Here is a 113,200-nt window from a genome sequence, read left to right as displayed (position 1 = left end):
GAGGGATAAGCGTCGGCGGCCTGCGCGCCCGGCGCGCCGGCCACGAGGAGGGCCAGCGGCGCGAGAAGGCCGGCGGCGAGGAGGGCGCGGCGAAGTTTGGACATGGTGTCGGTTCCGATCGGCGGGCGGGCGTCAGTCGATGGGGGGCGGTCGATGGGGTCAGTGCGTCAGCTCGATGCCCTTGCTTTGCAGCAGGGCGTCGAGGTTCAGCATGTCCCAGGTGGTCTTGCCGGTGAGCAGCGCCTCGCGGAAGCGCTCCTCCTTCTTTTCGCGCTCGCGGCTGGCGGCGAGCACCGTCTCCAGCGTGCCGAGCGGCACCACCACGACGCCGTCGTCGTCGCCGATGATGAGGTCGCCGGGGTTGACCGCGACCCCGCCGACCACCACCGGGCGGCCGATCGGGCCCAGGCTTTCCTTGACCGTGCCGATGATGGACTGGGCGCGGGCGAAGACCGGGAAGCCGATGTCGCGGATGGTGGCGCCGTCGCGCACGCCGCCGTCGGTCAGCAGGCCGGCGATGCCGTTGCCCTTGGCGCAGCTCGCCATCACGTCGCCGAACAGGCCCTGCTCGGTGAAGCCGCCGGTCGCGCAGACCAGCACGTCGCCCGGCTTGGCGAGCTTCAACGCCGCGTGCAGGGTCAGATTGTCGCCCGGCGGGCATTCGCAGGTGAAGGCGGGGCCGAGCAGCCGCATCCCGGAATAGAGCGGCTTGACGCCGGAGGCGAGCGCGCCGGTGCGGCCCTGCGCCTCGTGGGCGGTGGCGGCGGCGATGCCGGCGAAGGCGCGGACGAGGTCCGGGGACGGGCGGCGGTGGTCGTCGACGTGGGGCATGGAGAAGGGTCCCGAATCAGGAATGGGAATCAGGGAATGCGGGGGGATCAGCGCGTGACGTTGGCGACGCCCCACACGTAGTTCTTGCGCGGGAATTCCTCCCAGTACTGGCGCATGTCCTTGTGCGGGAAGTCCTGGTAGGGGCGGGCGAGCAGCGCCTCGCGGTCGATCTCGACGCCGAGGCCGGGGGCGGTCGGCAGCGCCGCCCAGCCGCCCTCCCCGATGACGATGGGCGAGGGCGTGATGGCGTCGCAGGCCTCGCGGAGGTTGATGAACAGCTCGGCGATGGTGAAGTTCGGGATCACCGCCGACAGGTGCAGGGTGGCGGCCAGCCCGACGATGGTGCTGTTGTAGTTGTGCGGGCTGATGGCGACCGCGTGCGGCTGGGCCATGGCGGCGATGTCGAGCATCGCGCCGATGCCGCCGACCGCGCAGACGTCCGGGTTGAGGATGTCGGCGGCGCGCCTGGCCAGCACCGGAACGAAATCCTCCTTGGTGTAGAGGGTCTCGCCGGTCACCACCGGCACGTCGATGGCCTGCCGGACCTCGGCCACCAGATCGATGTTGTCGGAGAGGCAGGGCTCCTCGTAGCAATAGATGCCGAATTCGGCCAGCCGGCGGGCGACGCGGATCGCGTGGTGCGGCGCCACCCGGCGGTGGGCGTCGATCAGCAGATCCATCTCCGGCCCGACCGCCTCGCGCACGGCGCGGACGTTGTCGACCGCGTAATCCTCCTCGGCGGCCGAGACGAAGGTGCGCCAGGGGCCGGGGAAGGGATCCCATTTCAGCGCGGTGTAGCCCATCGCCTTGACCGCCAGGGCGCGCTCCACCGTCTTGTCGATGGAATCGACGCCGTACCACCAGCCGTTGGCGTAGACGCGCACCGTCTCGCGCACCGCGCCGCCCAGGATGTTGTGCAGCGGCAGCCCGGCCTTCTTGGCCACGAGGTCCCAGAGCGCGATCTCGACGGCGCTCCAGGCGCAGAGGAAATCGACGGAGCTGCGGCGGATGGCGAAATCGTCGAACAGGATCTGGCCGAGATGGCGGATGTTGAAGGCGCTGCGGCCGATCAGGTAGGGGGCGATGGCCTTCAGGTATTGATCGACCACCTTCTCCTTCTTGACCGAGACGTAGGCCTCGCCCCAGCCATGCAGGCCGCTTTCGGTCTCGATGCGCACGAACAGCAGGTTCTTGCCGCTGCCGGGGTGGAACAGGAAGGTTTCGACGCGGGCGATCTTCACGGGTTGTCTCCTAGCGATTCGTCGAGCAGGGCGACGGCCTGCGCCACGCCGGGGCGGCCCCGGACCTTCTCTTGCGGGACGCGGGCGGCGGTGCGCGCCATCAGGGCGGCGGTGGCGGCGGACAGCAGCGGGTCGAGGCCGGCATCCGCCACCAGGCGGGCGGACAGCGCGCATTCCTCGGCCCGGCGGGCGGCGTGCAGCAGATGCGAACGCAGCAGCATGTCGGCGGTGTCCCTGGCCGGGCGGGCGTCGAGGAACTCGGCGACGCTCGCCTCCACCGTGTCGAGCACGCCGAGGCGGCGGGCGGCGACGAAGGCTTCGGCATAGAGGGCTTCGAGCCCCTTCACGAAGACGCTGCGCACCAGCTTGATCGCCGCCGCCTCGCCGGGCCGGTCGCCGACGACCTCGATCACCATGCCGTGCGGCGCGAAGAGACCGGCGAAGCGGGCGGCGCCCGGCCCCGAGGCGACCAGCGGAACCCGGTGGCCGCGTTCGACCGCCGAGCCGAGGATCGCGGCGTCGACGAACACGCCCGGCGCCGCCTCGGCCGCCGCGCGCTTGCCGGCGGGGTCCAGCGAGCTGACGTCCACATAGAGCAGGGTGGAGGGCAGGGCGGCGGCGCTGCGGGCGGCGTCGACGGCGGCGGAACCCGGCACGCAGGCGAGGACCACGTCGCGGTCGGCCAGCGCGGCGATGTCGGACGAGGCCGCGGCGCCCAGCCCGGCTGCCCGGTCGCGCGCCTCGGGGCGGCGGGCGTACACGGCGATGTCGGTCAGGCCGGCGTCGCGCAAGCCTGGAAGGACGTGCGAGGCCACTTCGCCGAAGCCGATGAAGCCGATGCGCAAGGGGCGGTGGGGGAGGGCGCCGCTCATGCTCCGCTCACTCGGCCTGGATGCCGGCGTCGGCGACGATGCGCGCCCATTTGGCGATCTCGGCCTCGACATGCGCCTTCAGGCTGGCGGGGGTCGAGTCGGTGACCGGGTCGAAGCCGATCTCGGCCAGCTTGCCGGCCAGGGACGGGTCGGAGACGGCGGCGCGGAACGCCGCGTTCAGACGGTCGACGATGGCCGGCGGCGTTCCGGCCGGCAGGAAGATGGCGCTGGTGGAATAGGCGTCGACGCCGGGAACGCCCTGTTCGAGCAGCGTCGGCAGGTCCGGCGCGCCCTGCGAGCGGGTCGGCCCCGCCACCGCCAGACGGTTCAGCGCGCCCGCCGCGACGTGCTGGTTGGTGGCGGCGAAGGTGTCGAATTGCAGGATGGTGCGGCCGGCCAGCAGATCGGCGATGGCCGGGGCCGAGCCCTTGTAGGGGACATGGACGACGTCCACCCCGGCCGACTTCTTGAACAGCTCGCCGGCCAGATGCAGCGGCGCGCCGGTGCCCGACGAGCCGTAGTTGAATTTGCCGGGGTTGGCCTTCAGGTAGGCGACCAGCTCGGGCACCGTCCTGGCCGGCACCGAGGGGTGGGTGACCAGCACCAGCGGCACGACGGCGACCAGCGCCACCGGCTCGAAGCTCTTGACCGCGTCGAAGTCGAGCTTCTTGAACAGCGCCTGGTTCATGCCGTGCGTCGCCGCCGTGCCGAGCAGAACCGTGTAGCCGTCGGGCGCGGCGGCGGCGACCGTGCTGGCGCCGATGTTGCCCGACGCGCCCGGACGGTTGTCGATGACCAGCGGCTGGCCGAGCCGTTCGGAAACCTTGTTGGCGATGACGCGGATGAAGATGTCCTGCCCGCCGCCCGCCGAGAAGGGCACCACGATCCGCACCGGACGGTCGGGGTAGGCCGCCTGCGCCGCCTCCGCGCCCGTCATCGGCAAGCCGACCACCGACAGCCCGACCATCGACAGCCCAACGGCCCAGCTCCAAAGCCTCCGCATTTCACACTCCAAGCGAAAATTTCATCGCTATTAAAGGCTATAAATTGACTAGGTAAAACTGACTTTTTTTCATCATGCGCAATCGCTACCGTTCATGATGCTTGATTTCCGGGCGATTCCGGCCGCAATCACGGAGCGCCCGCCGCCTTGCACGCTCCAGGCGCGGGCAATCGCTTTTTTTCATCCAACAGTGTTGGGACAGGGGATGCTGACGCTAAAACAGATCGAAGCCGTCTATTGGGTGAGCGAGCTTGGCAGCTTCCACGGCGCCGCGGCGCGGCTCGGCACCACGCAATCGACCATCTCGAAGCGCATCCACGAGCTGGAGACCCATTTCGGGGTCGAGCTGATCGAGCGCGGCAACGCCTCGGCGACCCTGACCTTGAAGGGGCGCGAGGTCATCGACGATTTCTCGGCGATGCTGAGCCTGCGCCAGGGGGTGCTGCACCGTCTGGCCGGCGACGAGTCCTTTTCCGGGCGCTTCCGCTTCGGCGTCACCGAGATGGTCGCCCTGACCTGGCTGGCCGATCTGGTGGCGGCGATCCGCCGGGTCTATCCGCGCATGGTGCTGGAGCCGCGCGTGGACATGGCGGCGGGACTGCGCCACCAGCTTGCCCGGCACGCTCTGGATCTGGTGATCAGCCCGTCGCTGGAGTCCGACGCCGGCTACGTCACCCATCCCCTGCCGAAGCTGGAATCCGCCTGGATGTGCAGCCCCGAGCTGATCCCCGCCGGGGAGGAGCGGCTCTCGCTGGAACGGCTGGCGCAGCTTCCCGTGCTGACTCACGCCGAGGGGTCGATGCTGCATCTGCGGCTGCTGCGCGAGCTGGACCGGCTGGGGATCGAGCGCGGCCGGGTGCTGACCTGCAACAGCCTGATCGGGCTGGCGGAACTGGCGCGCGCCGGGCTCGGCATCACCTACCTGCCACGCGCCTATTTCGCGCCCTATGTCGAGGCGGGCGACCTGCGCGGCGTCGAGGTCCCGCTCGCGCTGGCCCCGCTCGACTACGCCATCGTGCATCGCGGCGACGCCATCAGCCGCCGCGTCGCCGCCCTCATCCCGCCGGTGTGCGACTTCGCCGGAGTCGCCTGCCGGGTCGAGCGCAAGCGGGACGGGATCTGCCTGGGCGAGGGGATCTGAGGCCGGGCCGCCGCGCCCCGCCTTGCGTCCGGCACCGCCGATCCCAGGGCGAAGCCCAGGAGGACCGTCAGGATCGCGGGAAGGCGGCGGGGGCGGAGCATGAAGGCGACCGTGGCCATTGCCGCCACGCAATCCAACCGCTTCGTCACCCGTCCCGCCGCCGCATTTTTCCAGCCGGGCGTGGGGGGGCTTAACAGTCGCTTAAGGCGGGCCGGGCTACCCGTGGCCTCTCGCCCAACCGCTGGACCGGATCTTCCGCCATGCTCGCCCGTGCCCGCTCCGCCGCCGCCGCTCTCGTCCTGGTGGCGGTGTCCTCCCTGTCGGTGCCGGCGGCGGCCAAGGCCGGGCGCGAATCGGCGCCGGCGCGGCCGGTCGCCGCCGAGATCCTGATGGACGCCGCCACCGGGGCCGTGCTGAGGGCGCACAACGCCGACGTCCCGACCTATCCCGCCTCCCTGACCAAGATGATGACGCTCCTCCTGGCGTTCGAGGCGCTCGACCGCGGCCAGCTCCGGCTCGACCAGCCGCTGCCGGTCTCGTACCACGCCACGACGATGGCGCCCTCCCGGCTTGGAGTCGCGCCGGGCGACACCATCCGCGTGGAGGACGCGATCCTGGCGCTCAGCACCAAATCGGCCAACGACGTCGCCGTCGTCCTCGGCGAGGCGATGGCCGGGAACGAAGCCGCCTTCGCGCAGGCGATGACCCGGCGGGCCCGCGAGCTCGGGATGAAGCGGACCGTCTTCCGCAACGCGTCCGGCCTGCCCGACCGCGCGCAGCGCACCACCGCGCGCGACATGGCGATCCTGTCCCGCGTCCTCGTCCGCAGCCACGCGCGCTACTATCCCTACTTCAGCCGCCGCAGCTTCGACTGGCAGGACCAGACCATCCACGGGCACAACCGGCTGCTCGACCGCTATGACGGGATGGATGGCATCAAGACCGGCTACATCGCCGCGTCCGGGTTCAATCTCGCCGCCTCGGCCGCCCGCGACGGCCGTCGCCTGATCGCGGTGGTGCTGGGCGGCGAGAGCGCCGCCAAGCGCGACCGGCGCATTGTCGAGCTGATGGACATCGGCTTCCGCAGCCGCGCCCCGGTGAAGCCGGGTGACGCCTTGGTGTCCGCCCCCAAGCCGGAGGTCCGGCGCCCCGCCGCCGCCGCAGCAGCAACCGCCGCCGCGACGGGAGGCTGGGCGATCCAGACCGGCGCGTATGGCACCCTCCAGGCGGCCCGCCAGGACGCGGAATCCGTCCGGAAGGAGCTGGGCGCCCTGGCCGCCGCCGCGAAACCGGCGGTTCAGCGGTCGGGGGCGCTGTTCAAGGCTCAGCTCGTCGGATTCGACGGCGCGTCCGCCCGTTCGGCCTGTGAGAGCCTGAAGCGGGCGAAGAGGGACTGCATCACCCTCCAGCAGCGTCCCTGACCGCCGCCGGCGAGGCGCTCGGCAACGTCGTCGACCGCCTGCGCCAGGGGGCGGTCACCGATTTCCTCGATCTGCACGCCTTCGGGTGGCATTGGCCGACCTTCAACGTCGCCGATGTCCTGATCGTCGGCGGCGCGGCCGCCATCGCCCTCCGCAAGCCGGGGGAACCGGGACGTCCGGCGCTGCGCGCCGGCGGCCCTTCGAGCTGACCGGCCGGCGCGCCTTCAGTGGGTCGCGTAGACCCGCATCCTGCCGTCCGGGGCGCCGAAGAGGACGACCTGATAGGGTTCGCCCGTCTTCATGTCCATTCCCGGCGCGTCCTGCGGCATGCCTGGAACCGACAGTCCCCTGGCCTTGGGCCGCTCGGCGAGCAGCCGCTTGACATCCGCCGCCGGGACATGGCCCTCGACCGCGTACCCGTCGACGACCGAGGTGTGGCAGGAGTGCAGCTGTCCGGGGATGCCATGCTCCGCCTTGATCGGGTCGACGTCGTCGACCTCGTGGACCGTGACGGCGAAACCGGCGGCGATCATGTGCCGGACCCATCCGGTGCAGCATTCGCACGTCCGGGCCTTCCACACCTCGACCACCTGCGCCGCGGCGGCCGGGGCGCCGGCGAACAGGGAGGCTCCGCCGATCGCGGCGCCACCGGCCAGAACGGCCGCCACGGCCAGGGCGGCCGCAACCTTCTTGGTCTTCATCGTCATCTTGGCAAATCCTTCGAAACTCGCGGTCCGCTCCCGCGGAAGGGGAGACGGGACGGGCGGTGCGGCTCCCGCGCGGCCGATGGCCGGCGGCGGGAGCGCCGTGGCGTGGGCCGGACGGTCACGGGAAGGCGCGCGGGGGCTCCAGCGCGGGATCCACCCCAACGCCGTCCAGCAGGGCAGCCATGGGCGCCGGCGGCGGCGCGGGGGCCGGAACGGCGGGAAGGGATGCGGCGCCGAGGGGCAGGCCGGCGTGCATGACGTGGCAATGCACGGCCGCGCAGCCGTCGCCCTCCGCCATGTCCATGGCCGGTGCGTCGGTGGTCCGGGAGGAGGCATGGCCGCAAGCGGTCATCCCGGCGTCCGGCCCCAGTGGGGAGACGGCGGTGGAAACAGCGGTGGAAATGGCGGCGGAAACGGCGTGGCCGCAGCGGTCCGACAGGGCGGGGCCCCGGCTCTGGGCGGCCACCGGCGCCAAAGGGGCGAGGAGCATGGCCAGCAGGATCAGGCCGGCCGTCACACACCGCAGGGCTGCGCTGTTACGCTGTTTCATCCCACAAACCCACTGGTCCCGGAAGGACCGCAAGACGGTGCCATTCTACACCATGGCCAGCGGATCTCGTTGATCGAAATCAAGGATGGCGCTGCCGGCCCGCCTTCGGCTCAGTCCGGGGAGTTCCGCCGGCGGGCGAGGAGCGCGAGCGCCAGCACATAGAGGATCACCCCCGTCTGTCCCGCGACGAAGCTGCCGCCGATGCCGCCCGGCACGGCCGCCGCCATGGCCGCGCCAAGCGTCGCGGCGATCCCGGCCAGCGGGACGATCGTCAGGGCGATCCGGCGGGGTATCGGCGTCCAGAGCGCCGGGATCATGAACAGCACCCAGCCGGCGGCGAGCGCCCACAGCGTCACCGTGAGACGGGTGGCGTTGGCCTCCTTGAGGGAACCGGCGACCATGGTCGCGGCGTCGACGGTCCCGCCGGCCAGCAGCGCCACCTTGTCCCCGTCGATGCGGACCGGCACCAGTTTGCGGCCCGTCCCGTCGACCGCGGCGATCACGCTCAACGGGCCGTCGCGCAGCGCCCTGTACGTCAACCGCCGGTCGCCGTCGGTCAGACGCGTCGCCGGGTCGGAAGCCGGGGTCTCGGGGCGGCTCGTCTGGTAGGCGCCGAAGGGGTCGCTCTCCGAGATCCGCATGCCCGGCGGCGGGCGGAAATCCACGCCCGGCCGCAGCGGCTCCAGGGCCGAGGGATCGGCGGCCAGGAGCGGCTCCGTCAGCGACCACCCGCCGAGATGCGCTCCGGGAGACGCAAGATGGCGCGTCTCGTCCGGGGTCAGGCTGCCCTTCCGCCCGCCACGGAACCGTTCCACGACGCGCTGGACGGCGAGCGTCCCCTCGAAGGCGATTCCCATGCCGGTGTCGGAAACCGGCTGCCCGGCCACCGCCACGCCCCGCGCATGGACGACGCGCCCGGCCAGATCCGGAGACGGCGTCGCGGGCTCGTCGGCGACGAGAAGGGAGCGGAGCGCTCCGATCCGTGCCGCCTGCACCGCGGCGTCGGTGTAGAACCACGCGTGGAAGCTGACGAGCAGGAAGCTCAGGAACAGGAACCCCATCGAGGCCGCCATGAAGGGAACCATCCTCCGGTTCCAGGACGGACCCTGTTGCGGGCGCGCGGTCATGGCGGTCATCGGGTCGGCTTTCGTCATCATGGCGGGTCTATCCCGAAGTGGCTCGGTCTGCGAAGGGGAAGGCATGACGGCCGAACCCTAACCCGCGCCTTTCCCCGGCGACTTGACCTTGGACAAGCGGGCCGCTGCTTCCCGCGGCGCCGGAAGGCGTGGCCGTGATCGTCGCCCGAGGCGGGGGAGCGCGCTCGTGCCCGGGCATATGCGGGGCCGGGCATGATCCAAGCGCAGGGGCCAAGCGGGGCCGGCGGCGGGCGGGATCAGCCGCGCCCGCCCATGGCGGCGGTGAAGACGGTCCAGCGTTCGTCGAACAGCCGTTCGAGGCAGGGCGCATCGCCCGATGCCCCGTCGCCGAGGCGGACCCGGTTGTTGGCGCCCTCCAGAAGATCCACGAGGATTCCGCAGACCGCCAGGGCATCGCCGGGCCGGAGGGCGCCCGCCGCCTGCGCGGCGGCGACGGCCCCGGCCAGGGGCTCCAGCGCCGCCCGCGACCATTCCGCCAGCCGCGCGCGGAGGCTGGCGGAGAGGGCGGCCTCGGCGTTGAGCGAGAGATAGAAGGCCGCGTAATCGCGCGCCGATCCGATCTCGGCGTAGCGAAGCGCCGTACGCCGCAGCGCCTCCAGCGGTCCGGCCCCGTCACCGGCCCCGTCGCCGGCCCCGTCATTGGCGGCGGCGGCGGCGGCGGACAGGGCGTGGCGGAACCGGCCGATGTCGCGCTCGACCACCGCGTCGAGCAACGCCGCCTTGTTGGGGTAGCGGCGGTAGAGGGTGTGCTTGGACACGCCGAGTTCGAAGGCGATCTCCTCGAGCGAGCTGCCGGAAACGCCCTTCCGGCAGAAGACGGACCGCGCGCCGTCGAGCAGCCGCGCGCCGAGAGCGGCGGCCTGCTCCCTGGTCGGCCGTCCGCCGGGCTTGCGTCCGCCGGTTTCCATCCAAGCTCCCTTCGCGACCGTCCAAGCCGGTTGAGTTTTCCGCCGGCGTCTGATATCAGCACGATACCGTGCTGATATCGCCGTTTCAACAAGGTTCCCCAGGCATGGCCTCCATCACCCTGTCCAAGCTCTCCTGGTCCACCCCCGACGGCCAGGGCGTCCTGTCCGGTCTCGACATCGCGTTCGGGCGGGAGCGCGTGGGGCTGGTCGGGCGCAACGGGGTCGGCAAGACCACGCTGCTGAGGCTCGTCGCCGGGGAACTCCAGCCGCTCGGCGGCGGCGTCTCGGTGAGCGGCACGCTCGGCCGGCTGAAGCAGACGGTCCGGTTCGGCGAGCGGGAAACCCTGGCCGACCTGTTCGGGGTGGGCGATGCGCTGGCCATCCTGCGCCGGGCCGAGGCCGGCGAGGCGGGGGTAGAGGAGCTGGCCGACGCCGACTGGACGCTGGAGGAGCGCATCGCCGCCGCGCTGGCGCGGGTCGGACTCGACGCCCGGCCCGACACGCGGCTGGCGCAGCTGTCGGGCGGCCAGAGGACGCGCGCCAGCCTTGCCGCGGCGGTCTTCGCCGAACCGGATTTCCTGCTGCTCGACGAGCCGACCAACAATCTCGACCGGCCCGGCCGGGAGGCGGTGATGGCGCTTCTCGCCGGCTGGCGCGCGGGCGCGATCGTCGTCAGCCACGATCGCGAGCTTCTCGACCACATGGACGCGATCGTCGAGCTGAGCACCCTGGGGGCCGCGCGCTACGGCGGCAACTGGACCCTGTATCGCGAGCGCAAGGCGGCCGAGCTGGCGGCGGCGGCGCAGGATCTGGCCCATGCGGAGAAGGCGGCGGCGGAGATCGACCGCAAGGCGCAGCGCGCGACCGAGCGGCAGGACCGCCGCGACGGCGCCGGGGCGCGGGCCGGCGCGCGCGGCGGCACCCCCCGCATCCTCCTGGGCGCCCGCCGGAGCAACGCCGAGGCGAGCCGGGGCGAGGGCGTCCGGCTGGCCGAGCGCCAGAGGGCGGAGGCGCGGACGGCGGTGGCGGCGGCGCAGGCCCGCATCGAAATCCTGAAGGATATGGCGGTGACGCTGCCGCCGACCGGGCTTCCGGCGAACCGGACGGTGCTGAGGCTGGAGGGTGTCACGGCGGGCCATGACGCCGGCCGTCCGCTCATCCGCGATCTCTCCCTGTCCATGGTCGGGCCGGAGCGCGTCGCCGTCGTCGGGCCGAACGGATCGGGCAAGACGACGCTGCTGAGGCTGATCGCCGGCCAGCTCGCGCCCATCCGGGGAACGGTGTCGGTCGCCGTGGGCTTCGCCATGCTGGACCAGAGCGTCGGCATCCTCGATCCCGAGACGTCGATCCGCGACAACTTCCTGCGGCTCAACCCCGGCGCGACCGAGAACGCCTGCCGCGCCACCCTCGCCAGCTTCCTGTTCCGGGCCGACGCGGCCCTCCAGCGGGTCGGCACGCTGAGCGGCGGGCAGGCGCTGCGCGCCGGCCTCGCCTGCGTGCTGGGCGGGGCGGAGCCGCCGTCGCTGCTCATTCTCGACGAGCCGACCAACCATCTGGACATCGATTCGATCGAGGCCATCGAGGCGGGGCTGGCCGCCTATGACGGCGCGCTTCTGCTGGTCAGCCACGATGAGACGTTCCTTGCTAGGGCGGGGATTCAGCGGCGGCTGGATCTTTCCCCGCCGGAGCGGGCGGGCGCGTAGCCCGCCGGCGCCCTGTCCCGGCACCCTGTCCCGGCACCCTGTCCCAGCGGCCTGTCCCGGTATCGGCCGGTGCCCGTCGGTCGCGCAGCCGGGACCCCTTCGCTCCCCTCTCCCAAGGGGGGTAGAATATGCGAGTGATTATTATTCTCTGTGTGTCTTGCGCGTCACAGGCCGCTGTCCCGTGCCATGACGCCGGGCTGGATCGCGCAGGCCGGGATGCCGGGGCGCCCGGCTTGATGATTGAAAGAAAACACGAATTTCCCAATCAGGGGAGCCCCGGCCCGTCCGCTCCGCGCGCCGCCGCTCCGGCGGCGGCGGACCTCCGGCCGGCTTCGGCCGCATCGGGGAAGGGGCCGTGGCTCCATGATTTAGAATCATTCTGAATTATTGCCGTTGAACGGCACCACGGGTCGGTTGCTAAAAGGAGTCCCGTGACTGCCACGGTCCCTGGAGCGGCCAAACCCCATCCGTCTTCGCGTGTCGTCATCCGGGGGCCGGCCATCCATGCGCCCGCCGTCGGAATTGCCGGTTCCAGCTTTCCTTCGACGGAATTCCTCATGTTGAAATGGTTCTGGTTTCAGCTTCATTGGCTGCTGGGCATCACCGCCGGAACGATCCTGTGCGTGGTCGGCGTCACCGGGGCGCTGCTGTCCTTCGAGGACGATCTTCTCCGCCTGCTCAATCCGGGGGTGCTGAGCGTCGCCGCGCGTCCGCAGGGCACGCTGGCGCTTCCCGACCTGTATGAGCGGGTGGCGCGCAACAACCCCGATCGCGGCATCGCCGCGCTGCGCGTCAGCGCCGACCCCACGGAACCGGCCGTCGTCACCTTCGCGCCGCCGCCGGGAGCCGCCGGGCAGGGCGGGCGCCAGCCGCGCGGGGAGAACCGGCAGGTCGATCCCTACAGCGGCGCGCTGCTTCCGCCTCCGTCCGGGCAGGAGACCTTCCGCACCATCATGCAGCTTCACCGCTGGCTGCTGGCCGGCGATGTCGGCAAGCATCTGGTGGGGGCGTCCACCATCGCGCTGATCGTGCTCAGCCTGTCGGGGCTGTACCTGCGCTGGCCGCGCCGGCCGGGCAGCCTGCGGACATGGCTGACGCTCGACCGCCGGCAGAAGGGGCGCGGCTTCCTGTGGAGCCTGCACGCGGTGCTGGGCACCTGGGCGCTGCTGTTCTACCTGCTGGCCAGCCTGACCGGCCTCCACTGGTCCTACGGCTGGTACCGCGACGGCCTGATGGCGCTGACCGGAACGCCCGCCGTCCAGCGGCCCCCGCAGGGCGGCGGCCAGGGCGGCGGTCAAGGTGGTGAACGGGGCGGGGAGCGGGGCGGCGAGCGGGCCGCCCGGCCGCCGGCTCCGCCGGACGTTCCGGCGATCTGGGCCGCCTTCGTCCGCGCGGTGCCGGAAGGCTACGGCACGGCGACCGTCCGGCTGGCGGGCGGCGGCCAACCCGTCCAGATCTCCTATCTTCCCGCCGATCCGGCCCACCCGCGCGCCGGCAACACGCTGACCCTGGACGGCCGGACGCTGGCGCCGGCCGCCCACAGCCGGTACGACGATCTGCCGGCCGGGCAGAAGCTGATGCGCAGCGTCTTCGTCCTGCATTCGGGCGAGTATTTCGGCACCGTCGGCCTCGTCCTGATGATGCTGGCCAGTTTCGCCATGCCGCTGTTCGCGGTGACCGGCTGGATGCTGTACCTGGACCGCCGCCGGCGGAAGCGCGCGGCCAGGCGCGCCGCCGGCGCCCTGGCGGCGGCCGGTTCCGTGGAGGCGGGGGAGTGCGTGCTCATCGGCTACGCCAGCCAGACCGGCCGGGCGGAGCAGATGGCGTGGCGGACGGCGGCGGCGTTGCGGGCCGCCGGCCTGACGGCGACGGTCAAGCCGGTGTCCGCCCTGGACATCCCGGCGCTGGAGGCGCACGCCGCCCGTCCCGGCGCCCGCGCCCTGTTCGTGGCCAGCACCTACGGCGACGGCGAGCCGCCCGACGGCGCCCGCGGCTTCGCCCGCAAGGTGATGGGCGGAACCGCCGCGCTGGGCGGCCTGCGCGTCGGCGTGCTGGCGCTGGGCAGCCGGCAGTACGCCCGGCATTGCGCCTTCGGGCTGGCGCTGGAGGCGTGGCTGCTGGCGCAGGGGGCGCGGGCGCTGTTTCCCGCCGTCGCCGTCGACGAGATGGCCGAGGCCGACCTCGCCCGATGGTGGGACCGTCTCGGGGCGATGACCGGCGGCGCGGCCGTTCCGGCGGTTCCGGCCGTTCCGGCCGTTCCGGCCGTTCCGGCGGTTCCGGCGCCCCCGTCACACGGCCGCTGGCGGCTCGCCGAGCGGCGTCTGCTCAACCGGAACAGCTCCGGCCTTCCCACCTATCATCTGGAAATGGAGCCGCCGGCCGGGGAGCGGCTGCACTGGGTCGCCGGCGACATTGCCGAGATCCGGGTGCGCAACACCCCCGACCGCGTGGCGGCCGTCCTGGCGGCCGGCGGGCTGGAGGGGGAGGCCATGGTCGCTGGCGAGGACGGGCCGGAACGGCTGGCCGACCGCCTCGCCCGCTGCCAGTTGCCGCCGGTGGAGGCTCTGGCGTCTGGCGGGCCGGCGCAGGCGCTGGCCGACCGCCTCGCCGCGCTGCCCCGCCGCGACTACTCGATCGCCTCGGTTCCCGAGGATGGCCGCCTGCATCTGCTGATCCGTCAGGTGCGCCTGCCGGGCGGCGGGCTGGGGTTGGGGTCGGGCTGGCTGACCGAGCATCTGGAGATCGGCGGCATGGTGGACGTGCGTCTGCGCAGCAACCGGTCCTTCCATCCCCAGGCCGACGACCGTCCGCTGATCCTGATCGGCAACGGCACCGGGCTGGCGGGCCTGCGCGCCCATCTGCGCGCGCGGCGCCAGAGGGGGCACCGGCGCAACTGGCTGGTCTTCGGCGAGCGCACCGCCCGGCACGACTACTACTACCGCAGCGAGATCGAGGCGTTGCAGCGGGACGGCTACCTGCCGCGGCTCGACCTCGCCTTTTCCCGCGACGGGGCCGAGCGGGCCTATGTCCAGGACCGGCTGCGTCAGGCGGGGGGGCAACTGCGCGACTGGCTGGCGGCGGGGGCGGCGGTCTATGTCTGCGGCAGCCGCGCCGGCATGGCCCCGGCCGTGGAGGAGGTGCTGCGCGAGATGATCGGGGCCGACGCCCTCGACCGGCTGGCGGAGGACGGGCTCTACTGCCGCGACGTCTACTGACCGGAGGTGTCGCCGCGCGGAAGGGCCCTGTCCGTCAGCCCTCGCCGGGGCGGATGTCCGCTTGGCCGCGCGAGATGTCGGTGAGCATCCGGATGGCATCGTCCAGCCGGGCTTCGGGCGTCCGGACGCGAAGCCGCACGCCGTCCGGCGAAAACCCCCTGGTTTCGACGAGGGTGGCCGGAAAGGCGCCGAGCCCCGCCCGGATCCTGGCCTCGTCCGCGAAGGCGCAGGTGACGGAAAGGGTGGCGAACGCGATGATCGGCTCCCGTTCGGCGGCGCGCAGGCAGGCCGCCGCCGTGCCGCCATAGGCGCGGACCAGCCCGCCGGCTCCCAGGAGGACGCCGCCGAACCAGCGGCTGACCACCACCGCCACCCGGTCGAACTCCTGCCCCTCGATGGCCTGGAGGATCGGGCGGCCGGCCGTGCCGCCGGGCTCGCCGTCGTCGCTGAAGCGGTGGAGGTCGCCGATCCGGAACGCCCAGCAATTGTGGCCGGCCTCCTGGCTGCCGTTCCCGGCGATGAAGCGGCGGGCCTCCTCCTCCGTCCCGACCGGCCCCGCCGAGGCCAGGAAGCGGCTCTTCTTGATCTCCTGCCCGAACCGCTCGTTCTTCCTGAGAGTGAACATTCTCTTTTTCGCCGTTCCGAAACCCGTGCCCGCCGGAGGCCGATTCCCCGCGGGTGGACCGAGCTTAGCCGATTATGGCGCCGGACGCGGGCCGGACGTGCCGGGCGCCGCGCCGGTCAGGGCTGCGCGCTCGGCCCGCAGGGCGTCGAGCCGGGCCGCCAGCTTGCCGATCTTCCGGTCGAGCTTGCGCAGGCGCTTGTCGCGGCCCTTCGCGTCCCGCTCCTTCGTATCCGGGCCCTTCGCGTCCGGGCCCTTCGCGGCGGTCTGCGCCCGGATGCGCCGGTTGATCGCCGTCTTGTCCGGGTCGGACAGGCGTTTCCAGCCCTTCACCTCCGCCTTGGTGCGGCGGCAGCCCCGGCAGGCGCCCTCCGCGTCGAACCGGCATAGCCCGGTGCAGGGGTTTCTGGTGTCCTTGCTGCTCATGGGGTGTTCCGCCCGGCTGGTCCCGACCGATGGGAATGTTGCGTCGGCGCGGTCGCGCGGCAACGGCAGGGCAGCCCTTCGGAAAGTGACGGCGCTTCAGGGCCCGGCGGAGCCGAACACCTGTTGCAGGACCGGGCCGCGCTCGCTGTCGGGAATGCCCCAGGCGGCCAGGGAGTCGGCGAGCAGGGCGGCGGCTTCCTGCCGGTCGCTCTCGCTGCGCAGCCCCCTCGAGGGCGCCAGCCGGTAGCGCGTGCCGCCGTCGGCCACCGCCCATTGCGGCGTGACGTCGGAATCGAGGTCGACCAGCGGCGCGGACAGCAGCACCGCGCCGGTCTGCTCGCTGTGGCCGATCAGGTAATCCTCCCCCGCGACGGTCAGCAGAACCCAGGCGGACAGTTCGATCTCGGCAGGCTGCATGCGGCGCTCCGGTGCGTGGACGTTGCCATGGAAAGGCCAACGCCGTGGAGCGCGGAATGATCCGGATCGGGGGGAATGAGGAACGGTGGGATGCGCGGCGGTCCGTTCAATCCTGCCAAGAAGTCACTATGACCTTGGCGGGGGTGTCGGCAAGTCTTAGGCCGGGTTATCATATCGGACCAAGCACATGGCACAGATGGCGGACCACGCTTGATTTGTGCGGTGCAAAAGAAATGGAGCGATCTGCCGACCGTCACTGTTTGGGAGGAACCCATGCTTCCGTTCGAGAATGCGACGCCGACCTCGGGCCGCTGGCCTGTTCTTGCCACCGCCGCGCAGATGGCGCAGGCCCAGACGCTGGCCGGGTGGATCACCTTGCTGGCCGAGGATCGCGGCCTGGACGAACGGGGGGTGGCCGCCGCGACCGGCCTCGATCTCGAGGACGCACGGGCGATCCTGGACGGCGTGGTGCTGATGATTCCGCTGCCGGTGCTCGACCGCGCCCTGCGGCGGCTGGAAGGGCGGCCGCACTGACACGGGCGGCCGCGCAACCGGCGGCGAGGCGCGCTCAGGCGACCGCGAGCACGTCCAGATAGATGTTGGCCGGGGCGGTCAGGTGGATGCGGTAGAGCATGCCGGCCTGATCGACCAGGATGTCGGCGACCGGGTTCTTGGCCGACAGATCGGTCACGGCGGCGCGGACGTTGCGCGGCAGTTGCTCCAGGGCGATGTCGCGGTAGGAGCCCTTGTCGGAAAGCTTGATCGTCTTGTTGCCCATGATGAGGCGCTCGTTTCCAGAAAGACTGTGAGGGGAAAAACGTTGCCGGACATTGATCCCGCAGGGTTAAGCAAGGGTTAAGCGGGGTGTCGTGGTTTTGCGCCGCATGCGCGGGGCAGACCGGCACCCCGCGCATCCGCGTTGCCGCCCCACCGTCCGTCTCCCGAGCTTTGTGTCCGGTTTCGCGGCGGCGCGGCGCTGGCGACATTTTCCGGTTGCGGAAGGTGTCGCGTCCATGGTGTCGTGAAAAGGGCATGGAGAAATCACAGAAGGCCGGCGCTGGGCATTGGCTGACGGGTCGCGCGCAGAGGTCCATCGAGTTTGACCTCCAGCTTCTTCGGGAATTGCAGCAGGGGCAGGCCGCAAAGCTGAAAAGGGAGAGGTTTGGCTGGCGCCGTTCGGACCCGTCAGCATCGCTATTGGTTTCTCTGAACGTCTACAATGCGCCAGGAGATGACTATCAGGGCGCTTCGTTTGTCATAACGTCTACCCTGTCCGGTTATGGCCCCTCTAAGCCCTTGAACCGCCACGCGTTCCCGCGCCGCGCGAGCTTATCCGCGCCGGGCCGGCCGGGGCCGAATCAACATCTTGTGTCGGGTCGGCGGAAACCCGGCGTCCGCAGGTTGAATTCGGCCCCCGCGAACGGCGTTCGCCCGCCGCCCCTCCGCAATCCGTTCAGCACCCGCCCTCCCGGCGGGAATTTCATCTTGTCGGCACGCATTTTTAAAGGGCGTGGAGGCATCCTGTGTGTGCAGCGGGTTCCGATGGTCGGAACAACCCGTCCCGGCCATTCGCTGCCACCACTCCATCCAAGCGTCACAGGCTACAGACGTGTAAATTCGTCTCAGGAATGGCGGGAGGCGAATATGGTGTTGCCGAAGTGGAGAGCCGAGCGGTTGGTGGCGTGGCCTAGGAGTGGCCCGGTGCGGTGGAACTTGCACGTCTGGAATAAGGTCAAGTCCCCAACGGCTAAGACAGGCCGGGCGGCTCTTGCTTGGCTCCGGCGCTATCCCACTGCGTCGGTCGCACTGTCGGTCCTCGGAGTGATCGCGGTGTTGCTGGGACCAGTCTTGTGGGCGCTCGGAGGATGGGCGCTCATCCAGGAAACCACGATGCGTGCTTTGACAGCGTTCCGCAGCATTTCCGATCCTGAGAAGACTGTTGAGGCGTACGGTAAGCTCGTTGGAGCGGTAGGGCTTTTGCTTGCAGCGCCAGTCGGCTTGTTAGGCGTCGGGCTAGCGTTCTGGCGTACATGGAACCAGCATCGCGACGGTGTTGTGGCCGCGCGAAAATTGGAAGCTGAATCCTATGCTAAGGCCGCTGAAGCTTACGCTAAAGCCGTTGAGCAATTGGGGAACGAGAAAGCTTCGGTTCGGATGGGCGCCACGCTCGCATTGGAAGCTTTGGGAAAAGCAACCCCACGTCTGCTATCGCAAACAATCGAAATACTATGCGCATATGTTCGAGAAGGATGGTCAAATATTGCCCCATCTACGAAAGAAAAATTGGATAATGATAATAATTTTAAATCACGTATCGAACTTCAAACGGCTATTAACGCAATATCTAGATTAAAGAAACACGATACAGAAGATTCTTTAATTGTAAATTTGTCGATGGTCGACATGAAGGGAATCGAATTAATTAAAACTTCATTGAAGAAATCAAGTGTTTATGGTTCAAACATGGAGATTATGTCTATTATATATGGAGATTTTAGCAACTCTTTTCTTCTTAGAGTAAGAATAGCTGGATCTATGTTAAGTTATACAAAATTCACAAAGTGTAATATTAATATGTCTTGCTTATCAAGATCAAATTTTACTGAATGTGATTTTAGTGAGTCATCAATGATTGGGGCTAAATTAGAAGATATTTCACTCTATGGAGCAAACCTGACAGACTCTAAGCTTGGCAAGGTTGTTTTTAATGGCGTGATTTTAACAAACGCCAACTTGACTAGGGCTGACATGACAGGCGCCACCATCAATAATGTTAAGTTCGATGGAGCAGTTTTTTCTGACACAATATTGCCGAACGGCCGTAAATGGACAGGCATCGGCTGGCCACAAGATGAAGCGCTAACGTCTGCCACGAATGCCCCACCCCCCTCGCTTTCGGTTGTGTAGGGCGGTTTTCCAGAAAATCCGTTCGCTGCCGTTTGGCGTATCGCATGCGCTGACGACGTCCGCTTCGGTTCATCAGCAGCCTAGCCGTCACGCGCAGCGCCAGCGGCCGGGCCGGCCGTTCAGCCGTGGAAATGCTCGTACAGCCTGCGGGCCACGGCGTGGCTGATTCCCGGCGCGGCCTCCAGGTCGGAGAGTCCGGCCGAGGCCACGGCGGCGGAGCTGCCGAAATGGTGCAGCAGGGCCTTCTTGCGGGCCGGGCCGATGCCGGGGATGCCGTCGATGCGGCTGTGGGTGATCGCCTTGGTCCGCCGGGCCCGGTGGCTGTCGATGGCGGTGCGGTGGGCCTCGTCGCGCAGCCGTTGCAGGAAATGCAGGATCGGGTCGTTGGGCGGCAGGCCGAAAGGCTCGCGGCCGGGCAGGAAGAAGCGCTCGCGCCCGGCGTTGCGGTCCGGCCCCTTGGCGATGGCGGCCAGCGGCAGCTCGGCGATGCCCAGCGTCTGCAACACCTCGTGCACCGCGTTCAACTGGCCGAGCCCGCCGTCGACGAGGATCAGGTCCGGCCACAGCCCGGCCTTGCGGTCGGGATCGTCCTTGCGCGCCCGCGCGAAGCGGCGGAAGAAGGTCTCCTGCATCATGGCATAGTCGTTCCCCGCCGCCTCCGGGTCGCGGATGTGGAAACGGCGGTAGGCGTTGCGCTGGAAACCGTCGAGCCCGGCGACCACCATGGCGCCGACCGGGAAGGCGCCCTGGATGTGCGAGGTGTCGTAGATCTCGACGCGGTTGGGAGCCTCGGGCAGGCCGAAGAGCTTGGCGACGCCGGCCAGCAGGGTCGCCTGGGTCGAGCGTTCGGCCAGACGGCGGCCGTGGGCGTCGCGGGCGTTGGTCAGCGCGTGCTCGACCGTGCGCCGCTTCGGCCCGCGCTTCGGCGTCTCCACGGCGACGCGGCGGCCGGCGCGCACGCCCAGCGCCTCGGCCAGCAGATCCGGGTCGGGGATGTCGTGGCTCAGCAGGACCAGCGACGGGGGCGGGGTGTCCTGGTAGAGCTGGGCGGCGAAGGCGGCGAGGATGTCGGCCGCGTCCTCCTCCTGGTCGTGGCGGGGGAAGAAGGCGCGGGTCCCCTGGTTGCGCCCGCCGCGGAAGAAGAAGGCCTGGACGCAGGCCACCCCCGCCTCGGAATGCAGGGCCAGCACGTCGGCCTCGTCGATGACGCCCTCCAGGTTGATGTCCTGGCGGCTTTGCAGGGCGGTCAGCGCGCGGATGCGGTCGCGCCAGCGGGCGGCGTCCTCGTATTCCAGCCGGTCGGAACAGTCGGTCATGTGGGCCGCGAAGACCGCCTGCACCTGGGCGCTGCGCCCGGCCAGCACGTCGCGCACGCCCTGCACCTGGGCGGCGTATTCCTCCTCGCTGGCGCGGCCGACGCAGGGCGCCGAGCAGCGCTTGATCTGATGTTGCAGGCAGGGCCGCGTGCGCGAGGCGAACACCCCGTCGTCGCAGGTCCGCAGCAGGAAGGCGCGCTGGAGCGTGGCGATGGTCATGCCGACCAGATGCGGCGAGGCGTAGGGGCCGAAGCGGTCGGCGTCGCGCGCGTTGCGGGCCGAGCCGCCGCGCTGGTGCATCAGCCGGGGAAAGTCGTGGCCGCGCCCGATGACGATGTAGGAGAAGGAGCGGTCGTCCTTGATGCGGATGTTGAAGGGCGGCAGCAGGCTGCGGATGAGGTTCGCCTCCAGCAGCAGCGCCTCGGCCTCGGTCGGGGTGGTGACGAACTCCATGGCGCGGGTCTGCGCCACCATGCGGCGGGTGCGGTTGGGCAGCCCCTCGGTCCGGGTGTAGCTCGCCACCCGGCGCTTCAGGTTCTTCGCCTTGCCGACATACAGCACCGACCCGTCGGCGCCCAGCATCCGGTAGACGCCGGGCGTGTCCGGCAGAAGCGGCAGGTGGGCGCGGATGACGTCCGCTCCGTCCATGGGGGCTCTCGCTGAGGTCGAAACACGGCGGGGCCTAGCCAAGCAGGGGAACGGAACAAGCACAAGCGATAAGATTCAGATGGGCGCGGCGGGCCCGCGTCCGCGCCCGCCGAAGCGGCGGGGAGGGCGGCGCCCTCACCGCTCCGCGTCGAGGGCGGTCTGGGTCTCGTCGAAGACGATCCGATCGTTCACGGCGTAGAGCATGCACTCCTCGTCGCCGCTCAGCTGCGCGCACTTCTCCAGGGCGGCGGCGCGGGCGTCCTTGGCGCTGCCGCGGTTCCACGCCGCCCCCCAGCGGCCGGTCAGGGTCACGGCGAGCGCCTTGTTGCCGGGGTTGCGCTGGTAGTTGACCATGCCGACCTCGCGCGTGCGGTCGGTGACGAAGGGCACGCGGGCCGGGTCGAAGGCGCCGCTGCCGGCGATCTCGACCGGCATCGGCACGAACTCCTTGCCGGACGCCGGCACCACGCTGTCGCCGACCGCGTAGAGGGTGCAGGGGGCCTTGGCCTGATGCTGGCAGAATTGCAGGGCGGCGCGCTTGACGTCCTCCTCCGTGCGGCCGCCGGCGCGGTTGGTGAAGTAGGCGTAGCCTCCGCGCTCGGAAATCGCCAGCGCCTTCGGCGAGGGCAGGGTGGGGTAGTTCGCCAGCGCGGCGCGCGCCTTGGCGCTCACGCGCGGGATCGTGGCCGGATCGACCGGGAGCGCCGGCGGCGGGGCGGGGGCCGGGGTCCGTGCCGCCGCCGTCTGCGCGGCCGTCTGCGCCGCCGCCGGAGCGGGTGTTTCGGCGGGCGGTGTGGCGGCCACCGGGGCAGCGGCCATCGGGGCGGCGGCCACCGGAGCAGCGATTGGGGCGGCGGCGTCCTGTCCGCCCAATTCGGCGATCCGCGCCTCGGCGATGGCCGCGAAGGTGCCCTGGGGGAACTGCTTCAGATAGGCCTCGAACATCTTCCGGTTGCTGCTGGCCTTGATGCTGTCCCAGAACAGCGCCTCCTTGTCGGCCCCGGCCGGCGCGGGCGCCGGGGTGACGACCGTGGTCGGCCCCAGGAAATAGAAGCGCCCCTCGATGGGCGAGGCGGACACCCAGGGCTGCTGCACCCCGCCGGTGGTGCGTTTCACGGCGAGGCCGACGTCGTTGAAGACGTCGAACACCGTCTCGCCGGGCTTCAGCAGGGCCGTCGCCAGCGCCTCGGTGTAGGGGCTGTTGGAGCCCTGGCCGTCGGCCGCCACGGCGCCGGGCTGGGTGGCGTAGGCGATGATCGTGCCGGCCGGCGCCTGCATCTGCGCCAGCCCCGGCGACACCGACCGCAGCCCGCGCCCGCCGAAGGGGTTGTTGCGGCAGGCGTCGAGGATGACGATGTTCAGGCGGCTTTCCGCCAGCGCCATCTCGTCCAGCACCATCTCGATGTCGATGAGCTCGTAGCGGACATCCGCCTCCTTCGTCAGGTTGGCGGACACCGGCAGCAGATAGTTGGTGCCCCGCATCTGGAGGCCGTGGCCGGCGTAGTAGAACAGCCCGACATCCGCCCCGGCCAGCTTGCCGCCGAAGTCGCGGATGGCGCGCTCCGTGCCGGCCCTGTCGAGGTCGAGACGCGCGCCGCCCCCCACCAGCTCGAACCCGGCGCTCCGCAGGGAATCGGCGATGGCGCGGGCGTCGTTGACCGGGTTGGGCAGGCGCGGCGCGTGCTGATACCCGCTGTTCCCCAGCACCAGCGCGACCCGCCGCTCCGGCTTCGCCGGGTCCGGCCCCGCCCAGGATGGCCCGGCGCTCCAGCCGAGCAGGGCCAGGGCGAGCAGGGCCGGGGCGAGCAGGGCCAGGGCGAGAAGCAGGACGGGGCGCGAAGCCGGCGCGACGGCGAGTCCCAGGGTGCGTCCCACGCTGCTCACGGCCATCGTTCCTTCGGATTGGAGGCATCGCCCCCACTCTGCCAAGGCAAGGGCCGGGCTTTCAAGCCGGCTGTTTCCGGATGGCGGGGCCGTCAGGCGCCGGCGGCGCGTGTCCGGTCGAAGGCGGCCCAGACGCCGTCCGCCCCGTCCCACTGGCCGCGGGTGGCGCCCTTGGAATATTCGGTGGCGCGCTGCTCGAAGAAATTGGCGTGCTCGACCCCGTTCAGGATCTCCACCAGCCAGGGCAGCGGGTGCGGCCTGACCGGCTCGTAGCCGCCGTCGGTCGCCTTGAAGTAGCCGTACAGCGTCGGCAGCCGCAGCTGCGTCAGCCGCCAGTCGGCGATGTAGTGGACGTAGGCGCGGATGTCCTCCGGCGTCATGCCGGCCACCGGCCCCAGCGCGAAGGCCAGCTCGATGAAGCGTTCCTCCAGCCCCACCATGGTGCGGCAGACGTCGAGGATGTCGTCGCGCACGGCGGGCGTCATCGCGCCGGTCTCGCGGTTCCATTCGTGGAACAGCCGGATGATGCCCTCGCAATGCAGGCTCTCGTCGCGCACCGACCAGGTGACGATCTGCCCCATCCCCTTCATCTTGTTGTGGCGCGGGAAGTTCAGCAGCATGGCGAAGCTGGCGAACAGGGCCATGCCCTCGGTGAAGGCGCCGAACATCGCCAGCGTGCGCGACACGTCGGCCACCGTGCCGACCCCGAAGCTGTGCATGTAGTCGGCCTTGTCGCGCATCTCCGAATAATCGCGGAAGGCGGCGAACTCGGTCTGCGGCATGCCGATGGTGGTCAGCAGCAGGGCGTAGGCGTCGATGTGCACCGTCTCCATGTTGGTGAAGGCGGCCATCATCATCTGGATCTCCAGCGGCTGGAAGATCGGCATGTAGCGCTTGAGGTAGTTGTCGCTGACCTCGACGTCGCTCTGGGTGAAGAAGCGGAAGATCTGGGTCAGCAGGTTGCGCTCGCCCTCGGTGACGCGGTCGGAGGTCCAGTCCTTGATGTCCTCGCCGAGCGGCACCTCCTCGCCCATCCAATGGACCTGCTGCTGCTTCTTCCAGTAGGCGTAGGCCCAGGGGTAGCGGTCGACGTTGTAGGCGGCGGAGCCCTGGAGCAGCCCGACGCGGCCGGTGCCGATCAGGCTCATGGGATCGAGGTGGAGAAGCGAGGTCATGACGGGTCCATGGTGACGATGCGGGGGAGGCGGCTCACTGGCAGGCGAGGCATTCCTCGTAGTCGGTGCGCGGCGCCTGCATCGCCTCCGTCTTGCCGGCCGCCTTGTCCTTGCCGGCGAAGGCGGCGCGCTGCACCGACTTGGAGCGGCAGTAGTAGAGGCTCTTCAAGCCCTTCTCCCAGGCGGTCCAGTGCAGCATGTGCAGGTCCCACTTGTCGATGTCGCCCGGCAGATAGAGGTTGATCGACTGGCTCTGGCAGACGAAGGGCGTGCGGTCGGCGGCGAACTCGATGATCCAGCGCTGGTCGATCTCGAAGGCGGTGCGGAAGACCGCCTTCTCGTCGTCGCTCAGGACATCGAGATGCTGGACCGAGCCCTCATGCTCGATGATCGACTGCCACACGTCGGGCCGGTCGGCGCCCTTGGCGGCCAGCAGCCGTTCCAGATGCGGGTTGCGCACCGACATCGAGCCGGACAGCGTCTTGTGGGTGTAGATGTTGGCCGGGATCGGCTCGATGCAGGCGCTGGCGCCGCCGCAGATGATGCTGATCGAGGCGGTCGGCGCGATCGCCAGCTTGTGGCTGAAGCGCACCATCATGTTGCGCTCGGCGGCGTCCGGGCAGGGGCCGCGCTCGTGGGCCAGCGCGACCGAGGCGGCGTCGGCGTCGCGGCGCAGCTTGCGGAAGAAGCGCAGGTTCCAGGCCTTGGCCATCGCGCTCTCGAAGGGCACGCCGCGCGCCTGGAGGAAGGAGTGGAAGCCCATCACCCCCAGCCCCACCGAGCGCTCGCGCATCGCCGAATAGACGGCCTTCTCCATCCCCTCCGGCGCGTCCTCGATGAAGCGGGTCAGCACGTTGTCGAGGAAGCGCAGCACGTCCTCGACGAGACCCTCCTCGCGGTTCCACTCGTCCCAGGTCTCCAGGTTCATCGAGGCGAGGCAGCAGACCGCCGTGCGCTCGTTGCCGAGATGGTCCCTGCCGGTCGCCAGCGTGATCTCGCTGCACAGGTTGGAGGTGGTGACGCGCAGGCCGAGGTCGCGCTGGTGCTTGGGCAGCGCCCGGTTGACCGTGTCGCCGAACAGCAGGTAGGGCTCGCCGGTCTGCATGCGGGCCTCCAGGATCTTCTGCCAGACCTGGCGGGCGTTGGCGTGCTTCAGCACCGCGCCGGTCTTCGGGCTGACCAGCGGGAAGGGCGTGTCCTCGCGCACCGCCTCCATGAAGGCGTCGGTGAGGACGACGGCGTGGTGCAGGTTCAGGCTCTTGCGGTTGAAGTCGCCGGACGCCTTGCGGATCTCCAGGAACTCCTCGATCTCCGGATGGTGGATGTCAAGATAGACGGCGGCCGAGCCGCGCCGCAGCGAGCCCTGGCTGATCGCCAGCGTCAGGCTGTCCATCACCCGGATGAAGGGGATGATCCCGGACGTGCTGCCGTTGCCCTTCACCGATTCGCCGATGGAGCGCACCCCGCCCCAATAGGTGCCGATGCCGCCGCCGTTCGACGCCAGCCGGACGTTCTCGTTCCAGACATCGACGATGCCGTCGAGCGAATCGGGCACGGCGTTGAGGAAGCAGGAGATCGGCAGGCCGCGCGTGGTGCCGCCGTTGCTCAGCACCGGGGTCGCCGGCATGAACCACAGGCGGGAGATGGCGTCGTAGATCCGCTGGGCGTGCGCGGAATCGTCGGCGTAGGCGGCGGATACCCGGGCGAACAGATCCTGGTAGCCCTCGCCCGGCAGCAGGTAGCGGTCGTCCAGCGTCGCCTTGCCGAAGCCGGTCAGCAGGGCGTCGCGGCCGCGGTCGATGCGGATGGCGGAGGGGGAGGGCGGCGTCCAGCGCTCCGCCGGGGCGCGGCCGCCGGTCCGCTCGGGCGCGCGCCGGGTTCGCGGCAGCAGGTTCCCGTGACGGTCGAAGCCGTTGGAAATGTCCTGGGCGGAGATGTCCTGGGCGGAGACGTCCCGAGCAAACTCCTGGGCGGCGAAATCCTGGGCGAGGTCTTGAGCGAGCGCCGGCATCCGTGATCCCTTGGTCTTGTGCGGCGGATGACGCGGGAGCACGACTTGCGGCGGGCGCGGGCGGAAACGCCGCGCGGACGGGCAAGCGCACCACCGGACACCCCGCCCGTGGACGTTCATTCGGTCATGGCAGGTCTCCTGGCTCGCGGGTCACGGCGGCTTCGCCCGGCCTTCCCGGTGCGGCTCGGCAAAGGCGAGGCCGGCACCAGTGACGCTGAAACGACGAAACCGCTCTCCGCTCACAGTTGCGGGGGCAGCGCCGGCTGGAAACGCGCCGTGACGCGATTCTCCGGCTTCCCTCTTAGCCCCGCATCTTGATGATGAAGGGAACCATGACGCTAGATATGGTAGGTGGTGGGCAGGAGCCCGTCAAGGGATTCGTTCGGCCGCGTGGAGGGAGGGGCGGACATCGCGGGCGCGGAACGGCCGCCGACGCGATGGCGGGGATGTTGTGCGGCGTGAAGGGCGGGCGCGATGCGCCGGGGCATGGGCGGCCGGACAGGATTGGGATCCGGCGGCCCGGCGCTTGCGCTGATGGTGGAAGGGACTGGATTTGAACCAGTGTACGCTTACGCGGGCAGATTTACAGTCTGCTGCCTTTAACCACTCGGCCACCCTTCCATCGGGGCGCCGAGACATAGCCGCTCGGCGGGGCGCGGGTCAAGCTCGATCTGGGCCGCATCGCCGGGTTCCGGCGGAAAAAACGAAACGGGGTCCGCCGGCCGCGAACCCCGTCCGCCAACCCCGTTCCGCGCCGTCCCGGATCGGGCGGGGCGTCAGCCGCCGAAGATGTTGTTCAACTGGGCGCTGACGCGCACGAAGGTGGTCCGCTTGGGCACCTCCTTCAGCTTGGTGGCGCCGATGTAGGTCATCATGCTGCGCACGCCGCCCATGATCTCCTGCATCGTGCCCTCGATGGGCCCGCGATAGGGGACCTCGACCGTCTTGCCCTCCGACGCGCGGTAGGAGGCGACTCCGCCGGCGTACTTGTTCATCGCGGTGTCCGACGACATGCCGTAGAAGGTCATGGCGACCGGCACGCGCTGGCCGTCGCGCTCCTCGAAGCGGACCTCGCCCTCGCACTCGTCATGGCCGGCGAGCATGCCGCCGAGCATCACGAAGTCGGCCCCCGCCCCATAGGCCTTGGAGATGTCGCCCGGCACCGTGCAGCCGCCGTCGCCGCAGACCTGCCCCTTCAGCCCATGGGCGGCGTCGGCGCATTCGATGATGGCGGAAAGCTGGGGGTAGCCGACGCCGGTCATCTTGCGGGTGGTGCAGACCGAGCCCGGCCCGATGCCGACCTTGACGATGTCGGCGCCGGCCAGCAGCAGCGCCTCGGTCATGTCGCCGGTGACGACGTTGCCGGCCATGATGACGATGTCCGGATTCTCGTCGCGCATGCGGCCGATGACCTCGACGAAGCGCTCGGTGTAGCCGTTGGCGACGTCCAGGCAGATCTTGCCGACCGGCGCCTTGGCCTTCACCGCCTGGAACTTGTCGTGGTCGGCCTCGGTGGTGCCCAGCGAATAGAAGACGTTGCCGGTGTCGGGTTCCTGGAAGAAGGCGATCAGGTCCTCGGCCCGGTAATGCTTGTGCAGCGCCGTCATGGCGCCGAAGCGCGACAGCGCGCGGGCCACCGCCATGGTGCCGACGACGTCCATGTTGGCGGCGATCAGCGGAAAGCCGGTCCAGTCGCGCTGGTTGTGCAGGAAGGTGAAGGTCCGGTTGACGTTCACGTCGTTGCGGCTTTGCAGCGTGCTGCGTTTCGGCCGGATCAGCACATCCTTGAAGTCGAGCTTGAGGTCGCTTTCGATGATCACCGCACACCTGTCCTTCCCATCGGTCGGGCGCCCGTACACGAACGGAGCCCATCATGACAGATTGGGAAGGGACGGCGGCTTCGGCAAGCCCGTTCTCGGGGCGCGCCCTCCGGCCCCTTCCGCGCGGGGAGGGGGCCGGAGGGCGGCGTGTGACGATGGGGACGGCCCCGCCGGTCAGCGCGCCGCCGCCGCCCGCTCCGCCCCGGCGTCCCGGCCGGCGCCCAGCCCGCCGGCCGCGTCGCTCCGGCCCGCCGCGTGCATCGCCACGCGGTAGGCGAAGACCAGCGCCGGCCCCAGCGTGGTGCCCGGCCCCGGATAGGTGCCGGCCATGACCGACGCCATGTCGTTGCCGCAGGCGTAGAGGCCGCCGATCACCCGCCCGTTCTCGTCGAGGACCTGCCCGTCGACGTCGGTCGCCAGCCCGGCGCTGCACGCGATCTCCGCCGGCCAGACGGCGACGGCGACGAAGGGGGCGGTCTCGATCGGCTTCAGGCAGGGGTTGGGGCCGTGGCCCGGGTCGCCGTTGAAGCGGTTCAACTCGGTGTCGCCCTTGCCGAAATCCAGGTCGCTGCCGGTCAGCGCGAAGCCGTTGTGCCGCCGCACGCTGTCCGCCAGACCGGCCGCGTCGACGCCGATCTTGCGTGCCAATTCCTCCAGCGTCGGGGCGGTGGTCAGGTAGCCGCTCGCCTCGTGGGGCTTCAGGTTGGTCGTGCCGGGATGGACGACGCCCAGCCCGTACTTGGCGACGAAGGCGGCGTCGCAGACCAGCCACGCCGGCATGGTCGGCACCGTGCGGTGCGATTCGAACATCGCCTCGACGAAGTCGTGGTAGGAGGCGCCCTCGTTCACGAAGCGCCGCCCGGCGGCGTTCACCGCGATCAGGCCGGGCTTGGCGCGGTCGAGCGACAGGTGCGGGAACAGCCCCTTCCACCCCGCCGCCTTGCGCGTCACCGACACCGGCGTCCAGAAGGCGCCGCCCCGGTGCCCCTCGCCGTCGATCCGGGCGCCGATGCCGCGCGCCAGCGTCAGCCCGTCGCCGGTGTCGCTGTCGCAGGCCAGCGAATGGACGGGCGTCGGCTGCGGCATGAAGGCGCTGCGGAACTCCTTGTTGTGGGCGAAGCCGCCGGTCGCCAGCACCACCCCCTTGCGGGCGCGCACCCGCAGCGTCCGGCCGGCGCTGTCCAGCACGGCGCCGACGACGCGGCCGTCCGCCCGGCCGTCCTCGCGCAGGATCGCGCGGATCGCGGTGTCGAGGCGGACCGGCACCTTGCGCTTGCGCAGGCTGTAGAACAGGCGGGCGACCAGCGCGTTGCCCATGACGATCCGCGTGCCGCGCGGGTGCTTCACCCGGTCGGACAGGTAGCGCAGGAGCAGCCTGGCCGCGTGGGCGAAGTTCGCCACCGACCGGAAGCGGCCGATCAGGCGGGGGATGTCGTCCTTGCCGACCATCATGCCGCCGAAGATCATGAACTCGCCGATCGGCGGGCGGACCAGCCGGAAATCCTCGCCGAGCAGCCGGCCGTCGAAGGGAGCCGGCACGATGGCCCTCCCGGTGATGGCGGCGCCCGCCATGTTCGGCTTGTAGTCCGGGTGGCGGCCGCAGGCCAGGAAGGTGACGTCGGTCTTCGTGTCGTAATAGTCGATGGCGGTCGGGCCGGTCGCCAGATAGACGCCGCGCAGGTCGCGGCCCCGGCTTTCGCCGGGGGCGCCGCCGACCAGCGCGTCCATGTAGGTTTCGGCCTTTTCGGGGCTGTCGTCGTAGCCGGCGCGCCGGCTCTGCGTGTTGCCGGGGATCCACAGCGTCCCGGCCGAGGTGGCGGCGGTGCCGCCGATCTGCCCGGACTTCTCGCAGACCATCACGTCGAGCCCCTCCATGGCGCCGACCAGGGCGGCGGCCATGCCGCCCGGCCCGGCGCCGGCGACCAGGAGATCGACTTCGGCGTCCCACGCGGTTTCCTGTGCCATTCCTTGTGTCTCCGTTCCCTCCCGCGCGGTCGTCAGGGCCCCTTACCGTGGCTTGACCTTCCGACCGGCCGCGGCCTTGCCGCGTTTGGTGTTCGTTGTGGTGTCGGGGTGCCCGCCCTCCGCCGCCCCGGCCGGTTCCGCCGCCGCCTCGCGGTCGACGACCAGCCGCAGCGACGACGGCAGCGTGTCGTTGTGCAGGTTGACCAGCTGGATCATGAGCTGGATCAGTGTCTTGCGGTCGGCCGGGCGCAGCGGTTCCAGGATGCGTTCCTGCACCCGCTCGACCGCCGGGGTGACGGCGACCAGCAGGTCGCGCCCGGCCGGCGACAGGTAGAGCAGCTTGATGCGCTTGTCCTCCGGGCTGGGGCGGCGGTGGATCAGATCCTTCGCCTCCAGCCGTTCGATGACCCCGCCCAGCGTCGAGCGGTCGAAGGCGATCAGCCCCGACAGCCGGGTGGCGTCGACGCCGGGATTCTCGTCGATGGCGACGAGGGCGGCGTACTGCACGGAGGTCAGGTCGTGGACGGCGCATTCCTCCGTGAACAGCGCCGTCGATATCTGTTGGGCCCGGCGGAGAAGATGTCCGGGTTTCGCGTAGAGGTCATCCATGGCCATGACTGCACCTGCCGGGCTTGTTCGTGAAGCGGTGATACCCCCGCGCGGGTGAATGACGATAGCGCAACCCGCGCGACCGGCGCCGTCCTCCCTTATCAACGCTGGAAAGGCGCGGCGCCATCCCGTCTCCTTCGCCTGGCAGATTGTGCGTTCCGCCGATGATATTGACAGAATGCTATCAGTATGTAGACTGATATTATGTATGCTGTCAATACCGGCGGCGGCCAGCCGGCGGTGCCCAGCCGGCGGTGCTCAGAGCCGCCCGGCGTCCTCTTCCGTATCCACCCCTCGAAAACCCGGAATCCCCCGCCATGTCCCCACTGCGCATCGCCGTCATCGGCGCCGGCGTCATCGGCAAGACGCACATCGACGCCCTGGCCCAACTGCCGGACGCCCGGCTGGCCGCCATCGCCGACCCGGGCGCGGAGGCCGGCGCCCTCGCCGCCCGCCACGGGGTTTCCCATCACGCCGACTACCGGGCGCTGCTGGAGGACGGGCGGCCGGACGGCGTGATCGTCGCCACGCCCAACGCCACTCATGTGCCGATCGGCCTCGCCTGCGTCGAGCGCGGCATCCCGGTGCTGATCGAGAAGCCGATCGCCGACACGGTGGAGGACGCGCAAAGGCTGACGGCGGCCGCGGAACGGGCGGGCGTGCCGCTGCTGGTCGGCCACCACCGCCGCCACAACCCGATCCTGCAAACGGCGCGCGAGGTGATCGGGCGCGGCGACCTCGGCGCGCTGGTGTCGGCGACGATCCTCTACACCTTCCTGAAGCCGGACGGCTATTTCGACGTCGCGTGGCGGAAGCAGGAGGGCGGCGGGCCGATCCTGATCAACCTGATCCACGAGATCGACACGCTGCGCTTCCTGTGCGGCGGCATCGAAAGCCTCCAGGCCATGCGTTCCAGCAAGACCCGAGGCTTTCCAGTGGAGGACACCGCCGCCGTGGTGCTGCGGCTGCGCAACGGGGCGCTCGCCACCATCAGCCTGTCCGACGCCGCCGCGACGCCCTGGAGCTGGGACATGACCACCGGCGAGAGCCCGCAATTCGCCCGCCAGAGCGTGCCGACGCATTTCTTCTCGGGCACCGACGGGTCGCTGGCGGTGCCGACGCTGGAGCTGTGGCGCTACGAGGGCGGGCGCGGCTGGCTCGACCCCTTCACCCGCACGGCGCTGCCGCTGCGGCCGGCCAACCCCTATGTCCGGCAGCTCGACCATTTCGCCCGCGTCATCCGCGGCGAGGAGGAACCGCTGGTCGGCGGGGCCGACGCCACCGAGACGCTCCGCGCCACCCTGGCGGTGCGGGAAGCGACCGACAGCGGCGGCCCGGTCCGTTTCGACGCCTGAGGAAGTGGGCGAGGGGCCGCCAGCGCCTCAGGAGATCTCGACGAAGCTCGGTGGTTCGGGGAGGATCGAGCGCCGCCGCCGGCTGCCGCGCAGCAGCCGTTCCACCTCGGCGATCTGTTCCTCGACCAGGATGAAGCACTGGGAGGCGACCTCCAGCCCCCGGTCCTCGTAGACGTAGCTGTCGGGATGGTCCTCCGCCCAGCGGGCGATCGCCCGGTCGCGCTGGTGCAGCAGATCGACGATCTGCGGGCGGAAAAGCTGGAGCAGGGCGCTGATCCAGCGGTTCGTCGGCCAGGACGGGCGGGCGTGGTCGACCACGAAGCCGTCCAGCATGGACACCACGTCGGCGGAGCCGTACCAGGTCTCGCCGGTCACCCAGCGGTTGGTGGTGAACAGCCGCACCGGCTGGCCGGCGACGTCCATGGCGATGCCGATCAGGTGCGACAGCGCGTCGTTGTCGCTGTCCGGCGGCGCGAAGTCGGGCAGGGGGGCGGGCCTCACCCCCGACGGCATGCCGTGCGGCCGCAGGAAGGTGTGGAAATGCCCATGCTCGCCGGTCGGACGCTCGCCCTCCGGGTGGCAGTGGTAATAGTACTGCGCGTGGTATTCCGCGTCGTAGACGTCGCCCGGCGGGTAATGCCGCCACTCGTACAGCGTGCCGTGGCCGCGCAGCAGCTCGCCGACCACGGTGTCGCCGGTCTTGGCCAGGACGCGCTGGCACAGCCGGACCTCGCGTCCGGCCTCGGCCATCGCCTCCAACGCCTCGCGGGGGAGTTCCGCAAGCTCCGTCATCGCCCTATCCGCCGGTGCGCCAAACAACCCTATTACGTACGCGGATATCGCCCGCTGGCAAGATTTTTCCTGCGGCTTCGAAGGATCCCGGACGAATCATCACGGGCTTCGCCGCGCGCGGGTCACGAGCCCGCGCGCAGGCCGCTGCGCAGCGCCCAGCCGACCAGCGCGCCGCTGACCTGCCCCAGCGCCTCGTCGAAGGCGGCGATCACGTCGGTGAAGTCGCGGCCGCGCACCGCCACCGTCGCCTCGAAGGTCTCGCCGGCCTCGATGGTCCGGCGCGGCATGGCGACCAGCTTGGCCGACAGGCGGACATGCACGCGGTCGGGGGTGGCTGCGCCGGGCGTGGAGTATTCCGCCTGGAAGTCGCGCAGCTCGGATTTCAGCACGAAGTCGGAGCGCAGCCCCACCGTGTCGCGCCCGACCGAGACGATGCGCCCGCTGTCCTCGAAGGACTGGACGATCAGCCCCTGCACCATCAGCGGCGCCCGGTCGGCCCAGGAGACGTCGGCGAAATAGTCGAGCGTGGTCGGCGTCCGGGCCAGCGCGATGCGCGGCGTGTCGATGCCGGCGGCGGCGGCCGGCGCCTCGACCAGCAGCTGCCAGTCGGCCTTGGGCAGGGCGGCGTCCGCCGGCGCGCGGGCGGTCAGGGTGTAGAGCTTGGGCGCCGTCGGGTTCAGGGTTGAGCAGCCCGTCAGCCCCAGCGCGCCGACGCCGACCAGGGCGGCGAGGATGGCGGCGCCCGACGCCGCGCGAAACCGACACTTCATTTGCCACGCACCTCCACGCCCTGCCGGGTTCCGCCGAACAGGAAGTTCGACGGGTCGTTTTCAATCCGCGTCACCACCCGCGACAGCTGACCCGACAGGTCGCGAAGCTGGGAGATCAGCAGGCTCAAGTCATACAGCCCCGTGGTTGCGAAGTCGCGCACGGGCTGCCGGTTCTCGGCGAGCAGGGCGGCCAGCTCGCCCGACGTCTTCCTCAGCGACTGGATCAGCTCGCGGCTGTCGCCGGTGAGCTGCCTGGCGCTGCCGTTGACGGTCGCCAGCGTGCCCTGCGCCTGCGCCAGCGTGCGGTCGAGCTGCGGGCCGACGCTCTCGAAGCCCTTCAGGGTCGTCTGCGCCTGCGCCATCGTCCCCTCCAGCCCGGCGGTGGCGCGGGCGAGGTCGGCGCTGATGTCGCGGACGTTGCCGAGGATCTCGCCGATGGCCTTCTGGTTGTCGCCGTTCATCAGCTCGCCCAGCCGGGTGATGACCTCCAGCGCCCGGTTGAGCAGCTGCGGGGCGGTGTCGACCACGGCGGTCAGCGAGGAGGTGCGCGACGGGATCACCGGGATGCCGTCGCGGTCGGTCGCCGTCAGCCGGTCCGCCTCCACCGTGCCGCCCGAGATCTGCACGTAGGCGCCGCCGGTGATGCCCTGCACCTCCAGCGAGGCGATGGAATCCGACATGATCGGCGTGCCGTTCTGAACCAGGATGGTCACGCGCACCCGCGTCACGTTGTCGGGATCGAGCCGGATGTCGCCCACCGTGCCGACCGGGACGCCCCGGTAGCGCACCGGGCTGCCCTGCTGGAGGCCGGTGACGGAGCCGGTGAAGTAGATGCGGTAGGGCTGCCGGGACTCCTCCAGCTGGACCTTGGCGATCCAGACGGTGAAGACCAGCAGGCCGGCGAGCAGCGACAGCACGAAGCTGCCGACCAGGATGTAGCTGGCGCGCGTTTCCATCGCTTGCCCTCAGTCCTCCGCATGGCGCGCGGCGCGGCCGCGCGGTCCGTGAAAATAGTCGTGGATCCAGGGGTGCGGGTCGGCCAGATGCTCCTCCAGCGTGCCCACCCGGATTTTCCTGTCGATCAGCACCGCGATGCGGTCGCAGATCGTCGTCAGGCTGTCGAGGTCGTGCGTCACCATGAAGACGGTCAGCCCCAGGCTGCGCTGCAAGCCGCGGATCAGGCTGTCGAAGGCGGCGGCGCCGATCGGGTCGAGCCCGGCGGTCGGCTCGTCGAGGAACAGGATGGCGGGGTCGAGCGCCAGCGCGCGGGCCAGGCCGGCGCGCTTGACCATGCCGCCGGAAAGCTGCGACGGGTGCTTGGCCCCGGCGTCGGGCGGCAGCCCGGCCATGGCGATCTTCACACGCGCGATCTCGGCGATCAGGGGGGGCGGCAGGTCGGTGTGCTCCTTCAGCGGCAGCATGACGTTCTCGGCGACGGTCATGGAGCTGAACAGCGCGCCGTTCTGGAACAGCACGCCGGTGCGCGCCTGCAACGCCGTCCGTTCGCGCTGGGACAGGTCGGCGGTGTCGTGGCCGAGCAGTTCGATGGTGCCGGCGGCGGGTCGGATCAGCCCGATGATCTCCTTCAGCAGCACCGACTTGCCGGTGCCGGAGCCGCCGACGACGCCCAGCACCTCGCCGGCCCGCACGTCGAGGTCGAGCCCGTCATGGACGGTCTGCGGCCCGAAGCGGGTGACGAGGCCGCGCACGCGGATGACCGGCTGGAGGACCGGCCGGGTGGTCGATGGAAGGGCCGGGGAAAGGGGGATTGCGTCGGCCATCACACCCCCAGCATGGAGAACAGCACGGAGAACACCGCGTCGATGACGATCACCAGGAAGATGCCCTCGACCACCGCCTTGGTGGTCAGGGTGCCGACGCTCTCGGCGCTGCCGGACACCTTCATGCCCTCGTAGCAGCCGACGATGGCGATGACCAGCGCGAAGACCGGCGCCTTGATCAGCCCGGCCAGCACCGTGTTGATGCCGACCGCCGTGTGGAGCTGGCGGATGAACTGGCCGAAGGTGATGTCGAGCGTCGCGTAGCTCATCACCGCCCCGCCGAACAGCCCCATGACGTCGGCGTAGAAGACCAGCAGCGGCAGCGTGACCATCAGCGCCAGCGCGCGCGGCACCACCAGCAGCTCGATCGGGTCGAGCCCCATGGTGCCGATGGCGTCGACCTCCTGGTTGACCTTCATGGTGCCGATCTGCGCGGTGAAGGCCGAGCCGGAGCGGCCGGCGACGATGATCGCCGTCATCAGCACGCCGATCTCGCGCAGCACCGAGATGCCCAGCAGGTTGACGACGTACAGCTCGGCGCCGAAGCGCTTGAGCTGGTCGGCGCCCTGGAAGGCCAGCACGACGCCGATCAGGAAGGACAGCAGCCCGAGGATCGGCAGCGCGTTCAGCCCGGTCTGCTCGATGTGGAACATCACCGAGGTCAGGCGCAGCCGCGACGGCTTCAGCAGCAGGCGCGCGAAGGTGATGGTGACGAGCCCAAGGAAGGAGATCAGGTTCCCCGCCTCGCGCACCGCCTCGATGGTGGTGCGGCCGGTGCGGACGACCATGTCGATGATCGGGTGGTGGGCCGCGCCGTGGGGCTGGGCGGGAGCCTGGCCCGCCTCGCGCACCGCGTCGAACAGGGCGGCGTGCTCGGGCCGCACGCCCTCGACGGCGACGGCGTGGCCCTCCGCCGCCAGCCGGTCGGCGAGCCGGGCCAGCAGATAGGCTCCCACCGTGTCGAGCGCGTCGAGCCGGCCGAGGTCGAGCCGCACCGGCCCGCCGGAGCGTTCCGGCCGCAGGGCCTTCAGCGCCTCGGCCGCCGGCCCGGCGGACTCCAGCGTCCAGCGCCCGGCGGGGCCGATGCTCCACACGCCGTCGCCGTACCGCGATTCGACCCAGACCGCTTCACCCGCCACGCCCGGCCACCCGTTCCACCATTCGATCGGAGAGGTTGGAACGTGGCCGCGCACGCGCGTCCGGTCAACCCCGCAGCGCACATGCAGCGCATTCGGTGGTCCAATGGCCGAGGCGCGCGGGCCGTCCGGTTGAGAAAACAATGTTGGGAAAGGGATTTTGACACGGATGAACACGGATGCCGGCTGCGCCGGCTCACGGATCAACGGGATCAAGGAGAAATGAAATCCGTGTCCATCCGTGGATATCCGTGTTCATCCGTGTCTGAAATGTCTTTGCTCGCGCTCGTCGGCCCGCGATCCGGCTGCGGCGCAACGCCCGTTTGCGCGGTGGGGGGCGTCCCGATAGACTGCTTCGCCTTGTCGCACCGACCCGCGACCCTGACGGACCCGACCTCGATGGATTTGAAAGACCACATCCGCGGCATTCCGGATTTCCCGAAGCCCGGAATCCTGTTCTACGACGTCTCGCCGCTGCTGGCCCATGGCCCGGCCTGGAAGGCGGCCATCGATCAATTGGCCGAGGCGGTGCGCCCGCACCAGCCCGACGTGCTGGTCGGCATCGAGTCGCGCGGCTTCCTGGTCGCCGCCCCGCTGGCGCTGGCGCTGGGCATCGGCTTCGTCATGGTGCGCAAGCACGGCAAGCTGCCGGGCGACAAGGTGGCGCATTCCTACGACCTGGAATACGGCACCGACATCATCGAGGTGCAGGCCGACGCGGTGAAGCCGGGTCAGCGCGTGGTCGTGCTCGACGACCTGCTGGCGACCGGCGGCACCATGGCGGCGGCGGTCACGCTGCTGCGCCAGATCGGCGCCGACGTCCGCGCCGCCGCCTTCCTGGTGGAGCTGACCTTCCTGAACGGCCGCGAGCGGCTGGACGTGCCCTGCCATTCGCTGATGGCCTACGACGAGTAGGGCGTCAGCCCCGCAGCGCCACCACCTCCGCCGCCCGGCGCGTCGCCGGGCGGGAGGCGTCCGCGTCCCCGTCCCGATGCCCGTCCCCCTCGCGGCCGACCACCAGCGTCAGGTAGCGCATGCAGCTGACCCGCAGGAAGGAGGCGAGGTTGGGCACCTCGCCGCGCGCCTCGACGATCTCGTCGTAGAGCTTGGCGATGAGCTGGTTCACGGTCATGCCGTCGCGCGCGGCGATGTCGGCCAGGACGTCCCAGAACAGGTTCTCCAGCCGGATGCTGGTCACCACCCCGTGGATGCGGACCGAGCGCGACCGGCTTTCGTAGAGGATCGGGTCGGCCTTGACGTAGATCTCGCACATGCTCGACGGCCCTTCCGCGTTGGGGATGTCCGGGTTACTCCGCGTCCAGCGCCTTGAGGAACAGCGCCAGCCACGCCGGGTGCGCCGGCCAGGCCGGAGCCGTCACCAGCTTACCGTCCGCCACGGCGGAATCGATCGGAATGTCGGCGTAGGTGCCGCCGGCCAGCTCGACCTCCGGCCGGCAGGCGGGGTAGGCGGAGACCCGGCGGCCCTTCAGCACCCCGGCCGGGGCCAGCAGCTGGGCGCCGTGGCAGACGGCGGCGACCGGCTTGTCCTGCTCGAAGAAGGCGCGGACGAGCGCGATCACGGCGGCGTCGAGCCGCAGATACTCCGGCGCCCGGCCGCCGGGGATGACCAGCGCGTCGTAGGAGTCGGCGCGCGTGCCCTCGAAGGTCGCGTTGAGGGTGAAGTTGTGGCCGCGCTTCTCGCTGTAGGTCTGGTCGCCCTCGAAATCATGGATGGCGGTGGCGATGCGGTCGCCGGCCTGCTTGCCGGGACAGACCGCGTGCACCGTGTGCCCGACCATGGCGAGCGCCTGGAACGGCACCATCGTCTCGTAATCCTCGGCGTAGTCGCCGACGATCATCAGGATCCTCTTTCCGGCCATGGCCCATCCTCCCCTTGCTGGCGTTGCGCGCCGGTCCGCCGCGGGCTGTTCGCGGCACCGACGATCCGGTGGCGCGACTGTCGCGCGTTCCGGGGGCGGGTGGGTAACAGCGGGCTGTTCGCGCCGGAAAATTTTGCCGCCGCTTTGCGGATATTGCCGGGCTGCCGCTTCGCCCGCCGGGTGGAACCGTTGCAAAGTCTGGGTTCCCCGCCGTGGCCCGCTTCTTGCGAACTCTCGTTCCGAGCACCCGGAGGGGTGCGGACGAAAGGGAGCGGGTCATGGTCAGCTTGTCCAGTTACACCGATGTCAGCCGCATGGCGCAGAGCTTGCAGCAGTCCATCGACGCGGCGGTCAAGCGCGTGCAGCAGCAGCAGACCGGCGAGGCCAAGGACAACAGCGGCGCCGCCGGCAAGGTCCAGGAGTACGAGCAGACCGTCAAGAAGTCCTCCTACAACACCGCCCCCTTCGCCAGCAACATCGGCACGCTGGTGAAGGACACCAGCCGGCTCAACGTGTTCAGCTCGCTGGCGGCGAACGACCCGGCGGACTTCTACAAGTTCCAGGTCACCAGCAAGGGCGAGGTCACCGTCGGCACGGTCGGCGACGCCGGGGTGCGCATCCAGCTGATGGACCGCCAGGGCAAGGTGATCGCCGACAGCAACAAGGACGCCGGCTCGACCTACGACGCCTTCAAGAAGATGCAGAGCGGCAGCCTGAGCCTCGACAAGGGCGACTACACCCTGCGCGTCGCCCGCGACACGGACGTGCCGCTCAAGGAGGACAAGAGCTACGGCGTGCAGCTCCGCATGGGCAGCTACAGCAAGGACTACGACACCATCGCCAAGCAGCCGGCCAAGGGCGACAACCCGTTCGGCGGCAACACCAAGCTCCAGAATCTGGCGGCGCTGCTGAACGGCGGCAGCTCCACCACCGGCAGCCTGTCGATGCTGCTTGGCGGCTCCGGCGGCGGCGCCTACAGCGGGCGCGGCTCGCTGGTGAACGCGCTGTTCTGAGCCGGGTTCCGAGCCGGCGCGGGCCGCGCCGGAATCAGGTGCCCAGCGTCAGGCCCATCTCCCAGAAATCCGCCTCCAGCCGGCTGGCCTGGCGGAAGATCGTCAGCAGCCGGGGGAAGCGGGCCGGCGTCAGGCTGTCGGCGGCGAGGCGGTTCAGCGTCTCCCGCGCGGCGGCGGCGACCCGCTGGTACTCCTCGCCGGAATATTCGGCGATCCAGGCCCTGTAGGGGTTGCCCTCGGCCAGCGCGCCGGGCGCCGCCGCCAGCGTCCGGCCGATCTCGGCGTAGCCGATGACGCAGGGCGCCAGCGCCACATACAGATCCAGCAGGTCGCCGCGCAGGCCCGTCTCCAGCACGTAGCGGGTGTAGGCCATCGTCGCCTTGGCTTCCGGCGTCCGCTCCAGCTCGTCGGCCGACAGGCCCCAGCCGGCGCAGAGCGAGACGTGCAGATCCATCTCGACGTCGAGGATCGCCTTCAGCCCGCCCAGCGACGCCCGCATGTCGGCGAGGTTGCGGCCCTTGTAGACCGCCAGCGCGTAGGCCCGCGCGAAATGGATCAGGAACAGATAGTCCTGCGCCAGATAATGGCGGAAGGCGGCCTGGGCCAGGCTGCCGTCGCCCATCCCGCGCACGAAGGCGTGGTCGACGTAGCGCCGCCAGTCCTCCGCCCCCTCGGCGGCGAGGCGGTCGAACAGGTCCATGGTCGGGCTTTCGGTCATCGTCGTCAGACCCGGCGCGCCAGCGCCAGCAGCCCGCCGGCTCCGATCATCAGCCCGCCGGTCAGCCGGTTCAGGCCGCGCGCCGCCGACGCGCTGGTCAGCCGGGCGGCCAGACGGTCGCCGCCGGTGGCGTAGGCCATGATCCAGCCGAACTCGATGACGATCATGGTGGCGACCAGCGCGCCGAGCTGCGGCGCCAGCGGGGCGGCGGCGTCGATGAATTGCGGGAACAGGGCGCCCATGAAGACCAGCGCCTTGGGGTTGCTGAAGGCGACCAGCAGGCCGCGCAGGAACAGGCGGGCGGGCGAGCCCTCGCCGCCGGCCGCCGCCGTGGTGTCGCGCGTCCCGGCCGGCTCGACCGGCGCCCGCCACGCGGCGATGCCGAGCCAGGTCAGATAGGCGACGCCGGCCCAGCGCACCACCTCGAAGGCGACGACCGAGGTGGAGAGCAGGGCGCCCAGCCCGAAGGCCGACAGCGCCGCCATCACCGCCAGCGCCACGCACATGCCGATGCCGCCCCAGACGGCGCGGCGGGCGCCGAAGCGCAGCCCGAGGCTCATCGCCAGCAGCATGTTGGGACCCGGCGTCGCCGAGATCACGAAGGCGGTGGCGAAGAAGAAGGCGAGCGTCTGCCAGCTCATGGGGGCTGCTCCGGGTGGGACGGGCGCCCAGGGGAGCACGAACCTTCCGCCTCCACAAGCGGCGACGGGGAAGCGCAGCCATGCCGGCGATTTGGGCCGGCGATTCGGGCCGGCAACCCGGTCGGGGCTCCGTCCGGCGTACCGCCTCCGGTCGCCCGCGCCCGGCGAGGGGGGCGCAAACAGCCAGGCGCGATTCCGCGTGGTGGACAGCGGCGGCGGCGCTGTCCATGTCATTCCCTTGCCCGTGTCGGAAAGGACAACGCAAAGGGGGTGCGCGATGCCTGTGTGCCGTCGTTCGTGCCGTCGCTTCACCCTGGCCGCCGCCCTGGCGCTGGCCTCGCCCCTGTCCCAGCCGGCCATGGCCCCACCGGCCTTCGCCGACGAGCCGGTCGACCTGGAGCTGGTCCTGGCCATCGACGTGTCGGGCAGCGTCGACCCGGAGGAGGCGAGGCTCCAGCGCGACGGCTACGTCCAGGCCTTCCTGAACGACAAGATCCAGCGGGCGATCCGGGGCGGTCCCTTCGGCCGCATCGCCGTCACCTACATGGAATGGGCCGGCGACAACTACCAGCGCACCGTCATTGACTGGACCGTGCTGAGCGACCCCCGCAGCGTGCGCGGCTTCGCGCTGGCGGTGGGCGAGGCGCCGATCACCTCGCAGCAATGGACCTCGATCAGCGGCGCCATCGACTACGCCGTGCCGCTGTTCGAGGCCAACGGGGTGGAGGGCACGCGCCGAGTCATCGACATATCGGGCGACGGCGAGAACAACCGCGGCCGTCCGGTGGAGACGGCGCGCGACGAGGCGGTGGCGCGCGGCATCACCATCAACGGGCTGCCGATCCTCAACGACCGGCCCAACCCGTGGGGCGGTTCGCCCTCCAACAACCTCGACGGCTATTACCGCGACCACGTCATCGGCGGTCCCGGCGCCTTCCTGGTGCCGGCGAACGACTTCGACGCCTTCGCCGACGCCATCCTCAGCAAGCTGCTGCTGGAAGTGTCGGGCATGGTGCCGGAGCGCGACTGGGCGCTGTCCGAGCGGTTGCGGCGGGAAATGGAAAAACTGGCGGCGGATCCGGGACAGGACGGGGAGGATCGGCTAGCCTCGCCGCAAACCACGGCCGACGGACACGCCACATGACCGGAACCCCGCTGTCGCACCTGCTGAAACTCGGCCCCGACCGCGTCGTCGCCAGCGCGGCGGTGGCGCGCAACGGCGGGGAGGAGGGCGGCGCGCTGATCCTATTCGTGCGCGACCGGCAGCCGCCGCTGCCCCTGCTGTTCATCAGCGGCGTCGTCGAATCGCTGGGCGACGCGCTGCGCGCCTTCGCCCGGGCCGGCGGGCGGGCGCCGGAGGATCCGGCGCTGGCGCTGCGCTTCTCGCTGAAGCGGCCGAGGATCGAGGAGAGCCATTGGGCGGTCCGCCACGACGATTCCCGCGTCGTCGACACCATCCGGGCGCTGGCGGCGACCAACGCCCTGGCCCTGGAGCTGGTGATGCAGGACCGCGGCGTTTGCCACCTCGCCCTGCCCGCCGGGGTGACGCGCCTGCTGGCGGACGAGCTGCGCGCCACCCTCTGAGATCGCCGGAGCCCGCCGGAAGGGACCGGCGGACCCGCCCCGAAGAATCAGCCCCGAAAAATATCCCGCCTTCGCGCGACGAATTCGCCCCGGCCGCCCGTACCAAGGAACGCCAAGGAAACGCGGCCGGACAAACAGGTCGAGCGAGCGTCGGGACTGTCATGAAGATTCGTTGGAAGCCGGTCGTCACCGGCGTGGTTCTCGTCGGGCTGGCCGGTGGCGTCGGTTACGCGGTCGAGCAGAAGCTGACGGCGCCGGCCAGGACCGCCGGGGTTCCCGGCGGCCCGCCCGGCATGCCCGCTCCTCCCGGCATGGCTCCGGGCGGCGGCCGCAGCCCGGTGGTCGCCGTGCAGGCCGGCACGGTGGCGCGCGAGGACGTGCCCATCTGGTTCGACGGCATCGGCACCGTGCAGGCCTTCAACAGCGTCACCGTGCGCGCCCGCGTCGACGGCGAGCTGCAACGGCTCGACCTGCGCGAGGGGCAGATGGTCAAGGCCGGCGACGTGCTGGCGGTCATCGACTCGCGCCCGCTCCAGGCCCAGCTCGCCCAGGCCCAGGCCAAGAAGGCGCAGGACGAGGCGCAGCTCGCCAACACCCGGCGCGACCTGGAGCGCAACATGAACCTGAAGGAGTTCGCCTCCAAGCAGACGGTGGACACCCAGCGCGCCCTGGTCGCCCAATGGGAGGCGCAGATCCGCGCCGACGAGGCGGCGATCGAGGCGGTGCGGGTGCAGCTCAACTACACCACCGTCACCGCGCCGATCAGCGGGCGGATCGGCCTGCGCAACATCGACAACGGCAACGTCGTGCGGGCGAGCGACCAGAACGGCATCGTCACCATCACCCAGATCCAGCCGATCGCCGTCGTCTTCACCCTGCCGGAGAAGCAACTCCCCGCCATCCTCGACGCCCAGGCCAGGGGCGAGGTGCCGGTCCAGGCGCTCGACCGCGAGGGCAGGGCGCAGCTCGGCGCCGGGGCGCTCCAGGTCATCGACAACCTGATCGACAGCGGCACCGGCACCATCCGCCTGAAGGCGACCCTGCCCAACGAGCCGCAGCGCCTGTGGCCCGGCCAGTTCGTCAACGTCCGGCTGCTCTCCACGGTGCGCCGGGGAGCCACGACGGTGCCCGCCACGGTGGTGCAGCGCGGCCCCCAGGGGACCTTCGCCTACATCGTCAAGGACGACCAGACCGTCGAGCAGCGCCCGATCAAGGTCGGCCACATCGAGGAGAACAGGGCCATCGTCGAATCCGGGCTGACCCCCGGCGAGCGGGTCGTGGTGGACGGCCAGTACCGGCTCCAGCCCGGCTCGCGCGTCCGCATCGTCGATCCGGCCGCCGCCCAGCCCATGGCGGGAGCACCCAGCGCCGCCGCTCCCGCCGGGGCGCCGCCCGCCATGGCCGGCCAGTCGGGAGGCGAGGCCCCGGTCGCCCGCGAGGAACGCCACCGGGAACGCGGCCCCCGCGATCCGAACAACCCGGACGCCCCGCGCCGCCGGCCGCCCTCGGCGGATGGCAGCCCGGACGGCGCCGGTCCCGCCCGCAGCCCGCGTGAGCCCTCATGAACATCTCCGCCCCCTTCATCCTGCGGCCGGTCGCCACCGGGCTGCTGATGGCGGCGGTGGTGCTGCTGGGGCTGCTCGGCTACAGCGCGCTGCCGATCTCGTCGCTGCCGACGGTCGATTTCCCGACCGTGCGCGTCACCACCCAGTTGCCGGGTGCCGCACCCGACGTCATCGCCTCCTCGGTCACGGCGCCGCTGGAACGCCAGCTCGGGCAGATCGCCGGCATCTCCTCGATGATCTCGACCAGCTCCTTCGGGCTGTCGAGCATCACCCTGCAATTCAACCTGTCGCGCGACATCGACGCCGCCTCGCAGGACGTGCAGTCGGCGATCAGCGCGGCGGCCGGCAGCCTGCCCAAGGGGCTGCCCAACCCGCCGATCTACGACAAGGTCAACCCGGCCGACACGCCGATCATGGTGCTGGCGCTCAGCTCCGACTCCCTGCGGCTGGAGACGGTCAGCGACGCCGCCGACACGCTGCTGGCGCAGAAGCTCAGCCAGCTCGACGGCGTCGGCTATGTCGGCATCGAGGGCGGCCTGCGCCCGGCGGTGCGCGTGCAGGTCAACCCGGCGGCGGTCGCCGGGCTGGGGCTGACGCTGGAGGACGTGCGGACCACCATCACCCAGGCCAACGTCAACGCCCCCAAGGGCAGCTTCGACGGGCCGCGCCAGTCCTGGTCGATCGGCGTCAACGACCAGATCGAGAACGCCGCCGCCTACCGCCCGATCATCGTCACCTACAAGAACGGCGGCCCGGTGCGGCTGTCCGACATCGGCGCCGTCGTCGATTCGGTGGAGAACACCCGGCTGGCGGCCTGGCACGACGGCAAGCCGGCGGTGCTGCTGAACGTCCAGCGCCAGCCCGGCGCCAACATCATCGACACGGTGGACCGCATCCGCGCCCTGCTGCCGTCGATCCAGGAGTCGCTGCCGCCGCAGATCGCCATGGCGGTGCTGACCGACCGGACGGAGACGATCCGCGCCTCGGTGCTGGACGTGCAGAAGACGCTGGTGCTCACCGCCGGGCTGGTGGTGATGGTGATCTTCCTGTTCCTGCGCAAGGCGTGGGCGACGGTGATCCCGGCGGCGGTGCTGCCGCTGTCGCTGATCGGCACCTTCGGCGTCATGGCGCTGTGCGGCTTCAGCCTCGACAATTTGTCGCTGATGGCGCTGACCATCGCGTCGGGCTTCGTGGTGGACGACGCCATCGTCATGATCGAGAACATCGTCCGCCACATCGAGAAGGGCGAGACGCCGATGCGGGCGGCGCTGAAGGGCGCCCGCCAGATCGGCTTCACCGTGGTGTCGCTGACCCTGTCGCTGATCGCCGTCTTCATCCCGCTGCTGTTCATGAGCGGCGTGGTCGGCCGGCTGTTCCGCGAGTTCGCCGTCACGCTCTCCATCGCGGTGCTGGTGTCGATGGTGATCTCGCTGACGCTGACGCCGATGATGTGCGCCCGCCTGCTGAAGCCGGAGGGCGACGAGCGGCCGAACATCTTCTTCCGCTGGAGCGAGCGCGGCTTCGACGCGCTGCTCAATGGCTACGCGGTCACTCTGCGGTTCGTGCTGCGCCACCAGTTCGCGACGCTGCTCTTCACCCTGGCGACGCTGGCGGCGACGCTGTGGCTCTACAACGCGGTGCCCAAGGGCTTCCTGCCGCAGCAGGACACCGGCGTCATCGTCGGCGTCACCGACGCCGCCCCCTCCATCTCGGTCAAGGCGATGGCCGAGCGCCAGCGCGAGGTCGCCGAGATCGTGCGGCGCGACCCCGACGTCACCGGGGTGGCGAGCTTCGTCGGCACCGGCACGGTCAACGCCACCACCAACACCGGCAGCCTGACCATCGCGCTCAAGCCGCGCGACGAGCGGACCTCCTCGGCGGAGGAGATCATCGCCCGGCTGCGCGCCGCCACGGCGGAGCTGAAGGGCATCTCGCTGTTCATGCAGTCGGTGCAGGACGTGCAGATCGACAGCCGCGTCAGCCGAACCCAGTACCAGTACGTGTTGCAGGACGCCGACCCGAAGGAGCTGGAGACCTGGACCCCGCGCCTGCTGGAGGCGCTGCGCGCCCGGCCCGAGCTGACCGACGTGGCGACCGACCAGCAGCCCTACGGCCTCCAGGTCTATCTCACCATCGACCGCGACGCCGCCTCGCGCCTGCATGTGCTGCCGCAGGCGATCGACGACACGCTGTACGACGCCTTCGGCCAGCGGCAGGTCTCGACCATCTACACCCAGACCAACCAGTACCGCGTCATCCTGGAGGTCGAGCCGTCCTTCCAGATGGATCCGGCCTCGCTGTCGAAGATCTACGTGAAGTCGAGCGGCGGCGCCAACGGGAGCGGCGTCGTGCCGCTGAGCGCGCTGGTCACGGTGGAGCGCACCACCGCCCCGCTGGTCATCACCCACCAGGGGCAGTTCCCCTCCGTCACCCTGTCCTTCAACGTCGCCCACGGCGTGGCGCTGGGCGACGCGGTGCGGGCGATCCAGGAGGCGCGCGCCGGCATCGGCATGCCCGACACCGCCACCGCCCGCTTCGCCGGCACGGCCGCCGAGTTCAATTCCTCGCTGGAAACCCAGCCCTGGCTGATCCTGGCGGCGGTGGTCGCGGTCTACATCGTGCTGGGCATCCTCTACGAGAGCACGATCCACCCGATCACCATCCTGTCGACCCTGCCGTCGGCCGGCGTCGGCGCCATCCTGGCGCTGATGGCGACCGGGCACGACCTGTCGCTGATCGCGCTGGTCGGCATCGTGCTGCTGATCGGCATCGTCAAGAAGAACGCCATCATGATGATCGACTTCGCGCTGGAGGCCGAGCGCCACCAGGGCATGGCGCCGGAGCGCTCGATCTACGAGGCGTCGCTGCTGCGCTTCCGCCCAATCATGATGACGACGATGGCGGCGCTGCTCGGCGCCCTGCCGCTGGCGCTGGAGACCGGCACCGGGTCGGAGCTGCGCCAGCCGATGGGCATCGCCATCGTCGGCGGGCTGCTGGTGTCCCAGGTGCTGACGCTCTACACGACGCCGGTGGTCTATCTGTACATGGACCGGCTCGGCCGGCTGCTGCGCCCGCGCCGCGGGAGGGGCGCGGACGCACCGGCGCGCGGCGAGCCGGCGGCGGCGGAGTAGGCGGCCATGTCGCTTTCCACCCCCTTCATCCACCGTCCGGTCGGCACCTCGCTGCTGATGGTGGGGCTGATGCTGCTGGGCGTGGTCGCCTACCGCTTCCTGCCCGTCGCCCCGCTGCCGCAGGTGGAGTTCCCGACCATCGTCGTCTCCGCCTCGCTGCCCGGCGCCAGCCCGGAGACGATGGCCGCCTCGGTCGCCACGCCGCTGGAGCGCCGCCTGTCGCGCATCGCCGGCATCACCGAGATGACGTCGAACAGCAAGCTGGGCAGCACCGCCGTCGTCGTGCAGTTCGAACTGGACCGCGACGTCGAGGCGGCCTCGCGCGATGTCCAGGCCGCCATCAACGCGGCCGGCGGCGACCTGCCGGCCGATCTGCCGAGCCCGCCGCGCATGCGGCGGATGAACCCCAACGACGCGCCGGTGATGACGCTGGCGATGACCTCCGCCACCCTGCCGCCGGGGGAGGTCTTCTCGCTCGCCGAGACCATCATCGGCCAGCGGCTGAGCCAGATCGAGGGCGTCTCCCAGGTCTCGATCAACGGGGCGGAGAAGACCGCCGTCCGCGTCCGCGCCAACAGCGCCGCCGCCGCGTCGATGGGCGTCAGCCTGGAGATGATCCGCGGCACGATCGCGCAGGCCAACGCCAACGGCCCCAAGGGCAGCTTCGACGGCGCGCACGAGAGCTGGGCGATCGGTGCCAGCGACCAGCTGTTCGGCGCCGACGCCTACCGCCGGCTGATCGTCGCCGAGAAGAACGGCGCCACCATCCGGCTCGGCGACGTCGCCGAGGTGGTCGAGGCGCCGGAGAACAGCCGCACCGCCGCCTGGTACGACGGGCAGCGCGCCGTCCTCATCAACATCCAGAAGCAGACCGGCTCCAACGTGGTGGAGACGGTCGACCGCATCCGCGCCGAACTGCCGGTGCTGGAGGGCTGGATGCCGCCCGGCGTCAAGATCTCGGTGCGCAGCGACCGCACGCCGATGATCCGCGCCTCCATCGCCGACGTCCAGAAGACGCTGGCGATCACGGTGGCGCTGGTGGTGATGGTGATGGCGCTGTTCCTGCGCCGGCTGTGGGCCACAATCATCCCGACCGCCGCCGTGCCGCTGTCGCTGGCCGGCACCTGCGCGGTGATGTGGGCGGCCGGCTACAGCCTGGACAATTTCTCGCTGATGGCGCTGACCATCTCGGTCGGCTTCGTGGTCGACGACGCCATCGTCGTCATCGAGAACATCGTCCGCCACATCGAGACGGGCGAGACGCCGTTGCGGGCGGCGCTGAAGGGCGCCCGTCAGGTCGCCTTCACCGTGGTGTCGATCAGCCTGTCGCTGGTCGCGGTCTTCATCCCCATCCTGTTCATGGGCGGCATCCAGGGCCGGCTGTTCCGCGAGTTCGCGGTGGTCCTGTCGGTCGCCATCGCCGTGTCGGCCTTCGTCTCGCTGACGCTGACGCCGATGATGTGCGCCCATCTGCTGACCCCGGAGGCCGAGCGCCGGCCGCCCGGCCGCGTCGCCCGCGCGCTGGGCTGGATCGGCGACCGGCTGTTCGGGCTCTACGCCGACGGGCTCGACTGGGTGCTGGAGCACCGGCGCTTCATGCTGGTCACGACCTTCGCGATCATCGGCGTCAGCGTCTGGCTCTACGGGCAGGTGCCGAAGGGGCTGATCCCGCAGCAGGACACCGGCATGCTGAACGGCTTCAGCGATCCGCCGCCCGACATCTCCTTCCAGGCGATGCTGGCGCGCCAGCGGGCGTTGCAGGAGGCCATCGACGGCGACCCGGCGGTGGAGAGCGTCGGCGCCTCGATCGGCGGCGGCGGGCCGGGCGGCACCTATTCCGGCCAGATCTTCATCGCGCTGAAGCCGCGCGGCGAGCGCGAGGATCTGGCGACCGTCACCCAGCGGCTGCGCATGCGCGCCGCCCGCGTGCCGGGGGTGCAGCTCTATCTCAGCCCGGTGCAGGACATCCGGGTCGGCGGCTTCCAGGGGCGCAGCCAGTACCGCTATTCGCTCCAGGACACCGACATCGGCGCGCTCAACACATGGGCGCCCAGGCTGGTGGACAAGCTGCGCACCCTGCCGGAGCTGGTCGACGTCGCCAACGACCGCCAGAACGGCGGCATCCAGGCGAACATCCAGGTGGACCGCGACGCCGCCTCAAGGCTCGGGGTGTCGATCAGCGCGCTGGAGGCGACGCTCTACGACGCCTTCGGGCAGCGGCAGGTCTCGACCATGTACCTGATGCAGAACCAGCACAAGGTGGTGCTGGAGGTCGATCCCAGGGACGCGCTCGGTCCCGACGCGCTGAAGAGGATGTATGTTCCGGGCCGCGCCGGGCTGGTGCCGCTGGCGGCGGTGGCCAGCGTGACCATCGGCAACCAGGCGTCGAGCATCCAGCACCAGAGCGGCTTCCCGGTCGCCAACCTGACCTTCGACCTCGCGCCGGGAGTCTCGCTGAGCCAGGCGACCCAGGTGATCGCGCGGGCGGCCGAGGACATCGGCATGCCGGCCAGCATCCGCGCCGGCTTCCAGGGCGACGCCCGCGCCTTCCAGCAGTCGCAGTCGAGCCAGCCGCTGCTGATCCTGGCGGCGCTGCTGACCATCTACGTCGTGCTCGGCGTGCTGTACGAGAGCCTGATCCACCCGCTGACGATCCTGTCCACCCTGCCGTCGGCGGGGCTGGGGGCGCTGCTGGCGCTGATCCTGACCGGCCACGACCTGTCGATCGTCGCGCTGATCGGCATCGTGCTGCTGATCGGCATCGTCAAGAAGAACGCCATCATGATGATCGACTTCGCGCTGGAGGCCGAGCGGACGCGCGGCCTGACGCCGCTGGAGGCGATCCGCGAGGCCGGTCTGGTGCGCTTCCGCCCGATCATGATGACGACGATGGCGGCGCTGCTCGGCGCGGTGCCGCTGGCCTTCGACTACGGCACGGGGGGCGAGCTGCGCCGGCCGCTCGGCGTCGCCATCATCGGCGGGCTTCTGGTCAGCCAGATGCTGACGCTCTACACGACGCCGGTGGTCTATCTGACGCTGGAGAGGCTGGCGCTGCGCCGCAAGCGCGGGCGCCGGTCGCTGGCCCCGGCGGAATAACGGAGGGAGCCTGTGACGGACGGGTGCATTTCCAGGCCGCTTGACGTAGGTCTTCGCCATGCCCTGCTGCACGCCCTGCATCACGCCATGGCGCCGGACCGGACGGCGATGAACGACCGCCCCGACGAGACCGGCAGCGACGATTCGCTGATGGCGCGCGTGGCCGGCGGCGACGCCGGGGCCTTCGAGCGGCTGGCGGCGCGCCACATGCGGCGCGCGGTGGCGCTGGCGCAGCGGATGACCGGCAACCCGTCCGACGCCGACGAGATCGCGCAGGAGGCGTTCCTGCGCGTCTGGCAGCACGCCGCCCGCTGGGACGGCGCCCGCGCCGCCTTCACGACCTGGCTCTACCGGATCGTCGTCAACCTCGCCATCGACCGAGGCCGCCGGCCGGCCTGGGCGCCGTTGGAGGACGCCGGCGAACTGGCCGACGCCGCCCCCGACGCGGTGGCGCGGATCGCCGAGCGCCAGACCGCCGACCTCGTCAACCGCGCGCTCGACGGGCTGCCCGACCGCCAGCGCGCCGCCGTGGTGCTGTTCCACCAGGAGGGGCTGAGCCTGCGGCAGGCCGCCGAGATCCTGGGGCTGTCCGAGACCGCCTTCGCGTCGCTGCTGGCGCGGGCGCGGGGTGCGTTGAAGACGGCGCTCGCCGCCGGGAGGGTGTCCTGATGACCGAGAGCCAGTTCCTCCAGCACCTCGCCGATCTCGGCGCCGACCCCGCTCGCTGGCCGCCGGAGCTGCGCGCCGACGCCGAACGGGCGCTCGCCGCCTCCCCCGCCCTCAGGGAGGCGGTGCGCGAGGCCGAGGCGTTCGACCGGCTGCTCGGCGGTCCGGTTCCGGCGGTGGATGAGGCGCGCGTCGCCCGCCTGCTGTCGGCCGTCGGCGCGGCGGCGCGTTCCGTCCCGCAGGATACGCTCATGATGCTGCTGCTCGGCCGCATGCCACGGCGGACGGCGGCGTCGCTGTGCGTGGCGCTGCTGGCGCTGGGCTGGCTCGCCGGCAGCCTCGCCACCCCCGGCGGTACGACTCCCACCGCCACGCGCGACGTCGCCCTGCTGAGCGACGACGTGCCCACCCTGTTCGACGGAGACGCGCGATGACCGGCGCCATCCTCACCCGCCTGCGGCCGCGTCTGGGCTTGCGCGCGCTGACGCTGCTGTCGCTCGGCCTCAACCTGTTCCTGGCGGCGGCGCTGGTCGCGACGTGGCGCCATCCGCCCCCGCCGCCCTACCAGCCGATGCCCGACCGTTTCGTCGAGCGCATGGTCCCCGACCTGTCGGCCGAGGACGCCGCCCGCCTGCGCGCCGCCTTCGAGCCGCAGCGCGCCCGCTACGCCGCCCTGACCGACGAGTACCGCAAGGCCGGCCACACGGTCCGCACCATCCTGGAGGCCGAGCGCTTCGATCCCCAGGCCCTGCGCGCCGCCACCGAGGCCGCCCGCGCCAAGCGCCGGCAGATCGCCGAGCTGACCGAGGAGACCATCCTGGCCCTGCTGCCCGACCTGTCCCCGGCCGGGCGCATGCGGCTGATCGGTTCGGGCCGCGGCTTCTGAGGGAACTTTCCCGGACTGCCTAATTTTTGAGCAAACCCACTCATCCACAGGCGGGACACGCCGCCCGAAAGGGTGGGGATGATTCTGTTCGGGGATTGCGCACACATCTATCCACAGATTCTGTGGAGAAGAAAACCGGCCGAAATCTTATCCACACAAATTCACATTCTATCATCCCCAGGAAAGATCGATTCCCGGTCCCGCGATCCTTGTATCCACAGCCGTTCTGAAATATCCAGGAAGGACGGATCGACAAGGACCGAGGGTATTCATCATGCTTGGAGATGCGTTTCATCCAAGAAAGGCGACGATTTCGCTGCGCGTCGACCACCGCGTCAAAGCAGCGGCCAAGAATTACGCGCGCCAGCGGCAAACACCGCTGTCCGACGTCATGCGCGATCTGCTGGCGCGCTACGTCGCCGAATGCGCGACCGAGAACGCCACGGCGGCCCCGGACCTGCTGAAGGACCGCCCGCCCCAGTATGTGGATTTCGCCCGCCTCCAGAGGATCCTGCCGGACGCGGAGTGACGCCGGTCCGTTCCCTCAGCCCGCCCGCATTCCCAGCGGCGAGACGCCGAACCAGCGGCGGAAGGCACGGCTGAAGGCGCTGACCTCCGAATAGCCGAGCAGGACGCCGATGTCGGCGACCGGCACATGGCGCTGGCGGATGTAGAGCGCGGCCAGATCCCGCCGCACCCGTTCGACGAGGTCGGAGAAGCTCAGCCCCTCGTCGGCCAGCCGGCGTTGCAGGGTCCAGCGGGCGATCCCCAGCGCGTCGGCGATGTCCTCGACATAGGGATAGCCCTCCGGCAGGCGGGCGCGCACCTCCGCCTTCACGCGGTCGAGCAGGGCCGGCGTGCCGGTGTCCCCGGCGATGCCGACCAGCGTGCCGCACAGCGCGGTCAGCCGCGCCATGTCGCCCCCCGGCATGCGGCGGTCGAGGTTGCGGTCGCGCAGCACCAGCGCGTTGGTGCGCTGGCCGAAATGGGCCGGCGCGTCGAACAGCGCCTCGTGCTGGCGCCAGCCCTCGGGCCGGGGATGCTCGAACAGCACCTCCTCCGGCATCCAGGACGGGCCGAGGCACGCGCGCACCACGTTGGCGAACATGCCCATGGTCAGCTCCGCGTCCTGCCGCCGCTCGACGATGCGGCCGTCGAGGATGCGGTATTCCAGCCGCAGGAACGCCCCGTCGCGGACGAAGCGGGTCTCCGTCGCCTGCTGGTGGAAGGGGAACAGCCGGGCCAGATGGTCGAGCGCCGAGCCGAGAGTCGGCGCCGCCAGCGCGATGCGGCCGATCAGCCCCAGCATCTCCGGCTGGAACTGGCGCCCGAACAGCAGCCCGAAATTGTCGTTGCCGGTGTCGCGCGCCGCGACCTCCATCATCGCCACATAGGCGCCGAGGTCGAGCGCCAGCGTCGGCTGGCCGAGCGCCTTCTCCTCGACGCCGGCGCGGTGGAAGACGTCGTCGGGATGGCCGCCTTGTCCGGCGATGAAATCGGCGACTCCCGACGCGGCGGCGGCCAGGATGTTGCGCTGCACAGGCGTTGTGCCGGAGCCTGGATAATGACCGGGAGTCTGCCTGGAAATCGATCCGCGCGGCGTCATGGGACAGCCTTTCGAAGCCGGTTTGCCGCAACGCAGCAAACACCGTGCCGAACCCGCGCGGTCAGCATGGCCGGAAAGGCAAGCGGCGACAATGATACGATGGGCGGATGTTTCGCCTTTAAAGAGAAAGGGCCGCCATCGGTGAACGACGGCGGCCCGGCGCATCGCCTCTCCCGCCCCGGGAGAGGGCTTTACAAAGCGATCACACGGATCAATCCGTCATGCTGCGCGCTTCCGCGTGCGCGAGGTTCAGCAGCGGGTCGCCATCCTCCCGCAGATCGGCGGTGAAGCGGTAGAACAGGTAGCCGACCGCGAACAGCCCGACGAACAGGCCGAAGACCAGGGTGTTGAAGTAGATCATCGTCGCCAGCGCCAGCACCGCCAGCCCCAGCGAGATCGCCGGAAACACCGGGTAGAAGGGCGCGCGGTACGGACGCTCCAGCCCCGGCTCGCTTTTCCGCAGGCGGAACAGCGCCGCCATACTCATGATGTACATGACGATGGCGCCGAACACCGACATGGTGACGATGTTGGCGGTCAGCGGCTGCCCGCCGATCTCGACCAGCCCGTCGGAGAAGATGGCGGCGATGCCGACCACGCCGCCGGCCAGGATCGCCCAGTGCGGCGTCTTGCGGGTCGGATGGACGGTGGCGAAGACCGGCGGCAGGAAGCCGGCGCGGGCCAGCGCGAAGATCTGGCGGGAATAGCCCATGATGATGCCGTGGAAGGAGGCGATCAGCCCGAACAGCCCGATCCACACCAGCATGTGCAGCCAGCCGCTGTTCTCGCCGACCACCGCCTTCATCGCCTGCGGCAGCGGGTCGTTGATGTTGGAGAGCTGGGTCCAGTCGCCGACTCCGCCGGCGAAGATCATGGTGCCGAAGGCCAGCACCACCAGAGTCAGGATCCCGCAGATGTAGGCGCGCGGCACGGTGCGCTTGGGATCGCGGGTCTCCTCCGCCGCCATCGCCGCCCCCTCGATCGCCAGGAAGAACCAGATGGCGAAGGGGATCGCGGCGAAGACGCCGCCGAGCGCGCCGAGCGAGAAGCCGTCCTCCCCCGCCCAGCCCTTGGCCGCGAAGTTGGCCCAGGAGAAGCCCGGCGAGACGACGCCCATGAAGACGACCAGCTCGATGATCGCCAGCACCGTGACGAACAGCTCGAAGGTCGCGGCGATGGAGACGCCGGCGACGTTCAGCCCCATGAAGATGATGTAGGCGCCGACCGCCGCCATCTTCGGGTCGAGCCCCGGAAACTGCACGTTCAGATAGGCGCCGATGGCCAGCGCGATGGCCGGCGGGGCGAAGACGAACTCGATCAGCGTCGCGAAGCCGGCGACGAAGCCGCCGGTCGGCCCGAAGGCGCGGTAGCTGTAGGCGAAGGGCCCGCCGGCGTGCGGAATCGCCGTGGTCAGTTCGGTGAAGCTGAAGATGAAGGTGGTGTACATCGCCGCGATCAGGATGGTCGTGACGAGGAACCCCAGCGTCCCCGCCGCCGCCCAGCCGTAGCTCCAGCCGAAATACTCGCCGGAGATGACCAGACCGACCGCGATCCCCCACAGATGCAGCCCGGTCAGGCTCTTGCTCAGTTCAGGCTTCGTGCTCCCAGACATGAAAATACCTCCTGCCCCTGTTCGAAGGCGTTGGTCATGGGTTGTCGTTTTGTCCCCTTGCGGGGTTGATCAGGTCCGGTCCCTGTTTCTTGTCGTTGTCCGGACCCGCCAGGGACGGGGCGTCCTCCTTGAGGCCGACCCCCGTCAGTTTCAGCCGCGCCGCCTCGTTGACGAGCCAGCACAGCTTGTCCGCCGCCGCCCCGATGGGCAGGCCGTCGGCGTGGATGTTGGAGATGCAGTTGCGCTCGGAATCGGCGCGTCCCGGTTTCGCATCCCAGGTCAGGTAGACGCCCAGCGACTCCGCCGCCGACAGGCCGGGCCGCTCGCCGACCAGCAGCGCCACCAGCCGGGCGCCCATGGCGGCCCCCACCTCGTCGCCGAGCGCGACGCGCGCCTGCTCCGCCAGCACCAGCGGCCCGATGCGCAGGTGGGCGAGCCGCTCGACGCAGGCGTGGACCAGCGGGGCGGCGTTGACCTGCACCGCCGCCGCCGACAGCCCGTCGGCGATGACGAACAGGACGTCCCACGCCCCGCCAGTCGGAGCCGACGGCAGGGCGGCGGCGCCCGCCGGGTCGAGCCGGCGGCCGAGGTCGGGGCGGCGCAGGTAGGTGGCGCGGTCGGGCGCGGCGCTGTGGACGCGCAGGGTCGGGTACGGCGCCAGATCGGCCGCCAGCCGGTCGAAATCGACCGCGCTGTGCACTGCGTCGCGGGCGCGGGCGTGGGCGAGCTGGAACTCCAGCAGCGCCGCCGTCGGCAACGCGTCGCCGCTGCGCCCCAGCCCGATCCGCGCGCGGGTCGCCTGGCGGAAGCGCGCCCAGGGATCCTTGGGCTGGTCGTTCATACGGCCGCCCTCCCCAGCAGGGCGGAGACGACGAGGCTCCGCTCGGGCCAGGGCGGCAGGCGGCGCTGCTCGTCGAGCCAGCCGGCCTTGTCGAGCCACGCCTCGAACTCCGGGGCGGGCGGGCGCTTCAGCAGGTGCCGCAGCCCCAGCACGTCGTGGTAGGACAGGCTCTGGTAGTTCAGCATCACGTCGTCGGCGCCGGGCACCGCGATCAGGAAATTGACCCCGGCCGTCGCCAGCAGCGTCATCAGGACGTCCATGTCGTCCTGGTCGGCCTCGGCGTGGTTGGTGTAGCAGACGTCGCAGCCCATCGGCACGCCGAGCAGCTTGGCGCAGGCGTGATCCTCCAGCCCGGCCCGCGTGATCTGCTTGGCGTCATACAGGTATTCCGGCCCGATGAAGCCGACCACCGTGTTGACCAGCAGCGGGTCGAAGGCGCGGGCGACGGCGTAGGCGCGGGTCTCGACCGTCTGCTGGTCCACCCCGAAATGCGCGTCGGCCGACAGGGCCGAGCCCTGGCCGGTCTCGAAATACATCACGTTGTCGCCGATGCTGCCGCGCTTCAGCGCCTTGGCGGCCTCCTGCGCCTCGGCCAGCAGCGACAGGCTGACGCCGAAGCCCCGGTTGGCCTTCTCGGTGCCGGCGATGGACTGGAAGACGAGATCGACCGGCGCCCCGCGCTCGATCGCCTGGAGCGTGGTGGTGACGTGGGCCAGCACGCAGGACTGCACCGGGATGTCGAAGCGCGTGCGCACCGCGTCCAGCATCTCCAGCAGCGCGATGCAGGCCGGGACGTTGTCGGTGGCCGGGTTGATGCCGATCACCGCGTCGCCGACGCCGTAGAGCAGCCCGTCCAGCGTCGAGGCGGCGATTCCGGTGGGATCGTCGGTCGGGTGGTTGGGCTGGAGGCGGCTCGACAGCCGGCCGGGCAGGCCGATGGTGGTGCGGAAGCGGGTGACGACCGAGCATTTCGCCGCGACGCAGACCAGATCCTGGTTGCGCATCAGCTTCGACACCGCCGCGACCATTTCCGGCGTCAGGCCGGGGGCCAGCGCCGCCAGCGCCGCCGTGTCGGCCTCGTAGGACAGCAGCCAGTCGCGGAACTGCCCAACCGTCATGTGCGCCACCGGACGGAAGGCGGCGGCGTCGTGGCCGTCGAGGATCAGCCGCGTCACCTCGTCGGTCTCGTAGGGGACCAGCGCCTCGTTCAGGAAGACCGTCAGCGGCAGGTCGGCCAGCACCATGCGCGCCGCCACCCGCCGCTCGTCGCTGTCGGCGGCGATGCCCGCCAGCTCGTCCCCCGAGCGGCGCGGCGAGGCGCAGGCCATCACCGCCTTCAGGTCGTCGAAGCGGTGCCGATGCCGCCCCAGATCGCGCGTGTAGACCGCCATCGCCGGCCTCCCTCCTTGCCTGTGCGTGAAGCATGACACGGGGATGGGGAGGGGCCGTTGACATTGGAACACAAAATGATGCACCGCCCCTTTCGGGGCAGCGGCGCGGCGCAATCGGCCTAGACCCGGTCCGACCCGCTCCGGCTGGCGTTGAAAGGGCGGTTGGATCGCGGCGAAATCGATATCGCCCGCCGGTCCGGACCCGTTTTGACGATGGGAGATGTTCCGATGTTGACGTTGTTGCGCACCGCCGCCCTGGTCCTGCCGCTGATCGCCGTCGCCGCCTGCCACCAGGAAGGCCCGGCCGAGCGCGCCGGCAAGTCCATCGACAACGCCGGCCAGAGCGTCAAGGACGCCATCGACCCGCCGGGTCCGGCCGAGAAGGCCGGCCGCGCGCTCGACAAGGCGGTGAACTGAGCCCGACGATCCCTGGGGGGAGGCCCGCCGGCATCGGCCCGGCCTCCCCTCAGGGGGTCAGAAGGCCGCGGGCCAGCAGCAGGCCGACGTCGTCGTCGGTGTTCTCGTCGCCGTTCATGATCAGGACGATGACGCTGTCGCGCTCGGGATAGTACCAGGCCTCGGTGCGGAAGCCGGCGAGCCGGCCGGGATGGCCGTATTTCGCTCCGAAACCGCTGTCCTCCACCATGATGCCGTACCCATAGCCGTCCTCGGCGTCGCCCGCCCGGTCGACCAGCATCGCCCGCAGCGTCGCCGGGTCGAGCAGCAGCCCCGGACGGCGGAACAGCGCGGTCATGAAGCGTTCCAGGTCGCCGGCCGTCATCGTGGCCGGCGCGTCGCCGAGCGGACTGGAATAGGCGTAGAGGCTGGCGTCCGACCGGCTGCCGTCCGGCTTCGGCGCGCGGTAGCCGTGCGCGACGCCGGGGTCGGCCGGATCGGCGCCGAGCCCGGTCGCCGTCATCCCGGCCGGGCGGAAGATCCGCGCCGCCAGCGCCTCGGCAAGGCCAACCCCGTCCAGCTTCTCGACGATCCGGCCCAGCAGCATGTAGTTGGTGTTGGAGTAGGCGTAGGCGCCGGGTTCGGTGGGACGGCCGCAGGGCGCCTCGGTCAGCGCCTCCGCCACCGTCCAGCGCGGGCTCGGGTGGCGGGCCGTCACCGCCGCCGCGTTGCGCAGGCAATCGGGGATGCCCGAGCGGTGGGTCAGCAGATCCTCCACCGTCGCCGTGCGCAGGTTGGCGAGCCGCTCGACCCCCGGCAGGTCGAGCAGCGGCAGGGCGGGGTCGCCGAGCGCGACGCGGCCCTCCTGCACCAGTTGCAGGACGGCGACCGCCGTCATCATCTTGCCGGCCGACGCGGTGTGGAAGCGGGTGTCCGGCGTCACCGCGATGCCGCGCGCCCGGTCGGCCATCCCGGCGGCGACGACGCGGGGGCTCCCGTCGGGGCCGGACAGCGCCAGCACGCCGCCCGGCGCGTCGTAGCGGCGCAGCAGGCCGGCGAGCACCGTCTCGGGAGCCTCCGCCGCGCCGACGGCCGGGGCGCCGGCCAGCAGGCACATCAGCACCGCGCAGCGCCGTGACGCGCGCACCCAAGCCACGGGACCGGCCGACCGAAAACCCACGACACCCTCCGGCGTTGCGACGAAACGCCGCTCATCCTGCCCAGGGCAATCCGGCGGACGCCAGCGGGAAATCCTTCGCTTCCGAAGGGAACCTCAGCCGACCAGACCGGCGGCGAGGTTGACGCCCAGCGCCAGCACCGCCGTGTTGAACAGGAAGGACAGGGCGCCGTGCATCAGCACCAGCCGCCGCATCGCCGCCGTCCGGGTGGTGACGTCGGACACCTGCGCCGTCATGCCGACGGTGAAGCTGAAATAGAGGAACTCCAGATAGTCCGGCGCGTCGTTGCCGGGAAAATCCAGGCCGCGGCCGTCCGCGCGCCCCTCGCCCTGGCCGGTGCCGTCCAGCCAGTAATCGTGGGCGTAATGCTGGGCGAAGAAGACGTGCAGGAAAGCCCAGGACAGCAGCACCGTCACGGCGGCGAGTCCCGCCGACAGGCCGGCGTGGGGGGAGCCCTTGGCGGCGATCAGCTCGACCACGATGGCGACCAGCGAGGCCAGCGCCGCCAGCACCGCTCCCGCCAGCACGCCCCATTTGCCGGGGTCGAGCCGCTGGGCGCGGCGCCGCATCGACGCGACGGTGGCCCGGCTCATCAAGGCGGAGGCGACGACGATGTAGAGCGCAACCCCGACGTCCCAGCCGACCAGCAGGGCGCCGACCGGGCGCAGCCACAGCGCGGCGGCCACGGCGACGGCCACGGCCACCGCCAGCGCCGTCGCCAGCGACGGGCGGTTGCGGAGGTGGCGGACGGCGCCGCGGCGCAGGGCGTTGCGGCGCATGGGGGAGCCCCGTCAGTTCGAAGCCGGGTAGAGCGGCAGCAGCGCCTGCTGGCGCCGCTGGAAACGGACCAGCTCCAGCGCGGTCAGCGGGGCGAAGCCGCGCGCCCGGTTGGCGGCGGCGACCTCGAACATCAGCGCCTGCTGGTGGAACAGCGCGGCGTAGGCGTCGGTCAGGCGGAAATCGGGATCCCACATGTGGATGGCCTCGGCCCCGGCGCCGTTGACCTCGATGATCTGGATATCCTCGCCCAGCTCCAGCCGCTCGACCGAGGCGAAACGCACGTCGAAGCGGCCGAAATGGAAGTTCGGCATGGAATCGGCGATCTCGTCGAAGCGCGCGACCAGGGTCGCCGTCACATGGGCGCGGGCGTCCTTGTAGAGGCCGCCGACCCGGCTGCTGCCGACCAGCGACAGGCGGACGACCTCGCCCTCCGCCGGCACCTCGTCCAGCCGGCCGGCCAGCGCCTCGTGGTGCAGGTCGGCCTTCCAGGCGGCGCGCGGGTCGCGGGCGATCAGGGCGCGCAGGTTCGACCGCCCGTCGCCGACGACGTGCGGGAAATAGCGGAAGGTCATCGAGAAGATGCGACCGCTGCGCTCCCCCGGAAGCCGGACGTAGAAGATTCCGGCCTCGCCCGCGTAGGGCACGTAATCTTGCAGGATCACCCGGCAGTCGGCCGGGAAGCCGGCCAGATAGGCGGCGAGGTCGGCGCTGTCGCGCACCAGCCGCACGCCGATGCCGCGCCAGCCGATGTCGGGCTTGGCGACCAGCGGGAAGGCGAGGTCGGCCGATTCCGCCACCCGCTCCAGATCGGGGGCGGTCAGTTCCGGCCGGTTGACCAGCGCCACCGACTTCGCCACCCAGCGCCGCGCCTGCGGGCCGATCAGGTCGATGCACTGGATCTTGGATTCGCCGAGCAGGCCGCCCGCCTCGATCGAGGGGTTGGCGGCCGTCGGCAGGCTCAGGCTGCGGTGGCGGATGCCCAGCGCGAACCACTGGATCACCAGCGGGATGTAGAAGAGCAGCGGCGGGATGCGTTCGGCCAGCCCGATGGTGCGGGCGCCGGCCGGGACCACCGGCATGCCGGGCAGGGCGATGGCGTGCGGCGTCGGCATCCCCTTCAGCGCGGCCGGCAGGTGCGGCTCGACGGCGCGGCTCAGCCGGGAGGCCAGGGGGGCCAGCACCGAGCGCGCCGTCCGTGTCCGCAGCCCGACGATGACCAGCACGGTGACGAGGCCGATGACCTGCATCTCCACCGCCGCCGCCTCAAGCGAGGAGGTCAGCAGCGTCAGCAGCAGACCGACATGCAGGACCGCCGTCACGATCGTGATGATGATGAAGCGCAGGAAGGGCACCTTCATCGCGCCGCAGGCGAAATAGGTCGGGAACAGGACGCCGGGCACCAGACGGCAAGTCACCAGCGCCGGAAGCAAATTCTTTTGCAGCGCCGTGCGGCAGCGCTCAAGCAACGGCCCCTCGGTCCGCCGCCGCAGCCAAGTGACCCGCAGCGACAGGATTCCAAGGAAATAAATGAAAAGGTCTCCGGCAACAATCCCACCCAACAAAGCAAGGGCCGCGAGGCCGATGTTGAGAGTGCCGACGCTGATGAGACTGGCGCCCGCCGCAATCGCAACGTCTTCGTGCAACAGCGTCAGCAAGGCGAGTCCAAACAACAGAGGGAAATCGGAGAAGGCCGTTATTGGTTGCAATGCAGCAAGCACGGGCGTCGCTGTCCGTCAGAGTGGGTATCCAGTCTGGATATACGGGCAAAATTGCATAAGATTCGGTAAGCTTCACGTTAAAAGTTTTTTGAAACGCTTCGGTACGGACAATCCCCGATATGTCATATCGTTCCGTTATGGTGCTGATCGAAAATATGTGTTTGTCACTATGGCCGCGAGCGGGCAGAGTGCCCGTCATCGTTTGAAGCCGCCCAACCCAGAGGTCCGCCCCGACCGTTCGGGCAAGGACCAGGAGACGCACCGTGAAGACCATGCAGTGGGACGATCCCTTCCTCCTCGACTCCCAGCTTTCCGAGGACGAGAAGCTGGTGCGCGACAGCGCCCGCGCCTACTGCCAGGACAAGTTGCAGCCGCGCGTCATCGGCGCCTTCCGGGAGGAGCGCTTCGACCGCGAGATCATGGCGGAGATGGGCGCCTTGGGCCTGCTCGGCCCGACCATCCCGGAGGAGTATGGCGGGCCGGGGGTCAACCACGTCGCCTACGGCCTCGTCGCCCGCGAGGTGGAGCGGGTGGACAGCGGCTACCGTTCGGCGATGTCGGTGCAGTCCTCGCTGGTCATGCACCCGATCTTCGCCTACGGCAGCGAGGAGCAGAAGAAGACATGGCTGCCGCGTCTGGCCAGCGGCGAGCTGGTCGGCTGCTTCGGCCTGACCGAGCCGGACCACGGCTCCGACCCCGGCGGCATGAAGACCCGCGCCACCAAGGTGGACGGCGGCTATCTGCTGAGCGGCTCCAAGATGTGGATCACCAACTCGCCGATCGCCGATCTGGCGGTGGTGTGGGCCAAGTCCGACGCCCATGACAACAAGATCAAGGGCTTCGTCGTCGAGCGCGGGACCAAGGGCTTCTCGACCCCGAAGATCGAGGGCAAGCTGTCGCTCCGTTCCTCGGTGACCGGCGAGATCGTGCTCGACGAGGCCTTCGTGCCCGACGGGAACCTGCTGCCCAACGCGTCGGGCCTCGGCGGGCCGTTCGGCTGCCTCAACAAGGCGCGCTACGGCATCGCCTGGGGCGTGATGGGCGCCGCCGAGTTCTGCTGGCACGCGGCGCGCCAGTACACGCTGGACCGCAAGCAGTTCGGCCGTCCGCTGGCCGCCAACCAGCTGGTCCAGAAGAAGCTGGCCGACATGCAGACGGAGATCACGCTCGGCCTCCAGGCCGCCTTGCGGGTCGGCCGCATGATGGACGACGGAAGCTGGTCGCCGGAGATCATCTCGCTGATCAAGCGCAACAATTGCGGCAAGGCCCTGGACATCGCCCGCGTCGCCCGCGACATGCACGGCGGCAACGGCATCTCCGACGAGTTCCAGGTCATCCGGCACATGGTGAACCTGGAGACGGTGAACACCTACGAAGGCACCCACGACGTCCACGCCCTGATCCTGGGCCGGGCGCAGACGGGCATCCAGGCCTTCTTCTGAGGCGTTCTTCCGGGGGCGGTGTCCGTCCGCTCCCGCCTGTTCTTCCGAGCGGTTGTGCTCCCTTCCACCCTTCCGTCCCCCGGCGGAAGGGCTTTTTTTGGCGTCAGGTTTTCTGCCGTCAGGCGGCCTTGGCCTGCGAGCGCACCTCGTTGAGGAAGCGGTCGACCTCGGCGGCGAGCGTCCGCGTCTGTTCCGACAGGCCGCGCGCGGCGTCCAGCACGGTGCCGGCGGTCGCCCCGGCGCTCTCGGCGGTGCGGGCCAGCGCCGCGATGGTGCCCGACACCTCCCGGGTGCCCAGCGCCGCCATCTCCACCGCCCGCGCGATCGCCTGCGTCGCCGCGTTCTGTTCCTGCACCGAGTGGGTGATGTCGCCGGCGATGCCGTCGATCTCGGTGATGGTCGTGCCGATCGAGCCGATGGCCGACGCCGCGTCGCGCGTCACGCTCTGCATGGCGTTGACCTGGGCGGCGATCTCGTCGGTCGCCTTGGCCGTCTGGTCGGCCAGCCCCTTGACCTCGGTCGCCACGACGGCGAATCCCTTGCCGGCCTCGCCCGCCCGCGCCGCCTCGATGGTGGCGTTCAGCGCCAGCAGGTTGGTCTGCTTGGCGATGGCGTGGATCAGCCCGACCACCTGACCGATGCGCTCGGCGTTGGCGATCAGCCCCTGCACCGTGGCGTTGGTGCGGTCGGTGTGGGACACCGCCTCCCCGGCGATGCGGGCGGAATGGCCGACCTGCTCGGTGATGCCGCCGATCGAGCCGGCGAGCTGGCTCGCCGCCGCCGCCGCCGAGCGGACGTTGGCCTGGATGTCGTCGGATTCCCGCGCGACGTTCCGCGACTGGTCGGACGCCTCGCCCGTCACCGCCGCCATGCGGCCGGCGCTGTCGGCCATGCCGGCGGCCGAGGCGGCGATGCCCTCGACCAGCCGCATCACCGTGCCCTGGAAACGGTCGGCGAGGTCGAGCAGGGCGGCGCGCTTGGCCTGTTCCGCCCTGGCGTCGGACTCCGCCTGGGCCGCGTGCATCCGCTCGATGGCCTGGGCGTTGTCGCGGAAGACGCTGACCGAGCCGGCCATGGCGCCGATCTCGTCGCGCCGCTCGGTGCCGGGGACCGCCGCCATGCTGTTGCCGCCGGCCAGATCCGCCATCGCCGCCGCCATCGCGCGCAGCGGCTTGATCAGCATGCGGCTGAGCGCGATGTTGAGCAGGCCGATCTGCACGACCAGCGCGATCAGGCAGATGGCGATCTGGTTGCGCATCTGGCCCAGGATGGCGTCGATCTGCTGCTCCAGGCTCCAGGCGATCTGGAGGGCGCCGACCAGCCGGTTGCTCTTGCCGGTCACGACGGGCACCGTCACCACGATGTGCCCCTTGGCCGAATGCGTCTGCGCGCCCTTGCCGGCCAGCACGGCGGCGACCGCCTCCTTGTCGGCGGCGAGGTCGTATTTGGCGAAGCGGGGGTTGGAATAGTCGGCCAGCGTCTCGGTCGCCGTCACCGCGCGCAGCGAGGCGAGCTGCACCTCCTGGCTGTCGGCCAGCGGCATGAACTCCGTCTCGATGGAGGCGCCGTCGTTGGCGACGAAGCTGGTCTTGGCGGCGTTCGCCAGCATGTCGGTCTTGACGCGGGCGTCGTGGGTGGCGAGCCGCACCGTGTCGTCATACTGCATCCTGGCCTGGAGACCCATGATGACGACGAAGCCGCCGACGATGGCGGCGACGAAGGCGGCCGTCACCTTGCGTCCGACGGTCCAGAAATGACGGGGCCGCGAACCGGCCCTGCTGTCCCCTGTCATGAGACTGTCCCTTCCCCTGCGGATGAAGCCTTGCGGATGAATCCGTACGCCGGTGACGGCGTTTTCCCTGTTCATGGTCGAGATCGTTCGCGCCGGCCGATGATGTTCGGTCGGTTTTCCCGATTGCTCGGGTGGCTGATTGTCCAGGCGAACTGTATTTCTGTAATTTTTTATTACAGTTGTCGTCGATGATATCGTCGGATTTCGACGAAATCCATCATGTTTTTGATTGATCGACCAATCATCAAGAGGTCGATTGGTCCATGTCTTCGGATTTTAGCCGAATTTTCTGAATTTCCCGTGACATGGGCGATGCCATGACTTCGGGTGTGGTTTTCTTTTTTGAACGATGGCCGGCTGAACAACCGCCAAGTCTAGGCTTGGCGGTTGTTCTACATCGCGCGGCAAGCAACGCCCGGTGCGTGGGATCAGCCGCGCGCGGGGCTGCGCTCTCGCCAAGCGAAGGGTCCGGCGCGCTCGTAGAGCCAGGGGTACTGGTTGACCATGCGGCGTGCGATGGCGATGCGGTGGGCGGTGAGCGTGATGGCGCCGATGACGGCCGTGTGGACCAGGAAGCCCCACACCGACAGCAGCGGCTCGCCGAACAGGCCCCAGGCGAGGAAGCGGTCGCCCAGCCCGAGCAGCAGCGAATAGGCGATGGCCACCGACGCCGGCTTCCAGCCCTCCGCCAGCGTCTGCCCGGTCAGCACCCCGAAGCCGCCGAACACCACCACCGTCAGCCCGAGGAACACCGGAAGCGACGCGCCAAGCAACGGCTCCATCTCAGTGCCCCCCTTCCAGATAGGCCGCCCGCACCTCCGGGTCGGCCAGCAACTGCGCCCCCGATCCCGTCATCGTGATCCGCCCGTTCACCATCACATAGCCCCGGTGCGCCAGCTTCAGCGCGTGGAACGCGTTCTGCTCCACCATGAACACCGTCATCTTCTGCTCTTCGTTGATCGCCTTGATCACCTGGAAGATCTGCTTGACGATCAGCGGCGCCAGACCCAGCGACGGCTCGTCGAGCAGCAGCAGCCGCGGCTGGCTCATCAAGGCCCGGCCGATCGCCAGCATCTGCTGCTCGCCCCCCGACATCGTGCCCGCCCGCTGGTGGATGCGCTCCTTCAGCCGCGGGAACAGCGTCAGCACCCGCTCCAGCTCCGTCTCGAAGCTGCCCGGCTTCGCCACGATCGAGCCCATCTGGAGATTCTCCAGCACGCTCATCCGCGGGAAAATCCGTCTCCCTTCGGGCGACTGCGCGATGCCGCGCCGCACGATCTCGTGCGTCGGCAGGTCGGTGATGTCCTCGCCCTCGAACACCACACGCCCCTGGCGCGCCCGCGGGCTGCCGCACAGCGTCATCAGCAAGGTCGACTTGCCCGCCCCGTTCGCCCCGATCAGCGAGACGATCTCGCCCGACCCGATCTCCAGGTCGATGCCCTTCAGCGCCTCGATGGCGCCGTAGAAGGTGTGCACCCCCGACACTTTCAGCATGCTCATCGCCTCACGCCCCCTTCTGAACGGGAGCCGCCGGATCGACCGCCGCGGCCGGCAGGTCCGCCGCCACCTCCGGCGGCAGCTCGGAATCCTCGTCCTCGCCCAGATAGGCGCGGATCACCGCCGGGTCGTTCCTCACCGACGAAGGGTCGCCGTCGGCGATCTTCCGCCCATAGTCCAGCACCACCACATGGTCGGAGATGCGCATCACCACGCTCATGTCATGCTCGATCAGCAGCACCCCCATCCGGTGCCCGCCCGGCGTCCGGGTGTCGCGGATGAAGGTCAGGATTTCCGCCAGCTCCGCCGACTCGCGCGGGTTCAGGCCCGCCGCCGGCTCGTCCAGGCACAGCAGCACCGGCTCGGTGCACATCGCCCGCGCGATCTCCAGCCGCCGCTGCGCCCCGTAGGGCAGGTTGCCCGCCTCCCAGTCGGCGAACTCGGTCAGCCGCACCCGCTCCAGCCAGTATTTCGCCAGCTCCAGCGCCTCGCGCTCCGCCGCCCGGTAGCCGGGCAAGCCCAGCAGCCCGGCGATCGCGAAGCCCGAGGCGTCCATCAGCTTGTTGTGCTGGGCGACGATCAGGTTCTCCAGCACGCTCATGCCGCCGAACAGCCGGATGTTCTGGAAGGTGCGCGCCACGCCGGCCTGCTGGGCGATGCGGTAGCCGGCCATGCGCTCCAGCAGGAACTCCCGCCCGTCGGCGTGGCGCAGCGTCAGCCGCCCCACGGTCGGCGTGTAGAAGCCGGTGACGCAGTTGAACAGCGTCGTCTTGCCGGCCCCGTTCGGCCCGATCAGCGCGGTGATCTCGCCGGCCCGCGCCTCGAAGGAGACGTCGTTGTTGGCGACCAGGCCGCCGAAGCGCATGGTCAGGTGTTCCACCGTCAGCAGCGGCGTGTCGGTGCTGGTCATCGCGGCGCTCATCGGGCGGCTCCGGCGTTCTGGGCCTGGGGTTTGCGGCCGCCATGCAGCAGGATGGTCGGGTCGCGGTGGGCCAGCAGGCCGCGCGGCCGCCACAGCATGATCACCACCATGCCCATGCCAAACGCCAGCATGCGGTAGTCGGCCAGCTCGCGGAAGGCTTCCGGCAGGCCGATCACCAGCAGCGTCGCCACCACCACGCCGATCTGCGAGCCCATGCCGCCGAGCACGACGATCGCCAGGATGATCGCCGATTCGATGAAGGTGAAGCTCTCCGGGCTGATGAAGCCCTGGCGGGTGGCGAAGAAGGAGCCGGCGAAGCCGCCGAACATCGCCGCGATGGCGAAGGCCGCCAGCTTCATGTTGGTGCGGTTGATGCCGAGCGACGCGCTGGCGATCTCGTCCTCGCGCAGCGCCTCCCAGGCGCGGCCCAGCGGCAGCTTGCGGACCCTGAGCGTGAACAGGTTGACCACCAGCGCCAGCGCCAGGATCAGGTAGTACAGGAAGACGATGCGGTGCAGCGAGGAGAACTCCAGCCCGAACAGCTCGTGGAAGGCGGCCATGCCCTCGCTGGGCGTGCGGGTGAAGTCGGCGATGCCGAAGAAGCTCGGGCGCGGGATGCCGGAGATGCCGTTGGGGCCGCCGGTGAACTGGTACCAGTTGACCAGGATGATGCGGATGATCTCGCCGAAGCCCAGCGTCACGATGGCGAAATAGTCGCCGCGCAGCCGCAGCACCGGGAAGCCCAGCAGCACCCCCGACAGCGCCGCCAGCAATCCTGCCAGCGGCAGGCAGACCCAGAAGCTCAGCCCGAAGTAATGCGCCAGCAGCGCGTAGCTGTAGGCGCCCACCGCGTAGAAGGCGACGTAGCCGAGATCGAGCAATCCGGCCAGCCCGACCACGATGTTCAGCCCCCAGCCGAGCATGATGTAGGTCAGCAGCAGGATGCCGATGTCGAGGATCTGGCGGTCGGCGATCGGCGTCAGCGGCAGGATGGCGGCGCCGATGATGGCGACCGGGGCGATGTAGCGGGTGGCGTGCTGGACCTGGACGGCGACGCGGTCCATGCGGCGGTCGCGCTCGGCCTGGGACAGCTTGGAGCGCCCGGTGGTCAGCGTGATGGCGGCGCGCAGCGCGATGATGCCGCCGCCGGCGACCAGCACCAGGCGCAGCACCTGGGTCGGCATCGGCAGCACCAGCCCGACCCCGGCGCAGGCCAGCGCCAGGACCAGCACCGGCAGGGCCAGGTTCTGGCGGATCAGCCCGAGCCCGAGGCGGCCGAGGAACACCAGGACGATGGAGGCGATCACCTCGTCGGGCCGCGCCTCGATGCCCAGCCCGGTCGGGCGGTCGATGGTGCGCAGGCCGACCAGCGGCAGGGTGAGCAGCAGCGCCACGAAGGCGGCGAGCCCGGCGTCGCGCAGCGTGCCCGGCCAGTCGACGGCGCGATTGGTGGGGACGGCGGCCGAGGCGGTGTGGGACGGCATGGTCATGGGGCTCACACCTTCTCGATCTCGGGCCGGCCGAGCAGGCCGGTGGGGCGGAAGATCAGCACGAGGACGAGCAGGGTGAAGGTGGCGACGTCCTTCCACTCGGAACCGACATAGCCCGACCAGAAGGCCTCGATCAGGCCGATGACGACGCCGCCGAGCATGGCGCCGGGCAGCGAGCCGACCCCGCCGAGCACGGCGGCGGTGAAGCTCTTCACCCCGGCCAGGAAGCCGATGTAGAAGTCGATGACGCCGTAGATCAGCAGCACCATCATGCCGGCGACGGCGGCGAGTGCGGCGCCCATGACGAAGGTCAGCGAGATGATGCGGTCGACGTTGACGCCGAGCAGGCCGGCCATCTTCTTGTCCTGCTCGCAGGCGCGCTGGGCGCGGCCGAGCGAGGTGCGGTTGATCAGGATGGTGAAGCCGACCATCAGCAGCAGGGTGAGCACGATGGTGGCGAGCCGCACGTAGCTGACCGAGACGGCGCCGTCCATCAGGGTGAGGTTGCCGGGCAGGATCGGCTGCAACGGCTTGGAGCGCGCGCCCTGGAGGATCTGCATGTAGTTCTGGAGGAAGATCGACATGCCGATGGCCGAGATCAGCGGCGCCAGCCGCGGCGAGGAGCGCAGCGGCCGGTAGGCGATGCGCTCGACCGTCCAGCCGTAGACGCTGGTGAACAGCATCGAGGCCGCCAGCATCAGCAGCAGCGCCAGCGGCACCCAGGTGATCCCCAGGGCGCCGATCGCCAGGAACGTGATCAGCGCCACGAACGCCCCGATCATGTAGATCTCGCCGTGCGCGAAGTTGATCATTCCGATGATGCCGTACACCATCGTGTAACCGATCGCGATCAACCCGTAGATCGCCCCGAGCGACAACCCGTTGATCAATTGCTGTACAAAATAGTCCATCAGGCTGGCATCTCCCAGTCTTCCAGAACCGCGTCTCCCAGACGACCGGCTTTCGTTGACAGGTGGTGTGAGGGGTGCTGAGGCCGGTGGGCGGCCGTGTGTGGCGGCGAGGTTCCGGTCCGGACCGAACGGGGGAGGACGGACCGGACCGAGGCAGGGGACGCTTGGAACCCCGCCGCCGCACCCGCTTGCGGCGAAAGCCCCGCCGGAGGGGTCCGGCGGAGGTGTCGCGGCGTCGGGATGATGCGGACGCGCCTTAACAGGCGCGGGCGCGCATCGCGAATTCCTGTGATCTTCGGCCAGTGCGGCGGGCGGCGCGGCGATGCGCCTGCTTCACCCGGTCGAAAGCGCGGTAAGCGACCATGCGAACAGTTCCCCCATACGCGGCGTGGCGTTCAGCCACGGCGTCCCACCGGCATCGCTGCCGGTTTTGTGTTTTTGACGATGCAACGGCCATGACGGACGGAATCCCCGCCCGCTCCAACCCGGCCGGCGTTACACGCCGAGCCTTACCCTGTTCAAAATCTGTTCTTAATTGGCGGCCCCGGCACTTTGGTGCCGGTGGCGTATGCTGACCCTTTTCTTGTTACAGACACGTAAAGCAACTCGATCCGTGGACGCAACTCTCTCTTTCCGATGGGCGAAAAAAACAACAAACGTTCGAAAAATTTGGAAGGTTTCCGCAAAAAATTTCGATGCCCCCAAGGGCGCGAGATATTTTCTTCGCTTTCAAGCAATCAGACCCCCAGCAGCGCCTGCGGGTCGTGGAACGGGTGGCCGAGCGCTTCCGCCACCGCCGGATGGGTGATGCGGCCGTCATGGACGTTCAGCCCGTCGCGCAGATGCCCATCCTCGGCCAGCGCCCGGCGCCAGCCCTTGCCGGCCAGCGCCTGGACGAAGGGCAGGGTGGCGTGGTTCAGCGCCTGGGTCGAGGTGCGGGCGACCGCCCCCGGCATGTTGGCGACGCAGTAATGGACGATGCCGTCGACCACATAGGTCGGGTCGGAGTGGGTGGTGGCGTGGCTGGTCTCGAAACAGCCGCCCTGGTCGATGGCGACGTCGACCAGCACCGAGCCCCGGCGCATCCGGCCGAGCTGTCCGCGCGACACCAGCTTGGGGGCGGCGGCGCCCACCACCAGCACGGCGCCGATCACCAGATCGGCGTCGGCGACCAGCCGGTCGAGCGCGTCGGCCGAGGCGTAGACCGTCTTCAGCCGCGGCCCGAACTGGTCGTCGAGCTGGGCGAGGCGCGGCATCGAGCGGTCGGCGATCACCACGTCGGCGCCCAGCCCCATCGCCATGCGCGCCGCGTTGGCGCCGACCACGCCGCCGCCGATGACCAGCACCTTGCCCGGCAGCACGCCCGGCACGCCGCCCAGCAGCACGCCGGAGCCGCCCGCGCTCTTGTGCAGGGCGGTCGCGCCGACCTGGATCGCCATGCGCCCGGCGATCTCCGACATCGGCGCCAGCAGCGGCAGGCGGCCCTGGCGGTCGGTCACCGTCTCGTAGGCGATGGCGGTGCAGCCGCTCTCCATCAGCAGCCGCGCCTGTTCCGGATCGGGGGCGAGATGCAGATAGGTGAAGATGAGCTGGCCGGGGCGCAGCCTGCGGCATTCCGTCGGCTGCGGCTCCTTGACCTTGACAATCATCTCCGCCATGGCGAAGACATCCTCGGCGCTTCCCGCGATGGTGGCTCCGGCGGCCCGGTAATCCTCGTCGGAAAAGCCGATCTCCGCGCCCGCGCCGGCCTGGACGAGCAGCTCGTGTCCGTCCGCCGCCAGTTCGCGCACCGAGCCCGGCGTCAGCCCGACGCGGTACTCGTGGTCCTTGATTTCCTTCGGAACACCGAGGCGCATGGGCGTTGGTTCCTCTTGAAAAATTCAGCGGGGCGGATTGTCACCGTAAGGTCACTATACGCCGGGCGAATGGGGAGGATCTTTGCAAAGCCTTGCATGATTCGGCGATAATGGGCGGGTGCCCTCGCACGATCGCTCAAACTTTCGAACAAAGTTGCATGCACGCCCTCGACGCCCTCGACCACAAGATCCTCCGCCTGCTCCGCAAGGACGGCCGCATGAGCAACGCCAAGCTGGCGGCGGAGGTCGGGCTGTCGCCGTCGGCCTGCCTGCGCCGCCTGCACATGCTGGAGCATTCCGGCGTGATCCGGGGCTACACCGCCATCGTCGAGACCACCGACGCCGACCGTTCGGTCACCGTCATCGTGCAGATCACGCTGGAGCGGCAGACCGACGACTATCTTCGCCGATTCGACGCCGCCGTCCGCCGCTGCCCGGAGGTGCGGGAATGCTACCTGCTGTCCGGCAGCTCCGATTACCTGCTGCGGGTGGTGGCGCAGGACGCGGCGGATTACGACCGGCTCTACAAGGAATCGCTGTCGCGCCTGCCCGGCGTGGTGCGCATCCAGTCGAGCTTCGCCATCCGCAGCGTGATCCGTCCGGGGATGACGATGGTGGACGAGCCGGCGGGGTGAGGGAAACCGCACCGTTTCGTGCCCGCTATACGACGTCGTATGAGCTGCGGCGCGCCTCCTCGCCCGAGCGCGCGGCGCGGAAAGGGGCGTGGACGTGACGCCGACACGCCCCCACCATGCTGCGACGCCTACGCCGCCAGCTTGCCGGCGATGTAGCGGTGTTCCTGCGTCCGTCCGCCATAGCCGTAGGCGTCGGCCGGCACCTCATGGACCAGGATGTAGCTCTCCTCGTGCAGCGGCCCCAACACCTCCTCCATGAAGACGAGGATCGCCTGGTGATAGGCGGCCTTCTCGTCCTTGGTGTTGGTGCCGTCGACCACCTTGATGTCCAGCCAGAAGCTGGCCTTGCCCTGCTCGGCGAGGCTCTTGCCGCCGACGTGCCAGTGTTCGGGCGGCGTGTGGTCGATGGCGACGGCGGTGAGGTCGGGCCGCTTGCGCAGGACCCGCGCGGTGATGGCGACGATGCCCTCGGCCAGCCGCTTCGTGCGGGCGGGGGACGGGTCGGCGGAAATCTTCACGGTGATGATCGGCATGAGGGCCTCCGTTGTTGTCCCGCGCAGCCTAGCGCCGCCTTGTGATCAAGAAAAATTGGTTTATCGGCATCTATGATCGAGTTAAATTGCATCATGCAGCGCACGCTCGATCTCGCCCTCCTGCGCTCCTTCCTGCTGATCGCGGAGGGGCGGAGCTTCACCGAAACCGCCGATCTGGTCGGGCGTTCGCCCTCGGCCGTCAGCCTGCACATCCAGAAGCTGGAGGAGGAACTGGGCGCCGTCCTCCTGCGCCGCAACGCGCGCGGGGTGGAGTTGACGCTGGCGGGGGAGCGGCTGGTCGGCTTCGCGCGCCGGCTGCTGGCGCTGAGCGACGAGACGCTGCTGGCCTTCCGCGCCGCCGGTTCCCGGCCGCTGCGGGTCGGCGCCACCCAGGACATCGCCGAGGCGGTGCTGCCCGGCCTGCTGCGCCGCTTCGCCCGCGAGCATCCGGCGGTCGAGCTGACCCTGCGCATCGATCGCTCGGCAGCGGTGATCGAGGCGGTGCAGGGCGGCGCGCTCGACCTTGCCATCGCCCTGCGGCGCGACGGGGTGGCCAACCGCGGCGTGCTGGCGGAGGAGCGGATGCTGTGGATCGGCGCGCGCGGGGCGGTTCCCGCGCCGGACCGGCCGGTGCCGCTCGCCCTGTTCGAGCCCCCGTGCAGCTTCCGCACGGCGGCGCTCGACGCGCTGGCGGCGGCCGGGAGGGCGTCGCGCGTCGCGGTGACCAGCCCCAGCCTCGCCGGGCTGCGCGCGGCGGTGGAGGCCGGCGTCGGGCTGACCGTGCGGACCCGCCACAGCCTGACCGGGCCGCTGCTGGCCGACGTCGGCGCGGAGTTGGCGCTGCCGCCCTTGCCGGCCGCCGCCTTCTGCCTGTACGCCGGCGGCGGCGAGCGCTGGCCGGAGCGCGAGGACTTCCTGGAGATGTGCCGCCACCTGGGGTGAGATGCCGGGGGCGAGGATGCCGGGGCGCGGACCGGCTGGATCCGGAATTGGCGCGGGCGTGGCCTTGGCGGATGTGATAGTTTGGACCTGAAGTTTTTTTTGCGTGTCCGGACGACATCCAGGGGGAACGGTTGAGCCGTTTGGTCCGAGGCTCTTTGGCGGTGGCGATCGTCCTGTCCGCGATGATGGGCAACGCGGCGCTGATGGTGCACCGCGATTACCAGGACACGGTGCAGCGCCGCTACTCCATGGTCCGCGACATGACCAGGGTGGTGGAGGAGCATGTCCACCGGGCGATCCGGGGGGCCGCCATCTCGCTCGACCAGGCGGCGGCGATGGTGGCGGAGGCCGGCGGCATCGACGCCGTCCGCGACCTGGACCACTGGAAGCGGCTGCGCGAGTACGCCGCCCATGTCGACGGCGGCGAGTCGATCTGGCTCATCGACGCGCGGGGGCGCGCGGTTCTGGAAAGCACCAGCTTTCCCGGCCGTCCGCTGACGGTGCCCGACCGCGACTATTTCCGCGCGGCGCAGGAGAGCGACCGGCTGTTCGTCGGCCCGGCGGTGATCGGGCGGACGCCCGAGCGACGGATGATCTTCACCGTCTCGCGCCCGCTGCGCGACCAGGAGGGCGCCTTCGTCGGCGTCGCCGCCGTGGCGATGAGCGTCGATTACCTGACCGGCTTCTACGACCTGCTGGGCTTCGACTTCAACCCGCTGATCGGCGTCTACCGGCCGGACGGCACGGTGGTCGGCCGCCGCCCCGACATGCGGGACATGGTCGGGCGCAGCGTCGCCGGCGGACTGCTGTTCCAGAGCAAGCTGAAGGAGGCGCCGGAGGGGACGTACGTCTCCCCCTCGGTGCTCGACGGCGTGTCGCGCTTCGCCGCCTACCGGACCATGCGCGACTACGGCCTGATCGTCCTGGCCGGCATCGAGCGGACGGAGGCGCTGGCCGAATGGCGGTCGCGCGCCGTCGACACGATCGTCGAGGCGCTGGTCGGCAGCCTGATCATCCTGCTGACCATGGGCTGGGGCTTCCGCTACCTCGACCGCGAGCGGCGGACCCAGCTCCAGCTCGCCGAGGCGCGGGACACCGCCGAGCGGGCCGGCGCCGAGCGCGACGAGGTGACCCGGCTGGCCGGCGAGCTGACCCGCGCCAAGGAGGCGGCGGAAGCGGCCAACCGGGGCAAGGGGGAGTTCCTCGCCAGCCTCAGCCACGAGCTGCGCACGCCGCTGAACGCGGTGATCGGCTTCTCCGACCTGATCGCGCGGGAGTCGGAGGGGCCGGTCGGGGTTCCCGTCTACCGGCACTTCGCCGCCAACGTCCGTGATTCCGGCCAGCATCTGCTGGAACTCATCAACGAGATCCTCGACCACGCGCAGGCGGAGGCGGGAAACCTGCGACTCGTCGAGGGGCGCGTCGATCTCGACGCCGCCGCGACCTTCGCCGTCCGCATGCTGACGCCGCGCGCCGAGCGGGCCGGGGTGACGCTGGCGGTCATGGTGGCTCCCGGTGCGCGCTTCCTGCGCGGCGACGAGCGGCGCCTGCGCCAGATTCTGCTGAACCTGATCGCCAACGCGGTGAAATACACGCCGTCGGGCGGGTCGGTGACGGTGACCGCCGACATGGAATCCGGTGCGCTGGAGATCCGCGTCATCGACACCGGATTCGGCATTCCGCCGGAGGATCTGGAGCGGGTGATGGAGCCGTTCGGCCGGGTCGACAGCGCGGTCAACCGCCGGGTCGAGGGCACCGGCCTCGGCCTGCCGCTGACCCGGCGGCTGGTGGAACTGCACGGCGGCACCCTGTCGCTGCGCAGCACGCTGGGCGTCGGAACCACGGTGACGGCCCGGCTGCCGAGCGCGCGCGTCCTGCCGGTGGAGCCGGACAAGGCGGAGCCGGGGGAGATGCGGCCGGCTCCGTCGCGCGGCGACGGGCCGCTGGGCGTCCTGCTGGTGGAGGACGATCCGATCATCCGCATGGGGACGGCGGAGTTGCTGCGCGAGTGGGGGCATGCGGTGGTCGAGGCGGCGAACGCCAACGCGGCGCTGGTCGTGCTGACGGGAAAGCAGCCGCTCGACCTGCTGTTCACCGACGTGGTGATGCCGCCCGGCATGCCCGGCACCGAGCTGGCCCGGCACGCGCAACGGCTGCGGCCGGGGCTGCCGGTTCTGCTGACCTCGGGTTTCGCGGCCCATGCGGTGGGGGCGGGCGACGGCATCGGGCCGGAGGTCGCCATGATCGCCAAGCCTTACGCCCCCGAGGATCTGCGGCAGCATCTGGCCCGCGCCGCCGCCGTCCGGGCCGGACGCGGGAAGGCCGCCCCCGAGATGGCCGCCCCCGAGATGGCGGCTTCCGGAACGGCCGCCGAGGCGCCGATGACCGGCGCCGCGCCGTCCGCCGGCCCGTCCGGCCACGCGGCGCGCCTGCTGATCGCCGAGGATCTGGAGATCAACCGCGAGCTTCTGGCGGCCATCTTCCAACAGAGCGGGTACGGGCTGGATCTCGTCGCCGACGGCGCCGCGGCGGTGGAGGCGATGCGCGGCGGGGCCGGTTACGACCTCGTGCTGATGGACGTCCACATGCCGGTGATGAACGGGCTGGAGGCGACCCGGTTGATCCGCGCCATGCCGCCGCCGCGCGGGACCGTGCCCATCCTCGCCCTGACCGCCGGGAACATGCCGGAGGAGATCGCGGAATGCCGGCGCGCCGGGATGGACGGCCATGTCGGCAAGCCCTACGACCGTGCCCGTCTGCTGCGGGAGGCGGCGAAGGCCATCGACGACGCCCGGGCCAGCGCGTCGCGCGTCTGACCCGATTCGGCATGATGACGCCGGCGCGAGGGCGGGGGGCGCCGATGGAAAGCGTGGGGAGCGGGCGGGGAAACGGCCGTCAGGCCGGGTCGAAGACCTGCGGGAAATGCGCCAGCCGGCGGCCGAACAGCCCGGCGGCCGAGGCGGTGCCCCCCTTGCCGCGCGCCTTCTCCGTCGCCGGGGTGGCGGGGGCCGGCATGCTGGTGGTGGGCATGGCGGCGGCAGGCATGGCGGCGGTCAGGGGGCCGGTGGGCATGGCGGCAGGCACGGCGGCGGTGGGGCGGGCGCGGCGCTCCTCGTCGCGCGGAGGGGCGTAGAAATGCAGGGTCAACTGGCCGTCGGGTTCCGCCGCGTAGGGCAGACCGGGAACCGTCCGGCGCTCCGTGCCCGGAAGAACATACTGATCGCCTTGATCGGTGCGCTCGATGTGCGGCATGTACCGGTGTCCTGTCTCGACCCCAGCGATTCTGCCGTTCCCGACCGTCCGGGTCAAGGCCATGCTTGCGTGCGAACGGCTCAACCCGTTCGCGCCGCATGTTTTTTCCCTCTCAGGGGAGCAGAAGGGCCGCCGTGACGAGGTAGGAGACGTAGGCGACCGTCGCCGAGGCCGGAATCGTCAGTACCCAGGCCCAGACGATCCGCCCCGCCAGCCCCCAGCGCACCGCCGAGGTGCGGCGGGCGGAGCCGACTCCGACGATGGCGCCGGTGATGGTGTGGGTGGTGGACACCGGGATGCCGAGCCACGTCGCGCCGAACAGCGTGATGGCGCCCGCCGTCTCGGCGCAGAAGCCCTGGTAGGGCTTCAGGTCGGTGATGCGCGAGCCCATGGTGCGGACGATGCGCCAGCCGCCCATCAGCGTGCCCAGCCCCATCGCCGCCTGGCAGGCCAGGATGACCCAGAAGGGAACGTAGAAGGTGTCGCCCAGCATGCCCTGGCTGAACAGCAGCACGGCGATGATGCCCATCGTCTTCTGCGCGTCGTTGCCGCCGTGGCCCAGGCTGTAGAGGGCGGCGGAGACGAGCTGCCAGTGGCGGAACTGGCGGTCGACCGCGAAGGGCGGCGCCTTGCGCAGCGCCCACGAGATGATCAGCACCAGCAGCAGCGCCAGCAGCAGGCCGATGGTCGGCGACAGCACGATGGCGACGGCGGTCTTGAAGAAGCCGCTGGCGACGATGGACCCCACCCCCGCCTTGGCGATGCCGGCCCCGGCCAGCCCGCCGACCAGCGCGTGCGAGGAGGAGGAGGGCAGCCCCAGCCACCAGGTGAACAGGTTCCAGCCGATGGCGCCGCACAGCGCCCCCAGGATCACCGCCGGGTCGATCACCGACGGCTCGACCAGCCCGGTGCCGATGGTGGTGGCGACGTGCAGGCCGAAGAACAGGAAGGCGATGAAGTTGAAGAAGGCCGCCCAGGCGACGGCCAGCTTCGGGGACAGCACGCGGGTCGACACCACGGTGGCGATCGAGTTCGCCGCGTCGTGCAGCCCGTTGATGAAATCGAAGGCGAGCGCCACCAGGATGATGAAGGCGAGCGCCGGCAGGCCGATCTGAAGGGCGTCCATCGGCGGGATCTCAGACCTGATCGAGCGTGATGCCCGCGACGAGGTCGCCGACGTCGTCGCAGCGGTCGGTCACCGCCTCCAGCATCTCGTACAGCTCGCGCCGGCCGAGGAAGGCGATCATGTCCGGCCGCTCGGCGATCAGCGCCTGGAGCGCGTTGCGCAGGATGTCGTCGGCCTCGTCCTCCAGATCCGACAGCCGGCCGCAGAGCTGGCCGATGCGGTCGGCGTTGCGGGCGATGGATCCCAGCAGCGGCATCAGCTCGACCAGCACGCCGGCCTGCTGGCGGATCAGCGCCACGAAACGGCGCATCGGGTCGTCGAAGCTGACGACCCCGTACAGGCCGGCGTGGCGCGGCACCTCGTCCATCAGGTCGATGGCGTCGTCCAGCGCGTTGATCAGCGACAGGATGTCGGAGCGGTCGAACGGCGTGATGAAGGCGCGGTGCAGGTCGCGCCCGGCTTCCTTGGCGATGTGGTCGGCGTCCTTCTCGACCTTCTTCAGCGCGGCGATGCGCTGGGGGCGTTCGTCGGGGCTGGCGTCCATGACCGCTTCCAGCGCGGCGGCGGCGGCCACGATGTGGCGGGCCTGCTCGACGAACTGGTCGACGAAGCGTTCCTCCTTCGGCATCAGCGAACGGAATGCGCGGAGCAGCATGGGACGGTATCTCTTGTGCGTGAACTGGCGCGCCGCTCATAACACGCTTCGCGCGCGCGTGCAGCGGCGACTGTCATCCGAAGGTCATAAAATCGTCATCCGGCTTTCGGAAGGCCCCGCACTGCGGCATTTCCGCCCGCTTGCGGGGCAAATGGCTTGGCAGGCGATCGAAACGGCTTGCGTGTTTTTGACACGGATGAACACGGATGCCGGCTGCGCCGGCTCACGGATGGACACGGATCAAGTGGTGGAGGACATCCGTGTTCATCCGTGGATACCCATGTTCATCCGTGTTTGAAAAATTCATCCGACCATCTTTGCGCCGATCAACCGGGACATGTCATCCTGGAGTCATCCGCCCGCTCTGGACAGCCGGCGGGACCGCCCCAACATGGGGAGGAACACCCGAACCAGGGACGCCGACCATGAAGACCCCGCTCGCCGCCGCAACCGTCGTCCTCCTTCTCACCCTTTCGCCGCTGGCCGCGCGGGCGCAGGGCGCCGCCGCGCCGGACAGTTGCAGCCCGACCGTGTCGGCGGCGCTGGAGACCTGGGACCTGGGCATGGCGGCGGCCGAGCGGTTCGGCGAGAAGGCGGTGGCGCTGGCCCGCGAGAAGGGGCGGGAGTATCTGCTTCCCCTGCTGGGCATCGATCCGAAGACGCCCCCCTCCTCGGCGCATCCCGACGCGGAGCGCACCACCGACGACGTCGCCCGCGCGGTCGAGGCCAGCCGCAACGACCCCAAGCGCCGGACCGAGCTGTGCGTCGCCGTCACCCGCGCGATGAACGAGGCGCGCGACACGGCGGCCGACACGGCGGGGGCGGGGCTGGACGCGCTGCGCCGCGCGGTGGAGGGGCTGCGCTCCACGCTGCCCGCCGCGCCGGCGGCGCCCGCTCCGGCTCCGGCTCCGGACGGCGCCATCAGGACCTGATCCGGCCGGATGGTGCCGAACCGGCGTTGTTTATCAAGTGGGGACGGCCGCAATCCTCCGCGCGAATTCGCCGGGCTGGCCCCGCAAAAAAATCACAGGCGGAATAAACACGCTTCGCCCATGTTCTTCCTCGTGAGCCCCGGAGCTGCTTCGGGGCGGGGTGAGGGTGCGGCGGATTTGCCATGGCTCGCGGATTTGTCACAATCCAGGGTCATAGGCCCAATTGCGGCGGCCTTCACCAAGGTCTAGGTTGTTCGTGTAACCAACCAAAATCCCTCCTGCGGGGAAGGTGCCATCCATGAACCTGCACGGTCTGGCCAGCGATATGGTGAAAACCGCTCTGGCCTGCGAAAGGACGCTCCCCGGACGGGCGGGCGCCGACGATCACGATCTGGCGTTGCACATCATGAGGGAACCGGACATCGCCTGGCACGTCTGCGAGACGTACGCCCGCGTCACCCGGGTTTCCATCGAGGAACTGCCGGTCAGCCAACTGCGCGGCCTCATCAGCGACATCGTGCTGTCCAAGCTTCCCCGTTACGACTGAGTTCCACGATCCCAGGGGCCGGAGTCATCCGGGAGTCTTCTCTTCTCCCTCAATCCACAGACTTTGTGGTGCCGCCATGGCGATCGAACTTCATTCCTTCACCGTTACCCTGGCCATCGCCGACGCCTCCGGCTGCGCCAGCGCCGCCGAGCATCGCGCCCGCGTGTGGAAGGCCGTGTCCGAACTGTCGGAGGCGGTGCGCTCCGCCGGCATGGCCAAGGAGGCGCGTTTCCGCGGCCAGGACCGCTGCGGCCATGTGCTTTTCGAGGCGACCGACACCGGCGCCGCCTTCCTGCGCGGCCTGCCGGCCATCGCCCGCGTCGACACCGGGCGGGTCGCCGTCCATCACTGACCGGCATTGACCGGCACCGACCGGTGCGTGTCCGTCCCGCCGCCGGCGGCGGGACGGCTCACGTCATTGCGATCTCACCGCACGCGGTGGCGCAGGGGGCGGACGTTGCTTTGGCTTTCCTCCGCCTCTTCCGTCGGGCGGACCTTCTTGAGCTGAACCACGAAGCGTTCGGCGCCGTTCTCCATCACGGCGATCCCCGTCAGCCCATGCGCCCAGTCGCAGGGGACGACGTGGATTTCCTTGATGGTGGCGGTGCCGGCCGCAAGCTCCGCGCGGTCGAGGACGACGTCCCCGACCCGAAATCCCAAATACGCGTCGATCAGCATTCTATTGGGCGTCCGTCTTCCGTTGGGCGTCGAACCGGGGCCGGCCCGATGCCGGCCGACCCGTGACGGCCCATCTTGCCACAGATTGGGTCGGGCGCGACGCATTCCCATGACAATCGGTCGGGTTGCCGCTTGGTTCCCGTCCGGGCGATTCCGCCGGGGTCGCCCGGATGCCCCCTACCTTGGTTCCGGTGTGCCTGAAAAACAGGCAATCGCCGGGGCCGCCGTTGGCGGCGCTTCGGCCGATGGGCTAGGGTGGGGGACCTTGGCTGTCGACGCCGACCGAAGGCCCCTCTCCCTCAAGGAGAGGGGCTTGAACGGGCGTCCGCCGGGGCTCGGGACGGGCGGAATCGCGGAAGGTCGGTTGCCGTGCAGAGTTGGCTGGTGCTGGCCGTGTCGGCGGCCTATCTGGGCGTGCTGTTCGCCATCGCGTGGTGGGGCGACCGCCAGACCGACCCGCGCGCCGGGGGCGGGGCGGGCGGCGGCCGGGCGGGCGGCGGCGCCCTGGTCTCGCTGACCTCGCGCTGGGCGGCGGTCTTCTACGCGCTGACGCTGTGCATCTACAACACGAGCTGGAGCTTCTACGGCTCGGTCGGCCGGGCGTCGGCCAGCGGCTTCGACTTCCTGCCGATCTATCTCGGGCCGACCATCCTGCTGCTGTTCGCCCGGCCGGTCTTCCTGAAGACCATCGCCATCACCAAGGCGCAGAACGTCACCTCGATCGCCGACTTCATCGGCGCCCGCTACGGCAAGAGCCAGGCGGTGGCGGCGCTGGTCACGCTGACGGCGCTGGTCGGCGTGCTGCCCTACATCGCGCTGCAATTGAAGGCGGTCGCCGCCAGCTTCGACGTGCTGACCGCCCCGGCGCTGGCGGCGGCGAAGGCGCAGCCGCCCTTCTGGGGCGACACCGCCTTCGCGGTCGCCGGGGCGATGGCGGTCTTCAGCATCCTGTTCGGCGTCCGCCACATCAACGCCAGCGAGCATCACCGCGGCCTGATGCTGGCCATCGCCTTCGAGAGCCTGGTCAAGCTGGCGGTCTTCGTCGCCGTCGCCGTCTTCATCGTCTACGGCATGTTCGACGGGTTCGGCGACCTGCTGTCGCGGCCGCAGGCGGCGCCGCTGCTCGATCCCGATTTCCTGCACCCGACCTGGTGGTCGAACACGGCGATCTCGGTCGTCGCCTTCCTCTGCCTGCCGCAGATGTTCCACGTCCTGTCGGTGGAGAACGAGAACCCGCGCCATGTCCGCGCCGCCGCCTGGATGTACCCGTCCTACCTGCTGGCGCTGAGCCTGCTGATGATCCCCATCGCGGTCGCCGGGCTGGTCACCTTCGGGGACGGGCTGGTCAACCCCGACACCTTCATGATCACCCTGCCGATCGCCGCCGGGGCGAACGGCTTCAGCCTGCTGTCCTTCATCGGCGGGCTGTCGGCGGCGACCGGCATGGTCATCGTCGCGGCGGTGTCGCTCAGCACCATGCTGTGCAACGACGTGGTGATGCCGCTGCTGCTGCGCCGGCCGCGCTTCGCCGCCCGGCTGGGCAGCGGCGAGACGGGGCGCGACATGGTCGGCACGCTGCTGCTGGTGCGCCGGCTGTCGGTGGTCGGCATCCTGCTGCTCGCCTACCTCATGCACCGGCTGGTCGACAAGGGCTACCCGCTGACCGTCATCGGGCTGCTGTCCTTCGTCGCGGTGGCGCAGTTCGGGCCGGCCTTCCTCGGGGCGCTCTACTGGCCGCGCGCCAACCGGGTGGGGGCGCTGGCCGGGATGGGCGCCGGCTTCCTCGTATGGATCCACACGCTGCTGGTGCCGGCGATGGCCCGCATCGTGCCGATCCCCGCCGGCTTCCTGGACGACGGCCCCTGGGGCATCGGCTGGCTGGCGCCGGGGGCGCTGTTCGGGATCGAGGGGCTCGACCCGATCTCCCACGCCAGCCTGTGGAGCCTGCTCGCCAACCTGATCGCCTTCGTCGCCGGCTCGCTGCTGGCGCGGCCGAGCGCGGTGGAGCGCACCCAGGCCGCCGCCTACATCGAGACCCGCTTCGCCGACGTGGAGGAGAGCCGTCCGTTCGCCCGCTCCCCGGCGCGGCTGGACGATCTGCGGGCGCTGGCCGTCCGCTTCGTTGGGGCCGAGCGCGGCAACGCCGCCTTCGACGCCTATGGCGCCGGCCGGGGCGGAAGGGCCGGGCCGGCCGATCTCGACGCCGTGCGCTTCACCGAGACGCTGATCGCCGGGGCGGTGGGCGCCGCCTCGGCCCGCGTGGTGATGGCGGCCTCGCTGCAAGGGCGCTCGCTGTCGCGCGGCGACGCCATGGCGATGCTCGACGAGGCGTCGGAGGCGCTGCTCTTCAACCGAAAGCTGTTGCAGGAGACGCTGGAGAACATCGGCCAGGGCGTCTGCGTGATCGACGCCGAGTTCCGGGTGGCCGCCTGGAACCGCCGTTACCTGGAACTGCTCGACCTGCCGGCGGACATGGTGCGGGTCGGCGTTTCCTTCGGCGACCTGATCCGCTTCAACACCGCGCGCGGCGAGTACGGCGTGCGCGACCTGCGGGATCTGCTGGTCGGCCGCGAGGCTGCGGGCCAGAGCTGGCCCTACCGCTACGAGCGCCGCCGCCCCGACGGCACGGTGCTGGAGATCGTGGTCAACCCGATGCCGGAGGGCGGCTACGTCTCGACCTACGCCGACGTGACCGAGCGCTACCGCGCCGCCGAGGCGCTGCGCGAGGCCAACGAGAGCCTGGAGCACCGCGTGCGCGAGCGCACCGACGCGCTCCAGCAGGCCAAGGCCGAGGCCGAGGCCGCCAACGCCAGCAAGACCCGCTTCCTCGCCGCCGCCAGCCACGATCTGCTGCAACCGCTGAACGCGGCGCGGCTGTTCGTCTCGGCGCTGGAGGAGAGCGTGCGGGAAGCCGCGCCGGGGCCGGACCAGCGCGCGGCGGAAGGGGCGATGGTCGACAACGCCGCCGCCGCGCTGCGCTCGACCGAGATGCTGCTGGGCGGGCTGCTCGACATCTCCTCGCTGGACGCCGGCAACGTGCGGGCCAAGATCCGGACCTTCGCCATCGGCGAGCTGCTGAGCGGGCTCGGCGTCGAGTTCTCGGCGTTGGCGCAGGAGCGCGGGCTGACGCTGCGGGTGGTCGGCTGCGGTGCCGTGGTGCGCTCGGATCCGCAGCTCCTGCGCCGGGTGTTGCAGAATTTCCTGGCCAACGCCATCCGCTACACGCCGAAGGGGCGGGTGCTGCTGGGCTGCCGGCGGCGCGGCGGGGCCTTGCGCATCGAGGTGTGGGACACCGGCCCCGGCATTCCCGAGAACAAGCGCGGTGAGGTGTTCGAGGAGTTCCGCCGGCTGGGCGGCGACGGCGCCGGAAGCGTCGCCGATCACCGGCTGGGGCCGGGCGGCCTGGGGCTCGGGCTGGCCATCGTCGACCGCATCGCCAAGCTGCTCGGCCATCCGGTGACGCTGCGCTCCACCCTGGGGCGCGGCACCGGCTTCGCGGTCGAGGTGCCGGTGGCCGAGCATCGCGCCGTCTCCGCCGCCCGGCCGGCGGCCGCGCCCGCCGGGCAGCTGGCCGGCGGTCTGCTGGTGCTGTGCATCGACAACGAGGAGGCGATCCTCGCCGGCCTGCGCGCCCTGCTCGGCCAGTGGGGCTGCCGGGTGGCGACCGCCTCGGGGGTGGAGGGCGCGCTGGCGGCGCTGGACGGAGCGCTGCCCGATGTGGTCTGTGTCGATTATCACGTCGGCGGCGGGCTGACCGGCCTGATGGTGCTGGAACGGCTGCGGGAACTGTGGGACCGTCCGGTGAAGGGGCTGCTGATCACCGCCGACCGTTCCGAGATCGTGCGGGCGGAGGCCGAGCGCGCCGGTTGCGGCGTGCTCTACAAGCCCGTCAAGCCGGCCTCGCTGCGCCGCTTCCTCAATGGGGCGGCCTTGCAGACGACGGCGGTGGCGGAGCGTTAGGGAAGGGGCCGGAACCGGCGGCACAAGCCGGACGGCGCGGATAGGGGGGAGACGCGGGCCATGACCCGGACGACGATTGTCATCGGCGACGACCATCCGCTGGTCCAGGCGGCGCTGCGCGACGCGCTGGGCAAGGCGATGCCCGAGGTCGCGGTGGTCGAATGCCTCGACCTCGATTCGGTGATGGCGGCGGTGGCGGAGCGGCCGGACGACGTCGACCTCGTGCTGCTCGACCTCAACATGCCGGGGACCAACGGTTTCGCCGGGCTGTTCCTGATGCTGGCCCACCACCCGACGGTGCCGGTCGCCATCCTGTCGGCCTTGCAGGATTCCGACACCATCCGCCGGGCGCTGGCCTATGGCGCCTCGGGCTACATCCCGAAATCGCTGTCGATGGCGGCGATGGCCGACGCCATCCGCGCCATCCTCGGCGGCGCCGTCTGGGCGCCGCCGCTGGGCGGGCTGGGCAGCCCGGAGGCCGACGAGGCCGAGGCGGCCCGCCGTTTCGCCAGCCTCTCGCCCCAGCAGTTGCGCATCCTGACGATGATCGTCGACGGCAAGCTGAACAAGCAGATCGCCGGCGAGCTGAACGTCTCGGAGCAGACGGTGAAGGTCCATGTCTCCAGCATCCTGCGCAAGCTGAACGTGGTCAGCCGCACCCAGGCGGCGGTGGTCGCCGGCAAGCTGGCGGTGGAGGGGGACATCCTGCGCTGAGGCGTTTCGCGAAGGTCGCATGGGGGCGTATGGGGGCGTCCGGCCGGAGCCGCCGGGCTTCCGGAATGTTCCGTGTTCGTACTCGAAAGCTGGTCCGCCGAGCCGTAATTTGCTAAGCAGGGCCTCCTGGGCGCCGCGTGAGGCAAGCCGGGAAGGAGGGCACGCCATGACCGCATCCTGCGTCTGCCGCGACTGCGCCGCCGCCCTGCGCGGGGACGCGGCGCGCTGCCCGAAATGCGACAGCCGGCGGCTGTTCCGCCATCCGGAGCTGCACGCGCTGTCCATCGGTCACATCGACTGCGACAGCTTCTACGCCACGGTGGAGAAGCGCGACCGGCCGGAGCTGGCCAGCCGTCCGGTGATCGTCGGCGGCGAGGACCATCGCGGGGTGGTGGCCGCCTGCTGCTACGTCGCGCGCATGTCGGGGGTGCGCTCGGCGATGACGATCCGCGAGGCGCTCGACCGCTGCCCCGACGCGACGATCATCCGGCCCGACCACGCCAAATACCGGGAGGTCGGCCATCAGGCCCGCGCCATCATGGCCGCCTTCACCCCGCTGGTCGAGCCGATCAGCATCGACGAGGCCTATCTCGACCTGACCGGCGTCGAGGAGCGTCTGAGCATCAGCCCGGCCCAGGCGCTGGTGGAGATCGTCCGCCGTTTCGAGACCGACCTCCGCATCACCGCCTCCATCGGCCTCAGTTACAACAAGCTGCTGGCGAAGATCGCGTCGGATCTCGACAAGCCGCGCGGCTTCTCGGTGCTCGGCCGGAGCGAGGCGGCGGCCTTCCTGGCGCCCAGGCGCGTCACCATCCTGTGGGGGGTCGGCCCGGCGCTGGAGCGCAGGCTGTTCACCGACGGCATCACCCGCGTCGGCGACCTCCAGGACAAGGACGAGCATTGGCTGGTCAAGCGCTACGGCGCCATGGGCCGCGTGCTGTTCAACTTCGCGCGCGGCGAGGACCAGCGCCGGGTCCAGCCGGAATCGGTCAGCAAGAGCATCTCGTCGGAGGAAACCTTCGACTGGGACATGACCACCCTGCCGGCCCTGACCGAGGAACTGCGCCCGCTGGCCGCCAAGGTGGCGCGGCGGATGGAGCGCGAGGGGCTGCTCGGCCGCAGCGTGGTGCTGAAGCTGAAGACCAAGGATTTCCAGCAGCTCACCCGCTCCCGCCGGGTCGAGCCGACGCGTTCGGCCGACGCCATCCTCGCCGCCGGGCTGGCCCTGCTGGAGCGCGAGGTGGACGGCCGCGCCTTCCGCCTGATCGGCATCGGCTGCACCGACCTGACCGACCCCGAAAGCGCGCCCGATCCGGAGCTGGACCTGTTCGGGCGGTGAGGGCGACGGAACAGGAGGCCGCTCCCGCCGTTGAGAAGGGCACACTGACACGCACCCTTTCCATGGAGTCGCCATGAGCGCCCAATCCACCATCCGCCACGCCTACGACAGCGCCTTCCAGGGCGGCCAGAATCTCGGGCTCGGCGAGCGGGTCCTCTCGACCGGCCTCGGCCTCGCCGTCGCGGCCGGCGGCCTGCGCAAGGGGGCCAGCGTGCCGGGAGCGATCATGGGGCTGGTCGGCGCCGCCCTGGTCGCGCGCGGCATGAGCGGCCACTGCCCGATCAAGGAGCGGCTGGAGGGCGGCGGGTCGCACGAGCGGCTCGGCTGGGACGAGGGGACGTCGCACGACCGGGCCGAGGCGCCTCCGGTTCCGGAGATGACCCGCAGCTATTGAGGGGGCGCGAGGGAACGGCCGCCCATCGACCCTCCGTCATGCCCGTGCCGACCACGGGCATGACGTGTCGGATGAGCCGCCGGCCTCACAGCTCCACCCAGGCCGCGTCATGCCGGCTGGATTCCACGGCGGCGTGGATGAAGCGCACGCCCCGCACGCCGTCCTCGACGCCCGGCAGGTCCGCCGCTTCGTCGGGCGGCGGGCGCCCCTCCAGATGGGCGGTGATCAGGTCGGCGGCGTCGCGGTAGATCTGCGCGAAGCCCTCCAGATAGCCCTCCGGATGGCCGGCCGGGATGCGCGACGCGCGGGTCGCGGCGGGCAGGGCGCCCGGCCCGTTGCGCAGGATGGTCCGCGCCGGTTCGCCCAGGGGCGAGAAGCGCAGCTCCTCCGGGCGCTCCTGCCGCCATTCCAGCCCGCCCGCCTCGCCGTAAATCCGCAGTTTCAGGTTGTTGCCGTTGCCCGGACAGACCTGGCTGGCCCACAGCATCCCGCGCGCGCCCGACCCGTAGCGCATCAGGATGTGGGCGTTGTCGTCCAGGCTGCGGCCGGGCACGAAGGAGGACAGGTCGGCGGCCAGCGACCGGCAGGCCAGCCCCGACACATATTCCGCGAGCTGGAAGGCGTGGGTGCCGATGTCGCCGATGCAGCCGCCGGCGCCGCTGAGCGCCGGGTCGGTGCGCCACGCCGCCTGTTTCTGGCCGGTCGCCTCGAGCGGGGTCGCCAGCCAGTCCTGCGCGTACTCGACCTGCACCACCCGCAGCGGCCCCAGCGCGCCGGCCGCGACCATGGCGCGGGCCTGCCGGATCATCGGGTAGCCGCTGTAATTGTGGGTGAGGACGAAGGCCAGCCCGCGGTCGCGGACCAGCGCCGCCAGCTCCTCCGCCTGTTCGACCGTGTGGACCAGCGGCTTGTCGCAGATCACATGGATGCCGGCCTCCAGGAACGCCTTGGCCGCCGGGTGGTGCAGATGGTTGGGGGTGACGATCGCCACCACGTCGATGCCGTCGTCCCGCGCCGCCTCGGCCGCCGCCATGGCGGTGAAGTCGGCGTAGCGGCGGTCCGGCGCCAGGAACAGCTCGGCGCCGCTCGCCCAGGCGCGGTCCGGGTCGGAGGACAGGGCGCCGGCCACCAGTTCGTAGCGGTCGTCGAGGCGCGCGGCGATGCGGTGCACGCCGCCGATGAACGCCCCTTGCCCGCCGCCGACCATGCCCAGCCGCAGGCGCCGCCCGAGGGGCGTTGATGTGGAGGACGGCGGGGATGCACCGTTCTTGCCCATGATGTCTCGTCTCCTCACCCCAGCCCGAGGATGCGGCGGTTCGCGGCGAGGTCGGTTCCGGCCTCGGCGAAATCGTCGAAGGCGCGGTCGGTGACCCGGATGATGTGGTCGTTGATGAAGCGGGCGCCCTCGGCGGCGCCCTGCTCGGGATGCTTCAGGCAGCATTCCCATTCCAGCACCGCCCAGCCGTCGAACCCGTACTGGGTGAGCTTGGAGAAGATGCCGCCGAAATCGACCTGCCCGTCGCCCAGCGAGCGGAAGCGCCCGGCGCGCTCCGGCCAGGAGGCGTAGCCGGAATAGACCCCCTGGTAGGGGCTCGGGTTGAACTCCGCGTCCTTCACATGGACCATGCGGATGCGGTCGTGGAAGACATCGATGTAGGAGAGGTAGTCGAGCTGCTGCAACACGAAGTGGCTGGGGTCGTAGAGGATGTTGCAGCGCTCGTGGCCGCCGACGCGGTCGAGAAACATCGCGAAGGTCGTGCCGTCGAACAGGTCCTCGCCGGGGTGGACCTCGTAGCAGAGGTCGCAGCCGGCCTCGTCGAAGGCGTCGAGGATCGGCCGCCAGCGCCGCGCCAGCTCGTCGAAGGCGGTCTCGATCAGGCCGGGCGGGCGCTGCGGCCAGGGATAGAGGAAGGGCCAGGCGAGGGAGCCGGAGAAGGTCGCGTGCGCGGTCAGGCCCAGATTGGCCGATGCCTTGGCACCCAGCATGAGCTGTTCCACCGCCCAGGCCTGGCGGGCCTCCGGACGGCCGCGCAGTTCCGGCGGCGCGAAGCCGTCGAACATGGCGTCGTAGGCCGGATGCACGGCGACGAGCTGCCCCTGGAGATGGGTCGACAGCTCGGTCAGCGCGACGCCCGCGTCGGCCAGGACGCCCTTCACCTCGTCGCAATAGGCGGCGCTGGTGGCGGCCTTTTCCAGATCGAACAGGCGGCGGTCCCAGGAGGGTATCTGCACGCCCTTGAAGCCCAGACCGGCGGCCCAGCGGGCGATCCCCTCCAGGGAATTGAACGGCGCCGCGTCGCCGGCGAACTGCGCCAGGAAAATGGCGGGTCCCTTGATCGTCTTCATGGACGTCCTTTCCATCCGATGCGTTCGCATCGAACCGCCCGGTCCGGGACACCGCCGTGCCGGCGACGCCCGGAGACTGGACGGTCCGCTCTCAGTAGGGCGAGTCCGGGAAGTAGAAGTCCTTGGCGTTGTCCTTGGTGATCAGCGACGAGGGGATGATGTGGGTGGCCGGCAGCGCCGCGCCCTTCAGCCGGGCCTCCGCCGTCATCTTGATGGCGTCGTAGATGAATTTCGGCGAGTAGGACACGTCGGCCTGGATCAGCGGGTTGGAGCCGTCGAGGATGGTCTTCACCATGGTCTTGGACCCGGCGCCGCCGAAGACCTCCTTGATGTCGGTCCGCTTGGCCTGCTCGATCGCCTTGAGCACGCCGAAGGCCATGTCGTCGTCGGCCGCCCAGACGACGTCGATCTCCTTGAAGCGGGTCAGGTAGTCCTGCGTCACCTTGAAGGCGTCGTCGCGGTTCCAGTTGGCGTATTTGGCGTCGAGGATCTTGATGTCCGGGTGCTTCTTCATCACCTCGGTGAAGGCGTTCCAGCGCTCGTTGTCGATGGTGGTGGCGATGCCGCGCAGGGCCACGATGTTGGCCTTGCCGTTGTACTTCTTGGCGATGTATTCCGCCGGGATGCGGCCGAAGGCGGTGTTGTCGCCGGCGATGTAGGCGTCCTGCGCGCTGGTGTCGGTCAGGCCGCGGTCGACGACGGTGACGTAGACGCCCTTCTTCTTGGCCTGGGCCACCGGCTGGGTCAGGGCGGCGGACTCGAAGGGGAAGATCACGAGGCTGTCGATCTTGGTGACGGTCACCAGATCCTGGAGCTGGTTGGCCTGCTCCGGGGCGCCGCCGGCCGTCTTGATGGTGATCTTCAGGTTCGGGTGGGCCTTCTCCAGCTCCTTCTTGGCCTCGTTGGCCCACCAGACGATGCCGCCGGTGAAGCCGTGGGTGGCCGCCGGGATGCAGACGCCGAGCTTCACCGTCTCCGCCGCCAGGGCGAACCCGCCGGTCCCGGCCAATGCCAGCAGGGCGGCACCGGCACCGAGGACAGAGCGCCGGGCGACAGTCGCAACCTTCGTCATGACGTTTTCTCCACCGTTGTTTTCTGGTTGGTCCACAGAGTGACTCAAGGACGCCGCCGTTGCAGGAAGGCGACGGCGATGATCACGCAGCCCTGCACCGCCGCGTTCAGGTAGACGCTGATGATGCTGGTCAGGTTCAGGATGTTGCTGATGACCGACAGCAGGATGGCGCCGATCACCGTGCCGGCGACGCGCCCCTCGCCGCCCTTGAAGGAGGTGCCGCCGACGATCACCGCCGCGATCGCCTCCAGCTCCCACAGCAGGCCGGTGGTCGGCGAGGCGGAGCCCAGGCGCGGCACGTAGAGCACCGTCGCGATGCCGACGCAGGCGCCGAGCAGCGCGTAGGTCAGCAGCTTCACCCGGTCGACGTCGACCGCCGCGTAGCGCGCCACCAGCTCGTTCGACCCGATGGCCTGGACGTAGCGGCCGAAGGGCGTGTGGTTCAGCAGCACCGCGCCGGCCACCGCCACCAGGACGAAGATCCAGACCGGGGTCTGGATGCCGAGCAGGCTGCCGTAATAGACTGGGCTGTAGACATCGGCGAGGTCGCCGTCGAGCGTGATGGCGCCGCCGTCGGACAGCCAGGTCAGCACCGCGCGGAAGATGCCCAGCGTGCCGAGCGTCACGATGAAGGGCTCGATCCGCCCCCGCGTGATCAGGAAGCCGTGCGCCAGCCCGAAGGCGCCGCCGAGCGCCACGGCGGCCAGCATGCCGACCACGACCACCAGCACCGGCGAGCCGAGCGACCCGGCCAGCGCGTTCATCAGCAGGATCATCACGCCGGCGATCAGCGCCGCCATCGAGCCGACCGACAGGTCGATGCCGCCGGAGATGATGACGAATCCCATGCCGATCGCGATGATCCCGATGAAGGCCGTGCGCGTCAGCACGTTCATCCAGTTGTCCCAGGTCGCGAAATCCGGGTTCAGCAGGGTGCCGACGACCAGCAGCAGCCCCAGCCCGATCAGCGGGCCGTAGCGGTGCGGGTCGAAGCGCCGGGACGGCGCCTTCGGCTTGCCGGCCCTGTCCACACCGGGAGGCGTGTCAGTGGCGCCCGTCTCAGTGGCGGGTGTGGGTGCCGATGGCATGGGCAATCAACTCCTCTTCGGTCAGCCGCTCGGCGGGCAGGGTCGCCGTCACCCGGCGGCCCCGCATCACGATCACCCGGTGGCACAGCCCGATCAGCTCGATGAGTTCCGACGAGACGACGATCACGCCCCGCCCCTCGGCGGCCAGCCGCTCGACCAGGAAATAGATGTCGCGCTTGGCCCCGACGTCGACGCCGCGCGTCGGCTCGTCGAGCACGAACACGCGCGGGTCGGGCTCCAGATACTTGGCGATCGCCAGCTTCTGCTGGTTGCCGCCGGACAGGGAGGAGGCGCGGCCCTCCGGGTCGCCACGGACGCCGAAGGCGGCGACGGCGCGTCCCAGCGCCCCGTCCTCCGAACGGCCGGACAGCAGGGGGTGCGCGTGGCGGTCGAGCGTCATCAGGGTGAGGTTGTCGCGCAGCGACCGGTTCACATGCAGGCCCTTGCCCTTGCGGTCCTCGCTCAGGTAGGTGAGGCCGTGGCGCATCGCCTCGCGCGGGCCGCGCAGCCGAACCTCGCGCCCGTCCAGCGTGACGCGGCCGGCGCTGTGCGGGCGCAGGCCCAGGATGCCCTCGAACAGCTCGGTGCGGCCGGCGCCGACCAGCCCGGCGAAACCCAGGATCTCGCCGGGCCACAGGTCGAAATCCACCGCCTCCGCCCAGCCCGGCACCGTGAAGCCGCGCACCGACATCAGCGGCGTGCCCGAGGTCGGCGCCACCCGCTTGGCCGGGAACAGGTCGGTCAGCTCGCGGCCGACCATCAGCGTCGCCATGCGGTGGCGCGAGGTCTCGGCGGTGGGCGCGCGGGCGACGAAGCGGCCGTCGCGCATCACCACCACCTCGTCGGTGATCCGCTCGACCTCGTCCAGCTTGTGCGAGATGTAGACGATGGTCACGCCGGCGCGCTTCAGCCGCCCGATCAGGGCGAACAGGCGCTCGCACTCGGCCGGGGTCAGGCTGGCGGTCGGCTCGTCCATGATCAGCAGGCGGGCGTTGCGGACCTGCGCCTTGGCGATCTCGACGAGCTGCTTCTCGGCGACGATCAGGTCGCGCACCTTGAGGTCCGGGTCGCCCTCGAAGCCGACCTGCCGCAGGGCCTCCTCCGCCTTCCGGCGCATCGCCCGGTCGTCGAGCAGCCAGCCGCGCCGGATCTCGTGGCCGAGGAACATGTTCTGGGCGATGGTCAGGTCGTCGGCGAGGCTGAGTTCCTGGTGGATCAGCACGATTCCCTGCTGCTCCGCCTCGCGCGACGAGGCGAAGCGCCGGGCCTCCCCGTCGATGTGCAGGGTGCCGGCGGTGGGGGCGTGGTAGCCGGCGAGGATCTTCATCAGGGTCGATTTGCCGGCCCCGTTCTCGCCCAGCAGGCCGTAGACGCGGCCGGGCTGAAGCTCGACGCTGACGCCGTGCAGGACGCGGACGGCGCCGAATTCCTTGGTGATGCCCTCGAAGGCGACGTGCAGGCTCATGGCGCCGCCTTTCGCGGCGACCGGGCGGCCATCGGACGAACGAGATCGGCCATGACGTTTCTCCCGATGCGGAGCGTGTCGTCCGGGAGCCGGGGCGCCCGTTGCCGCTTCCTTCAGTCCGTCCATCATACAAAGGCGAGTTTGGACAGACAATGGTCATCTTCGACCATAATATGTTCCAAGATGGTCCGGTTCGGGTGGAAAGTCTGTTTCCTTGGAATCCGATCTGTGCTCCGATCGGGTCTTGCCGGGGATGGTTCGGCGGGACGGAAACCGGGGCAAGGCGGGGAGGGGGAGGGTGCGGTCCGTGGTGAATTGGCAGCATTTGTCGGCCGGCGAGCGCGCCCTGCTGGAGCGCCTGTTCTGGTCGGCGGGCCTGTCGCGCGGCGAGCTGGCCAGCTCGGCCGCCTTCTCCAAGAGCAAGGCGAACCTGGTCATCGCCAGCCTGATCGGGCGCGGCCTGATCGAGGAGGGCGGCAACCTGCCGTCCTCCGGCGGGCGCCGGCCGGAGATGCTGCACCTGAGCCACCGGATGGGCGTGCTAGCGGGGATCGACGTCGGGGCGACCAGCCTCGACGTCGCGCTGCTCGCCCCGGACATGACCCTGCTCGACCACCGGTCGGAGCCGGCCGACGTCCAGGCCGGTCCGGCCGCGCTGTTCGCCCGCGCGCGCGCGCTGCTGGGGGAGGCGCTGGAGCGGCACGGACTGACCCGCGACCGGGTGCTGGGGATCGGCGTCGGCGTGCCCGGCCCGGTGGCCTTCGACAGCGGCCTGCTGGTCAACCCGCCGCTGCTGCCGGGGTGGGAGGGCTTCTCGATCCGCGACGAGCTGGGCGCGGAGTACGGCGCGCCGGTCTTCGTCGACAACGACGTCAACGTGATGGCGCTCGGCACCCATTGGCGCCTGCGCGGCCAGTTGCAGAATTTCCTGGTGCTCAAGATCGGCACCGGCATCGGCTGCGGCGTGATCTGCCACGGCACCGTCTATCGCGGGGCCGACGGCTCGGCCGGCGACGTCGGGCACATCTGCGTCGATCCCAACGGCCCGCTCTGCCATTGCGGCAACGCCGGCTGCGTCGAGGCGATGGCCGCCGGCCCGGCGATCGCCCGCATGGCCGAGGAGGCGGCGCGCGCCGGCGAGAGCCCGCGCCTGAGGGAGATCCTCGACCTCAACGGCTTCATCAGCCCGGTGGAGCTGGGGAACGCCAGCCGGGCCGGCGACGCGGCGGCGGCGGCGATCGTCCAGCGGGCCGGGGTGCAGATCGGCCGGATGCTGGCCGCCGTGGTCAATTTCTTCAACCCGTCGCACGTCTTCATCGGCGGCGGCATCGCCCAGATCGGGCCGCTGCTGCTCGCCTCGATCCGGCAGAGCGTCTACCAGCGCTCGCTGGCCCTGTCGACGCGCCACCTCGACATCCAGTATGTGCCGCAGGTGGAAAGCGCCGGGGTGATCGGGGCCGGCGTGCTGGCCTTGCAGGAAACCATCCTGGCGGGCGGACGCTGAATTTGCCCTCTCCCAGGGCGGGAGAGGGAGCCGGCGATCGCTCTGCCTACGGGGCTCTGCCTACGGGGGTGAAGGACACGCCCCCCGTTCTGCCCGCAGCCGCCGCAGCGCGTCGGCGACTCGCCGGCCGACGCTTGCCCAGTCGCCGACCCGCGTCTGGCGGAACAGGCGGGCGGTCGGGTACCAGGGGCTGTCCTCGCGGTCGAGCAGCCAGCGCCAGTCCGGCGAGAAGGGCAGCACCACCCACAGCGGCACCCCCAGCGCTCCCGCCAGATGCGCCGGCGCGGTGCAGGAGGAGATCACGAGGTCGAGGTTGGCCATGATCGCCGCCGTGTCGGTGAAATCCGTCAGCTCCGGGCCGAGGTCGGTGAAGCCCGGCGGCAGGTCGGCGCCCTCCAGGTCGGCGCGTCCGGGGCCGGCCTGGAGGCCGAAGACGCGCACGCCCGGCACGTCCAGCACGGCGCGCATCCCCTCCAGGCGCGGCGAGCGCAGACGGTCGCCGGGAAAGCGCGGGTTGCCGGCCCAGACCAGCCCGACCTTCAGCGCCTCCCCATCGCCGATCCGGTCCCGCCAGCGCCGGACCAGCGCCGGGTCCGGCCGCAGATAGGGGGCGGCCGGCACCGAATCCGGCTCCGTCGCGAAGGCGCGCGGCAGGCTCATCAGCGGGCATTCCAGGTCGAAGTCGGGCAGCGGCTCGCCGCGGCCGAAGACCCGCTCCACCCCCGGCAGGCCGGACAGCAGCCGGACCAGTTGCGGCTGCACCTCCAGCAGCACGCGGGCGCCGCGCGCGGCGGCGAGCGGCGCGTAGCGGACGAATTGCAGCGTGTCGCCGAAGCCCTGCTCGGCGTAGAGCAGCAGCGTGCGGCCGGCGACGTCCTCGCCGCCCCAGGTCGGCTGCGGAAAGGACCGCCAGGGCAGCTCGGTCCGCGTGTCGGCCCGGCGATGCTCGACCTCCGGCCAGGCGCCGGCGTAGTCGCCGATCAGCAGCCGGGCGAAACCGCGATTCCAGCGCAGGCCGGAATCGTCCGGCCGGGACTCCAGCGCCCGGTCGAAATCGGCCAGCGCCTCGGCCGGGCGCGCCATGGCCATCTTCGCGATGCCGCGCGTCACCCACAGCAGCGGCGACGGGCGCAGCGCCTCGGCGCGGTCGAAGCCGGCCAGGGACTCGTCGAAGCGGCCGAGCTTGGCGAGCAGCGCCGCCCAGTTCTCCCACGCCTCGCCGTAGCGGGGATCCAGGGCCAGCGCGGTGCGGTAGGCGGGGGCCGCCTCCTCCCAGCGGTCGGCCATGGTCAGCGCCGAGCCGAGCGTCATCCAGGCGGCGGTCAGATCGGGCCGCATCCGCAGCGCCCGGCGCGCCGCGGCCTCGGCGGCGTCGGGTTGGTGGCAGGCGAGCAGGGCGTCGGCGGCGTTCGCCAGCGCTTCGCCGTGCGCCGGCTCCAGGGCCAGGGCGCGGATGGCGGAATCCCGCGCCATGTCCGCCCGGCTGAGCGCGCGCAGCGCGCTGGCCCGCCCGGCGTGGGCGTCGGCCAGCGTCGGGGCGAGCCGGAGCGTGCGCCGGTAGGAGGCCTCGGCGGCGGCCGATTCCCCCAGCGTCTGGAGGACGCCGGCAAGGTTGGAGTGGGTTCCGGCCCCGTCCGGCCGCAGGGCCGCCGCCCGATGGAGCATCGCCCGTCCGGTGGCCGCCCGCCCGCTCTGGGCGTGCAGCACGCCAAGGAACTGCCACGCGTCCGGCTGCCCGGAATCCGCCTCCAGCACGCGGCGGTAGATCGTCGCGGCATCGTTCAGGCGCCCCGCCCGGTGATGGTCGAGGGCGATCAGGAGGGCCTCGTGGATCGTTGCCATGCGGGACGTCCGGATGCTGGGCACGGGAGCGGGGCGGTGGTGGGCGCTCCTTGAAGCCCTTCTCCCCTTGCGGGAGAAGGGCTTGCGGGAGCGCCCGCGCCGTTGCTCAAGTCATAGAGGGATTGCCCGGCGCAGGGAACCGGCAATCCGTCCGCCGCCGGCCCCGGCGCTAGCCCCGGCTCTACCCCCGGCTCTACCCGATGCCGCGCCCGGCCCGCACGGCCCGCAGGGCGGCGGCGAGGCCGTTGCTGTCGTAGGGCTTGCGCAGCAGGCGGGTGGTTCCCCGCCCGTCGTCCATCTTGGGCGGGTCGTCCTGGCCGGTGGCGAAGATGATGCCGATCCGCGGGCGGAGCGCGCGGACCCGGGCCGCGAACTCGGCCCCCGACAGGCCGGGCAGGCCGAGGTCGGTGACCAGCACCTCGACCGCCATGTCCTCCAGCGCCGCCATCGCCTCCTCGGCGCTGGCCGCCTCGACCACGCTGTGGCCGAGATCCTGGAGCATGTCGGCCGTGGCCATGCGGATCAGGGCGTCGTCCTCGACCAGCAGGACGGACAGGCCGGCGTCGTCCGCCTCGCCCTTTCCGGCGGTGGCGGCCTCGGGCGCCGCCGGGGCGGGGTCCTGGAGGCGCTGGGCGCGGTTGGCCAGCACATGGCGCAGCTTGCGGGCCAGCGCCTCGCGGCTGTAGGGCTTGGAGAGCAGCTCGACCCCGGCGTCGAGCCGGCCGCCATGGACGATGGCGTTCTCGGTGTAGCCCGAGGTGAACAGCACGGCGATGCCGGGCTGCCGTTCCCGTGCCTTGCGGGCCAGCTCGGGGCTGCGCAGCGGCCCCGGCATCACCACGTCGGTGAACAGCAGGTCGATCGGGACGCCGCTCTCGATCACGGTCAGGGCGCTGGCCGCGTCCCGCGCGGTCAGCACGCGGTAGCCGAGGTCGCCCAGCGTCTCGACCACGGTGGCGCGCACCCCCTCGTCGTCCTCGGCGACCAGGATCGTCTCGCTGCCGCCGGTGATCGGGCCGGAGGCGACGGGGATCATCACGTCCTCGCCCTGGTGGACGCGCGGGAAATAGAGCTTCACCGTCGTGCCCTGGCCGGGCTCGCTGTAGAGCTTCACATGACCGCCGGACTGCTTGACGAAGCCGTACACCATCGACAGGCCGAGCCCGGTGCCCTTGCCCTCCGGCTTGGTCGAGAAGAAGGGCTCGAAGACCTGGGCCATGACCTCCGGCGTCATGCCGCTGCCGGTGTCGGTGACGGCCAGCATGACGTACTGGCCGGGCCGGACGTCGGCGTGGCCGAGGGTGTAGGCGTCGTCGAGGAAGGCGTTGCCGACCTCCACGGTCAGCCGCCCGTGCCCGTCCATGGCGTCGCGGGCGTTGATGGCGAGGTTCAGCAGGGCGTTCTCGACCTGGGCGGGATCGACCAGCGTGTTCCACAGGCCGCCGGCGATCACCACCTCGACCTCGATGGCCTCGCCGATGGTGCGGCGCATCAGGTCGCCCATGCCGGTGACGAAGCGGCCGATGTTGACGACCTTCGGCTCCAGCGCCTGCCGCCGGCCGAAGGCGAGGAGCTGGCTCGCCAGCTTGGCCCCGCGCTCGACCCCGGCCAGGGCGTTGGCGACGCGCCGCCGCGCCTGCTCGTCCCCCGCGACGTCGCGCAGCAGAAGATGCAGGTTGCCGGCGATGATCTGGAGCAGGTTGTTGAAGTCGTGCGCCACGCCGCCGGTGAGCTGGCCGATGGACTCCATCTTCTGGGCCTGCTGGAGCGCCGCCTCCGTCCGCCGCAGCGTCTCCGCCGCCTCCCGTTCGGCGGTGACGTCGCGGCCGACGGCGTGGATGAAGCGGTGGTCGGGAACCGCCGTCCAGGACAGCAGGCAATGGCTGCCGTCCTTGCGCCGGTAGCGGTTCTCGAACCGGAAGGTCGTCACCCCCCGGCCGAGCTTGGCGACCTCGGCCAGCGTCGCCGCGCGGTCGTCGGGGTGCACCAGATCCAGGAAGGAGCGGCCGAGAAGCTCGGCCTCCGTCCAGCCCAGCACCAGGGTCCAGGCCGGGTTGACCGCCGAGATCGTCGCGTCGAGGCCGGCCACCAGCATGATGTCGGTCGACAGCCGCCACATGCGGTCGCGGTCGGCCGTCCGCTCGGCCACCTGCCGTTCCAGGCTGGCGTTCAGGTCGCGGAGCGCCGCCTCGGCGTGGGCGCGGTAGCGGTTCTCCTCCTGCACCGACTGGAGCAGCCGGGCGTTGTCGATGGCGACCGCCGCCTGGGCGGCGAGGCTCGACAGGCTGTCCTCGACGGCGGCGTCGAAGCGGCCGGGCCGCGAATGGCCGAAGAACAGGCCGCCGATCACCTCGCCGTTGCGCGACTTGACCGGCACCGCCAGATAGCTGCGCACCGGCAGATGCCCCTCCGGCATGCCGGAGCGCGGCGCGTTGCGGCCGTAGCGCGGATCCGTCGTGATGTCGTCGGAACGGACGATCCCCTCGCCGGCGAAGGTCGGGGCGAAGACCGCCGTGTTGCGCGGCATCGGGAAGCCGGCGAAGGCGCCGCCGTCCACCCCCGACAGGGTGTAGAGCATGTAGCGGCCGCTCGCCTCGTCCTGGACGTTGTAGAAGAAGGCGCCGAACTCGGCGCCGCTGAGCGCCACCCCGGCGTCGGTGACGATCCGGGTCAGGCGGTCGAGGTCGCGCTCGGCCGACAGGGCGATGCCGGCCCGGTTGATGATGGCCAGCGCCGTCGTCTGCGCCTTCAGGGCGGCCAGCGCCTCCCGCTCGGCCCGTTCGGCGCGCACCTTCGCCGTGGTCTCGACCACGATGGAGATGACACCGGCGGGCGTGCCGTCCTCGCCGAGAATCGGGGAGTAGTCCAGGTTCATCCAGACCGGTTCCGGCACGCCGCTGCGGTGGAGCGTCAGCTCCTGGTCCTGGTAGGCCAGAGTCCCGCCGGCCAGCCCGACCTTCATGACGTTGTCGTTGAAGTCGGCGACCTCCGGCCAGCCCTCGCGCACCTTGGAGCCGAGAAGGCGCGGGTGCCGTCCCCCGGCGAATTCCGAATAGGCGTCGTTGTAGATCATCACGCCGTCCTCGCCCCACAGCGTGACGATCGGCACGGGCGAGCGCAGGACGACGGCGAGCGTGGTGCGCAGGCTGGGCGGCCAGCCGGCGATGGGGCCGAGCGCGGTGGACGGCCAGTCGAACCCGGCGATCAGCCGTCCCAGCTCGCCGCCGCCGTTCAGGAACGAAAGGTCCGGCGACGATTCCTGAAGCTGTTCGGTCATCGCGGCGCGCTCGTTCCTGATCGTTGGCAAGATGCGGCAGGGTGTCGCAGGTGTAGCACAGGCCTCACCATTCCAGGCAACAGCCGACGATGCCGCGCGTGACATTCCGTCCGTCCACCCGTTTTCGAGGAGCGGGGCGGCGCGTCGCCTCCGCCGAGTCCGGGGGGAGCGTTGCGGGCGATGACCAGCGGGGATGACGGCACGACCATCCGCAACCTCGTTCCCCCGCGCATGGACCGGCTGCCCTGGGCGCGCTTCCACTGGACGGTGGTCGTCGGGCTGGGGGTGAGCTGGATCCTGGACGGCATCGAGATCCAGTTGATCGCGGCCTCGGGCTTCAAGGAAAGCCTGGGCATGTCGAGCGCCGAGGTCGGCTTCGCCGGCACGGCCTATCTGGTCGGGCAGGTCGTCGGCGCCCTGGTGTTCGGCCGGCTGACCGACCGCTGGGGCCGGCGGCGGCTGTTCCTCGTCACCCTCGCCCTCTATCTGGTCGCCTCGGGGATCGCCGGTCTGGCCTGGACCCCCTGGTTCCTCTATGTCTGGCGCTTCGTCGCCGGGCTGGGGATCGGCGGGGAGTACACGGCGATCAACTCGGCCATCGACGAGCTGATTCCGGCCCGGTACCGCGGCCGGGTCGACATCGCCGTCAACGGAACCTATTGGGCCGGCGCCATGCTGGGCGCGGCGGGCAGCGTCTTCCTGCTCGACCACGCGCTGCTGCCCGCGGACGTCGGCTGGCGGATCGCCTTCTTCATCGGGCCGGTGCTGGGGCTGGTCATCATCCATCTGCGCCGCCACATCCCGGAAAGCCCGCGCTGGATGGTCACCCACGGGCAGGCGGAGGAGGCCGAGCGGATCGTCGCGCGCATCGAGGCGGAGATACGGGCGCAGGGCCGGGAACTGCCGCCGGTCGACGCCGGCCGGGCGCTGTGCCTACAGCCGGAGGGGGCGGTGCCGTTCGGCCGGCTGGCCGAGGTGTTCTTCCGGCAATACCCGTCGCGCACCGTTCTCGGCGTCACGATGATGGTGACCCAGTCCTTTCTCTACAACGCGATCTTCTTCACCTACGCGCTGGTTCTCCAGAATTTCTACCATCTCAGCGAATCGCGGGCGGCGCTGTATTTCTTTCCGTTCGCCGCCGGCAACCTGCTCGGCCCGCTGCTGCTCGGGCCGCTGTTCGACACGGTCGGCCGGCGGCGGATGATCGTCGGGACCTATCTGCTGGCCGGGGCGGTGCTGCTCGCCTCGGCCTTCCTGTTCCGGCAAGGGGCGCTGACGGCGGGCACCCACACCGTGCTGTGGTGCGCCTCCTTCTTCTTCGCGTCGGCGGGGGCGTCCTCGGCCTATCTGACGGTCAGCGAGATCTTTCCCCTGGAGGTGCGCGGGCAGGCGATCTCCTACTTCTTCGCCGTCGGCCAGTTGGTCGGCTCCACCGGGCCGCTGCTGTTCGGGTGGCTGGTGGGCGACGGGACGGAGCGCGAGCCGCTGTTCTGGGGCTACGTCGTCGGTTCGGTGGTGATGATCGCGGGCGGCCTCGTCGCGCTGGTCTGCGGGGTCGACGCCGAGCGCAAGGGGCTGGAGGAGATCGCCGAGCCTCTGGGAACGGTCGCGCGACGGGCCGGCGGCCCGGCCCCTTCCCCCACCCCAGCCCCCACCTCTTCTACGCCCGGCTGATCGAGACGCCGCCCTCGACGAGAAGCGCCGTCCCTGTCGTGAAGCTGGAGGCGTCGCTGGCCAGATACAGCGCCGAGCGCGCGATCTCGCCGGGCGAGGCCAGCCGTTTCAGGGCGTGCAGCCCCTCCACGAAGCGGCGCGCCTCCGGCGTGGCCATCGCGGCGCGGCCCATCGGGGTGTCCGTGCCGCCGGGGAGCAGGGCGTTGGCCCGGACGCCCTGGCCGCCGAACTCCGCGGCGATCACCTGGACGAGGCCGATCAGGCCGGCCTTGCTGGCCGCGTAGGCGCCCATTCCCGGAAAGCCGACGGTGTGGCCGACGAAGGTCGAGGTGACGATCAGCGAGCCCCCGCCGCGCGCGACCATCGCCGGGATCTGGTGGCGGGCGCCAAGGAAGGCGCTGGTGAGGTTGGTGTCGAGCACCTCCCGCCAGCCGTCCGGGGTGATGTCCGGGACGGGCACGGCCTCCCCCATCGTCCCGGCGTTGTTGAAGGCGATGTCAAGCCCGCCGAACCGGCGGACCGCGACGCTCACCGCCTCTTCCGCCACGGCCTCGTCGCGGACGTCGCCCGCGACGGCGGCGGCCTCGCCACCCTCCGCCTCGATCGCGGCGACGAGCCGCTCGAGCTCCGCGCGGCGGCGCGCCACGACGACGAGCCGCGCGCCCTCCCGCGCGAAGAGGCTTGCGGCCTCCCGACCGATTCCCGAACTGGCGCCGGTGACGATCGCCGTCTTTCCCGCCAATTGCCGCCCCATCGTCATTCTCCCCGTGGCTGTGACTGTCGCGCGGTGATGCACGAGGAGGGGCAACCGGCGCTTCCCGTTTCTTGCGGTCGAATCCGGATGCTGCGGCCGGCCGTTCCGCGCGGCTCAGCGGCTCAGCGGCTCGGCGGCTCAGCGGCTCGGCGGCGCAGGGAGGCCAGCCAGCCCAGCCCGTCCTCGGTCCGGCCCCTGGGGCGGTACTCGCAGCCGATGAAGCCGTCGTAGCCGGTGGCGGCCAGAACCCCGAACAGGTAGGGGTAGTTGACCTCGCCGAGGTCCGGCTCGTGGCGGTCGGGCACGCCGGCGATCTGGACATGGCCGGTGATGCCGGCGTTGGCGCGGATGCGGGTGGCGAGGTCGCCCTCGCTGATCTGGCAATGGTAGAGGTCGAGCTGAAGCTTCAGGTTGGGCGCCCCGACCCGTTCGATCATCGCACGCGCCAGGGCGGTGCTGTTCATCAGGTAGCCCGGCATGTCGCGGTTGTTGATCGGCTCGACCAGCAGGGTCAGCCCGGCCTCGGCGCAGGCCGCCGCAGCGACCCGCAGGTTGCCGGCGTAGGTGTCCAGCGCCGTGGCGCGGTCCGTTCCCGGAGCCGGGATCCCCGACATGCAGTGCAGGCGCCGGTTGCCGAGCGCCTTGGCGTAGCCGATGGCGGTCGCCACCCCGTCGCGGAACTCGGCCTCGCGGCCGGGCAGGCAGGCGATGCCGCGCTCCCCCGCCGCCCAGTCGCCGGGCGGCAGGTTGAACAGCGCCTGGGTCAGGCCATGGGCGCGCAACTCTGCCGCCAGCGCTTCGGCCGGCGCCTCGTAGGGGAACAGGACCTCCACGGCGTCGAATCCGGCGGCCGCCGCCGCGCCGAAACGGTCCAGGAAGGGGTGCTCGGTGAACATCATGGTCAGGTTGGCGGCGAATCTCATCGCGGCGGCTCCCACAGGTCCAGAAGGATGGGGCCGGCATCCCCCGAAGGCGGGGGTGTCCATCCGGCTGCGGTCCTGTCTAACCTGCGGGTTAGCGGTTGGGTAATCGTTTGCCGACCAGAGTGGAGCGTTTTTCGATGCGCCGGCCGGGGACCGTCATCTCCATGAACGTCGAGGGAGCCGCCTGATGGCCGGAATCGGATTCGCGCTGCGCCGGCTGGCCCGCCGCGACGACCTGCTGGGCGTGCTTCAGGGCTACGCCCATTCGGCCTTCATCACCTCGGGGCCGTGGATGTTCACCATCCTGGCGCTGGCCGGCATCAACTTCGTCGGCCGCGGCATGGTCGGGCCGGAGGAGCTGTCGCTGTTCCGTGTCGTGGTGATCTACAATTTCTGCTTCTCGGTGGTGCTGACCGGGCCGCTGGTGCTGGTCGCCACCCGCTACCTCGCCGACGCCATCTACGCCAAGGCGGTGGACGCCGCCCCCGGCATGCTGCTGGCGACGCTGGGACTGGCCTACGCGCTGGCCGCGCTGACCGCCGGGCCCTTCTATCTGCTGTTCAGCGACCTGCCGGCGCCGATCCTGGCCGGCGGGCTGGTGAACTTCTTCCTGGTCTGCGGCATCTGGGTGGTGTCGATCTTCCTGTCGGCGCTGAAGGACTATCTGTCGGTCACCACCGCCTTCGGGCTCGGCATGCTGGGCGGCATGGCGATGACGGCGGCGCTGGGGGCCTTTTACGGCGCCGCCGGGATGGTCTGGGGCTTCTCGCTGGGGCTGGCCGGCATCCAGTTCGGGCTGATCGCGCGGGTCTTCGCCGAATACCCCTACAAGGTCGCCCGCCTCTTCGCCTTTCTCGCCTATTTCCGAAAATACTGGGATCTGGCGCTGATCGGGCTGGTCGCCAACCTCGCCGTCTGGTCGGACAAGTGGGTGATGTGGTTCGCGCCGGAGCGCGAGGTCGTCTCCGGCGCCATGGTGATCCACACCGCCTACGACAGCGCCATGTTCGTCGCCTACCTGACGATCCTGCCGGCGCTGACCCTGTTCACGGTGAACATCGAGACGCGCTTCTTCGAGCATTACCAGGGCTTCTACCGCGACATCCAGAGCCACGCGACCTACGACCAGATCGCCCGCAACCACCGCTCCATCATCGCGGCGCTGGTCGAGAGCGGGCGCAACCTGATCATCCTGCAAGGCGCCGTCTGCGCCGTGACGATCTTCACCGCCCCGGCCATCGTCGGCGCGCTGGGTCTGCATTACCAGCAGATCGGCATGTTCCGCTTCGGCGCGCTGGGCGCCTTCTTCCAGGCGATGTTCCTGTTCTGCACGGTGATCCTCGCCTATTTCGACCTGCGCGGGCGCAACCTGGCGGTCCAGCTTCTCTATCTGGCGGCCAACGCCGGCTTCACCCTGGCCTTCAGCAGGCTGGGCTTCGCCTGGTACGGCTACGGCTATTTCCTCGGCTCGCTGCTCGCCTTCGCGGTCGGCTACCTGATGGTCGCCGACGCGGTGCGGCGCCTGCCCTATTTCGCCTTCGTCGCCAACAACCCGTCGGTGCGCTGAGGGCGGCGGCGGCGGGTCAATCCTCGGTGGACGCGGCGGAGGGCGGCTGCGGAGTCTCGTTGGTCTCGATGCGGTAGACTCCGCCCAGCCAGCGGCCGAGATCGACGTCGGCGCAGCGCTGCGAGCAGAAGGGGCGGGCCGTGGGGTCGGCGGGCCGGCCGCAGACCGGACAGGGCTTGGCGGCGGTTGTGGCTTTGGCGTTCATGGGGGACACATCTCCCGTTCGGATGGACCGGCACTCAGGGGGTGAGCAGGGCGGCCAGCGGCGAGCCCCGGCGGGCGCGGGTCAGCTCGACCAGCCCCAGCTTCGACATGCCATAGACCTGGGTCTGCACCGGGTCGCCGTCCACCGCCTCGTGCAGGGCGGCCAGCACCCGTTCGGCGTCGCCGCGCGAGCGCATGTTGACGAAATCGACGACGACGATGCCGCCGACGTTGCGCAGGCGCAACTGCCGGGCGATCTCGGCCGCCGCGTCGAGGTTGACGTCGAGCGGGTTGCCGCGCTCCCCCGCGTTCACGTCGACGACGGTCAGCGCCTCGGTCGGCTCGATCACCAGCGAACCGCCGCGCGGAAGCTCCACCCGCGTGTCAAGCAGGTCGGCGATGGCGCTGTCGAGGTCGCGCAGGTCGAACAGGCGCGGCGGCGCCTTGTGCCGCTCGATCAGCGGCAGCAGGTCGGGGGCGTGGTCGGCGCACCAGCCGGCCAGCCGCCGCGCCATCGATTCATCGTCGACCAGGATGGAGGCCGGGGCGGCTCCCTGCTCGATCAGGGCGCGGACGGGCGCGGACGGGCCGGCGTGCAGCGGCGAGGGGGCCGTGGCGCTTTCCGCCGCGTCGCGGATGCCGCGCCAGAGCAGGTGCAGGGTTTCGGATTCGGCGGCCAGGCGGTCGTCGCCGGCCACCGCCGCTCCCGCCCGGACGATCCAGCCCGACCCGGTGGCCAGCCGCTGGACGCGCAGCCCCAGCCCGGCCCGCTCCGGACCGGCGCCCAGCCGTTTGGACACCGCCACGCTGCGGCCGAAGGGGGCGTGGATCAGGAAGCGGCCGGGCAGGGTGACGTCCATCGTCAGGGACGGCCCCTTGGAGGCCGTGGCGTCGGCCTTGACCTGGACCAGCACCGGCTGGCCGGTGCGCAGCAGGGCGCCGATCCGTCCGGTCTTCTGCCGGGGGCGCCCGTCGGGGTTGTCCGCGTCGGACGGGTGGCGGACGTCGGCGGCGACCAGGAAGCCGGAGACGCCGCCGCCCAATTCGACGAAGGCGGCGTCGATACCGCTGACGATCCGCTCGACCCGGCCGAGGAAGACATGGCCGAGCAGCGAGGGCTTGTCGGCGCGGTCGATGTGCAGGTCGGTCAGCCGCCCGTCCGTCAGCACCGCCGCCCGCGTCAGCGTGCCGTCACGGTCGACGAGGACGTCGATCCGGCTCAAGCGGGACCGCCGGCCGGGCGGCCCGTCATGATTGCGGGAACCCGGCGCCGTGGAGCAGGCCCGCCACCTCGTGCAGCGGCAGCCCGACCACGTTGCTGTAGGAGCCGCCGATCCAGCGGACCAGCGCGGCGGCCCGGCCCTGGATGGCGTAGCCGCCGGCCTTGCCGTGCCAGTCGTTGGAGGCGATGTAGGATTCGACCTCGGCCTTGGACAGCGCCTTGAAGGTCACGTCGGTGCGGACCAGCCGTTCGAGCCGGCGATGGCCGCCCTCGGCGTCCGGAACCAGCAGGACGACGCCGCCATAGACCCGGTGCCGGCGGCCGGACAGCAGGTCGAGGCACTTGCGCGCCTCCGTCTCCTGCTCGGCCTTGGGCAGGATTCGCCGGCCGCAGGCGACGACGGTGTCGGCGGCGAGGATCCAGGAGTCGGGGTGGCGCGCGGCGACGCAGGCCGCCTTCCCGCCCGCCAGACGCAGGGCGTGCTGGGGCGGAAGTTCGCGCGGCAGTGGGGTTTCGTCGAGATCGGCGGGGTCGACCGCGTCGGGCACGATGCCGATCTGGCGCAGCAGGTCGAGCCGGCGGGGCGAGGCCGAAGCCAGGACCAGCCGGGGCGCCTTGGACATGCTCATCACGCGGGGCAGCGGCGTGGGTGTGCTGTTACTTGAACCGGAAGGTGATCCGGCCCTTGGTCAGGTCGTACGGCGTCATCTCAACGTTGACGCGGTCGCCCGCCAGAACGCGAATCCGGTTCTTGCGCATCTTGCCCGAGGTGTGGGCGAGAACCTCGTGATCGTTGTCGAGCTTCACCCGGAACATCGCGTTCGGAAGCAATTCGACGACGGTCCCGGAGAACTCGATCAGATCTTCCTTTGCCATATGACCTTTAGTCCGTGCCTAGAGTTTCGCGGCAATAACTGACCTTCCGAAGCCGCCGGGTCAAGGGGGATTCCCATCCGGCGTGCGTTCGGTCGCAGCTTTGAGGTGCGGGTCAGCCCTGCGCGTTCGCCGTGTCGTCCTCGCTTTCGGCGCCGGACAGGCCCACGCTCTGGAACGGGCTGAGCGGCGATTGGGTTCCGCCGTCCAGCTTTTGCAGGGGTTCCGCCGCTTTTCCGATGGCCGCGAACATCTCCCGCTGGTCGATCTCCATGCGCCGGGTCAGCCGCGCCACCGTCTCGACGGCGGTCAGCGCCCGGCCGCTGCCGCGGTCGTGAAACAGGTTGTGGTTGGCCTTCGCGGCGGCCGGCAGCAGGTCCGACGCAGCGGTCTGGGGGGCCGATTCGGCCGCCTTGATCAGCTTCGCCGCGCCGCCGACGCCCATGATGTAGGCGATCCGGCTCTCGGATTCGCTGGCCGGGCGGCCCAGCCGCTTCTCCAGCCGTTCCCGCCCCTCGGCCAGATAGCGGGCGGCCATGCCGGCCGACAGGTCGACGTCGTGGCGCAGGTCGAGGATCTTCCGCCGCACCTCCGGGTCCTTGACCGAGGCGATGCCGTTGCGGTTCTGGATCCGGCTGGCCAGTTCCCCCTGGCCGTAGGCGGCGCCGTGGCGGCTGAACAGGTCGAGCCAGGTGCGCTCCAGGAACTGGAAGGGGCCGGCGGCGGAGCTGTTGCTGTTGCGCGCCTTGACGTTCAGGCCGCTTTCCTGGGTCGCCTGGGCCAGGATGGCGGTGAAGCTGTGGCCCGACAGGCCGGCGACCTGCTGGGAGGCGATGGAGACGCGGACGGCGGTCGGGTTGTCGGAGGCGGCGATGGCGGCGGCGCCCGTCAGCCCGCCGCGCGACGCGGGCAGGGACGGCTTGCGGACGGGCAGCGGCACCAGCGTGCCGTCGGCCAGCTCCATCGGCGGTTCCGGCTTGGTGGCGGGTGCCGGCGGCGCCTTCTGGCCGTTGGCGAGGCGACCGCGCGGAACGGGCTGGGACTGCGCCATGACGTCGAGGAACGAGGCATCGCCTCCCCCGGCCGTGTTGCCGGCCGGGGGCGGATCGGGCTTCCGCTCGGGAACGGGAGCGAGAGGGGGCTGCGCAACCTTCATGAACCACCGGAGACCGTCGACTCGGCGACCACGCGGTGGCGGTCGCGGACAGGCAGTATAGCACCGACTCAGCCCATATGGGCATCAACCTGCGGGGGACAACCGGCGGGCGGTTCAAGCGGATCCGCGCGGGTTCGGCCGCACCATCCTGTTCGGCGCCGGTTCCGGCGCCGGTTCAGGTGTGGACGATCTGCCGTGGTCCGGCGGGCCGGTCCGTCTCCAGGCCGGGACCGTCCTCCGCCGGCGCCGCCCAATGGGCGATGGCGGCCAGCAGCTTGCCCTTGTCGAGCGGCTTGGCGAGGTGGGCGTTCATGCCGGCCTGGAGGCAGCGCTCGACCTCCACCGCCAGCACGCCGGCCGACAGGGCGAGGATCGGGATGCGGCCGGTCGGGCCGGGCAGGGCGCGGATGCGGCGGGTGGCCTCCAGCCCGTCCATCACCGGCATCTGCACGTCCATCAGCACGAGGTCGTAGGGCGTCTCCTGCACCGCCGCGACGGCGGCGGCGCCGTCCTCCACGGAATCGACATGGTGCCCGGCCCGGGTCAGCATGGCGACGGCGAGGTCGCGGTTCATCGCCAGATCCTCGGCCAGCAGCACGCGGGCGCCGGGGCTGCCGGGTTCCGACAGGGACGGGGCGGCGCTCTCCGCCTGGAGGACGGCGGCGCCGGCCGGTTGCAGCGGCAGCGTGAACCAGAAACTGCTGCCGCTGCCGGGCCGGCTCTCCACGCCGATCTCGCCGCCCATCAGCTCGACCAGCCGGTGGCAGATCGCCAGCCCGAGCCCGGTGCCGCCCCGGCCGCGCTCCAATTGGGTGAAGCGCTGGAACAGGTCGTGTCGGCGTTCCTCGGCGATGCCGATGCCGGTGTCGGTCACGGTGAAGGTGCAGCGCCGGCCGCCCTGGCCGTCGTCCGTCGCCTTCACCGTCAGCCGGACGGAGCCGCGGTCGGTGAACTTGACCGCGTTGCCCAGCAGGTTCAGCAGGATCTGCCGCACCCGGTCGGGATCGCCCATCACGAAGCCGCGCGCCGTCGAGGCGATGGCGGTCTGCAACTCCAGACCCTTCTGCTCGGCGGTCAGGCGGACGATGGCGACGCAGCGGTCGGCGAGGTCGTCGAGCCGGAACGGCACGCTGACCAGATCGAGCCGCCCGGCCTCCAGCTTCGACAGGTCGAGAACGTCGTTGATGACGGTCAGCAGCGACCGCCCGGCCTCGCGCACCTGCGAGGCGTAGCGGCGCTGTTCGGCGGTCAGCGGGGTTTCCAGCAGCATCTCCGCGAATCCGATCACCCCGTTCATCGGCGTGCGGATCTCGTGGCTCATCGTCGCCAGGAACTCCTCCTTGGCGCGGCTGCCGGCCCGCGCCTCCTCCATGGCGCCGCGCAGGTCCTGCTCGCGCTGCTGGAGGCGGCGCGACATGTCGTTGAAGGCGTGGGCGACGAGCTGGAATTCGTGGGGCGCGCGGTCGGCCTCGATCACCGTGCCGACCCCGCCGGCGCCGATGCGCTTGGCGGCGCCCGCCAGCTCCCACACCCAACGCAGCACCGAGGCGCGCAGCAGCGCCCACAGCGCGGCGACGCTGACCAGCGCCGCCACCGCCAGCAGCCCGAGCCCCTGGAGCAGGTCGCGCCTCGCCTCGCGGAGGATCGGCTCGGTCGGCACGCCGACGGCGAAGATGGTGCTGGTTTCCGCCGAATGGCGGAAGGCCCACAGGCGCGGGCGGCCGTCGGCGCTGGGGCTGTCCAGGGTGCCGGCACCCTCCTTCAGCATGCGCTGGACGTAGGGCAGGTCGCTGACGTTGCGGTTCAGCCAGCCCTCGGGGTCGGGCTGGCGGGCGACGATGACGCCGTTGCGGTCGAGGACCAGCACCCGCGCGTCGGGCTGCTTCAGCACCTTGACGAGGTCGGTCAGCCAGGCGAGGTCGACGGCGACGCCGATGACGCGCCAGACCCGGCCGTCGCGCAGGATCGGGGCGGCGACGATGATCAGCGGCCGCAGCGACCGCTTGCCGATGATGAAGTCGCTCACCACCGCGGCGCGGGTGTCGAGCACGCGCTGGAAATACTCGCGCTCGCGCAGGTTGATGCCGCCGCCGGGGCCGCTGGTGTCGCAGATCAGCCGCCCGTCCGCCTCGGCCAGCCAGACGCCGGTGGTCCAGCGGTGCTGGCGCGGCATGGGGGCGAGCGTGCCGACGCAGGCGTCTGTGCTCTCGAAGGTCGCGTCGCGGATCGCCGGCACCAGCGACAGCACGCCCAGCAGGTTGCGCGCCTCGCCGATCAGGTCGCGCTGGCGCTCGACCCCGTCCGCCGCCAGATGGACGACCTGCTCGCGGGCGGCGTCGAGGCGGTCGTCGAGCTGCTGGTCGAACAGATAGAGCGCGCCCAGCAGCGGCAGGGCCAGCGACGCCAGCACCACGCCCATCAACCGGACGCGCAGGCTGCGCGGGCTCACGGCGCGGAGCAGGCGGGGCAGCGGTCCTGCGGGCATGGGGGGCGTGTCTCCAGCGGGGCGGGTCTGAAACGGGACGGATCCGACCCTAGAATGAGGCAAAAGCCGCCTCCATGACACAGCTCAATAGCATCGGAGGCGGTGGCGTGGGAATGGGGTCCGCTCGAAAAGTTGAAAATATCACAGGAAAAACCAACTCTTCCGCGTGCCGCGCCGTCGGGCGAATGCCCGGCCTTGAGTCCTGCCTTGAGCCATGCCTTGAGCCCGGCATCCGCGGCCGCAGATCGTCATGGCCGGGATTGCGCGCGGATGACCGGGACAAGCCCGGTCAGGACGGAAAGCAAGGTGGGTGTGTCAGCTTACGCTTGGCGGTGTCAGACGCTGGGGCCGCGCGACAGGGGAAAGCGTTGCTTCAGCTTCACCAGAAGCCCGTCGCGGACCTGCCGGTAGGCCTCCAGCATGGCGTCGCGGGTGCCGTCGACCAGGGTCGGGTCGAAGGTGTTCCAGAACTCGACGTCGCAGGCCATGGTCCGCGTCATCTCGATGGCGCGGTGCTGCGCCTCGGGCGACAGCGAGACGATCAGGTCGAAGTTGGTGTCCTCCAGATCCTCGAAGGTGCGGCAGCGGTGCTTGGAGAGGTCGATCCCCATCTCCTCCATCACCGCGACGGCGAAGGGGTCGACCTCGTCCCCCTCGCGGACGCCGACCGAATCGACATAGACCCGCGTGCCGTGGAAATGGCGCATCAGCGCCGCCGCCATCGGCGAGCGGATCATGTTGTAGGTGCAGGCGAACAGAACGCTCGTGACCGGAAGGGTCTGGAAGGCCGGGGCCGCCACCATGACCATGCGCCGTCCGCCCCGTCAGCCGCGAATGTGGAGGACGCAGATCAGCGTGAACAGCCGGCGCGCGGTCTGGAGATCCATCTCGACCTTGCCCGACAGCCGGTCGCGCAGCATTTCCGATCCCTCGTTGTGCAGGCCGCGCCGGCCCATGTCGATCGCCTCGATCTGCGACGGCGTCGACCGCTTGATGGCGGCGTAGTAGCTCTCGCAGATCAGGAAATAGTCCTTCACGATCGAGCGGAAGCCGGTCACCGGCAGGGCGATGGTGACCAGATCGCTGTTGTCCTCGCAGCGGATGTCGAAGAGCAGCCGGTTGTCCTCGATCGACAGGTGCAGGTGGTAGGGGCCGGCGTCCGCGTGGTCGCAGGGGCAGAACTCGTTCTCTTCGAGCAGGTCGAAGATGGCGACGGCGCGCTCGTGCTCCACCTCCGGCTTGCGGCGGACCACGGTGCGCTCGTCGAGCGTCACATGGGTGATGCGGCGGTTGCTCTTTGCGGTCACGCGCCCCCTCCCGTCGTTAAGCTCCCTCCGCCGGGCAGGCGCAGCGCCACCGACAGGGCATGCGCGTCCAGCCCCTCCGCGCGGGCCAGCGTCACGGCGGCCGGGCCGATGGCCCGCAGGCTGTCCGCGTCGCAGCCGACGAAGGTCGTCCGCTTCATGAAGTCCAGCACGTTCAGCCCCGACGAGAAGCGCGCGCTGCGCGCCGTCGGCAGGACGTGGTTGGGGCCGGCGACGTAGTCGCCGATGGCCTCCGGCGTGTGGCGGCCGAGGAAGATGGCGCCGGCGTTGCGGATCCGCGCGGCCAGCGCGTCCGGGTCCTCGACGGCCAGTTCCAGATGCTCGGGCGCCAGCCGGTCGACCAGGGCGGGCGCGTCGGCCAGCAGGTCGCCGACCAGGATGACGGCGCCGTGCTCGCGCCAGCTCTCGCCGGCGATGGCCGTGCGCGGCAGGGTTTCCAGATGCCGGTCCACGGCGGCGGCCACCGCGTCGGCGAAGGCGGCGTCGTCGGTGATGAGGATCGACTGGGCGGACGTGTCGTGCTCGGCCTGCGAGAGCAGGTCCATGGCGATCCAGGCCGGGTCGTTCCGCGCGTCGGCGACCACCAGGATCTCCGACGGGCCGGCGATGCTGTCGATGCCGACCAGCCCGTAGACCTGCCGCTTGGCGGCGGCGACGAAGGCGTTGCCGGGGCCGACGATCTTGTCGACCGGGCGGATCGTCGCCGTGCCGTGGGCCAGCGCCGCGACCGCCTGGGCGCCGCCGACGCGGTACAGCTCGCCGACTCCGCAGCGCTTGGCGGCGGCCAGCACCAGCGGGTTGATGATCCCGTCCGGCGTCGGCACCACCATGACGATGCGCTCCACGCCGGCGACCTTGGCCGGCAGCGCGTTCATCAGCACCGAGGACGGGTAGGAGGCGGTGCCGCCCGGCACATACAGCCCGACCGCGCCCACCGGCGTCCAGCGGGCGCCGAGCCGCACGCCCTGGGCGTCGCGGTAGTCCACCGCCTCGGGCACCTGCCGGCGGTGGAAATCCTCGATCCGCGCGGCGGCGAGGTCGAGGGCCTCCAGCGTCTCCGCGCCGCACTTGGCGGTGGCGGCGTCGATCTCGTCCTGGCCGATGCGCAGGGTCCCGGGCGTCAGGGTCTGGCGGTCCCAGCGGGCGGTGAAGTCGATCAGCGCCGCGTCGCCGCGCGCCTTGACCTCGTCGATGACCCCGGCGACCAGCGCCTGGACGTCCTCGCTGGTCTCGCGCTTGGCGTGCAGAAGCCCCTCGAAGCCCTCGGCGAAGGCGGTGTCCCGGATATCAAGCCTGACGGGCATCGACCGCCTCCCGCATCCTGTCGATCCATTGCGAAATCTCGTCCGGCCGCGTCTTGAAGGCGGCGCGGTTGACGATGAGGCGCGAGGTCACGTCGGCGATGTGCTCCACCTCGACCAGCCCGTTGGCCTTCAGCGTCGAGCCGGTCGAGACCAGATCGACGATGCGGCGGCACAGGCCCAGCGTCGGCGCCAGCTCCATGGCGCCGTTCAGCTTGACGCATTCGGCCTGGACGCCGCGCGCGGCGAAATGGCGCTTGGTCACCTCGGGGTATTTGGTGGCGACGCGGACGTGGCTCCAGCGCGACGGATCGTCGCTCTCCCCCAGCTCCACCGGCTCGGCGACCGACAGGCGGCACTTGCCGATGCCGAGGTCGAGCGGCGCGTAGATCTCGGGATAGTCGAACTCCATCAGCACGT

At 70.5% G+C, this 113,200-nt stretch carries 102 protein-coding genes, 1 tRNA gene and 1 riboswitch (2 of these 104 running past the window's edge); of the genes, 35 read left to right on the top strand and 68 right to left on the bottom strand.

From position 1 onward, the window contains the following. The 5 genes in view from J2847_RS09675 to J2847_RS09655 are tightly spaced (at most 55 nt apart) and all read right to left on the bottom strand, a layout consistent with a single transcriptional unit that may run on beyond the window. On the bottom strand, positions 1-104 hold the beginning of the coding sequence (locus tag J2847_RS09675; protein WP_209778784.1) for a tripartite tricarboxylate transporter substrate binding protein. It extends 886 nt beyond the left edge of the window; the window shows 104 of its 990 coding nt (coding positions 1-104); the start codon lies at positions 102-104; its stop codon lies beyond the left edge, outside the window. A gap of 55 nt (positions 105-159) precedes the next feature. Further along, complete coding sequence (locus tag J2847_RS09670) at positions 160-831, bottom strand: 4-carboxy-4-hydroxy-2-oxoadipate aldolase/oxaloacetate decarboxylase (protein ID WP_209778783.1); 672 nt, start codon at positions 829-831, stop codon at positions 160-162. A 47-nt stretch (positions 832-878) separates the two neighbouring features. Then, the gene (locus J2847_RS09665; protein WP_209778782.1) at positions 879-2,072 is read right to left on the bottom strand and encodes a mandelate racemase/muconate lactonizing enzyme family protein; all 1,194 of its coding nucleotides are present in this window, start codon (positions 2,070-2,072) and stop codon (positions 879-881) included. Next, positions 2,069-2,944 carry an NAD(P)-dependent oxidoreductase gene (locus J2847_RS09660; RefSeq protein WP_209778781.1) on the bottom strand — a complete coding sequence of 292 codons (876 nt, stop codon included), beginning with the start codon at positions 2,942-2,944 and terminating at the stop codon, positions 2,069-2,071. The genes J2847_RS09665 and J2847_RS09660 overlap by 4 nt, the downstream gene beginning before the upstream one ends. Before the next feature lie 7 nt (positions 2,945-2,951). After that, on the bottom strand, positions 2,952-3,947 hold the full coding sequence (locus J2847_RS09655) for a Bug family tripartite tricarboxylate transporter substrate binding protein (protein WP_209778780.1): 996 nt from the start codon (positions 3,945-3,947) through the stop codon (positions 2,952-2,954). A 205-nt stretch (positions 3,948-4,152) separates the two neighbouring features. Here J2847_RS09655 and J2847_RS09650 point away from each other — a divergent pair, with 205 nt between their 5' ends. From J2847_RS09650 to J2847_RS09640, 3 genes are all read left to right on the top strand, one after another. Continuing rightward, positions 4,153-5,088 carry a LysR family transcriptional regulator gene (locus tag J2847_RS09650; RefSeq protein ID WP_209778779.1) on the top strand — a complete coding sequence of 312 codons (936 nt, stop codon included), beginning with the start codon at positions 4,153-4,155 and terminating at the stop codon, positions 5,086-5,088. 260 nt (positions 5,089-5,348) lie between these two features. After that, a complete protein-coding gene (locus tag J2847_RS09645; RefSeq protein ID WP_209778778.1) occupies positions 5,349-6,509 on the top strand; it encodes a D-alanyl-D-alanine carboxypeptidase family protein in 1,161 nt (386 codons plus the stop codon). Beyond that, entirely contained in the window at positions 6,482-6,718 is a 237-nt protein-coding gene (locus J2847_RS09640) for a signal peptidase II (RefSeq protein WP_411800569.1), read from the top strand. The genes J2847_RS09645 and J2847_RS09640 overlap by 28 nt, the downstream gene beginning before the upstream one ends. Positions 6,719-6,733: 15 nt before the next feature. Here J2847_RS09640 and J2847_RS09635 read toward each other — a convergent pair whose 3' ends face one another. The 4 genes from J2847_RS09635 to J2847_RS09620 form a co-directional block, all read right to left on the bottom strand. Continuing rightward, entirely contained in the window at positions 6,734-7,216 is a 483-nt protein-coding gene (locus tag J2847_RS09635) for a DUF411 domain-containing protein (protein ID WP_233474400.1), read from the bottom strand. Positions 7,217-7,334: 118 nt separating this feature from the next. Then, entirely contained in the window at positions 7,335-7,766 is a 432-nt protein-coding gene (locus J2847_RS09630; protein ID WP_209778777.1) for a hypothetical protein, read from the bottom strand. A gap of 110 nt (positions 7,767-7,876) precedes the next feature. Then, positions 7,877-8,923: a TMEM43 family protein gene (locus J2847_RS09625; protein WP_209778776.1), complete on the bottom strand. Its 1,047-nt coding sequence runs from the start codon at positions 8,921-8,923 to the stop codon at positions 7,877-7,879. Positions 8,924-9,159: 236 nt separating this feature from the next. Continuing rightward, a complete protein-coding gene (locus tag J2847_RS09620) occupies positions 9,160-9,831 on the bottom strand; it encodes a TetR/AcrR family transcriptional regulator (RefSeq protein ID WP_209778775.1) in 672 nt (223 codons plus the stop codon). A 104-nt stretch (positions 9,832-9,935) separates the two neighbouring features. Between J2847_RS09620 and J2847_RS09615 the strand changes: the two genes are divergently transcribed. Further along, a complete protein-coding gene (locus J2847_RS09615) occupies positions 9,936-11,534 on the top strand; it encodes an ABC-F family ATP-binding cassette domain-containing protein (protein ID WP_209778774.1) in 1,599 nt (532 codons plus the stop codon). Between the two features lie 557 nt (positions 11,535-12,091). Next, positions 12,092-14,749 (top strand): sulfite reductase flavoprotein subunit alpha, encoded by a 2,658-nt coding sequence (locus J2847_RS09610; RefSeq protein WP_209778773.1) that lies wholly within the window; start codon positions 12,092-12,094, stop codon positions 14,747-14,749. A gap of 34 nt (positions 14,750-14,783) precedes the next feature. Here the strand turns inward: J2847_RS09610 and J2847_RS09605 are convergent, their stop codons facing one another. The 3 genes from J2847_RS09605 to J2847_RS09595 all read right to left on the bottom strand — a co-directional run bounded on the left by J2847_RS09605 (position 14,784) and on the right by J2847_RS09595 (position 16,214). Beyond that, the gene (locus J2847_RS09605; RefSeq protein ID WP_209778772.1) at positions 14,784-15,374 is read right to left on the bottom strand and encodes an IMPACT family protein; all 591 of its coding nucleotides are present in this window, start codon (positions 15,372-15,374) and stop codon (positions 14,784-14,786) included. A gap of 72 nt (positions 15,375-15,446) precedes the next feature. Further along, positions 15,447-15,797 carry a DUF1289 domain-containing protein gene (locus tag J2847_RS09600; RefSeq protein ID WP_209778771.1) on the bottom strand — a complete coding sequence of 117 codons (351 nt, stop codon included), beginning with the start codon at positions 15,795-15,797 and terminating at the stop codon, positions 15,447-15,449. 96 nt (positions 15,798-15,893) lie between these two features. Then, a complete protein-coding gene (locus tag J2847_RS09595; RefSeq protein WP_209778770.1) occupies positions 15,894-16,214 on the bottom strand; it encodes a hypothetical protein in 321 nt (106 codons plus the stop codon). A gap of 273 nt (positions 16,215-16,487) precedes the next feature. Between J2847_RS09595 and J2847_RS09590 the strand changes: the two genes are divergently transcribed. Next, positions 16,488-16,748 (top strand): hypothetical protein, encoded by a 261-nt coding sequence (locus tag J2847_RS09590; protein WP_223677544.1) that lies wholly within the window; start codon positions 16,488-16,490, stop codon positions 16,746-16,748. Between the two features lie 34 nt (positions 16,749-16,782). On the opposite strand, the gene J2847_RS09585 is transcribed toward J2847_RS09590, so the two are convergent. Further along, on the bottom strand, positions 16,783-16,992 hold the full coding sequence (locus J2847_RS09585; protein ID WP_209778769.1) for a hypothetical protein: 210 nt from the start codon (positions 16,990-16,992) through the stop codon (positions 16,783-16,785). 1,043 nt (positions 16,993-18,035) lie between these two features. Here J2847_RS09585 and J2847_RS34815 point away from each other — a divergent pair. After that, positions 18,036-19,121, top strand: coding sequence for a pentapeptide repeat-containing protein (locus J2847_RS34815; protein ID WP_209778768.1), 1,086 nt, complete (start codon positions 18,036-18,038; stop codon positions 19,119-19,121). Between the two features lie 119 nt (positions 19,122-19,240). Here J2847_RS34815 and uvrC read toward each other — a convergent pair whose 3' ends face one another. From uvrC to J2847_RS09540, 8 genes are all read right to left on the bottom strand, one after another. After that, the gene (gene uvrC / locus J2847_RS09575) at positions 19,241-21,085 is read right to left on the bottom strand and encodes an excinuclease ABC subunit UvrC (RefSeq protein WP_209778767.1); all 1,845 of its coding nucleotides are present in this window, start codon (positions 21,083-21,085) and stop codon (positions 19,241-19,243) included. 135 nt (positions 21,086-21,220) lie between these two features. Continuing rightward, entirely contained in the window at positions 21,221-22,975 is a 1,755-nt protein-coding gene (locus tag J2847_RS09570; RefSeq protein ID WP_209778766.1) for a caspase family protein, read from the bottom strand. An 86-nt stretch (positions 22,976-23,061) separates the two neighbouring features. Continuing rightward, complete coding sequence (locus tag J2847_RS09565; protein ID WP_209778765.1) at positions 23,062-24,144, bottom strand: ribonucleotide-diphosphate reductase subunit beta; 1,083 nt, start codon at positions 24,142-24,144, stop codon at positions 23,062-23,064. A gap of 34 nt (positions 24,145-24,178) precedes the next feature. Next, positions 24,179-26,155 carry a ribonucleoside-diphosphate reductase subunit alpha gene (locus tag J2847_RS09560; protein ID WP_209778764.1) on the bottom strand — a complete coding sequence of 659 codons (1,977 nt, stop codon included), beginning with the start codon at positions 26,153-26,155 and terminating at the stop codon, positions 24,179-24,181. Between the two features lie 111 nt (positions 26,156-26,266). Continuing rightward, positions 26,267-26,505: riboswitch (cobalamin riboswitch) on the bottom strand. 185 nt (positions 26,506-26,690) lie between these two features. Further along, positions 26,691-26,776 (bottom strand) — tRNA-Tyr (locus J2847_RS09555). 155 nt (positions 26,777-26,931) lie between these two features. After that, a complete protein-coding gene (locus J2847_RS09550) occupies positions 26,932-27,975 on the bottom strand; it encodes a GMP reductase (RefSeq protein WP_209778763.1) in 1,044 nt (347 codons plus the stop codon). Between the two features lie 174 nt (positions 27,976-28,149). Continuing rightward, a complete protein-coding gene (locus J2847_RS09545) occupies positions 28,150-29,940 on the bottom strand; it encodes an FAD-binding protein (protein ID WP_209778762.1) in 1,791 nt (596 codons plus the stop codon). Between the two features lie 42 nt (positions 29,941-29,982). After that, complete coding sequence (locus J2847_RS09540; protein ID WP_233474399.1) at positions 29,983-30,555, bottom strand: MarR family winged helix-turn-helix transcriptional regulator; 573 nt, start codon at positions 30,553-30,555, stop codon at positions 29,983-29,985. A gap of 311 nt (positions 30,556-30,866) precedes the next feature. Between J2847_RS09540 and J2847_RS09535 the strand changes: the two genes are divergently transcribed. Beyond that, entirely contained in the window at positions 30,867-31,904 is a 1,038-nt protein-coding gene (locus J2847_RS09535; protein WP_209778761.1) for a Gfo/Idh/MocA family protein, read from the top strand. A gap of 27 nt (positions 31,905-31,931) precedes the next feature. Here J2847_RS09535 and J2847_RS09530 read toward each other — a convergent pair whose 3' ends face one another. From J2847_RS09530 to J2847_RS09510, 5 genes are all read right to left on the bottom strand, one after another. Beyond that, positions 31,932-32,696 (bottom strand): DUF6969 family protein, encoded by a 765-nt coding sequence (locus J2847_RS09530; RefSeq protein ID WP_209778760.1) that lies wholly within the window; start codon positions 32,694-32,696, stop codon positions 31,932-31,934. Positions 32,697-32,818: 122 nt separating this feature from the next. Beyond that, positions 32,819-33,466, bottom strand: a complete 648-nt coding sequence (locus tag J2847_RS09525; protein ID WP_209778759.1) for an ABC-type transport auxiliary lipoprotein family protein — start codon at positions 33,464-33,466, stop codon at positions 32,819-32,821. Then, complete coding sequence (locus tag J2847_RS09520; RefSeq protein ID WP_209778758.1) at positions 33,463-34,422, bottom strand: MlaD family protein; 960 nt, start codon at positions 34,420-34,422, stop codon at positions 33,463-33,465. The genes J2847_RS09525 and J2847_RS09520 overlap by 4 nt, the downstream gene beginning before the upstream one ends. A gap of 9 nt (positions 34,423-34,431) precedes the next feature. Continuing rightward, positions 34,432-35,247, bottom strand: a complete 816-nt coding sequence (locus J2847_RS09515; protein WP_209778757.1) for an ABC transporter ATP-binding protein — start codon at positions 35,245-35,247, stop codon at positions 34,432-34,434. Then, positions 35,247-36,386, bottom strand: coding sequence for an ABC transporter permease (locus J2847_RS09510; RefSeq protein WP_209778756.1), 1,140 nt, complete (start codon positions 36,384-36,386; stop codon positions 35,247-35,249). The genes J2847_RS09515 and J2847_RS09510 overlap by 1 nt, the downstream gene beginning before the upstream one ends. A gap of 396 nt (positions 36,387-36,782) precedes the next feature. On the opposite strand from J2847_RS09510, the gene J2847_RS09505 reads away from it, so the two are divergent. Beyond that, positions 36,783-37,298 (top strand): adenine phosphoribosyltransferase, encoded by a 516-nt coding sequence (locus J2847_RS09505; RefSeq protein WP_209778755.1) that lies wholly within the window; start codon positions 36,783-36,785, stop codon positions 37,296-37,298. A 4-nt stretch (positions 37,299-37,302) separates the two neighbouring features. On the opposite strand, the gene J2847_RS09500 is transcribed toward J2847_RS09505, so the two are convergent. Both J2847_RS09500 and J2847_RS09495 read right to left on the bottom strand, forming a co-directional pair. Then, the gene (locus J2847_RS09500) at positions 37,303-37,656 is read right to left on the bottom strand and encodes a ribbon-helix-helix domain-containing protein (RefSeq protein WP_233474397.1); all 354 of its coding nucleotides are present in this window, start codon (positions 37,654-37,656) and stop codon (positions 37,303-37,305) included. A 34-nt stretch (positions 37,657-37,690) separates the two neighbouring features. Then, on the bottom strand, positions 37,691-38,263 hold the full coding sequence (locus tag J2847_RS09495) for a DJ-1/PfpI family protein (protein ID WP_209778754.1): 573 nt from the start codon (positions 38,261-38,263) through the stop codon (positions 37,691-37,693). A gap of 278 nt (positions 38,264-38,541) precedes the next feature. Between J2847_RS09495 and J2847_RS09490 the strand changes: the two genes are divergently transcribed. After that, the gene (locus J2847_RS09490; RefSeq protein ID WP_209778753.1) at positions 38,542-39,276 is read left to right on the top strand and encodes a hypothetical protein; all 735 of its coding nucleotides are present in this window, start codon (positions 38,542-38,544) and stop codon (positions 39,274-39,276) included. A 34-nt stretch (positions 39,277-39,310) separates the two neighbouring features. Here J2847_RS09490 and tenA read toward each other — a convergent pair whose 3' ends face one another. Then, positions 39,311-39,994 carry a thiaminase II gene (tenA, locus tag J2847_RS09485; RefSeq protein WP_209778752.1) on the bottom strand — a complete coding sequence of 228 codons (684 nt, stop codon included), beginning with the start codon at positions 39,992-39,994 and terminating at the stop codon, positions 39,311-39,313. Between the two features lie 5 nt (positions 39,995-39,999). Beyond that, a complete protein-coding gene (locus J2847_RS09480) occupies positions 40,000-40,635 on the bottom strand; it encodes a LysE family translocator (protein ID WP_209778751.1) in 636 nt (211 codons plus the stop codon). Positions 40,636-40,912: 277 nt separating this feature from the next. Here J2847_RS09480 and J2847_RS09475 point away from each other — a divergent pair, with 277 nt between their 5' ends. The 9 genes from J2847_RS09475 to J2847_RS09435 all read left to right on the top strand — a co-directional run bounded on the left by J2847_RS09475 (position 40,913) and on the right by J2847_RS09435 (position 52,092). Beyond that, on the top strand, positions 40,913-41,779 hold the full coding sequence (locus J2847_RS09475; protein WP_209778750.1) for a DUF1194 domain-containing protein: 867 nt from the start codon (positions 40,913-40,915) through the stop codon (positions 41,777-41,779). Continuing rightward, entirely contained in the window at positions 41,776-42,219 is a 444-nt protein-coding gene (locus tag J2847_RS09470; protein WP_209778749.1) for a hypothetical protein, read from the top strand. The genes J2847_RS09475 and J2847_RS09470 overlap by 4 nt, the downstream gene beginning before the upstream one ends. Before the next feature lie 161 nt (positions 42,220-42,380). Further along, complete coding sequence (locus tag J2847_RS09465; protein ID WP_209778748.1) at positions 42,381-43,784, top strand: efflux RND transporter periplasmic adaptor subunit; 1,404 nt, start codon at positions 42,381-42,383, stop codon at positions 43,782-43,784. Beyond that, on the top strand, positions 43,781-46,915 hold the full coding sequence (locus J2847_RS09460; protein ID WP_209778747.1) for a multidrug efflux RND transporter permease subunit: 3,135 nt from the start codon (positions 43,781-43,783) through the stop codon (positions 46,913-46,915). Before J2847_RS09465 ends, J2847_RS09460 begins: the two co-directional genes overlap by 4 nt. A gap of 6 nt (positions 46,916-46,921) precedes the next feature. Beyond that, the gene (locus tag J2847_RS09455; protein ID WP_209778746.1) at positions 46,922-50,011 is read left to right on the top strand and encodes an efflux RND transporter permease subunit; all 3,090 of its coding nucleotides are present in this window, start codon (positions 46,922-46,924) and stop codon (positions 50,009-50,011) included. 108 nt (positions 50,012-50,119) lie between these two features. Beyond that, positions 50,120-50,680 carry an RNA polymerase sigma factor gene (locus J2847_RS09450; RefSeq protein ID WP_209778745.1) on the top strand — a complete coding sequence of 187 codons (561 nt, stop codon included), beginning with the start codon at positions 50,120-50,122 and terminating at the stop codon, positions 50,678-50,680. Next, a complete protein-coding gene (locus tag J2847_RS09445) occupies positions 50,680-51,111 on the top strand; it encodes a hypothetical protein (protein WP_209778744.1) in 432 nt (143 codons plus the stop codon). Before J2847_RS09450 ends, J2847_RS09445 begins: the two co-directional genes overlap by 1 nt. Next, the gene (locus J2847_RS09440) at positions 51,108-51,563 is read left to right on the top strand and encodes a periplasmic heavy metal sensor (protein ID WP_209778743.1); all 456 of its coding nucleotides are present in this window, start codon (positions 51,108-51,110) and stop codon (positions 51,561-51,563) included. Before J2847_RS09445 ends, J2847_RS09440 begins: the two co-directional genes overlap by 4 nt. 274 nt (positions 51,564-51,837) lie before the next feature. Then, positions 51,838-52,092, top strand: a complete 255-nt coding sequence (locus J2847_RS09435) for a hypothetical protein (RefSeq protein WP_085552546.1) — start codon at positions 51,838-51,840, stop codon at positions 52,090-52,092. 15 nt (positions 52,093-52,107) lie between these two features. Here the strand turns inward: J2847_RS09435 and qhpR are convergent, their stop codons facing one another. From qhpR to J2847_RS09415, 4 genes are all read right to left on the bottom strand, one after another. After that, positions 52,108-53,103 (bottom strand): AraC-like transcriptional regulator QhpR, encoded by a 996-nt coding sequence (gene qhpR / locus J2847_RS09430; protein WP_325169355.1) that lies wholly within the window; start codon positions 53,101-53,103, stop codon positions 52,108-52,110. Between the two features lie 277 nt (positions 53,104-53,380). Next, positions 53,381-54,781: an ethanolamine permease gene (eat, locus tag J2847_RS09425; protein ID WP_209778741.1), complete on the bottom strand. Its 1,401-nt coding sequence runs from the start codon at positions 54,779-54,781 to the stop codon at positions 53,381-53,383. 34 nt (positions 54,782-54,815) lie between these two features. Then, the gene (eutC, locus tag J2847_RS09420; protein WP_209778740.1) at positions 54,816-55,622 is read right to left on the bottom strand and encodes an ethanolamine ammonia-lyase subunit EutC; all 807 of its coding nucleotides are present in this window, start codon (positions 55,620-55,622) and stop codon (positions 54,816-54,818) included. Continuing rightward, entirely contained in the window at positions 55,619-57,013 is a 1,395-nt protein-coding gene (locus tag J2847_RS09415) for an ethanolamine ammonia-lyase subunit EutB (protein ID WP_209778739.1), read from the bottom strand. The genes eutC and J2847_RS09415 overlap by 4 nt, the downstream gene beginning before the upstream one ends. A 228-nt stretch (positions 57,014-57,241) precedes the next feature. Here J2847_RS09415 and J2847_RS09410 point away from each other — a divergent pair, with 228 nt between their 5' ends. Continuing rightward, positions 57,242-57,430, top strand: coding sequence for a hypothetical protein (locus J2847_RS09410; protein WP_223677548.1), 189 nt, complete (start codon positions 57,242-57,244; stop codon positions 57,428-57,430). Between the two features lie 49 nt (positions 57,431-57,479). Here J2847_RS09410 and J2847_RS09405 read toward each other — a convergent pair whose 3' ends face one another. The 3 genes from J2847_RS09405 to J2847_RS09395 form a co-directional block, all read right to left on the bottom strand. Beyond that, positions 57,480-58,589: a serine hydrolase domain-containing protein gene (locus J2847_RS09405; RefSeq protein ID WP_209778738.1), complete on the bottom strand. Its 1,110-nt coding sequence runs from the start codon at positions 58,587-58,589 to the stop codon at positions 57,480-57,482. A 93-nt stretch (positions 58,590-58,682) separates the two neighbouring features. Further along, positions 58,683-59,366, bottom strand: a complete 684-nt coding sequence (locus J2847_RS09400; RefSeq protein WP_209778737.1) for a DUF1345 domain-containing protein — start codon at positions 59,364-59,366, stop codon at positions 58,683-58,685. A gap of 12 nt (positions 59,367-59,378) precedes the next feature. Then, positions 59,379-61,085, bottom strand: a complete 1,707-nt coding sequence (locus tag J2847_RS09395; RefSeq protein WP_209778736.1) for a VTT domain-containing protein — start codon at positions 61,083-61,085, stop codon at positions 59,379-59,381. 272 nt (positions 61,086-61,357) lie between these two features. Here J2847_RS09395 and J2847_RS09390 point away from each other — a divergent pair, with 272 nt between their 5' ends. Further along, positions 61,358-62,527 carry an acyl-CoA dehydrogenase gene (locus J2847_RS09390; protein ID WP_211114682.1) on the top strand — a complete coding sequence of 390 codons (1,170 nt, stop codon included), beginning with the start codon at positions 61,358-61,360 and terminating at the stop codon, positions 62,525-62,527. Between the two features lie 118 nt (positions 62,528-62,645). On the opposite strand, the gene J2847_RS09385 is transcribed toward J2847_RS09390, so the two are convergent. The 7 genes from J2847_RS09385 to ald form a co-directional block, all read right to left on the bottom strand. After that, a complete protein-coding gene (locus J2847_RS09385; RefSeq protein ID WP_209778734.1) occupies positions 62,646-64,319 on the bottom strand; it encodes a methyl-accepting chemotaxis protein in 1,674 nt (557 codons plus the stop codon). 428 nt (positions 64,320-64,747) lie between these two features. Further along, positions 64,748-65,101: a DUF6867 family protein gene (locus J2847_RS09380; RefSeq protein WP_209778733.1), complete on the bottom strand. Its 354-nt coding sequence runs from the start codon at positions 65,099-65,101 to the stop codon at positions 64,748-64,750. Position 65,102: 1 nt separating this feature from the next. Further along, positions 65,103-65,813, bottom strand: coding sequence for an ABC transporter ATP-binding protein (locus tag J2847_RS09375; protein WP_085553392.1), 711 nt, complete (start codon positions 65,811-65,813; stop codon positions 65,103-65,105). 10 nt (positions 65,814-65,823) lie between these two features. Beyond that, positions 65,824-66,738: an ABC transporter ATP-binding protein gene (locus J2847_RS09370; RefSeq protein WP_209778732.1), complete on the bottom strand. Its 915-nt coding sequence runs from the start codon at positions 66,736-66,738 to the stop codon at positions 65,824-65,826. Continuing rightward, complete coding sequence (gene livM, locus J2847_RS09365) at positions 66,735-68,228, bottom strand: high-affinity branched-chain amino acid ABC transporter permease LivM (RefSeq protein WP_233474395.1); 1,494 nt, start codon at positions 68,226-68,228, stop codon at positions 66,735-66,737. The genes J2847_RS09370 and livM overlap by 4 nt, the downstream gene beginning before the upstream one ends. A 5-nt stretch (positions 68,229-68,233) precedes the next feature. Then, positions 68,234-69,139 carry an ABC transporter permease subunit gene (locus J2847_RS09360; RefSeq protein WP_085552558.1) on the bottom strand — a complete coding sequence of 302 codons (906 nt, stop codon included), beginning with the start codon at positions 69,137-69,139 and terminating at the stop codon, positions 68,234-68,236. Between the two features lie 737 nt (positions 69,140-69,876). Then, complete coding sequence (gene ald / locus J2847_RS09355; protein WP_209778731.1) at positions 69,877-70,995, bottom strand: alanine dehydrogenase; 1,119 nt, start codon at positions 70,993-70,995, stop codon at positions 69,877-69,879. A gap of 158 nt (positions 70,996-71,153) precedes the next feature. Here ald and J2847_RS09350 point away from each other — a divergent pair, with 158 nt between their 5' ends. Continuing rightward, positions 71,154-71,630 (top strand): Lrp/AsnC family transcriptional regulator, encoded by a 477-nt coding sequence (locus J2847_RS09350; protein ID WP_085552560.1) that lies wholly within the window; start codon positions 71,154-71,156, stop codon positions 71,628-71,630. Positions 71,631-71,758: 128 nt separating this feature from the next. On the opposite strand, the gene J2847_RS09345 is transcribed toward J2847_RS09350, so the two are convergent. Then, the gene (locus J2847_RS09345; RefSeq protein ID WP_209778730.1) at positions 71,759-72,163 is read right to left on the bottom strand and encodes a tautomerase family protein; all 405 of its coding nucleotides are present in this window, start codon (positions 72,161-72,163) and stop codon (positions 71,759-71,761) included. A 93-nt stretch (positions 72,164-72,256) separates the two neighbouring features. On the opposite strand from J2847_RS09345, the gene J2847_RS09340 reads away from it, so the two are divergent. Beyond that, complete coding sequence (locus J2847_RS09340; protein WP_209778729.1) at positions 72,257-73,105, top strand: LysR substrate-binding domain-containing protein; 849 nt, start codon at positions 72,257-72,259, stop codon at positions 73,103-73,105. 161 nt (positions 73,106-73,266) lie between these two features. After that, entirely contained in the window at positions 73,267-75,921 is a 2,655-nt protein-coding gene (locus tag J2847_RS09335) for a response regulator (protein WP_325169354.1), read from the top strand. Positions 75,922-76,000: 79 nt separating this feature from the next. Here J2847_RS09335 and J2847_RS09330 read toward each other — a convergent pair whose 3' ends face one another. The 3 genes from J2847_RS09330 to J2847_RS09320 all read right to left on the bottom strand — a co-directional run bounded on the left by J2847_RS09330 (position 76,001) and on the right by J2847_RS09320 (position 78,138). Continuing rightward, the gene (locus J2847_RS09330; RefSeq protein WP_209778727.1) at positions 76,001-76,357 is read right to left on the bottom strand and encodes a hypothetical protein; all 357 of its coding nucleotides are present in this window, start codon (positions 76,355-76,357) and stop codon (positions 76,001-76,003) included. A 112-nt stretch (positions 76,358-76,469) separates the two neighbouring features. Further along, complete coding sequence (locus J2847_RS09325; protein WP_209778726.1) at positions 76,470-77,483, bottom strand: inorganic phosphate transporter; 1,014 nt, start codon at positions 77,481-77,483, stop codon at positions 76,470-76,472. Between the two features lie 10 nt (positions 77,484-77,493). Next, positions 77,494-78,138: a DUF47 domain-containing protein gene (locus J2847_RS09320; RefSeq protein WP_209778725.1), complete on the bottom strand. Its 645-nt coding sequence runs from the start codon at positions 78,136-78,138 to the stop codon at positions 77,494-77,496. Between J2847_RS09320 and J2847_RS09315 the strand changes: the two genes are divergently transcribed. The 4 genes from J2847_RS09315 to J2847_RS09300 all read left to right on the top strand — a co-directional run bounded on the left by J2847_RS09315 (position 78,137) and on the right by J2847_RS09300 (position 79,969). After that, positions 78,137-78,436: a hypothetical protein gene (locus tag J2847_RS09315; RefSeq protein ID WP_209778724.1), complete on the top strand. Its 300-nt coding sequence runs from the start codon at positions 78,137-78,139 to the stop codon at positions 78,434-78,436. The two genes, J2847_RS09320 and J2847_RS09315, sit on opposite strands and share 2 nt — an antisense overlap. A gap of 127 nt (positions 78,437-78,563) precedes the next feature. Next, on the top strand, positions 78,564-79,070 hold the full coding sequence (locus J2847_RS09310; protein WP_209778723.1) for a hypothetical protein: 507 nt from the start codon (positions 78,564-78,566) through the stop codon (positions 79,068-79,070). Between the two features lie 298 nt (positions 79,071-79,368). Next, entirely contained in the window at positions 79,369-79,617 is a 249-nt protein-coding gene (locus J2847_RS09305) for a hypothetical protein (RefSeq protein WP_209778722.1), read from the top strand. A gap of 76 nt (positions 79,618-79,693) precedes the next feature. Continuing rightward, entirely contained in the window at positions 79,694-79,969 is a 276-nt protein-coding gene (locus tag J2847_RS09300) for a hypothetical protein (protein WP_085552567.1), read from the top strand. A gap of 74 nt (positions 79,970-80,043) precedes the next feature. Here J2847_RS09300 and J2847_RS09295 read toward each other — a convergent pair whose 3' ends face one another. Further along, entirely contained in the window at positions 80,044-80,295 is a 252-nt protein-coding gene (locus tag J2847_RS09295; protein ID WP_209778721.1) for a hypothetical protein, read from the bottom strand. Between the two features lie 369 nt (positions 80,296-80,664). Here J2847_RS09295 and J2847_RS09290 point away from each other — a divergent pair, with 369 nt between their 5' ends. The 4 genes from J2847_RS09290 (at position 80,665) to J2847_RS09275 (ending at position 86,702) form a co-directional block, all read left to right on the top strand. After that, on the top strand, positions 80,665-84,255 hold the full coding sequence (locus J2847_RS09290) for a PAS domain-containing hybrid sensor histidine kinase/response regulator (protein WP_209778720.1): 3,591 nt from the start codon (positions 80,665-80,667) through the stop codon (positions 84,253-84,255). Positions 84,256-84,315: 60 nt separating this feature from the next. After that, positions 84,316-84,969: a response regulator transcription factor gene (locus tag J2847_RS09285; RefSeq protein ID WP_209778719.1), complete on the top strand. Its 654-nt coding sequence runs from the start codon at positions 84,316-84,318 to the stop codon at positions 84,967-84,969. Between the two features lie 166 nt (positions 84,970-85,135). Continuing rightward, the gene (locus J2847_RS09280; protein ID WP_209778718.1) at positions 85,136-86,308 is read left to right on the top strand and encodes a DNA polymerase IV; all 1,173 of its coding nucleotides are present in this window, start codon (positions 85,136-85,138) and stop codon (positions 86,306-86,308) included. 73 nt (positions 86,309-86,381) lie between these two features. Beyond that, positions 86,382-86,702 carry a YgaP family membrane protein gene (locus J2847_RS09275; protein WP_209778717.1) on the top strand — a complete coding sequence of 107 codons (321 nt, stop codon included), beginning with the start codon at positions 86,382-86,384 and terminating at the stop codon, positions 86,700-86,702. Between the two features lie 85 nt (positions 86,703-86,787). Here J2847_RS09275 and J2847_RS09270 read toward each other — a convergent pair whose 3' ends face one another. The 5 genes from J2847_RS09270 to J2847_RS09250 form a co-directional block, all read right to left on the bottom strand. Then, on the bottom strand, positions 86,788-87,978 hold the full coding sequence (locus tag J2847_RS09270) for a Gfo/Idh/MocA family protein (RefSeq protein ID WP_233474394.1): 1,191 nt from the start codon (positions 87,976-87,978) through the stop codon (positions 86,788-86,790). 14 nt (positions 87,979-87,992) lie between these two features. Then, the gene (locus J2847_RS09265) at positions 87,993-89,048 is read right to left on the bottom strand and encodes a sugar phosphate isomerase/epimerase family protein (protein ID WP_209778716.1); all 1,056 of its coding nucleotides are present in this window, start codon (positions 89,046-89,048) and stop codon (positions 87,993-87,995) included. A gap of 91 nt (positions 89,049-89,139) precedes the next feature. Further along, a complete protein-coding gene (locus tag J2847_RS09260; protein ID WP_209778715.1) occupies positions 89,140-90,120 on the bottom strand; it encodes a substrate-binding domain-containing protein in 981 nt (326 codons plus the stop codon). A 44-nt stretch (positions 90,121-90,164) separates the two neighbouring features. Further along, entirely contained in the window at positions 90,165-91,208 is a 1,044-nt protein-coding gene (locus J2847_RS09255; protein WP_209778714.1) for an ABC transporter permease, read from the bottom strand. After that, positions 91,180-92,673: a sugar ABC transporter ATP-binding protein gene (locus J2847_RS09250; RefSeq protein ID WP_209778713.1), complete on the bottom strand. Its 1,494-nt coding sequence runs from the start codon at positions 92,671-92,673 to the stop codon at positions 91,180-91,182. The genes J2847_RS09255 and J2847_RS09250 overlap by 29 nt, the downstream gene beginning before the upstream one ends. A 307-nt stretch (positions 92,674-92,980) precedes the next feature. Here J2847_RS09250 and J2847_RS09245 point away from each other — a divergent pair, with 307 nt between their 5' ends. After that, positions 92,981-94,177: an ROK family protein gene (locus tag J2847_RS09245; protein ID WP_209778712.1), complete on the top strand. Its 1,197-nt coding sequence runs from the start codon at positions 92,981-92,983 to the stop codon at positions 94,175-94,177. A gap of 60 nt (positions 94,178-94,237) precedes the next feature. On the opposite strand, the gene J2847_RS09240 is transcribed toward J2847_RS09245, so the two are convergent. Both J2847_RS09240 and J2847_RS09235 read right to left on the bottom strand, forming a co-directional pair. Beyond that, positions 94,238-96,019 carry a tetratricopeptide repeat protein gene (locus J2847_RS09240; RefSeq protein ID WP_209778711.1) on the bottom strand — a complete coding sequence of 594 codons (1,782 nt, stop codon included), beginning with the start codon at positions 96,017-96,019 and terminating at the stop codon, positions 94,238-94,240. Between the two features lie 193 nt (positions 96,020-96,212). Next, a complete protein-coding gene (locus J2847_RS09235; RefSeq protein ID WP_209778710.1) occupies positions 96,213-99,296 on the bottom strand; it encodes a response regulator in 3,084 nt (1,027 codons plus the stop codon). 180 nt (positions 99,297-99,476) lie between these two features. On the opposite strand from J2847_RS09235, the gene J2847_RS09230 reads away from it, so the two are divergent. Continuing rightward, positions 99,477-100,970, top strand: coding sequence for an MFS transporter (locus J2847_RS09230; RefSeq protein ID WP_209778709.1), 1,494 nt, complete (start codon positions 99,477-99,479; stop codon positions 100,968-100,970). Here J2847_RS09230 and J2847_RS09225 read toward each other — a convergent pair. Further along, on the bottom strand, positions 100,957-101,724 hold the full coding sequence (locus J2847_RS09225; protein ID WP_209778708.1) for an SDR family oxidoreductase: 768 nt from the start codon (positions 101,722-101,724) through the stop codon (positions 100,957-100,959). The genes J2847_RS09230 and J2847_RS09225 overlap by 14 nt on opposite strands. Before the next feature lie 122 nt (positions 101,725-101,846). Then, positions 101,847-102,647, bottom strand: coding sequence for a 2-oxo-tetronate isomerase (gene otnI, locus J2847_RS09220; protein WP_209778707.1), 801 nt, complete (start codon positions 102,645-102,647; stop codon positions 101,847-101,849). Between the two features lie 187 nt (positions 102,648-102,834). On the opposite strand from otnI, the gene pelG reads away from it, so the two are divergent. Beyond that, on the top strand, positions 102,835-104,214 hold the full coding sequence (gene pelG, locus J2847_RS09215) for an exopolysaccharide Pel transporter PelG (protein ID WP_209778706.1): 1,380 nt from the start codon (positions 102,835-102,837) through the stop codon (positions 104,212-104,214). A gap of 16 nt (positions 104,215-104,230) precedes the next feature. Here the strand turns inward: pelG and J2847_RS09210 are convergent, their stop codons facing one another. The 10 genes from J2847_RS09210 to hisG form a co-directional block, all read right to left on the bottom strand. Continuing rightward, positions 104,231-104,419: a DNA gyrase inhibitor YacG gene (locus tag J2847_RS09210; protein WP_209778705.1), complete on the bottom strand. Its 189-nt coding sequence runs from the start codon at positions 104,417-104,419 to the stop codon at positions 104,231-104,233. A 34-nt stretch (positions 104,420-104,453) separates the two neighbouring features. Further along, positions 104,454-105,641, bottom strand: a complete 1,188-nt coding sequence (locus tag J2847_RS09205) for a ribonuclease E/G (RefSeq protein WP_209778704.1) — start codon at positions 105,639-105,641, stop codon at positions 104,454-104,456. Positions 105,642-105,666: 25 nt separating this feature from the next. After that, positions 105,667-106,263: a Maf family protein gene (locus tag J2847_RS09200; protein WP_233474393.1), complete on the bottom strand. Its 597-nt coding sequence runs from the start codon at positions 106,261-106,263 to the stop codon at positions 105,667-105,669. Between the two features lie 34 nt (positions 106,264-106,297). Continuing rightward, entirely contained in the window at positions 106,298-106,516 is a 219-nt protein-coding gene (gene infA / locus J2847_RS09195) for a translation initiation factor IF-1 (protein WP_012977999.1), read from the bottom strand. Between the two features lie 112 nt (positions 106,517-106,628). Then, a complete protein-coding gene (locus J2847_RS09190; protein WP_209778702.1) occupies positions 106,629-107,669 on the bottom strand; it encodes a lysozyme family protein in 1,041 nt (346 codons plus the stop codon). 175 nt (positions 107,670-107,844) lie between these two features. After that, positions 107,845-110,154, bottom strand: coding sequence for a hybrid sensor histidine kinase/response regulator (locus tag J2847_RS09185; protein WP_209778701.1), 2,310 nt, complete (start codon positions 110,152-110,154; stop codon positions 107,845-107,847). Positions 110,155-110,489: 335 nt separating this feature from the next. Next, a complete protein-coding gene (locus tag J2847_RS09180) occupies positions 110,490-110,963 on the bottom strand; it encodes an arsenate-mycothiol transferase ArsC (RefSeq protein ID WP_233474392.1) in 474 nt (157 codons plus the stop codon). 15 nt (positions 110,964-110,978) lie between these two features. After that, complete coding sequence (locus J2847_RS09175) at positions 110,979-111,461, bottom strand: UPF0262 family protein (protein WP_209778700.1); 483 nt, start codon at positions 111,459-111,461, stop codon at positions 110,979-110,981. Next, entirely contained in the window at positions 111,458-112,783 is a 1,326-nt protein-coding gene (gene hisD / locus J2847_RS09170) for a histidinol dehydrogenase (protein ID WP_209778699.1), read from the bottom strand. Before hisD ends, J2847_RS09175 begins: the two co-directional genes overlap by 4 nt. Further along, positions 112,767-113,200: the 3' portion of an ATP phosphoribosyltransferase gene (hisG, locus tag J2847_RS09165; RefSeq protein WP_085552590.1), read on the bottom strand. 277 nt of this gene lie beyond the right edge of the window; only the last 434 of its 711 coding nucleotides appear in the window; its start codon lies beyond the right edge, outside the window — the gene reads right to left on this strand; the stop codon is at positions 112,767-112,769. Before hisG ends, hisD begins: the two co-directional genes overlap by 17 nt.

Origin of the sequence: Azospirillum agricola, from assembly GCF_017876095.1 — a bacterium.
Lineage (GTDB): Bacteria > Pseudomonadota > Alphaproteobacteria > Azospirillales > Azospirillaceae > Azospirillum > Azospirillum agricola.
The sequence above is the reverse complement of the archived record's forward strand: the minus strand, read 5'-3'. Positions and strand labels throughout refer to the sequence as shown.

Coding starts and splice junctions, on each gene's coding strand:
- eat (WP_209778741.1), bottom strand. CDS start 54,781: ATGTCTGGGAGCACGAAGCCTGAACTGAGCAAGAGCCTGACCGGGCTG.
- J2847_RS09435 (WP_085552546.1), top strand. CDS start 51,838: ATGCTTGGAGATGCGTTTCATCCAAGAAAGGCGACGATTTCGCTGCGC.
- J2847_RS09595 (WP_209778770.1), bottom strand. CDS start 16,214: ATGCAGCCTGCCGAGATCGAACTGTCCGCCTGGGTTCTGCTGACCGTC.
- ald (WP_209778731.1), bottom strand. CDS start 70,995: ATGCGCCTCGGTGTTCCGAAGGAAATCAAGGACCACGAGTACCGCGTC.
- J2847_RS09265 (WP_209778716.1), bottom strand. CDS start 89,048: ATGAAGACGATCAAGGGACCCGCCATTTTCCTGGCGCAGTTCGCCGGC.
- J2847_RS09325 (WP_209778726.1), bottom strand. CDS start 77,483: ATGGACGCCCTTCAGATCGGCCTGCCGGCGCTCGCCTTCATCATCCTG.
- J2847_RS09560 (WP_209778764.1), bottom strand. CDS start 26,155: ATGCCGGCGCTCGCTCAAGACCTCGCCCAGGATTTCGCCGCCCAGGAG.
- J2847_RS09240 (WP_209778711.1), bottom strand. CDS start 96,019: ATGGCAACGATCCACGAGGCCCTCCTGATCGCCCTCGACCATCACCGG.
- J2847_RS09225 (WP_209778708.1), bottom strand. CDS start 101,724: ATGGGGCGGCAATTGGCGGGAAAGACGGCGATCGTCACCGGCGCCAGT.
- J2847_RS09520 (WP_209778758.1), bottom strand. CDS start 34,422: ATGGAAACGCGCGCCAGCTACATCCTGGTCGGCAGCTTCGTGCTGTCG.
- J2847_RS09320 (WP_209778725.1), bottom strand. CDS start 78,138: ATGCTGCTCCGCGCATTCCGTTCGCTGATGCCGAAGGAGGAACGCTTC.
- J2847_RS09655 (WP_209778780.1), bottom strand. CDS start 3,947: ATGCGGAGGCTTTGGAGCTGGGCCGTTGGGCTGTCGATGGTCGGGCTG.
- J2847_RS09530 (WP_209778760.1), bottom strand. CDS start 32,696: ATGACGGAGCTTGCGGAACTCCCCCGCGAGGCGTTGGAGGCGATGGCC.
- J2847_RS09660 (WP_209778781.1), bottom strand. CDS start 2,944: ATGAGCGGCGCCCTCCCCCACCGCCCCTTGCGCATCGGCTTCATCGGC.
- J2847_RS09460 (WP_209778747.1), top strand. CDS start 43,781: ATGAACATCTCCGCCCCCTTCATCCTGCGGCCGGTCGCCACCGGGCTG.
- J2847_RS09615 (WP_209778774.1), top strand. CDS start 9,936: ATGGCCTCCATCACCCTGTCCAAGCTCTCCTGGTCCACCCCCGACGGC.
- J2847_RS09455 (WP_209778746.1), top strand. CDS start 46,922: ATGTCGCTTTCCACCCCCTTCATCCACCGTCCGGTCGGCACCTCGCTG.
- J2847_RS09465 (WP_209778748.1), top strand. CDS start 42,381: ATGAAGATTCGTTGGAAGCCGGTCGTCACCGGCGTGGTTCTCGTCGGG.
- J2847_RS09235 (WP_209778710.1), bottom strand. CDS start 99,296: ATGACCGAACAGCTTCAGGAATCGTCGCCGGACCTTTCGTTCCTGAAC.
- J2847_RS09280 (WP_209778718.1), top strand. CDS start 85,136: ATGACCGCATCCTGCGTCTGCCGCGACTGCGCCGCCGCCCTGCGCGGG.
- J2847_RS09630 (WP_209778777.1), bottom strand. CDS start 7,766: ATGAAACAGCGTAACAGCGCAGCCCTGCGGTGTGTGACGGCCGGCCTG.
- J2847_RS09410 (WP_223677548.1), top strand. CDS start 57,242: ATGTTGACGTTGTTGCGCACCGCCGCCCTGGTCCTGCCGCTGATCGCC.
- J2847_RS09250 (WP_209778713.1), bottom strand. CDS start 92,673: ATGAGCCTGCACGTCGCCTTCGAGGGCATCACCAAGGAATTCGGCGCC.
- J2847_RS09535 (WP_209778761.1), top strand. CDS start 30,867: ATGTCCCCACTGCGCATCGCCGTCATCGGCGCCGGCGTCATCGGCAAG.
- J2847_RS09210 (WP_209778705.1), bottom strand. CDS start 104,419: ATGAACGCCAAAGCCACAACCGCCGCCAAGCCCTGTCCGGTCTGCGGC.
- J2847_RS09650 (WP_209778779.1), top strand. CDS start 4,153: ATGCTGACGCTAAAACAGATCGAAGCCGTCTATTGGGTGAGCGAGCTT.
- J2847_RS09525 (WP_209778759.1), bottom strand. CDS start 33,466: ATGAAGTGTCGGTTTCGCGCGGCGTCGGGCGCCGCCATCCTCGCCGCC.
- infA (WP_012977999.1), bottom strand. CDS start 106,516: ATGGCAAAGGAAGATCTGATCGAGTTCTCCGGGACCGTCGTCGAATTG.
- J2847_RS09605 (WP_209778772.1), bottom strand. CDS start 15,374: ATGTTCACTCTCAGGAAGAACGAGCGGTTCGGGCAGGAGATCAAGAAG.
- J2847_RS09600 (WP_209778771.1), bottom strand. CDS start 15,797: ATGAGCAGCAAGGACACCAGAAACCCCTGCACCGGGCTATGCCGGTTC.
- J2847_RS09565 (WP_209778765.1), bottom strand. CDS start 24,144: ATGACCTCGCTTCTCCACCTCGATCCCATGAGCCTGATCGGCACCGGC.
- J2847_RS09540 (WP_233474399.1), bottom strand. CDS start 30,555: ATGGCCATGGATGACCTCTACGCGAAACCCGGACATCTTCTCCGCCGG.
- J2847_RS09190 (WP_209778702.1), bottom strand. CDS start 107,669: ATGAAGGTTGCGCAGCCCCCTCTCGCTCCCGTTCCCGAGCGGAAGCCC.
- J2847_RS09480 (WP_209778751.1), bottom strand. CDS start 40,635: ATGAGCTGGCAGACGCTCGCCTTCTTCTTCGCCACCGCCTTCGTGATC.
- J2847_RS09300 (WP_085552567.1), top strand. CDS start 79,694: ATGGCGATCGAACTTCATTCCTTCACCGTTACCCTGGCCATCGCCGAC.
- J2847_RS09375 (WP_085553392.1), bottom strand. CDS start 65,813: ATGCTGAAAGTGTCGGGGGTGCACACCTTCTACGGCGCCATCGAGGCG.
- J2847_RS09495 (WP_209778754.1), bottom strand. CDS start 38,263: ATGGCCGGAAAGAGGATCCTGATGATCGTCGGCGACTACGCCGAGGAT.
- J2847_RS09635 (WP_233474400.1), bottom strand. CDS start 7,216: ATGACGATGAAGACCAAGAAGGTTGCGGCCGCCCTGGCCGTGGCGGCC.
- J2847_RS09345 (WP_209778730.1), bottom strand. CDS start 72,163: ATGCCGATCATCACCGTGAAGATTTCCGCCGACCCGTCCCCCGCCCGC.
- J2847_RS09285 (WP_209778719.1), top strand. CDS start 84,316: ATGACCCGGACGACGATTGTCATCGGCGACGACCATCCGCTGGTCCAG.
- J2847_RS09180 (WP_233474392.1), bottom strand. CDS start 110,963: ATGGTCATGGTGGCGGCCCCGGCCTTCCAGACCCTTCCGGTCACGAGC.
- J2847_RS09385 (WP_209778734.1), bottom strand. CDS start 64,319: ATGACAGGGGACAGCAGGGCCGGTTCGCGGCCCCGTCATTTCTGGACC.
- J2847_RS09255 (WP_209778714.1), bottom strand. CDS start 91,208: ATGCCATCGGCACCCACACCCGCCACTGAGACGGGCGCCACTGACACG.
- J2847_RS09295 (WP_209778721.1), bottom strand. CDS start 80,295: ATGCTGATCGACGCGTATTTGGGATTTCGGGTCGGGGACGTCGTCCTC.
- J2847_RS09610 (WP_209778773.1), top strand. CDS start 12,092: ATGTTGAAATGGTTCTGGTTTCAGCTTCATTGGCTGCTGGGCATCACC.
- J2847_RS09390 (WP_211114682.1), top strand. CDS start 61,358: ATGCAGTGGGACGATCCCTTCCTCCTCGACTCCCAGCTTTCCGAGGAC.
- J2847_RS09415 (WP_209778739.1), bottom strand. CDS start 57,013: ATGGCGGTCTACACGCGCGATCTGGGGCGGCATCGGCACCGCTTCGAC.
- J2847_RS09305 (WP_209778722.1), top strand. CDS start 79,369: ATGAACCTGCACGGTCTGGCCAGCGATATGGTGAAAACCGCTCTGGCC.
- J2847_RS09260 (WP_209778715.1), bottom strand. CDS start 90,120: ATGACGAAGGTTGCGACTGTCGCCCGGCGCTCTGTCCTCGGTGCCGGT.
- J2847_RS09625 (WP_209778776.1), bottom strand. CDS start 8,923: ATGATGACGAAAGCCGACCCGATGACCGCCATGACCGCGCGCCCGCAA.
- otnI (WP_209778707.1), bottom strand. CDS start 102,647: ATGAGATTCGCCGCCAACCTGACCATGATGTTCACCGAGCACCCCTTC.
- J2847_RS09315 (WP_209778724.1), top strand. CDS start 78,137: ATGGGACGGTATCTCTTGTGCGTGAACTGGCGCGCCGCTCATAACACG.
- J2847_RS09515 (WP_209778757.1), bottom strand. CDS start 35,247: ATGGCCGACGCAATCCCCCTTTCCCCGGCCCTTCCATCGACCACCCGG.
- J2847_RS09440 (WP_209778743.1), top strand. CDS start 51,108: ATGACCGGCGCCATCCTCACCCGCCTGCGGCCGCGTCTGGGCTTGCGC.
- J2847_RS09445 (WP_209778744.1), top strand. CDS start 50,680: ATGACCGAGAGCCAGTTCCTCCAGCACCTCGCCGATCTCGGCGCCGAC.
- J2847_RS09270 (WP_233474394.1), bottom strand. CDS start 87,978: ATGGGCAAGAACGGTGCATCCCCGCCGTCCTCCACATCAACGCCCCTC.
- hisD (WP_209778699.1), bottom strand. CDS start 112,783: ATGCCCGTCAGGCTTGATATCCGGGACACCGCCTTCGCCGAGGGCTTC.
- J2847_RS09380 (WP_209778733.1), bottom strand. CDS start 65,101: ATGGAGCCGTTGCTTGGCGCGTCGCTTCCGGTGTTCCTCGGGCTGACG.
- J2847_RS09370 (WP_209778732.1), bottom strand. CDS start 66,738: ATGAGCGCCGCGATGACCAGCACCGACACGCCGCTGCTGACGGTGGAA.
- livM (WP_233474395.1), bottom strand. CDS start 68,228: ATGACCATGCCGTCCCACACCGCCTCGGCCGCCGTCCCCACCAATCGC.
- pelG (WP_209778706.1), top strand. CDS start 102,835: ATGGCCGGAATCGGATTCGCGCTGCGCCGGCTGGCCCGCCGCGACGAC.
- J2847_RS09545 (WP_209778762.1), bottom strand. CDS start 29,940: ATGGCACAGGAAACCGCGTGGGACGCCGAAGTCGATCTCCTGGTCGCC.
- J2847_RS09200 (WP_233474393.1), bottom strand. CDS start 106,263: ATGTCCAAGGCGCCCCGGCTGGTCCTGGCTTCGGCCTCGCCCCGCCGG.
- J2847_RS09310 (WP_209778723.1), top strand. CDS start 78,564: ATGAAGACCCCGCTCGCCGCCGCAACCGTCGTCCTCCTTCTCACCCTT.
- tenA (WP_209778752.1), bottom strand. CDS start 39,994: ATGACCGAAAGCCCGACCATGGACCTGTTCGACCGCCTCGCCGCCGAG.
- J2847_RS09475 (WP_209778750.1), top strand. CDS start 40,913: ATGCCTGTGTGCCGTCGTTCGTGCCGTCGCTTCACCCTGGCCGCCGCC.
- J2847_RS09360 (WP_085552558.1), bottom strand. CDS start 69,139: ATGGACTATTTTGTACAGCAATTGATCAACGGGTTGTCGCTCGGGGCG.
- J2847_RS09330 (WP_209778727.1), bottom strand. CDS start 76,357: ATGCCGCACATCGAGCGCACCGATCAAGGCGATCAGTATGTTCTTCCG.
- J2847_RS09400 (WP_209778737.1), bottom strand. CDS start 59,366: ATGCGCCGCAACGCCCTGCGCCGCGGCGCCGTCCGCCACCTCCGCAAC.
- J2847_RS09350 (WP_085552560.1), top strand. CDS start 71,154: ATGCACGCCCTCGACGCCCTCGACCACAAGATCCTCCGCCTGCTCCGC.
- J2847_RS09275 (WP_209778717.1), top strand. CDS start 86,382: ATGAGCGCCCAATCCACCATCCGCCACGCCTACGACAGCGCCTTCCAG.
- J2847_RS09470 (WP_209778749.1), top strand. CDS start 41,776: ATGACCGGAACCCCGCTGTCGCACCTGCTGAAACTCGGCCCCGACCGC.
- J2847_RS09585 (WP_209778769.1), bottom strand. CDS start 16,992: ATGGGCAACAAGACGATCAAGCTTTCCGACAAGGGCTCCTACCGCGAC.
- J2847_RS09620 (WP_209778775.1), bottom strand. CDS start 9,831: ATGGAAACCGGCGGACGCAAGCCCGGCGGACGGCCGACCAGGGAGCAG.
- J2847_RS09570 (WP_209778766.1), bottom strand. CDS start 22,975: ATGGCCGTGAGCAGCGTGGGACGCACCCTGGGACTCGCCGTCGCGCCG.
- J2847_RS09490 (WP_209778753.1), top strand. CDS start 38,542: ATGGTCAGCTTGTCCAGTTACACCGATGTCAGCCGCATGGCGCAGAGC.
- J2847_RS09230 (WP_209778709.1), top strand. CDS start 99,477: ATGACCAGCGGGGATGACGGCACGACCATCCGCAACCTCGTTCCCCCG.
- uvrC (WP_209778767.1), bottom strand. CDS start 21,085: ATGGACGGAGCGGACGTCATCCGCGCCCACCTGCCGCTTCTGCCGGAC.
- J2847_RS09645 (WP_209778778.1), top strand. CDS start 5,349: ATGCTCGCCCGTGCCCGCTCCGCCGCCGCCGCTCTCGTCCTGGTGGCG.
- J2847_RS09450 (WP_209778745.1), top strand. CDS start 50,120: ATGAACGACCGCCCCGACGAGACCGGCAGCGACGATTCGCTGATGGCG.
- J2847_RS09505 (WP_209778755.1), top strand. CDS start 36,783: ATGGATTTGAAAGACCACATCCGCGGCATTCCGGATTTCCCGAAGCCC.
- J2847_RS09590 (WP_223677544.1), top strand. CDS start 16,488: ATGCTTCCGTTCGAGAATGCGACGCCGACCTCGGGCCGCTGGCCTGTT.
- eutC (WP_209778740.1), bottom strand. CDS start 55,622: ATGAACGACCAGCCCAAGGATCCCTGGGCGCGCTTCCGCCAGGCGACC.
- J2847_RS09500 (WP_233474397.1), bottom strand. CDS start 37,656: ATGTGCGAGATCTACGTCAAGGCCGACCCGATCCTCTACGAAAGCCGG.
- J2847_RS09670 (WP_209778783.1), bottom strand. CDS start 831: ATGCCCCACGTCGACGACCACCGCCGCCCGTCCCCGGACCTCGTCCGC.
- J2847_RS09185 (WP_209778701.1), bottom strand. CDS start 110,154: ATGCCCGCAGGACCGCTGCCCCGCCTGCTCCGCGCCGTGAGCCCGCGC.
- J2847_RS09340 (WP_209778729.1), top strand. CDS start 72,257: ATGCAGCGCACGCTCGATCTCGCCCTCCTGCGCTCCTTCCTGCTGATC.